Annotated in this window: 104 protein-coding genes and 1 tRNA gene (2 of these 105 running past the window's edge); 36 read left to right on the top strand and 69 right to left on the bottom strand. The window is 61.5% G+C overall.

All coding sequences use genetic code 11. The annotated features are described in order from the left end of the window. Together EHF33_RS03850 and EHF33_RS03845 are read left to right on the top strand one after the other, a co-directional pair. Positions 1-99: the end of a gamma-glutamyltransferase family protein gene (locus EHF33_RS03850; RefSeq protein WP_241191240.1), read on the top strand. The gene continues 1,491 nt to the left of window position 1, outside the view; 99 of the gene's 1,590 nt are visible here — the last part of the coding sequence; its start codon lies beyond the left edge, outside the window; the stop codon is at positions 97-99. Between the two features lie 467 nt (positions 100-566). Beyond that, complete coding sequence (locus EHF33_RS03845; protein ID WP_124868054.1) at positions 567-1,691, top strand: Brp/Blh family beta-carotene 15,15'-dioxygenase; 1,125 nt, start codon at positions 567-569, stop codon at positions 1,689-1,691. A 91-nt stretch (positions 1,692-1,782) separates the two neighbouring features. Here the strand turns inward: EHF33_RS03845 and EHF33_RS03840 are convergent, their stop codons facing one another. The 4 genes from EHF33_RS03840 to EHF33_RS03825 all read right to left on the bottom strand — a co-directional run bounded on the left by EHF33_RS03840 (position 1,783) and on the right by EHF33_RS03825 (position 4,748). After that, complete coding sequence (locus tag EHF33_RS03840) at positions 1,783-2,319, bottom strand: 2'-5' RNA ligase family protein (RefSeq protein WP_124868052.1); 537 nt, start codon at positions 2,317-2,319, stop codon at positions 1,783-1,785. A 6-nt stretch (positions 2,320-2,325) separates the two neighbouring features. Continuing rightward, positions 2,326-2,985, bottom strand: coding sequence for a helix-turn-helix transcriptional regulator (locus tag EHF33_RS03835; RefSeq protein ID WP_124868050.1), 660 nt, complete (start codon positions 2,983-2,985; stop codon positions 2,326-2,328). A 5-nt stretch (positions 2,986-2,990) separates the two neighbouring features. Continuing rightward, positions 2,991-4,037: an Mrp/NBP35 family ATP-binding protein gene (locus tag EHF33_RS03830; protein WP_124868048.1), complete on the bottom strand. Its 1,047-nt coding sequence runs from the start codon at positions 4,035-4,037 to the stop codon at positions 2,991-2,993. Positions 4,038-4,178: 141 nt separating this feature from the next. Next, on the bottom strand, positions 4,179-4,748 hold the full coding sequence (locus tag EHF33_RS03825; protein ID WP_124868046.1) for a hypothetical protein: 570 nt from the start codon (positions 4,746-4,748) through the stop codon (positions 4,179-4,181). A 129-nt stretch (positions 4,749-4,877) separates the two neighbouring features. Here EHF33_RS03825 and EHF33_RS03820 point away from each other — a divergent pair, with 129 nt between their 5' ends. After that, on the top strand, positions 4,878-7,493 hold the full coding sequence (locus EHF33_RS03820) for a U32 family peptidase (protein WP_420889951.1): 2,616 nt from the start codon (positions 4,878-4,880) through the stop codon (positions 7,491-7,493). 70 nt (positions 7,494-7,563) lie between these two features. Here the strand turns inward: EHF33_RS03820 and EHF33_RS03815 are convergent, their stop codons facing one another. Next, complete coding sequence (locus EHF33_RS03815) at positions 7,564-8,001, bottom strand: TlpA family protein disulfide reductase (RefSeq protein ID WP_124868044.1); 438 nt, start codon at positions 7,999-8,001, stop codon at positions 7,564-7,566. Positions 8,002-8,150: 149 nt separating this feature from the next. Here EHF33_RS03815 and EHF33_RS03810 point away from each other — a divergent pair, with 149 nt between their 5' ends. The 5 genes from EHF33_RS03810 (at position 8,151) to EHF33_RS03790 (ending at position 13,670) form a co-directional block, all read left to right on the top strand. Next, on the top strand, positions 8,151-9,896 hold the full coding sequence (locus EHF33_RS03810; RefSeq protein WP_124868042.1) for an alkaline phosphatase: 1,746 nt from the start codon (positions 8,151-8,153) through the stop codon (positions 9,894-9,896). A gap of 128 nt (positions 9,897-10,024) precedes the next feature. Further along, positions 10,025-10,450, top strand: coding sequence for a hypothetical protein (locus EHF33_RS03805; protein ID WP_206431602.1), 426 nt, complete (start codon positions 10,025-10,027; stop codon positions 10,448-10,450). Then, positions 10,447-11,133 (top strand): ABC transporter ATP-binding protein, encoded by a 687-nt coding sequence (locus EHF33_RS03800; protein WP_124868040.1) that lies wholly within the window; start codon positions 10,447-10,449, stop codon positions 11,131-11,133. The genes EHF33_RS03805 and EHF33_RS03800 overlap by 4 nt, the downstream gene beginning before the upstream one ends. After that, positions 11,130-12,320, top strand: coding sequence for an ABC transporter permease (locus EHF33_RS03795; RefSeq protein ID WP_124868038.1), 1,191 nt, complete (start codon positions 11,130-11,132; stop codon positions 12,318-12,320). The genes EHF33_RS03800 and EHF33_RS03795 overlap by 4 nt, the downstream gene beginning before the upstream one ends. 105 nt (positions 12,321-12,425) lie before the next feature. Next, positions 12,426-13,670 (top strand): esterase-like activity of phytase family protein, encoded by a 1,245-nt coding sequence (locus EHF33_RS03790; RefSeq protein WP_124868036.1) that lies wholly within the window; start codon positions 12,426-12,428, stop codon positions 13,668-13,670. A 292-nt stretch (positions 13,671-13,962) separates the two neighbouring features. On the opposite strand, the gene EHF33_RS03785 is transcribed toward EHF33_RS03790, so the two are convergent. Genes EHF33_RS03785 through EHF33_RS03775 form a run of 3 tightly spaced genes read right to left on the bottom strand, consistent with a single transcriptional unit; the run spans position 13,963 to position 19,045 of the window. Then, positions 13,963-15,144, bottom strand: coding sequence for a trans-sulfuration enzyme family protein (locus EHF33_RS03785; RefSeq protein ID WP_124868034.1), 1,182 nt, complete (start codon positions 15,142-15,144; stop codon positions 13,963-13,965). 33 nt (positions 15,145-15,177) lie between these two features. Further along, entirely contained in the window at positions 15,178-15,960 is a 783-nt protein-coding gene (locus tag EHF33_RS03780) for a nitroreductase family protein (RefSeq protein ID WP_124868032.1), read from the bottom strand. 37 nt (positions 15,961-15,997) lie between these two features. Next, the gene (locus EHF33_RS03775; protein WP_241191239.1) at positions 15,998-19,045 is read right to left on the bottom strand and encodes a DEAD/DEAH box helicase; all 3,048 of its coding nucleotides are present in this window, start codon (positions 19,043-19,045) and stop codon (positions 15,998-16,000) included. Between the two features lie 179 nt (positions 19,046-19,224). Between EHF33_RS03775 and EHF33_RS03770 the strand changes: the two genes are divergently transcribed. After that, on the top strand, positions 19,225-21,498 hold the full coding sequence (locus EHF33_RS03770) for a vWA domain-containing protein (RefSeq protein WP_241191238.1): 2,274 nt from the start codon (positions 19,225-19,227) through the stop codon (positions 21,496-21,498). Positions 21,499-21,577: 79 nt separating this feature from the next. Here the strand turns inward: EHF33_RS03770 and tatA are convergent, their stop codons facing one another. The 3 genes from tatA to EHF33_RS03755 form a co-directional block, all read right to left on the bottom strand. Beyond that, positions 21,578-21,904 (bottom strand): twin-arginine translocase TatA/TatE family subunit, encoded by a 327-nt coding sequence (gene tatA, locus EHF33_RS03765; RefSeq protein WP_124868028.1) that lies wholly within the window; start codon positions 21,902-21,904, stop codon positions 21,578-21,580. A gap of 148 nt (positions 21,905-22,052) precedes the next feature. Continuing rightward, a complete protein-coding gene (locus EHF33_RS03760) occupies positions 22,053-23,954 on the bottom strand; it encodes a protein kinase domain-containing protein (RefSeq protein ID WP_124868026.1) in 1,902 nt (633 codons plus the stop codon). A 140-nt stretch (positions 23,955-24,094) separates the two neighbouring features. Beyond that, positions 24,095-24,316: a transcriptional regulator gene (locus EHF33_RS03755; RefSeq protein ID WP_124868024.1), complete on the bottom strand. Its 222-nt coding sequence runs from the start codon at positions 24,314-24,316 to the stop codon at positions 24,095-24,097. A 260-nt stretch (positions 24,317-24,576) separates the two neighbouring features. On the opposite strand from EHF33_RS03755, the gene EHF33_RS03750 reads away from it, so the two are divergent. From EHF33_RS03750 to EHF33_RS03740, 3 genes are read left to right on the top strand one after another with little or no spacing between them, the layout of a single operon-like run. Beyond that, positions 24,577-26,019, top strand: a complete 1,443-nt coding sequence (locus tag EHF33_RS03750; protein WP_124868022.1) for a VWA domain-containing protein — start codon at positions 24,577-24,579, stop codon at positions 26,017-26,019. A 52-nt stretch (positions 26,020-26,071) separates the two neighbouring features. Then, a complete protein-coding gene (locus tag EHF33_RS03745; protein WP_124868020.1) occupies positions 26,072-27,244 on the top strand; it encodes a vWA domain-containing protein in 1,173 nt (390 codons plus the stop codon). Beyond that, the gene (locus EHF33_RS03740; protein WP_124868018.1) at positions 27,241-28,017 is read left to right on the top strand and encodes a DUF2259 domain-containing protein; all 777 of its coding nucleotides are present in this window, start codon (positions 27,241-27,243) and stop codon (positions 28,015-28,017) included. The genes EHF33_RS03745 and EHF33_RS03740 overlap by 4 nt, the downstream gene beginning before the upstream one ends. A 16-nt stretch (positions 28,018-28,033) precedes the next feature. On the opposite strand, the gene EHF33_RS03735 is transcribed toward EHF33_RS03740, so the two are convergent. Beyond that, positions 28,034-30,487 carry a BTAD domain-containing putative transcriptional regulator gene (locus EHF33_RS03735; RefSeq protein WP_124868016.1) on the bottom strand — a complete coding sequence of 818 codons (2,454 nt, stop codon included), beginning with the start codon at positions 30,485-30,487 and terminating at the stop codon, positions 28,034-28,036. A 268-nt stretch (positions 30,488-30,755) separates the two neighbouring features. On the opposite strand from EHF33_RS03735, the gene EHF33_RS03730 reads away from it, so the two are divergent. Further along, positions 30,756-31,898: an ABC transporter substrate-binding protein gene (locus EHF33_RS03730; RefSeq protein ID WP_124868014.1), complete on the top strand. Its 1,143-nt coding sequence runs from the start codon at positions 30,756-30,758 to the stop codon at positions 31,896-31,898. Positions 31,899-32,120: 222 nt separating this feature from the next. On the opposite strand, the gene EHF33_RS03725 is transcribed toward EHF33_RS03730, so the two are convergent. Genes EHF33_RS03725 through EHF33_RS03715 form a run of 3 tightly spaced genes read right to left on the bottom strand, consistent with a single transcriptional unit; the run spans position 32,121 to position 34,624 of the window. Next, positions 32,121-32,675 (bottom strand): hypothetical protein, encoded by a 555-nt coding sequence (locus EHF33_RS03725; protein WP_124868012.1) that lies wholly within the window; start codon positions 32,673-32,675, stop codon positions 32,121-32,123. A 16-nt stretch (positions 32,676-32,691) separates the two neighbouring features. Next, positions 32,692-33,621 carry a pseudouridine-5'-phosphate glycosidase gene (locus EHF33_RS03720; protein ID WP_124868010.1) on the bottom strand — a complete coding sequence of 310 codons (930 nt, stop codon included), beginning with the start codon at positions 33,619-33,621 and terminating at the stop codon, positions 32,692-32,694. A gap of 4 nt (positions 33,622-33,625) precedes the next feature. Next, positions 33,626-34,624 (bottom strand): carbohydrate kinase family protein, encoded by a 999-nt coding sequence (locus EHF33_RS03715; protein ID WP_124868008.1) that lies wholly within the window; start codon positions 34,622-34,624, stop codon positions 33,626-33,628. Between the two features lie 104 nt (positions 34,625-34,728). On the opposite strand from EHF33_RS03715, the gene ruvB reads away from it, so the two are divergent. The 3 genes from ruvB to EHF33_RS03700 all read left to right on the top strand — a co-directional run bounded on the left by ruvB (position 34,729) and on the right by EHF33_RS03700 (position 36,912). After that, the gene (ruvB, locus tag EHF33_RS03710) at positions 34,729-35,736 is read left to right on the top strand and encodes a Holliday junction branch migration DNA helicase RuvB (protein WP_124868006.1); all 1,008 of its coding nucleotides are present in this window, start codon (positions 34,729-34,731) and stop codon (positions 35,734-35,736) included. 335 nt (positions 35,737-36,071) lie between these two features. Beyond that, the gene (locus EHF33_RS03705) at positions 36,072-36,482 is read left to right on the top strand and encodes a hypothetical protein (RefSeq protein ID WP_124868004.1); all 411 of its coding nucleotides are present in this window, start codon (positions 36,072-36,074) and stop codon (positions 36,480-36,482) included. A gap of 100 nt (positions 36,483-36,582) precedes the next feature. Beyond that, positions 36,583-36,912, top strand: a complete 330-nt coding sequence (locus EHF33_RS03700; RefSeq protein WP_124868002.1) for a hypothetical protein — start codon at positions 36,583-36,585, stop codon at positions 36,910-36,912. 10 nt (positions 36,913-36,922) lie between these two features. On the opposite strand, the gene EHF33_RS03695 is transcribed toward EHF33_RS03700, so the two are convergent. The 4 genes from EHF33_RS03695 to EHF33_RS03680 form a co-directional block, all read right to left on the bottom strand. After that, the gene (locus EHF33_RS03695) at positions 36,923-37,546 is read right to left on the bottom strand and encodes a rhomboid family intramembrane serine protease (protein ID WP_124868000.1); all 624 of its coding nucleotides are present in this window, start codon (positions 37,544-37,546) and stop codon (positions 36,923-36,925) included. After that, the gene (locus EHF33_RS03690; protein ID WP_124867999.1) at positions 37,546-38,499 is read right to left on the bottom strand and encodes a PEGA domain-containing protein; all 954 of its coding nucleotides are present in this window, start codon (positions 38,497-38,499) and stop codon (positions 37,546-37,548) included. The genes EHF33_RS03695 and EHF33_RS03690 overlap by 1 nt, the downstream gene beginning before the upstream one ends. A gap of 96 nt (positions 38,500-38,595) precedes the next feature. Next, positions 38,596-39,111 carry an HD-GYP domain-containing protein gene (locus EHF33_RS03685; RefSeq protein ID WP_124867997.1) on the bottom strand — a complete coding sequence of 172 codons (516 nt, stop codon included), beginning with the start codon at positions 39,109-39,111 and terminating at the stop codon, positions 38,596-38,598. A gap of 100 nt (positions 39,112-39,211) precedes the next feature. Then, complete coding sequence (locus EHF33_RS03680; protein WP_124867995.1) at positions 39,212-39,904, bottom strand: hypothetical protein; 693 nt, start codon at positions 39,902-39,904, stop codon at positions 39,212-39,214. Between the two features lie 67 nt (positions 39,905-39,971). Here EHF33_RS03680 and EHF33_RS03675 point away from each other — a divergent pair, with 67 nt between their 5' ends. Next, positions 39,972-40,655: a hypothetical protein gene (locus EHF33_RS03675; RefSeq protein WP_241191237.1), complete on the top strand. Its 684-nt coding sequence runs from the start codon at positions 39,972-39,974 to the stop codon at positions 40,653-40,655. 65 nt (positions 40,656-40,720) lie between these two features. Here the strand turns inward: EHF33_RS03675 and EHF33_RS03670 are convergent, their stop codons facing one another. The 4 genes from EHF33_RS03670 to EHF33_RS03655 form a co-directional block, all read right to left on the bottom strand. Next, positions 40,721-41,533 (bottom strand): flagellar biosynthesis protein FlhF, encoded by an 813-nt coding sequence (locus EHF33_RS03670; RefSeq protein WP_124867993.1) that lies wholly within the window; start codon positions 41,531-41,533, stop codon positions 40,721-40,723. A 7-nt stretch (positions 41,534-41,540) separates the two neighbouring features. Then, the gene (hflX, locus tag EHF33_RS03665; protein ID WP_164473492.1) at positions 41,541-43,307 is read right to left on the bottom strand and encodes a GTPase HflX; all 1,767 of its coding nucleotides are present in this window, start codon (positions 43,305-43,307) and stop codon (positions 41,541-41,543) included. 337 nt (positions 43,308-43,644) lie between these two features. Further along, positions 43,645-46,422, bottom strand: a complete 2,778-nt coding sequence (locus tag EHF33_RS03660; protein WP_124867991.1) for a sensor domain-containing protein — start codon at positions 46,420-46,422, stop codon at positions 43,645-43,647. Between the two features lie 501 nt (positions 46,423-46,923). Then, positions 46,924-47,013: transfer RNA gene (locus EHF33_RS03655), tRNA-Ser, on the bottom strand. A gap of 182 nt (positions 47,014-47,195) precedes the next feature. Here EHF33_RS03655 and murJ point away from each other — a divergent pair. Next, the gene (gene murJ / locus EHF33_RS03650) at positions 47,196-48,794 is read left to right on the top strand and encodes a murein biosynthesis integral membrane protein MurJ (protein ID WP_124867989.1); all 1,599 of its coding nucleotides are present in this window, start codon (positions 47,196-47,198) and stop codon (positions 48,792-48,794) included. A gap of 33 nt (positions 48,795-48,827) precedes the next feature. Here the strand turns inward: murJ and EHF33_RS03645 are convergent, their stop codons facing one another. The 7 genes from EHF33_RS03645 to EHF33_RS03620 form a co-directional block, all read right to left on the bottom strand. After that, on the bottom strand, positions 48,828-49,952 hold the full coding sequence (locus EHF33_RS03645; RefSeq protein WP_124867987.1) for a DUF58 domain-containing protein: 1,125 nt from the start codon (positions 49,950-49,952) through the stop codon (positions 48,828-48,830). After that, positions 49,949-50,956: an AAA family ATPase gene (locus EHF33_RS03640; RefSeq protein ID WP_124867985.1), complete on the bottom strand. Its 1,008-nt coding sequence runs from the start codon at positions 50,954-50,956 to the stop codon at positions 49,949-49,951. Before EHF33_RS03640 ends, EHF33_RS03645 begins: the two co-directional genes overlap by 4 nt. Further along, positions 50,953-52,320, bottom strand: a complete 1,368-nt coding sequence (locus tag EHF33_RS03635; RefSeq protein WP_124867983.1) for a DUF4129 domain-containing protein — start codon at positions 52,318-52,320, stop codon at positions 50,953-50,955. Before EHF33_RS03635 ends, EHF33_RS03640 begins: the two co-directional genes overlap by 4 nt. Positions 52,321-52,475: 155 nt before the next feature. Beyond that, positions 52,476-52,652: a hypothetical protein gene (locus EHF33_RS21025; protein ID WP_164473397.1), complete on the bottom strand. Its 177-nt coding sequence runs from the start codon at positions 52,650-52,652 to the stop codon at positions 52,476-52,478. Positions 52,653-52,728: 76 nt separating this feature from the next. After that, on the bottom strand, positions 52,729-53,250 hold the full coding sequence (locus tag EHF33_RS03630; RefSeq protein WP_124867981.1) for an isoprenylcysteine carboxyl methyltransferase family protein: 522 nt from the start codon (positions 53,248-53,250) through the stop codon (positions 52,729-52,731). Next, complete coding sequence (locus tag EHF33_RS03625; RefSeq protein WP_124867979.1) at positions 53,247-54,329, bottom strand: type III polyketide synthase; 1,083 nt, start codon at positions 54,327-54,329, stop codon at positions 53,247-53,249. Before EHF33_RS03625 ends, EHF33_RS03630 begins: the two co-directional genes overlap by 4 nt. Positions 54,330-54,515: 186 nt before the next feature. Beyond that, complete coding sequence (locus tag EHF33_RS03620; protein ID WP_164473396.1) at positions 54,516-55,547, bottom strand: PhoH family protein; 1,032 nt, start codon at positions 55,545-55,547, stop codon at positions 54,516-54,518. 368 nt (positions 55,548-55,915) lie between these two features. Between EHF33_RS03620 and aroE the strand changes: the two genes are divergently transcribed. Both aroE and EHF33_RS03610 read left to right on the top strand, forming a co-directional pair. Next, complete coding sequence (gene aroE, locus EHF33_RS03615) at positions 55,916-56,800, top strand: shikimate dehydrogenase (RefSeq protein ID WP_124867975.1); 885 nt, start codon at positions 55,916-55,918, stop codon at positions 56,798-56,800. Further along, positions 56,797-60,270 (top strand): CHASE domain-containing protein, encoded by a 3,474-nt coding sequence (locus EHF33_RS03610; RefSeq protein WP_124867973.1) that lies wholly within the window; start codon positions 56,797-56,799, stop codon positions 60,268-60,270. The genes aroE and EHF33_RS03610 overlap by 4 nt, the downstream gene beginning before the upstream one ends. Before the next feature lie 71 nt (positions 60,271-60,341). Here the strand turns inward: EHF33_RS03610 and EHF33_RS03605 are convergent, their stop codons facing one another. Together EHF33_RS03605 and EHF33_RS03600 are read right to left on the bottom strand one after the other, a co-directional pair. Beyond that, on the bottom strand, positions 60,342-61,763 hold the full coding sequence (locus EHF33_RS03605; protein ID WP_124867971.1) for a hypothetical protein: 1,422 nt from the start codon (positions 61,761-61,763) through the stop codon (positions 60,342-60,344). A 123-nt stretch (positions 61,764-61,886) separates the two neighbouring features. After that, the gene (locus EHF33_RS03600) at positions 61,887-63,497 is read right to left on the bottom strand and encodes an ABC transporter ATP-binding protein (RefSeq protein ID WP_124867969.1); all 1,611 of its coding nucleotides are present in this window, start codon (positions 63,495-63,497) and stop codon (positions 61,887-61,889) included. 71 nt (positions 63,498-63,568) lie between these two features. Here EHF33_RS03600 and EHF33_RS03595 point away from each other — a divergent pair, with 71 nt between their 5' ends. Next, on the top strand, positions 63,569-64,417 hold the full coding sequence (locus EHF33_RS03595; RefSeq protein ID WP_124867967.1) for a phosphatase PAP2 family protein: 849 nt from the start codon (positions 63,569-63,571) through the stop codon (positions 64,415-64,417). On the opposite strand, the gene EHF33_RS21020 is transcribed toward EHF33_RS03595, so the two are convergent. Together EHF33_RS21020 and EHF33_RS03590 are read right to left on the bottom strand one after the other, a co-directional pair. Further along, the gene (locus EHF33_RS21020; RefSeq protein WP_164473395.1) at positions 64,394-64,564 is read right to left on the bottom strand and encodes a hypothetical protein; all 171 of its coding nucleotides are present in this window, start codon (positions 64,562-64,564) and stop codon (positions 64,394-64,396) included. The genes EHF33_RS03595 and EHF33_RS21020 overlap by 24 nt on opposite strands. 84 nt (positions 64,565-64,648) lie before the next feature. Continuing rightward, positions 64,649-65,929 carry a S8 family serine peptidase gene (locus EHF33_RS03590; protein ID WP_124867965.1) on the bottom strand — a complete coding sequence of 427 codons (1,281 nt, stop codon included), beginning with the start codon at positions 65,927-65,929 and terminating at the stop codon, positions 64,649-64,651. A gap of 105 nt (positions 65,930-66,034) precedes the next feature. Here EHF33_RS03590 and EHF33_RS03585 point away from each other — a divergent pair, with 105 nt between their 5' ends. The 3 genes from EHF33_RS03585 to EHF33_RS03575 all read left to right on the top strand — a co-directional run bounded on the left by EHF33_RS03585 (position 66,035) and on the right by EHF33_RS03575 (position 69,460). Continuing rightward, on the top strand, positions 66,035-66,799 hold the full coding sequence (locus EHF33_RS03585; protein WP_124867963.1) for an SDR family NAD(P)-dependent oxidoreductase: 765 nt from the start codon (positions 66,035-66,037) through the stop codon (positions 66,797-66,799). Between the two features lie 84 nt (positions 66,800-66,883). Beyond that, entirely contained in the window at positions 66,884-68,227 is a 1,344-nt protein-coding gene (locus tag EHF33_RS03580) for an App1 family protein (protein WP_124867961.1), read from the top strand. 60 nt (positions 68,228-68,287) lie between these two features. After that, entirely contained in the window at positions 68,288-69,460 is a 1,173-nt protein-coding gene (locus EHF33_RS03575) for a pyridoxal-phosphate-dependent aminotransferase family protein (protein ID WP_124867959.1), read from the top strand. 9 nt (positions 69,461-69,469) lie between these two features. Here the strand turns inward: EHF33_RS03575 and EHF33_RS03570 are convergent, their stop codons facing one another. Next, complete coding sequence (locus tag EHF33_RS03570; protein ID WP_124867957.1) at positions 69,470-69,958, bottom strand: DinB family protein; 489 nt, start codon at positions 69,956-69,958, stop codon at positions 69,470-69,472. Positions 69,959-70,125: 167 nt separating this feature from the next. Next, positions 70,126-71,285 (bottom strand): IS3 family transposase gene (locus tag EHF33_RS03560; protein ID WP_124867955.1). Its coding sequence is split into 2 segments (ribosomal slippage): positions 70,126-71,018 and positions 71,018-71,285, totalling 1,161 coding nucleotides; the frame shifts between segments, so codons are not numbered across the junction. Here EHF33_RS03560 and EHF33_RS03555 point away from each other — a divergent pair. Next, entirely contained in the window at positions 71,265-71,591 is a 327-nt protein-coding gene (locus EHF33_RS03555; RefSeq protein ID WP_124867953.1) for a DUF4180 domain-containing protein, read from the top strand. The genes EHF33_RS03560 and EHF33_RS03555 overlap by 21 nt on opposite strands. On the opposite strand, the gene EHF33_RS03550 is transcribed toward EHF33_RS03555, so the two are convergent. The 6 genes from EHF33_RS03550 to EHF33_RS03525 form a co-directional block, all read right to left on the bottom strand. Continuing rightward, on the bottom strand, positions 71,586-72,701 hold the full coding sequence (locus EHF33_RS03550) for an alpha/beta hydrolase (RefSeq protein ID WP_124867951.1): 1,116 nt from the start codon (positions 72,699-72,701) through the stop codon (positions 71,586-71,588). The genes EHF33_RS03555 and EHF33_RS03550 overlap by 6 nt on opposite strands. Before the next feature lie 23 nt (positions 72,702-72,724). Continuing rightward, positions 72,725-73,234, bottom strand: coding sequence for an endonuclease V (locus EHF33_RS03545; RefSeq protein ID WP_277425533.1), 510 nt, complete (start codon positions 73,232-73,234; stop codon positions 72,725-72,727). 353 nt (positions 73,235-73,587) lie between these two features. Continuing rightward, entirely contained in the window at positions 73,588-74,322 is a 735-nt protein-coding gene (locus EHF33_RS03540) for a hypothetical protein (RefSeq protein WP_124867947.1), read from the bottom strand. 55 nt (positions 74,323-74,377) lie between these two features. After that, positions 74,378-75,088: a hypothetical protein gene (locus EHF33_RS03535; RefSeq protein WP_124867945.1), complete on the bottom strand. Its 711-nt coding sequence runs from the start codon at positions 75,086-75,088 to the stop codon at positions 74,378-74,380. Then, a complete protein-coding gene (locus tag EHF33_RS03530) occupies positions 75,085-75,615 on the bottom strand; it encodes an RNA polymerase sigma factor (protein ID WP_124867943.1) in 531 nt (176 codons plus the stop codon). Before EHF33_RS03530 ends, EHF33_RS03535 begins: the two co-directional genes overlap by 4 nt. 372 nt (positions 75,616-75,987) lie before the next feature. Continuing rightward, positions 75,988-77,463, bottom strand: coding sequence for a potassium/proton antiporter (locus tag EHF33_RS03525; protein WP_124867941.1), 1,476 nt, complete (start codon positions 77,461-77,463; stop codon positions 75,988-75,990). Between the two features lie 169 nt (positions 77,464-77,632). Here EHF33_RS03525 and EHF33_RS03520 point away from each other — a divergent pair, with 169 nt between their 5' ends. The 4 genes from EHF33_RS03520 to EHF33_RS03505 all read left to right on the top strand — a co-directional run bounded on the left by EHF33_RS03520 (position 77,633) and on the right by EHF33_RS03505 (position 81,295). Further along, a complete protein-coding gene (locus EHF33_RS03520) occupies positions 77,633-77,893 on the top strand; it encodes a hypothetical protein (protein ID WP_124867939.1) in 261 nt (86 codons plus the stop codon). Between the two features lie 970 nt (positions 77,894-78,863). After that, positions 78,864-79,112 carry a hypothetical protein gene (locus EHF33_RS03515; protein ID WP_124867937.1) on the top strand — a complete coding sequence of 83 codons (249 nt, stop codon included), beginning with the start codon at positions 78,864-78,866 and terminating at the stop codon, positions 79,110-79,112. 112 nt (positions 79,113-79,224) lie between these two features. Then, complete coding sequence (locus EHF33_RS03510) at positions 79,225-79,983, top strand: alpha/beta hydrolase (protein ID WP_124867935.1); 759 nt, start codon at positions 79,225-79,227, stop codon at positions 79,981-79,983. A gap of 358 nt (positions 79,984-80,341) precedes the next feature. Then, a complete protein-coding gene (locus EHF33_RS03505; RefSeq protein WP_124867933.1) occupies positions 80,342-81,295 on the top strand; it encodes an Ig-like domain-containing protein in 954 nt (317 codons plus the stop codon). Between the two features lie 112 nt (positions 81,296-81,407). Here EHF33_RS03505 and EHF33_RS03500 read toward each other — a convergent pair whose 3' ends face one another. Genes EHF33_RS03500 through EHF33_RS03480 form a run of 6 tightly spaced genes read right to left on the bottom strand, consistent with a single transcriptional unit; the run spans position 81,408 to position 83,714 of the window. Next, entirely contained in the window at positions 81,408-81,809 is a 402-nt protein-coding gene (locus EHF33_RS03500; RefSeq protein ID WP_124867931.1) for a lysozyme inhibitor LprI family protein, read from the bottom strand. A gap of 26 nt (positions 81,810-81,835) precedes the next feature. After that, positions 81,836-82,189: a hypothetical protein gene (locus tag EHF33_RS03495; RefSeq protein ID WP_124867929.1), complete on the bottom strand. Its 354-nt coding sequence runs from the start codon at positions 82,187-82,189 to the stop codon at positions 81,836-81,838. Next, positions 82,170-82,289 (bottom strand): YgdI/YgdR family lipoprotein, encoded by a 120-nt coding sequence (locus EHF33_RS21415; protein ID WP_241191236.1) that lies wholly within the window; start codon positions 82,287-82,289, stop codon positions 82,170-82,172. Before EHF33_RS21415 ends, EHF33_RS03495 begins: the two co-directional genes overlap by 20 nt. Next, positions 82,286-82,768: a hypothetical protein gene (locus EHF33_RS03490; RefSeq protein ID WP_124867927.1), complete on the bottom strand. Its 483-nt coding sequence runs from the start codon at positions 82,766-82,768 to the stop codon at positions 82,286-82,288. Before EHF33_RS03490 ends, EHF33_RS21415 begins: the two co-directional genes overlap by 4 nt. Then, entirely contained in the window at positions 82,750-83,412 is a 663-nt protein-coding gene (locus EHF33_RS03485; protein WP_124867925.1) for a glycoside hydrolase family 108 protein, read from the bottom strand. The genes EHF33_RS03490 and EHF33_RS03485 overlap by 19 nt, the downstream gene beginning before the upstream one ends. Continuing rightward, positions 83,409-83,714 (bottom strand): hypothetical protein, encoded by a 306-nt coding sequence (locus EHF33_RS03480; RefSeq protein ID WP_124867923.1) that lies wholly within the window; start codon positions 83,712-83,714, stop codon positions 83,409-83,411. The genes EHF33_RS03485 and EHF33_RS03480 overlap by 4 nt, the downstream gene beginning before the upstream one ends. Before the next feature lies 1 nt (position 83,715). On the opposite strand from EHF33_RS03480, the gene EHF33_RS03475 reads away from it, so the two are divergent. After that, on the top strand, positions 83,716-84,363 hold the full coding sequence (locus EHF33_RS03475) for a recombinase zinc ribbon domain-containing protein (RefSeq protein WP_124867921.1): 648 nt from the start codon (positions 83,716-83,718) through the stop codon (positions 84,361-84,363). Here EHF33_RS03475 and EHF33_RS03470 read toward each other — a convergent pair. The 5 genes from EHF33_RS03470 to EHF33_RS03450 all read right to left on the bottom strand — a co-directional run bounded on the left by EHF33_RS03470 (position 84,350) and on the right by EHF33_RS03450 (position 87,180). Beyond that, positions 84,350-84,829 carry an Lrp/AsnC family transcriptional regulator gene (locus tag EHF33_RS03470; RefSeq protein ID WP_124867919.1) on the bottom strand — a complete coding sequence of 160 codons (480 nt, stop codon included), beginning with the start codon at positions 84,827-84,829 and terminating at the stop codon, positions 84,350-84,352. The genes EHF33_RS03475 and EHF33_RS03470 overlap by 14 nt on opposite strands. A gap of 253 nt (positions 84,830-85,082) precedes the next feature. Further along, positions 85,083-85,937 (bottom strand): lysine biosynthesis protein LysX, encoded by an 855-nt coding sequence (lysX, locus tag EHF33_RS03465; protein ID WP_124867917.1) that lies wholly within the window; start codon positions 85,935-85,937, stop codon positions 85,083-85,085. A gap of 63 nt (positions 85,938-86,000) precedes the next feature. After that, the gene (gene lysW, locus EHF33_RS03460; protein ID WP_124867915.1) at positions 86,001-86,174 is read right to left on the bottom strand and encodes a lysine biosynthesis protein LysW; all 174 of its coding nucleotides are present in this window, start codon (positions 86,172-86,174) and stop codon (positions 86,001-86,003) included. 134 nt (positions 86,175-86,308) lie between these two features. Next, positions 86,309-86,644, bottom strand: coding sequence for a zinc ribbon domain-containing protein (locus tag EHF33_RS03455; RefSeq protein ID WP_124867913.1), 336 nt, complete (start codon positions 86,642-86,644; stop codon positions 86,309-86,311). Positions 86,645-86,685: 41 nt separating this feature from the next. Continuing rightward, the gene (locus EHF33_RS03450; protein ID WP_124872778.1) at positions 86,686-87,180 is read right to left on the bottom strand and encodes a LeuD/DmdB family oxidoreductase small subunit; all 495 of its coding nucleotides are present in this window, start codon (positions 87,178-87,180) and stop codon (positions 86,686-86,688) included. 108 nt (positions 87,181-87,288) lie between these two features. On the opposite strand from EHF33_RS03450, the gene EHF33_RS03445 reads away from it, so the two are divergent. Continuing rightward, positions 87,289-87,684 (top strand): DUF4288 domain-containing protein, encoded by a 396-nt coding sequence (locus EHF33_RS03445; protein WP_124867911.1) that lies wholly within the window; start codon positions 87,289-87,291, stop codon positions 87,682-87,684. Here the strand turns inward: EHF33_RS03445 and EHF33_RS03440 are convergent. The 6 genes from EHF33_RS03440 to EHF33_RS03415 form a co-directional block, all read right to left on the bottom strand. Continuing rightward, positions 87,662-88,354, bottom strand: coding sequence for a hypothetical protein (locus EHF33_RS03440; RefSeq protein WP_124867909.1), 693 nt, complete (start codon positions 88,352-88,354; stop codon positions 87,662-87,664). The genes EHF33_RS03445 and EHF33_RS03440 overlap by 23 nt on opposite strands. A gap of 4 nt (positions 88,355-88,358) precedes the next feature. Continuing rightward, positions 88,359-89,219, bottom strand: coding sequence for a shikimate 5-dehydrogenase (locus EHF33_RS03435; RefSeq protein ID WP_124867907.1), 861 nt, complete (start codon positions 89,217-89,219; stop codon positions 88,359-88,361). 2 nt (positions 89,220-89,221) lie between these two features. Continuing rightward, on the bottom strand, positions 89,222-92,431 hold the full coding sequence (gene ileS, locus EHF33_RS03430) for an isoleucine--tRNA ligase (RefSeq protein WP_124867905.1): 3,210 nt from the start codon (positions 92,429-92,431) through the stop codon (positions 89,222-89,224). A gap of 21 nt (positions 92,432-92,452) precedes the next feature. Further along, the gene (locus EHF33_RS03425; RefSeq protein WP_241191235.1) at positions 92,453-92,776 is read right to left on the bottom strand and encodes a DHCW motif cupin fold protein; all 324 of its coding nucleotides are present in this window, start codon (positions 92,774-92,776) and stop codon (positions 92,453-92,455) included. A 458-nt stretch (positions 92,777-93,234) separates the two neighbouring features. Continuing rightward, the gene (locus EHF33_RS03420) at positions 93,235-95,739 is read right to left on the bottom strand and encodes a phosphoenolpyruvate carboxylase (RefSeq protein WP_124867901.1); all 2,505 of its coding nucleotides are present in this window, start codon (positions 95,737-95,739) and stop codon (positions 93,235-93,237) included. A gap of 84 nt (positions 95,740-95,823) precedes the next feature. Further along, on the bottom strand, positions 95,824-96,582 hold the full coding sequence (locus EHF33_RS03415) for a TIGR00282 family metallophosphoesterase (protein ID WP_124867899.1): 759 nt from the start codon (positions 96,580-96,582) through the stop codon (positions 95,824-95,826). Positions 96,583-96,773: 191 nt separating this feature from the next. Here EHF33_RS03415 and EHF33_RS03410 point away from each other — a divergent pair, with 191 nt between their 5' ends. Continuing rightward, positions 96,774-97,817 carry an HD-GYP domain-containing protein gene (locus tag EHF33_RS03410; RefSeq protein ID WP_124867897.1) on the top strand — a complete coding sequence of 348 codons (1,044 nt, stop codon included), beginning with the start codon at positions 96,774-96,776 and terminating at the stop codon, positions 97,815-97,817. Between the two features lie 67 nt (positions 97,818-97,884). Here the strand turns inward: EHF33_RS03410 and EHF33_RS03405 are convergent, their stop codons facing one another. The 3 genes from EHF33_RS03405 to EHF33_RS21405 all read right to left on the bottom strand — a co-directional run bounded on the left by EHF33_RS03405 (position 97,885) and on the right by EHF33_RS21405 (position 101,162). Then, positions 97,885-99,075: an FtsX-like permease family protein gene (locus tag EHF33_RS03405; RefSeq protein ID WP_124867895.1), complete on the bottom strand. Its 1,191-nt coding sequence runs from the start codon at positions 99,073-99,075 to the stop codon at positions 97,885-97,887. 84 nt (positions 99,076-99,159) lie between these two features. Next, on the bottom strand, positions 99,160-100,188 hold the full coding sequence (locus EHF33_RS21410) for a hypothetical protein (RefSeq protein WP_241191234.1): 1,029 nt from the start codon (positions 100,186-100,188) through the stop codon (positions 99,160-99,162). 377 nt (positions 100,189-100,565) lie between these two features. Beyond that, positions 100,566-101,162: an RlpA-like double-psi beta-barrel domain-containing protein gene (locus EHF33_RS21405; RefSeq protein WP_124867893.1), complete on the bottom strand. Its 597-nt coding sequence runs from the start codon at positions 101,160-101,162 to the stop codon at positions 100,566-100,568. Between the two features lie 841 nt (positions 101,163-102,003). Between EHF33_RS21405 and EHF33_RS03390 the strand changes: the two genes are divergently transcribed. Then, positions 102,004-103,431 (top strand): mercuric reductase, encoded by a 1,428-nt coding sequence (locus tag EHF33_RS03390; protein WP_124867891.1) that lies wholly within the window; start codon positions 102,004-102,006, stop codon positions 103,429-103,431. Positions 103,432-103,464: 33 nt separating this feature from the next. Here the strand turns inward: EHF33_RS03390 and EHF33_RS03385 are convergent, their stop codons facing one another. The 4 genes from EHF33_RS03385 to mraZ all read right to left on the bottom strand — a co-directional run bounded on the left by EHF33_RS03385 (position 103,465) and on the right by mraZ (position 106,726). Then, entirely contained in the window at positions 103,465-104,814 is a 1,350-nt protein-coding gene (locus EHF33_RS03385; protein ID WP_124867889.1) for a peptidoglycan D,D-transpeptidase FtsI family protein, read from the bottom strand. Positions 104,815-104,930: 116 nt separating this feature from the next. Then, entirely contained in the window at positions 104,931-105,296 is a 366-nt protein-coding gene (locus EHF33_RS03380) for a hypothetical protein (protein ID WP_124867887.1), read from the bottom strand. Further along, positions 105,289-106,215 carry a 16S rRNA (cytosine(1402)-N(4))-methyltransferase RsmH gene (rsmH, locus tag EHF33_RS03375; RefSeq protein ID WP_124872774.1) on the bottom strand — a complete coding sequence of 309 codons (927 nt, stop codon included), beginning with the start codon at positions 106,213-106,215 and terminating at the stop codon, positions 105,289-105,291. Before rsmH ends, EHF33_RS03380 begins: the two co-directional genes overlap by 8 nt. An 82-nt stretch (positions 106,216-106,297) precedes the next feature. Then, a complete protein-coding gene (gene mraZ / locus EHF33_RS03370) occupies positions 106,298-106,726 on the bottom strand; it encodes a division/cell wall cluster transcriptional repressor MraZ (RefSeq protein WP_124867885.1) in 429 nt (142 codons plus the stop codon). Between the two features lie 247 nt (positions 106,727-106,973). Between mraZ and EHF33_RS03365 the strand changes: the two genes are divergently transcribed. The 3 genes from EHF33_RS03365 to EHF33_RS03355 all read left to right on the top strand — a co-directional run bounded on the left by EHF33_RS03365 (position 106,974) and on the right by EHF33_RS03355 (position 109,738). After that, on the top strand, positions 106,974-107,375 hold the full coding sequence (locus tag EHF33_RS03365) for a DUF423 domain-containing protein (RefSeq protein ID WP_124867883.1): 402 nt from the start codon (positions 106,974-106,976) through the stop codon (positions 107,373-107,375). A gap of 42 nt (positions 107,376-107,417) precedes the next feature. After that, positions 107,418-108,212, top strand: a complete 795-nt coding sequence (locus EHF33_RS03360) for a VC0807 family protein (RefSeq protein WP_124867881.1) — start codon at positions 107,418-107,420, stop codon at positions 108,210-108,212. 362 nt (positions 108,213-108,574) lie between these two features. Beyond that, positions 108,575-109,738, top strand: a complete 1,164-nt coding sequence (locus tag EHF33_RS03355) for an HD domain-containing phosphohydrolase (RefSeq protein WP_124867879.1) — start codon at positions 108,575-108,577, stop codon at positions 109,736-109,738. Positions 109,739-109,758: 20 nt separating this feature from the next. Here EHF33_RS03355 and EHF33_RS03350 read toward each other — a convergent pair whose 3' ends face one another. The 3 genes from EHF33_RS03350 to EHF33_RS03340 form a co-directional block, all read right to left on the bottom strand. Then, the gene (locus tag EHF33_RS03350) at positions 109,759-110,523 is read right to left on the bottom strand and encodes a class I SAM-dependent methyltransferase (RefSeq protein WP_124867877.1); all 765 of its coding nucleotides are present in this window, start codon (positions 110,521-110,523) and stop codon (positions 109,759-109,761) included. A 178-nt stretch (positions 110,524-110,701) separates the two neighbouring features. After that, a complete protein-coding gene (locus tag EHF33_RS03345; protein WP_241191233.1) occupies positions 110,702-111,916 on the bottom strand; it encodes a serine hydrolase in 1,215 nt (404 codons plus the stop codon). A 387-nt stretch (positions 111,917-112,303) separates the two neighbouring features. Continuing rightward, positions 112,304-112,747, bottom strand: the 3' end of a protein-coding gene (locus tag EHF33_RS03340; RefSeq protein ID WP_124872770.1) for an ABC transporter permease. It continues 1,023 nt past the right edge of the window; the window shows 444 of its 1,467 coding nt (coding positions 1,024-1,467); its start codon lies beyond the right edge, outside the window; its stop codon occupies positions 112,304-112,306.

Below are 112,747 nucleotides of genomic sequence, written 5' to 3'. Positions count from 1 at the left end.
GCCAGCTTCGGGCGCGGCCAGATCATCTGGCGTACTCCGGAGGGCGTGCTGATGGGCGGCAGCGAAAGCCGCGCCGACGGTCAGGTGGCGGCGTTTTAGAGCAATTGTTAAAAGAACAGTCATGCTAGACAAAGTGGGGGCCGTCTTGAGCAAAGCGGCCCCTTGTCGTGAACAGACTGTCACTGTAGGTAGCCTGTATAAGACTTTATCTCCGTGATAAGGCCTGACCGTGTCTTCGTTGGCCCATCAAGACCCCTCAGCGCGGTTGGGCAGAGCGGGGCGTGTTCCCTGCACCTTGAGGATAGGGTGGGCCGCCCCGCCAATGACTTGCAGGCCTCCGTGCGCTGAGCAGTGGAAGTTTGGCGATAATTGCTATCAATCACTGAAAACTTGGTTCTTTTCAACCCGCCCCGCCGCACTGTCATAAATGCTCCAACGAATTTCATGGAATTGCCTATACCCTACAAGTCCAGTTGACCAGAGGTAAAAGCGAGTCGGAGGCGGGCCATCTGTGAGCGGCCGGCCGTGTTTTCAGGTCTACTCTTCGGTTCAGACGAGGTCACTCGATGCTCAGACAAGCACAACCCCTGAATGTACCGGCGCTCACCGGCGAGCGCGAAGGCCGCTTTGCTTCGGCGCTGCTCCTGCTGCCCTGGCTGGCCACCGGCCTGCTGATCGTGGGCTGGCAATTCGTGCCGGGCCTGCTGAGCAGATTCATCTACGCGCCGCTGCTCCTGAGCGTGGTGCTGCTGGGCTTACCCCACGGTGCGCTGGATCATCTGGTGCCGACCCGTTTGGGATGGCGCTGGGCACAGCGGTTCTGGCCGGTGCTGGGGTACAATTTGCTTTACGCTGGGCTGGCGGGAGCGCTGCTGCTGTGCTGGAAAGTCTGGCCGATGTGGGCGTTCTGGGGCTTTTTGGTGGTGACGGTGCTGCACTGGGGCCAAGGCGATTTGCATTTTCTGGAAACGTCGCTGGGCCGCCGCCGAACCAACGTTTTAAGCGCTCCGCTGACGCTGCTGCTGCGCGGCAGTCTGACGGTGGTGCTTCCGCTGCTGATCTTTCCTGAATGGTTCCAACGGCTCGAGAACGGTGCGGCCAGGGCTTTTGGTACGCCGCTGGCCGCTGGGCCGCTGCTGCCCGCAAGCTGGACAGCCGCGTTGTGGGTGCTGTTCGCCGCGCTCCTGCTGGCGGCCGGCCTGGATACTTGGCGCAGCAGTCCCAAGCGGCTGCTCGAACTCGGCGAGGTGGGGTTGCTGCTGGCGCTGTTCGCAACTGTGCCGCCGCCACTGGCCATAGGCAGTTACTTTTGCCTCTGGCACGCTTGGCGGCATCTGGGGCGACTGCTGGCCTTGCCTGCTGGCCCGCCCGCTCTGTCCGAGATAGCGGGAGCAGGAAAAAACACAGATTCCAGAATGGAGCTGACTCTCGGTGTTCTTCCGAAAGAGGACACAGTGGCCGCAGGACACACCACCTCTCACCGCGAGCTGAGCCGCCTCGCCTTGCACTTGCTGCCGATCACGTTGCTGGCGCTGCTGCTGCTGCTGGGGCTGTACTTGTGGGCCGCCCCGCGAATCCACGACGCGGAGACGTTTGCCGCTCTGTATCTGGCCCTCATCGCTGCGCTGACTGGGCCTCACGCGCTGCTGGTGGCCCTGATGGACTGGCCGGGGAAGCGGTCTACGGGCTAATCGAATCCTTGATGGCTACCGGCCCTCACTACAGGCAGCCGCGCTCCTTCACCTCAAGCCCGCGCCGCCGGAACTTGATTGTTATCTGACCTTACTGCTCTTGCTCACGCTGACTCGCTGCGTTGTAGCCCAGCGGAAAAGTTCGCACCTCGCGCAGCTCCCCGCCCGCTTCCTTGGTCAGTGAAGCGGCCTGCACTTCAAAGCTGCTCTGCGGCGGGCGAAGGTCTTTAAGCGTGTTCCAGATGCTCTCCTCGGCCCAGTCCACCACCCCGATGGCCAGCGAGACATGCGGAATGAAGCGCTCACCGTCATAGCTGCTCGGCGGAGCGCCCGGCACCTGAATGAGGCGCTGGTGGAGGCCGTGCAGCGGCACGCTGAGAGCATATTCCAAAAAGATGACGTGCGGAAAACGCCGCCAGTGCAAAAATTCCACCTGAAACGGCGGCACGCCCGCCAAGCTGCGGCGCACATCGCAAATGAGGTCTTTAGGATCGCCGGCGTACTCGAAGGGAGCGCGTAAATTCAGGTGTGCCTCGCCGTAACTGCGCACGCCCAGTCGCCGCTGCAAAGCGCTGAGCCACTCGGCGAGCTCGGCGGTAGGCCACGCCACCACACTGTAAAGGCCCACGCCTGCTCAGCCGACCTTGTAGCGGCACTCCGCCGCGCCGCAGGAGAGCCGCGCTTCACGGCTGATCGGCACGCCCAGCAGTTCGCGGTAAAGGTTCAGCTCGGTCTGGCACAGTTCGGGAAAAGCTTTGGCGACGGCGGGCGCGGGGCAGTTGCGCTGCGAAAGGTACCACTGTCCACCTTCCTGATAAGCGCGGGCGGCGTAACCGTGCTGGCACAGCGCCTCTGCCAGTGCTTCCAGCTTGCTGCCGAGGTCGCCGTGCCGGCTCAGCAGCGGAGCGAGCGTCTCATACAAATCCAGTTGCCGGGCGTCCAATACCCGCATCACCGCGCCCTCGCCAAACAGGCTATCCACATGCCTGAGCACGTCCACGCACAGCGAAGCGTAGGCTTTGGGAAAGGTCGCCTCGCCCGCTTCCGTCAGCACATACACGTGCTGCGGACGGCCCCGACCACCGGGTTTCTCGCTGCGGACATCCAGGTGTCCGGCGTCTTGCAGGTCTTGCAAATGCCGCCGGATCGCCGGGACGCTCAAGTTAAGTTTGTCGGCAAGGGTCTGGGCAGTGGCGCAGTCGCATTCCTTGACCGCTTCCAGCAGCTTGTCTTTGGTGCGCTCTGGGGTGCGCTCCGGCAAATGAGCGGCAGGAATGACGGCAACGGCAGTCACGGCCCTTACGCCAGTTGTGCCATCGGCAACTCGGTAAGGGTCTGCACACTGACCCGTCCGGCAAGGTTCTGGGCGATTTGCCGCAGGGCAATGGAGGCCGCCGCCTGCGGATGCGAGATCACGGCGGGCGTGCCGTTGTCGGCGTCTTGCCTGACATCGGTGTCGAGCGGCACTTCGCCCAGAACCGGATAATTGCCGAGCTTGCTGGCTCCGCCGCGCCCGAATAAGTCGTAGATATGTCCGGTGTCGGGAGCTTCGAAGTAACTCATATTCTCGATGATGCCCAAAATCGGCACGTTGGCTTTGCGGAACATATCGATGGCGCGGGCGGCGTCAATCAGGGCCACGTCCTGCGGCGTGGTCACGATCACCGCACCGGTGACCTGCACGCTCTGGGTCAGCGAGAGCTGCACGTCGCCGGTGCCGGGCGGCAGATCTACGATCAGGTAATCGAGCTCGCCCCACGCCGCGTCTTTGAGAAACTGCTGAATGGCCGAATGCAGCATCGGCCCGCGCCAGACCAGCGCCTGACCGGCGGGGGAGAGGTTGGCCATGCTGATAAAGCGGATGCCGTGCGCTTCGAGCGGCATCATCTTGCGCTCGGCGTTGCCGGTGAGCTTGGCGCTGCTTTTGCCCAACATGTGCGCCACTGAGGGGCCGTACACGTCGGCGTCCATGAGACCCACGCTCGCGCCGGACTGGGCCAATGCGCAGGCGATGTTGACCGCCACTGACGACTTGCCCACGCCGCCCTTGCCGCTGCCGATCAGCAGCACGTTTTTGACGCCGGGCATCGGCGGGGTGCTGGGCATTCTGACTTGTGCGCCAAACTCGACCGTGACCGATTCGACGCCCGTAACCGACATCACGGCTTCCCGCACGTCGCGCTCGATGGTGGCTTTGAGGGGGCAAGCCGGAGTGGTCAAGTTGACTTTAACGGTGATGTCGCTGCCGGCCACATCAATACGTTCAATCATCCCCAGCGAGACCAGGTCGCGGTGTAGTTCGGGATCGTTGACTGAGCGCAGGACTTCAAGGACAGCTTCTCGCATAAAGTGCATTCTTAACGCATCGGGGGCTCAGGGGCAAGGCTGGGCGTCACAAAAGCCCCCGGCCGAGCGCAGTGGGAGCGCGAATCACAGCCACAATCAGCTTCTTATGCTGCCTCTATTGCCCTCTCACGGACTTTCTTCTTAGCGTTGTACCCGCACGCTGATGGGCTGTCCGTTGTAGCTGCTGACGGCGGCGCTGCGGCCCAAGTCCACCAGAAAGGTGTTCCAGCCGCTTTTTAAGGTGGCGCTAAACCCGCGTCCCGCTTTGATGGTCACTGCACTGCTGACCCACACCGTGATGAGCGGTTCGCGCTGCGCTTCAGGAAAAGCGTCGAGGAGCGCTTCGTTGTCGTCGCGCTTGCCATTGCCGTTGGCGTCGTTATAGACAAACAAGTTGGTGGCGGCGCTTTGCACGGCAGCGCTGAGCTGCACGTCTCCAATCACGCCGGGCCAGCCGATGGCTTCGGGGCGCAGCGGAAACTGAGCGCGGCTGGGCGGCGGCTCGTCGGGCCAAGTCAAGATGAAGCTGCCGCCGGTAATCGCCGTGCTGGACAACTCGCTGCCGGCTGCGCCCGAAGGCTGCACGCTCCACAGGCCCAGCCGCGCCGACGGTGGCAGGCCCGCGCCCCCGACGACGCTGCCTTGAAGGGTCAGCGCTTGGGCCGCAGAGAGTGCTAGGAGCGTTAAAAGAGCCGCAGCAGGCTTTTTCATACTTCTCAGTGTAGCGCTCCGACCTGACGCCAGAGTGACGGTAACCTGCTGGACTCGCCCACCGCCCGCTCATCTCTTCGTCCACTCGCTCACCCTGCGGCCTTCACCATTTCGCTACACTGATCCGTTATGTCCAGTGATGCCCGCTCTACCTCTGCCCAGTCGGCCCCCGAACAGCTCAGCCTCAAACCGCGCTTCAAACCCGAGGTGATGAGTCCGGTGGGCGGTTGGCCGCAGCTCCGCGCCGCCGCCAATGCCGGGGCCGACGCGGTGTTTTTTGGAGTGGAGGCCTTTCACGCGCGGGCCAAGGTGGGCTTCAGCAACGAGGAATTGCCCGAGATCATGCGTTACCTGCACGAGCGCGGCATCAAAGGGTACGTGACCTTCAACGTGCTGGTGTTTGACCGCGAGCTGCGCGAAGCCGAGCAGCAGCTCCTGCACCTGTCTGCTTGCGGAGTAGACGCCATCATTGTGCAGGACATCGGCGTAGCGCGGTTGGCCGCCGAGGTGGTGCCGGACTTGCCGATCCACGGCTCTACCCAGATGAGCATTACTTCCGCTGAGGGCGCACAGCTCGCCCACCGCTTCGGGGCCAGCCGGGTGGTGCTGGGCCGCGAACTGAGCCTGCCCGACATTGCCCGCATCCGCGCCGCCACCGACGTCGAGCTCGAAACCTTTGTTCACGGAGCGCTGTGTGTCAGTTATTCGGGCCAGTGCTTTTCCAGCGAGGCCTGGGGCGGGCGCAGCGCCAACCGGGGCCAGTGTGCTCAGGCCTGCCGCTTGCCTTACGACCTCTTCGTGGACGGCCTCCAGCGTGATCTCGGCGACGCCCGCTATCTATTGTCGCCCGGCGACCTCTACGCGCTGCATCAGGTTCCCGAACTCATCAGTATCGGGGTGCATTGCCTCAAAATTGAAGGCCGTTACAAGGACGCCGAATTTGTGGCGCTGACCACCGCCGCCTACCGCAAGGCCGTGGACGAGGCCTGGGCCAAGCTGCCACTCAGCATCACGCCGCAAGACGAGCGCGATCTGGCGCAGGTCTACTCGCGGGGCCTGGGGCCGCACTTTATGGCCGGAACCAACCACCAGACCGTCGTGCGGGGCCGTGCGCCGCGCCACCGGGGGGTGCGGGTCGGTACGGTCACGGCCCTGACTGGGCGCGGCGTGGTCGTCAAGCTCAGCGAAGACCTCAAGGCTGGAGACGGCCTGGTGTTCGACGCGGCCAACTGGCGAGCGCCGGAAGGCCGTGAGGAAGGCGGATTTTTGTATGGCGGCTGGGGTTACGGCGCAGGGCAAAACAACCAGCCACTCGAAGCGCTCAAGTCTGGGCAAGAAATTGAGCTGCGCTTTGCCAAAGGAGCTGTCAATCCTGATCGGGTGCGCTCCGGCGACTGGGTCTGGCGCACCCATGATCCCGCCCTCGACGCCCGCGTGCGCCCGCTGCTCGACAGCGCCGACCCGCTGTACACCCGGCCCGTGACGATGCAGTTTGTGGGCAAGGTGGGCGAGGCCCCGCGCCTGACCCTGACCGACGAAGTGGGCCGCATGGTGACAGCCACCGGCGAGGCCCCGCTCTCCGAGGCCCGTAACCGCGCCCTCGACGAACAAACTCTGCGCGAGCAACTCGGCAAGCTGGGCGGCACGCCGTACCACTTGGCCGACTTGGACATAGAGCTGGTGGGCGCGGGATTTTTGCCCGTCAGTGCCCTGAACGCTCTGCGCCGCGACGCCACCACCCAGCTCACCGCGCTGAGGGGGCAGGTTCCAGAGCGCCGCGCCCAGCCATTATTGGAGGCCAGCAGCGGTTCAGCCGATCTGGCCCCCGCTCCCCAGACGGCTCCGCGTCTGCACCTGCTGGTTCGCACACCCGAGCAGTTGGGAGCCGCCATCGCCGCGTATCCCGAGAGCATCACGCTGGATTACCTCGAACTCTACGGCCTGCGGCCCAGCGTGGAGCAAGTTCAGAACGCGGGCATCACGGTGCGGGTGGCCAGTCCGCGCATTCTCAAGCCCACCGAACAAAAGCTGCAAAAGTTCTTGCTGTCGCTGAACGCTGAACTGCTGGTGCGCTCCGGCGGGCTGCTGGAAGGCCTCCAAAATGTGCCGAACCGCCCCGATTTGGTCGGCGACTTTAGCCTCAACGCCGCCAACGCGCTGAGCAGCCGCGCTCTGCTGGCGCTGGGCCTGAACCGCATCACGCCCACCCACGACCTCAACGCCCAGCAAATCAGTGACCTCGCCGCGCTGATCGGGCCGGACAAGCTCGAAGTGATCGCTTACGGCCACCTGCCGGTCTTTCACACTGAGCACTGCGTATTTTGCCGTTTCCTGAGCGACGGCACCGATTACACCAACTGCGGCCACCCGTGTGAGAGCCATCAGCTGGCCCTGCGCGACGAGCGGGGCCGCCTGCATCCGGTGATGGCCGACGTGGGATGCCGCAACACCGTCTTCGAGGGCCGCGCCCAGACGGGGGCTGCCCACCTCCCCACCTGGCTGGAGGGTGGCCTGCGCGACTTCCGCTTGGAGTTCGTCCACGAGAGCGCCGAGGACGTGCGCGAGGTGGTGGCCGCCCACCGCGCCTTCTTCGCGGGCAAGCTCAGCTCCGCCGAACTGGACAGCCGCCTGGCGCTGGTCGGCGGCGGCAGCACCGAGGGCAGCTTCTTCGTGCCGCCGAGCTTTGGCGCTGGCTTGCCTGCCCCCGACGCGTTTTCTGAGTTGTCGGCCCTGCCGATGTTGTAGGAAGGTGAATAAGATGGGATGCGGCTGACGCGGCCCTTGTCGGCGCTTCAAATTCCCATAGCCCGAATTCCTACTTTCCCCACTTCTCCAATTCCGCTGCCGTCAGCGGCCCAAATTTGAGCGCCCGCACTTTGCCGTCCGCGCCCAGCAGTACGCTGGTGGGCAGTCCGGGCAGCGGCCAGCCGCGCAAATCTGCGGTGCGGGCAAACGTCAGGGGCAAGCCTCCCAGTTGATTTTCCTTCCAGAAACTCAGCACGCCTGCCGGTGACTCGCCCACATTCACCGCCACCACGTTCAGCTTGCCGGAACGCTGGGCAGCGTCCAGACGCGGTAATTCTTCGCGGCACGGCGGGCACCACGTCGCCCAGAAATTGAGCAAGGTCACGCCCTTGGCGGCGGGTTTGAAGCGGCTGACACGGCCCTGTGAATCACTCAGCGTCAGTGGCGGCGCGGCGCTTCCCACCGCCAGCGCGGGTAAAGTCAGCAAGGTCAACAGGGCGGCGAACATACTCTTACTGTGCCTGAAGTCGGATCAGCCGCGCTACTGGTTCAGTTTATTTTGAACGGACGCCTCTAGACTTGCCTGCTCAAAAGCTGACACAAGGCTGACCAAAGCCTTAAACCCACCTGACACTTAGCCGATTCAATGAAAGGCGTATGAAAACCCCATCTTTGGTTAAAGCTTCTCTGCTCCTCGGTACGCTCCTCGCCTTATCCAGCGCTGCCGCCGCCGAGGTCAAGATTTACCCGTATAGCGGCGCTCACGTTCTGGCCGGCCAGAAGTTTGATTTGCGGGTAGAAGTCAGCGGCGTCGCGGCGGGTGCGGAAGCCAGCGTGATGCTGGACGGCAAGCCCGTCGCGGGCCTCATCAAAACCAACAGCGCCGCCGATACGGTGGAATACACCCTGCGCGGCGTGTCGCTGCTTGCCGGAAGCCACACCGTGACCGTGACCGGAGCCGCAACCGGACAGGCGACCATGATTGCCGAAGCGCCCGCCACCGTCGCGCAGGCCAAAAAAGTGATTTTGTTTATCGGTGACGGCATGGGTTGGAACACCGTCCGCGCCGCCGAACTCGTGGCGCACGGCTACAACCCCGACAACGGCATGCCGCTGGGCCGCTTGGAAATGGAAACTGGCCTGAGCGGACTGGCGACGGTCACCAACTCCAGCTACGACTCGTTTTTGACCGACAGCGCCAACACCGCTTCGTCCATCGCCACTGGCCAAAAAGTCTTGGTCAACGCCCTGAGCGTCTACCCCGACAACACCAAAGACTCGTTGGACAACCCGCGCATCGAAACCATCGCCGAAATTTTGAAGCGCAGCAAAAATATGGGCATCGGTCTGGTCAGCACCGCCTTTGGCACCGACGCCACGCCCGCCGCCTTCGCCGCCCACACCCGGTTGCGCGGCGATTATTCGGCGGTGGCCGACCAGTACTTTAAGGGCAGCGCCAAGCCCGATGTGCTGCTGTTCGGCGGCAGCAACGATTTCATTTCCCAGACTGTGCCGGGCAGCCGCCGCAAAGACGCCACCAACTGGATCGACGACTCGCAAAAAATGGGTTTTACCTTTGTCAGCAGCCGCGCCGAACTGATGAAGGCCAACACCACCAAGCTGTTCGGGCTGTTTAACCTCAGCAATTTCAACAGCTACCTCGACCGGGTGCAGTTTAAAGACCCCAGCGTTTTGGGCGATTTCAAAGACCAGCCGTACTTGTGGGACATGACCCAAAAAGCCGTGGAAACCCTGGACAAAAACCCCAACGGCTTCTTCTTGATGGTGGAAGGCGGCATGATCGACAAGTTCGAGCACCCGCTCGATTGGCAGCGCGGCGTTTGGGACGTGCTGGAAATGGACAAAGCGGTGGCGTGGGCCAAGGACTACCAAAAGACCCACCCCGACACGTTGGTGCTGGTCACGGCGGATCACGCCCACTCGATCAGCACGTACGCGGGCTATGACCACACCAAAGGCCCGGGCAACCGCGACGCCGTGCTGGTCTACCAAGACGGCAAATTCCCGACCTACAGCGACAAAAAAGACGTGAACGGCATTCCGATGGTGACGCCGACACGTGGCCTGGCAGTGGGCTTTGCAGGCGTGCCGGACTACTGCGAAACCTTCACGGCCCGCCCCATTTACAAAGACCCCACCATCAGCGACGGCAGCGGCGGCTACGCGCCCAACCCCGACATCTGCAAAGAAGAAGGCGCGTACTTCCGCACCGGCAACCTGCCGCGCAACACCAACCAGGGCGTTCACTCAGCCGACCCCGTGCCGCTGTTTTCCTTCGGGCCGGGCGCTCAGAACTTTGTGGGCATGATGGATCAAACCGACATCTTTTTTGCGATTGCCAAAGCGATGGGCGTAGACGCGACGAAAGACGCGGGCAAATAAGCCTTTGACGAACGGCTCGGAGCAAGATCAAATTTGGCGCTTTACAGCACCCCTCTCCCCCTGTGGGCGGGGGGTTTTTGAGCCTGCTCCATACCACTGCCCTGACAATCCCCTGAAATACTCCAGTGGTGAAACCCGCCCTTTTCGCGCTCTGGGCAGCGCTGCTGCTCTCGGCAGCGCAGGCCCAGAGCAGCCTCAAATTCAGCGAGATGTACAGCAAAGTGACGGTGCGCGGCATCGAGTTTAGCCCCAAGTTGCAGGGCATGAGCGGCAAAAGCGTCAGTATGGTGGGCTTTATGGCCCCGCCGCTCAAGCCCAAGCTGGACTTTTTCGTGCTGACCAAAGCCCCGATGAGTTCGTGTCCGTTTTGCAGCACGGTGGCCGATTGGCCGCCCGACATCGTGTTGGTCATCATGCCGGACGGCAAATTGCTCGACCCTAGCACCGGGGCGCTGAAAGTCACCGGGCGCTTGGAATACGGCATCAAAAAAGACGACCAGACCGGCTTTGTCAGCTTGGTGCGCTTGTACGCCGACAAAGTAGAAAATCAGTGACTCAACTGGCGGTGCAGAACCTCACCTACCGGCACGGCCCAGAAGTGGCGCTGACGTTTCCCAGTTTTGAAGTCGGCAAGGGTGAGCAACTGGCCCTCATCGGCCCCAGCGGTGCGGGCAAAACCACGCTGCTGCACTTGATCGCCGGACTGCTGCGCCCAGAGAGCGGGCAAATCCGCTTTGACGGCCAAATCATCAGTGCGCTGAGTGAAAGTGGCCGCGACGCTTACCGCGCCCGCAGCGTCGGCTACGTGTTTCAGGACTTTCACCTGATGCCCGGCTACAGCGCCCTGGAAAATGTGCTGCTGGGCCTGGGCCTATCGGGAATGCGCGGCCCACAGGCCAGAGAACGCGCCGCCGAAGTGCTGAGCGAACTGGGCCTCGGCGCTCGCCTGCGACACACCCCGCGCCAATTGTCGACGGGTGAGCGGCAACGGGTGGCGCTCGCCCGCGCAGTCGCCCACCGCCCCGCTCTGCTGCTCGCCGATGAACCCACCGCCCATTTAGACCGTGCCAGAGGCGTGCAGGCCCTCAAACTCCTTCAAGACACTGCCGCTGTGCTGGGGGTCACATTGATTGTGGTCACCCATGATCCCCTTGTTATGGACGCCTTCGGGCGGCTGATTGAAGTCGGTGCAGTTGCCCCACACCGATCTCCAGAACAGACCCTGGTGTTGGCATGACACTCTGGATCACGCTGCGCAATCTGCGGGTGCGCGGCTGGGCCACTTTCCTGACGGTGCTGGCGGTGGCGCTGGCCACCGCAACCGCTCTGGTGGTGCCGCTGGTCAGCAAACAGGTGGAGCGCGGCGCGGCGGACGCGGCTCAGGTCTTTGATCTGCTGATCACCGCCAAAGGCAGCCCCACCCAGGCGGTGCTGAGCAGTCTTTTTTATCTGGACGAGCCGATTGGCAATATTCCGTATGCCACTTACCAGAAGCTGGCCGACGACAAGCGCACTCTGCGGGCCGTGCCGTTGGGCTTCGGCGACAATTATCACGGTCTGCCGATGGTCGGCACCAATGCCCGCTTTTTTGAGCAGCGCCTCAAGCCGACCTTGCCGCCTTACTTTCATGTGGAGTCCGGGCGGTTGTTTGCCGGCCCCCTTGAAGTGGTGATCGGGCAGGCGGCGGCGCGGCAAACCGGCCTCAAGCTGGGCGATCAGTTCAGGAGCGCCCACGGCTCAGAAGAACACGCGGGCGCGGAAGAGGAAGAACACGCCGCCGAATACAAGGTGGTGGGCATTCTGGCAGCCACAGGCGGGCCGGTCGACCGCGCCATCGTGACCGACATTCAAAACCTATGGGAGGTTCACGGCCAATTCACCCCCGAGTCTCGCGGCGTGACGGCGGTGCTGTACACGGCGGCCAAGCTGGGCGATCTGTATTCGGTGTCCAGCCAGATGAACGCCACGCCGAGTGCACAAGCGGTCTTTCCCGGCCAGGTCTTTGCCAATGTGCGCTCGTTCGTGCTGCAGGGCCAGGCGGCGTATGCGGCCCTCAGCGTGCTGGTGCTGCTGCTGGCCGCGCTGACCATCTGGCTGAGCGTCTACGCGGCCAGCTTAGACCGCGCCCGCAGCGTGGCGCTCCTGCGGGCGCTCGGCGCAGGGCGCAGCACGGTTTTTGGCGTGGTGCTCTTGGAAACTGCCGTGACGGTGCTGCTGGGACTCCTGCTGGGCGTGGGGTTGTCGTACGGCGTCAGCGTACTGGGCGGCCAACTGCTGGGTGGCCGCCTCGGTTTTGCCCTGCCCGCGCCGGTGCTGGACTGGGCCTTGCTGTTCAGGGTCGCGGCGCTGTTTCCGCTGGGCGTGTTGGCGGCTTTGCCTCCGGCATTCGGCGCGGCGCGGCAAAGTCCGGTGGCTCAGTTATAGAGGGGTCGGTGGGGAGTGTTTTGTGCAGGAAGCCTGCCGGATAGGCTGACTCAGCGCTGACCGAAAGACCATCTCGGCCTGACACTGGGGTGGCAAGGTGAAGCCATGAAAAACCTGATCTTGGGATGGAGTGTGTTGGGCTTGCTGGCGGTGTCTTCTGCCGCGTCTGCGGTGACCCTTAGCGGCTACGCCGTACTGCCTGCCGATACGTTTGCGCCTGGCCCCGACAGCGGCCAGTTTGATGGCTCAGGCCGCAAAGCTGACGCGCCGCGTTTTAAAGGCCAGCCGGTGCAGGGCTTCAGTGCGGTGCAGTTTGGGCCAAATGGCACCTACCGCTTGATGCCAGACAACGGCTTTGGCACTAAATACAACAGCCCCGATTCCCTGCTCCGCGTCTATACCCTGAGTCTGACGGCCAAAACCAAGCCTGCCGAAGTCGGGAAGGTAGAAGTCGGTAGCTTCATTACCCTCAGCGATCCCAACCGCAAAGTGCCTTTTTTGATTGTCAACGAAAATACCCCCAAGCGCCTGTTGACCGGCGCGGACTTTGATATCGAGTCGTTTGTAGAAGTGCCGGATGGCACCCTCTGGTTTGGCGAAGAGTTTGGGCCGTTTTTGCTGCACACCGATGCCAGCGGCAAAGTCCTGAGTGCGCCGCTGCCCACGCCGGATTACGGTGCTGGCAAAGACGCCACCAAAGATCAGGTCAAGTCGCCGAATAACCCTGCACTGTTGGCGTCGTCGCCGAACCCGGGTCAGATGAGCGCTGCCACGCTCGGCAGCAGCAAAGGCTTTGAGGGCATGAGCAGCAACGTAGCCCGCACCAAGCTTTACCCGCTGCTAGAGGGCACAGTTATCGGCGACGCCGCAGGCACCTTACGCCTCCACGAGTTTGACGTGCCGAGCGGGCAATTTACTCGTCTGATTGGACGCTATAAATTGGAAGACCCCAGCAATTCTATTGGCGATATGACGGTCATCAATGACAATGAATTGCTGGTGATTGAGCGCGACCAGAACTCAGGCGACGCAGCCAAACTCAAAAAGATTTACAAAATTGATCTGACTCAACTCGGTAGTGACGGTAACTTCATTAAGGTAGAAGTGGCAGACTTGCTCAATATCAAAGATCCTCAAAACTTAGCCGGATTTGGCGAAATCTTCCGCTTTCCCTTTGTCACCATTGAAGATGTGCTGGTCATTGATAAGAACACCATTCTGGTCGCCAACGACAACAATTATCCCGGCACAGGCGGGCGCGGCAAAGACATCAAAGACCCCAACGAACTGATTTGGTTGACTTTAGATACACCGCTGAATGTGGCGGTGGGCGTGGGTCTCAAGAAGTAACACCAACCACCGAAAATTTGGTGATGGGTATAAGTTGCGAAGTGATCGCAGGGGCGGCGAAGCGCCTTCGTGGGCGCTGTTCACACCAAGAACGGGAGGAGGAAAAATACGAGTTTCACGCCATGGACGTACAGGTGGTGCGTCTTGGGCAGAACGGACGCGCTTGAGCACGCCTGCCCGCGTCTCGGGCAAAACGAACCCCCATCAGGGGAGCTAAGGAGTTGGTGGATAGAGCTTGAGGCAGGTCTTTTTGAGTTTTCCCTCACCGCTGACCACCAACCACTCACCTTATCTACTCCAGCGCTCCCTCGATGTCTCCCAGAATATCGTTCACGTCTTCAATGCCGATGGAAATCCTGAGCAGGCCCGGCGTGATGCCCAGCCGCCGCCGCTCGGTCTCGCTCAGCGCCCGGTGCGAAGTGCCCCAGGGCCACGACAAGGTGCTCTGCACGTCCGCTAAGCTGGGGGCCAGCGGGATTTTTCCGGCCAGCGCTTTCACGAAGCTCGGCGCGTCGTCGATGTCGGCGCTCAGCATTCCGCCAAAGCCGTTCGGGAAAAGTTCGGCGGCACGAACGAACTGCGGATGAGAACTCAGGCCCGGATGGTAGACCCGGCTGACGCGGGGGTGATTGGACAGCACATCGGCCACCGCCTGCGCGTTGCCGGAGTGCGCCCGCATTCTCAGGCCCAATGTCTTAAGGCCCTGCATGGTCATCCAAGCGTCGAAGGCGCTGATGGTGCCGCCCAGCCGCAGCAGGCGAGTTCTCGCAGCGGCGATCAGATCGGCCCGCCCACAGGCCACGCCGCCAAAGGCGGTGCTGTGGCCGCTGAGGTACTTGCTCAGTGAGTGCGTCACCAGATCGGCTCCGTGGTCGGCAGGCCGGAACACGGCGGGGCTGGCGAAGGTGTTGTCCACGCTCAGGATGGCTCCGTGGGTGTGGGCCAGCTCGGCCAGCGCGGGCACGTCCGGCACCGTCAGCAGCGGGTTGGTCAGGCTTTCGACGTGAATCACTTTGGTGTTGGCCTTCATGGCGGCCTGCACTTCTTCCAAGTTGCAGGCGTCCACGAAGCTGACTTCGATGCCCAGCCTCGGAAACTCCTCACCCAGCAGCGCGTAGCTGATGCCGTACACGCGGGCGTCGGTGACGACGTGGTCGCCGGACTTCAGCACCCCCAGCAAAGAAGCGCTGATGGCGGCCATGCCGCTGCCCGCCACCAGAGACGCCTCCGTATTTTCCAAGATGCTCATGGCCCGTTCCAGCGTGGCCGCGTTGGGCGTGCCGTTGCGGTAATAAAAGGCGCTGGGTGCTCGCCCACTCATGCTTTCTTCCAGCGCGTCCAAGTCGGGGTAGGCGTAGACGGTGCTCTGATAAATCGGCTCGGCCAGCGGGACAGACGCGTTGGAGCGGGCTTCCTCACCGGAGCGGGCAGCGAGGGTGGTCAGATCGTAGTTGGTGCGGTGAGCATCAGACATACCGCCAAGATAGTGCTTCTCCCGCCGCTCGGCTTACTCCCCCCGGCTCAATCCCTGCGTTTTGAGCGCTCCTTGCAGCGTTTCCTCCCGCTTTTCCATGCTGCCGCCTTCGCCGAAGTAAGCGTTGAGCAGCCGCGCCCAGTCGCCGGGTTTGCCGGTTCTGGCGGCAATCGGATTCATCTGCTCGGTGGCGGCCCTGAGCTGCTCGGCGCTGCCGTCTTTGTAGGTGTTTTCATGAATGACCAGTGGGCGCGGCAGGCGGGGGCGCTGCGCCACGTCCTCGGCGCTCTTGCCGATGGTCAGCGCCGCGAACGGCAGCACCTTGTTGGGCAGTTCCAGCAGCTCGATAATCTCGGCCAGTCCGTTCATCACCCCGCCGATCCAGCAGCCCTGATAGCCCAGCATCTCGGCGGCCAGCAGCATGTTCTGGCCCGCCAGCACCGCGTCCCCGATACCGAAGTGAAGATCGATGGCGGGCGACTGTCCCGGCTCGTATCCGGCCACCTCGATGATCTGGCGCACGCGGCGGGTGTCCGAACAGATCATGAAGCTCTCGGCGGCGCTGGCGATATGGGCGTTGGCCGTCAGCTCGGCTACTTTCTGTTTGGCCTCGCCGGTCAGCCGCACGAACGAATACAGCTGGGCGGTGGCGTCGGTGGGCGCGTGCTGAGCAGCGTACAAAATGGTGTCGAGGTGCTCGGCGGGCATCTGTTCTTCGGTGTAGTGGCGCACGGTGCGGTGGGCTGCAAAAAAAGCGCGAACCTGTTCGGGGGTTTGCTGGCGGGTGGGCAGGGTCGCGGCGGGGGAGAGAGTCATGCGCAGAAGTCTAAGGGGCCGCGCCTCCCGGCAATGGTCAGCTTTCCCCCGCTTGCTCCTGCTCCGGCGCTTCTTCCAGCGGGGCAAACAACTTGTCGAGGTCTTGCGTGCTGAGCTGCCCCGAATCGCTGAGGCCCGCGCCCAGGATGCCCTGCGAGAGCGCGGCCTTGCGGGCCTGCATCTCCAGAATCCGCTCCTCGACGCTGCCCGAGGCGATCAACTTGTAGACGAAGACCGGCTTGTCCTGCCCGATGCGGTAAGCCCGGTCAGTCGCCTGATTCTCGGCGGCGGGATTCCACCACGGATCGTAGTGAATCACGGTGTCGGCGGCCGTGAGGTTCAGTCCCACACCACCGGCCTTGAGGCTGATCAGAAAGACCGGCTTTTCACCGCCCTGAAACGCCTCGATCTGGGCGGTGCGGTTTTTGGTCTGTCCAGTCAGCTTGGCGTATGGGATGCCCAGTTCGCTCAGGGTGTCTTCCAGCAGGCCCAGCAAGGTGGCAAAAGCGCTGAAAATCAGCACCCGGCGGCCTTCCTCGATCATCTGCGGTAAGTTGCCTGAAAGCCAGTCGAGCTTGGCATTGCTCCTGACTTTGCGGGCCACCTCCAACTTGACCAGCCTGGGGTCGGTGACGGCCTGACGCAGCTTGAGCAGCGCGTCCAGCACGGCGATGGTGCTGCGGCCTAAGCCCCTTGCGGCCAGTTCCTCGCGCACCCGCTCCTGCATGGTCACGCGCACGGTCTCGTAGAGGTCGCGCTGGTCGTTTTCCAAACTCAGCCGCACCGGAATTTCGGTTTTGGGCGGCAACTCTTTGGCCACCTCGCTTTTCTCGCGCCGCAGCAAGAAGGGCCGGACGCGGGCGGCCAGCGCGGCGCGGCGGTGCAAGTCGCCCTGCTTTTCAATCGGCGTGCGGTAGAGCTGCCCAAAGATTTTTTCGGTGTAGAGCAGTCCCGGCATCAAAAAATTAAACTGCGACCACAATTCACCGAGGTGGTTTTCTAAGGGCGTGCCGGTCAAGCACAGGCGGTGGCGGGCCGTTAAGCTGCTGGCGGCTTTGGCCGAAGCGCTGCGAGCGTTTTTGATGTTTTGGGCTTCATCCAAAATGATCAGGTGGTACTCGTGGACGCTCAGCTGATCGAGGTCACGGGGCAAGAGTGGATAGGTGCTGAGGATCACGTCGAAGTCGCCGATCCGCTCGAAGTCAGCTTTGCGCTGCGGGCCGTGGAGGGTCAGCACTTTTAAGCTCGGCGCGAATCTGGCGGCTTCGGTGCGCCAGTTGCCCAGCACCGAGGTCGGCGCGATGACCAAGCTGGGCCTGTCGGCTCGGCCCGCCTGTTTCTCGGTGAGGAGGTGAGCCAGCGCTTGAACCGTCTTGCCAAGCCCCATGTCGTCGGCCAAAATCCCGCTCAACCCGTATTCGCGCAGAAATTGCAGCCAGCTCAGGCCCTGCACTTGATAAGGTCGCAGCTCGGCGTTGAGGCCAGTGGGCGGCGCTACCGGCGTGATTCCGGCGAAGTCGCGCAGCCGCTGACCAAGTGCCAGAAGCTGTTCTGCGCCGACCCAGCGTCCCCGGAGGGCTTCTTCGAGTTGGGCGAGGCGGGCGGCGTCGAGCAGAGGCAACCGCAGGGGCCCAGCCGGGAGGTCACGCAGATTGAGTTCGACCAGCACGCCTAAAATCGCCTTGACCCGTCCGGCAGGCAGCGGCAAGCGGTGGCCATCCGGCAAAGCGGCGTAAAGCAGTTCTTCGTCTGAAAGTTGCGCCAGCGCTTCGGAGCTGAGCAGGTCGCTGCGGGTGGCGATCAAATCCACCAGAATCGGCAGCAGGCTCAGCCGCTCACCGCCCACGATCACGCCCAAATCCAGCGTGAACCAGCCGCCGTCTTGCTCGGTTTCGCCGTACCAGTCTTCGATTTCGGCCAAATTGTAGGGAAAGGCGGACGTGATCTCCACGTCGATGCCCTTTTCGCGCAGCAGCGGCACCTGCTCGCGCACAAAGGCAAACCACTCGGCCTCGGTGGCAAACCCCAGCGAGCCGCCGTCGGCGCTGAACATCAGGCGCTGGTTGGGCGGCAGCAGCTTGCCGATTTTCTTGAGTCCGGTGCGGGTCAGCAGTCCGGCGGCGCGGCGCTCGGCGGCGAGGTCGCGGGCGGTTAGCGTCAAGGTGCCGCCGTCTGGGCCAGCTTCAAACTGAGGTTTGGCGGCGTACCAGGGCTGGCCGCCGTAAAGGTGCGTCACCTCCGCTACCCCCAGCGGCGCTCGGCTTGGCATCGGGCCATAAGCGTGTTTGCGCTGGGCGACAACCGGGCGGTAATCGAGGCGCAAGCGGGCCTGATACGGCAGTGGACGGCTTTGAATCTCCACCGGGCGCGGCGCGGGCAGCCGCTCACCCAGCGGCGCGAGGGCGCGGGCCAGCGCTGCGGCTTCCTGCGGCGGCACCGGCGGAATACTCAGGAAGGCTTCTCCAAGTTCGGGCGGCAAGCTGGCTTCAAGGTGGCCGAGCTGATCGCCGCGTTTGTACCACGCGGGCGTGATCGGCAAAATTTCTACGCCCGCCGGAAGCTGGCGCACGGGCCGCTGCGCTCCCCCTTCGTCAAATTGCCACTCCAGCGCGTCGGTGAGGTTAGGGCCGAGCGTCAAAACCGGCAGGCCTTCTTCCCACAGCAGCCGGCCCGTCGCCAGCAGGGTTTCTAAAATGACGCTGCCCAGCGGTGTCCCTTCCAAAAACAGCGCTTCGTCACTGCCGATCAGCCCGCCCTGAGCGCTGCTGGCCAGCAGCCGCAGGGCCGCGTGGTCGCGCCGGGCGTAGACGGGCAAGTCGCGGGCACTTCCGGCGAGGTCGTAGCGCAGGGCGTAAGGCAACTTGAACACGCTGCCCAGCCGGAAATCCTCGCCTTCACGAACGGCACGGCGCACCCGGATCGCCAGCCCCAAACGGCGGGCGCGGTAAGGGTGAATGCCCAGCACGAACACCAAAGTATTGCGCTCGGCGTCGCCTAAATCGGCAAAGCGCTGCTGCGTTTGGTCGAGCCAGCGCTTCAGGTCGGCAGACAGCGGTGCGGTTTGCTGGGGGAGCGCGGAAGCCATTGGGTCATTCTCGCTCATGAAGCCGCGAAGTGCGCCGAAGCGGCCTTCATATTGTGTGCGAACTTGCTTACTGCTAAGCTGAATGTTCTCCAGTTCAGTGCTTTCGTTTGCGTCCTTGTCTGTCGTTCAGTTGTCTGCCCGCTTCACGCTCTGGCCCGCTGCTGTTGGAGGTTTTGCCTATGACCATGCGTCTGCGCCCAAGTTCGGCACTCAGCACCTTTCTTCTCAGCTTGGGCCTGAGCGTGGGTTTGGCGCAGGCACAGGCCACCACACACGTCGAGCTGATTCTGGACTCTTCCGGCAGTATGTTCAGCCGCTTGCCTGACGGCCAGAGCCGCATCAACGTCGCCAAAGACGTGCTGCAAAGTTTTATTGCCAGCTTGCCGGATGATCCTGGCTTGAATGTGGGCCTCAGGATTTACGGCGCTCAGGTGGCCTCGGGCGCGGCGGCCTGCACCGATTCGGCGCTGGTGTTGCCGATGCAGGGTGTCAGCCGCGCCGCCCTGCAAACTCAGGTGGCCCAGACCCGCCCCAAGGGAGCCACCCCGATTGCCTACTCGCTGCAGCAAGCGGGCAGCGACTTTCCCAAAGACAGTGGCAAAAAGCTGATCGTCCTCGTCACCGACGGCCAGGAATCCTGCGGCGGCAAACTCAGCGGGGTGATGGACAACTTCAAGGCGCTGGGCATCAACGTGGATTTGCGGATCATCGGAATTGATCTCAGCGACACGGCTAAAAAGAGCTTTAACGGCGTCGGCACTTTTGAAAATGTGCAGTCGGGAGCTCAGCTGGCCTCGGCGCTGGGCCGCGCCACCCAGCAAGTCGTTCAGCCGGTGCAGACCTTGCTGCCCGTGACCGTTAAGCTCACCTCGGGCGGTCAGCCGCTCGTCAGCGGCGCGACTGTGCGCTTTGAAGCGGCGCTGGGCGGCCTCAAAACTGATTTCCAGAGTGGGGGGAGCGCGTATCAGGCCAGCCTCGCGCCGGGCGTGTACTCGGCTCAAGTGAGCAGCACCGAGTCCGGCACCCAGATGTTTGGCGGCCTCAGCGTGGCGGTGGGCGCGGCCAACACCTTCAGCTTTGAAGTCGGCCAAGTCGGGGCCGTCAAGCTGGAAGTTGCTCCCTTACCGCCCACAGCCGGCGGCAAACTCAAGGTGACGTTCTCGGCTGCACCTGCCGGAGAGCGCAACTGGATCACCATCGCCCAAAAAACCGACGCTGACAGCGCTTACCTGGATTACCAGTTTGCCGCCGGCGCTGCGGGCAGCTTGGAACTCAATGTTCCCGACGAAGAAATAGAGTACGAAGTGCGCTACCACCTCGCCAACCCTGACGGCTCCACGCGGGTGGTGGGGCGCAGTGCCCCCTTCACGCCGAGGCGCGTCGCGGCCAGCTTGGACGGCCCGGCGAGCGCAGTGGGCGGCAGCCAGATTCAGGTCAACTGGACGGGGCCAAACAATGACCGCGATTACGTGACCATCGTGCCCAAGGGAGCCGCCGAGGGCACTTACACCAGTTATTTTTACACCAAAGATGCCAACCCCGGCAAAATAGACGTGCCGATCGCTCCCGGCGATTATGAGCTGCGCTACAGCAGCGACAACTCGGCGCGGACGATGGCCAGCCGCCCGGTCACGGTCAAGGCGGGCAGCTACGCGCTCGAAGCGCCCCAAACGGCCAGCGCGGGCAGTCCAATTTCAGTCAAGTGGACGGGGCCAAACAATCCCGGCGAGTGCGTCACCATCGTCAAGAAAGGTGCGCCGATCGGAACGTTTAATAAATACTTCTACACCCGTGACGGCAACCCCGGCAAGCTGCAAACCCCGCCGGAAGCGGGCGACTACGAAGTGCGCTACTCCACCGAGGGAGCCAGCCCCAACCCGACTTTGGCCAGCGTGCCGATCACCTTGACGTCCAATCAGTACAACTTGGACGCGCCCAATACTGCGCTGGCTGGAAGCAAACTCAGCGTCAAGTGGACGGGGCCAAACAATCCTGGCGATTACGTGACCATTGTCAAAAAGGGCGATCCGGTGGGCACCTATACCCAGTATTTTTATACCCGTGACGGCAATCCCGGCGCACTTCAAACGCCGCTGGTGGTGGGCGACTACGAGCTGCGCTACTCCACCGAAGGCGTCAGTCCCAATCCGACGCTGGCCAGCCGCACACTCCAACTCACGGCCGCCAGCTATAAGCTCGAAGCGCCCAGTAGTGGCCCACGCGGCGGCACGCTGCAAATCAAGTGGACGGGGCCGAACAATCCCGGTGATTACGTCACCATCGTCAAAGCGGGTGCGCCCACCGGCACGTATACCGAATACTTCTACACCGCCGCTGGCAACCCTGGCAGCTTGCCTTTGCCTGCCGAAGCGGGGCAGTACGAACTGCGCTACTCCACCGAGCAGGCCAGCCCCAACCCGACGCTTTACAGCTTGCCGTTTACCGTGAAATAAGCGGCGGCTTCCAAAAAAATGGAGGGTCTAAGCGAAACTGGCTTAGACCCTCCACCTTGAAACAGATTTTTAGACTTGCTTAAGCTTGGTGAACTTCCGCCGTTTCTTTGCTGAGGCTGACGGGTGCGGCGGCCACCGGAGCGGGCGTCACGGCGCTGGCGGCACTGACCACCGCAGCGGGAGCACTCGGGGCCAGGATGGTCTGGGCGTTGGCGGCGGCGACCACTGGAGCGCTCTCTTCTTTAAAGCTGCCTTCCAACTCGTCTTTGAGGCCTTGCGTGCCTTTGCGGAACTCGCGGATGCCGTTGCCGAGCGATTTGCCCAGATCAGGCAACTTTTTGGGGCCAAACACGAGCAGGGCGGCGACGAGAATCAGCAGGATTTCGGGCATTCCTAAATTGGGCATGGTGGTGTTCCTCCGTTTATTTGAGTGTAGACAGGTGAATTTGGTTCCAGATGAAACTGGGCCGGACGCAGTGAGGGGCGCGGAAGAGGGCAAGCGGTCTTTACACCTAGATATACGCTCTTGGCGGTGCTTTTAGATGTAAGAAACCTCAGCGGTAAGCCCGTAAGGTGCCGTCCATGAAGGCGACGTAAAGGCTGCCACCGTCGGCCAGCGGAGTGGCCTGCACGCCCTGGGCTTCGCGCTGCGACCAGACTGAGCGCCCACTGTGCAGACCCAGCGCAGACAGCTCGCCCAACTCGGAAGCGAGGTAGACGTAAGAGCCGCTGATGACCGGGCTGGCCGTGACCCGTCCTCCGAGTTGGTGCATCCAAATGTCGTCGCCGCCGGCCAAAGTCAGCGCCCGCACTTGGCCGCCCCAGCCCGCCACCACCACCACATCTTCTTGCACGGCGGGCGCGGCCCACACTTCATCTTCGAGGTCGTAGCTCCACAGCACCGCGTCACTGGCCAAAGCCGCCCGGCCCGCTTTGATCTGAAGGTGCAGGGCGTGAACTTCGCCTTTCCAGGTCGCCACGATCAAGGCCGCTTCGCCTCTTGCCAGCGGAGTCAGCGCCGGCGTGGCGTGGGTGACGCCCACTTCCACTTTCCAAAGTTGACTGCCGGTTAGGGCGTCGAGGGCGTGGAGCCAGCCGTTTTCGTCGGCAATCAGGGCCGCGCCGCCCCAGATCAGCGGTGAAGCGGCGATGGGGCCGTCGGTGCGGTAGGCCCAAGCCAGCTCGCCAGTTTTGGCGTTGACGGCGTGTAAGTGCCCGTCGCGTGAGGTGACCAGCACCCGATCGCCCCAGAGGGTCGGTGCGCCGGTCAGCTCGGCGCGGGTCTGGTGCGTCCAAATCAGGCTGCCGTCTAAGCTGGCTCGCCGCAGCGCTCCGTCCCACGCGCCGTAAATCACGCCGTTGCCGAGTAGGGTGGCAGGGGCAGTCACTTCGTCGTTTGCGCCGAGAGTGGCGTGAAGATCACCGCTGCTGCTGACCAGAGCCAGTTGGCCGCTGCGGGTGCCGACGGCCAGCAGGCCCTGATGCCCCACCACCGCCGAGGGCCAGGTCACTTCACCGGGCAAGCTGATGTTCCAGCGCTCGCGCAGTTCGCTCGGCCAAGCTGGGCCGCCGAGGTGTACGCCGCTGCGGCTGCGGCCTCCCCGGTACTGTGCGGACGCTCCGGCGCGGGCCTCAAAACGGGCCTGCACCCACAACTCGGCCAGAGCGCGGGCGTGGGCCGGGCGGTTCTCGGGCTTTTTGGCCAGCAGGTGCAGCAAAATCGTTGCCACGTGGTCGGGTATGGCCGGATTGAGTTCGCGTGGATCGGGCACGTGCTCATAGACATGCTGAAACAGCACGCTCTGGTCGTTGTCGCCCACGAACGGCGGCGAGCCGCAGGCCACCCGGTAAAGCACTGCGCCCAGCGCGTAAAGGTCGCTGCTCGGCCCCACGCCGCTGCCGCGTGCTTGCTCGGGGGCCATGTACTGCGGCGTGCCCAGCGTGACTCCGCTGCGGGTCAGGTGGCGGGTGTGTTCGCTCATCGAAACCAGCCCGAAATCCATGATGCGCGGCAAGCCGTCTGCGCCGAGCAGCACATTGCCCGGCGTCAGGTCGCGGTGAACCAGCCCCTCGTCGTGAATATGCGCCAGCGCTTTTGAAACGAAAGCGGCGGCTGTCAAGAAGCGCTCCAAGCTGCCCGGCGCGTCTTCCAGCGGGCCGAGGAGGCTGATCGGGCCGCCGGTCAGCAGCGGCATGGTAAAAAAGTCGCGCCCGAGATCTTGTCCCAGGTCGTGAATGGCCACCACGCCAGGGTGTGAAAGCCGCGCCAGTATCCTGACTTCGCGCAAAAACCGTTCACGATCCAGAAAGTGGACTTGTTCGTGCAGCGCTTTGAGGGCCACGTCGCGCCCGAGGTGCAAATCGGTGGCGCGGTACACCAAAGCGCTGCCGCCCTCGCCGATCATTTCGTGCAGCAAATAACGTCCAGTTAGAGTTTGGCCTGCGCTCAGCGGCATAGAGGCCGAGTCTAGCTTGTTCGGGAGAGAAGTGGGCACTCTGAACTCAGAATGTAATGAGGCACACTCTGTCAGGAAAGTCGGTGTCGGCAGCGCGGTTTTTCACAGTCCCCAGCTTGAAGGCTCAGAGTGTCCAGACCTCAGTCGTCGCGCAGATCGTTGGCGTCGAGCAGCGCCCGGTATTCGTCTATCGGCTCACCGTCGCCCAGTTCTTTGGCAATTTTTTCGATGGCCAGCCGCACCACTTCGCTCTTAGAAATCAGGCGCTCAGGGCTGGACAGTTCATAGGCGGTTTTGGTCAGCAAAGCGTCTTGCTCCTCGCTGATGACCACTTGTAACCGCTTGCGTTCCTTTTTGGGCATTGATACTCCTGAGCTGGGGGCTGATCTCCCACGCACCTTCGGCTCTGAGCCTAGCATGTTCGCCCTCACCTGCTCAATATGCACAAAAGCCTACAGATGAGTGTGGTTGCGCTGCGCGTGTCGGCAACCTTGAGTGAGAGGCGGCTGCCGTTTGAGGTGGCTGGCGTTTACGGCGCTGGCCTACGCTCTGCCTACGCTTCCTCGGTAAGGTAAGGCCAGAGAAACACGCTCAATAAGCAAACACCCTGCGGAGGTGCGCTATGCCTAGACCGATTTTTCCTTTTTTGGTGCTGACATCAAGTCTCTTGTCAGGCTGGGCTGCTGCCCAGAGCGCCACCAACATTCAACTGATTTTGGACGCCTCGGGCAGTATGTCGGGCAAACTGCCGGACGGCCAAACCCGCATCGCTTCGGCTCAATCCACCTTGACCCAGTTTCTCTCGGGCCTCAACGCCGATTCTGGCTTGAATGTCGGGATGCGGATTTACGGCGCGGGCCTCAAAGCGGGTCAGCAGTGCGAAGACTCGGTACTCGTGACGCCGATGAAGGGTTTTGACAAAACGGCCCTGCAAGCGCAGGTCAACGCCGCCAAACCTAAAGGTGCTACTCCGATTGTGTATTCGCTGATGCAAGCAGCCGCCGATTTTCCGAAAGACGACAGCCAAAAAGTCATTGTTTTGGTGACGGACGGTGAAGAATCCTGCGGTGGCAAGCTCAATGACGCGGTGGCCCTCTTCAAAAAACTGGGCATTCAAGTAGACCTACGCATCATCGGCATTGACCTCAACGAAAAGGCCCGCAAGAGTTTTGAAGGTGTAGGAACTTTCGAAAACGCCCGCAGTGGCAGGGAACTCGGTGAGGCACTGAACCGCGCGACGGCCAGCGCTCAAACGGGCAAATACGCTGTCTCAGGCCCCAAAACTGCTGGAGCAGGCAGCAACATTGCCATCAAGTGGACGGGGCCGAATAACGAGGGCGATTACGTGACTATCGTGCCTAAGGGTGCGCCCATCGGTCAATACAAGGATTACTTTTACACTAGAAATGGCAATCCAGGCAGCCTTACTGTGCCGCTCGTTGCGGGTGAATACGAGCTGCGCTACTCCAGCGAAAAGGCCCGACCCAACCCGACGCTGGCCAGTAGCCCCATTACCCTGACGCCGGCGGCGTACAGCTTATCGGGGCCAAAATCCGTTGGGGCAGGAAGTGTCTTTGAAGTCAAGTGGACAGGGCCAAACAACTCTGGCGATTACGTGACTATCGTGCCTAGGGGTGCGCCCGTCGGTCAATACAAGGATTACTTCTACACCAGAAACGGGAACCCCGGCAAATTGACCGGGCCGCTCGATCCCGGTGAATACGAGTTGCGCTACTCCAGCGAAAAGGCCAATCCCAACCCCACCCTGACCAGCGTTCCTATTACCCTGACCGCCGTGAAGTACGGGCTCTCGGCTCCTTCCAGCGCCAAAGCAGGCAGCAGTATTCAGGTCAAGTGGACGGGGCCAAATAATCCTGGCGATTACGTCACGGTGGTGCCCAGAGGCACGCCAGTCGGACAATACAAGGATTACTTCTACACCAGAAATGGCAATCCCGGCACGCTCAAAATTCCTGCACAGCCGGGCAGCTACGAAATTCGGTATTCCAGCGAGAAGGCCAGTCCCAATCCCACGCTGAGCAGCATTTCCATCGAAGTGCGCTGAACGCGTCAGCACCCCACGTCCAAAGTAAGCGGCCCAAGACAGGAGGAACACCATGTCCAGACCGGAGATTCTTCTGCTGACGCTGGCTCTGGGGACATCGGCAGCCGCCGCCCAGAGCGTCACGAATGTCCAACTGATCTTGGACGCCTCGGGCAGTATGCTCGGCAAATTGCCGGACGGTCAGACCCGCATCGGCTCGGCCAAGAGCACGCTCACGCAGTTTTTAAGTGGCCTCAACGCCGATTCCGGCTTGAATGTCGGGATGCGGATTTACGGCGCGGGCCTCAAAGCGGGCCAGCAGTGCGAAGACTCGGTACTCGTGACGCCGATGAAGGGCTTTGACAAAACGGCCCTGCAAGCGCAGGTCAATGCCGCCAAGCCTAAAGGTGCTACTCCGATTGTGTATTCGCTGATGCAAGCGGCCGCTGATTTTCCGAAAGACAACAGCCAGAAAGTCATTGTGCTGGTGACGGACGGTGAAGAATCCTGCGGCGGCAAGCTCAATGACGCGGTGACGATGTTCAAAAAACTGGGCATTGACGTGGACATCCGCATTATCGGCATAGATCTGAATGCAAAAGCCCGCAAGAGTTTTGAAGGCGTGGGAACTTTTGAAAATACCCGCAGCGGTGCGGAGTTGGGCGCGGCGCTCAGTCGGGCGACGGCCAGCGCTCAAACCGGAAGATATGGAGTGTCAGCGGCCAAAACAGCCACTGCAGGTGACACCATTGAAGTGAAATGGACGGGGCCGAATAATCCTAGAGATTACATCACCGTGGTCAAAAAGGGCGAGGCAGAAGGCAAACCCAGTGGCAAATCCGTACTGACCAAAGACGGCAATCCGGCCAAACTGCTGCTGCCACCACAAGCGGGTGAGTATGAACTTCGTTACTCCAATTTCAACGCTCTCCCCAATCCTACCCTTGCCAGCTCGCCCATTACACTCAAACCAGCAATGTATGGATTATCGGCCCCCAGCAGTGCTAAGGCGGGCAGCACCATTGAAGTGAAGTGGACGGGGCCGAACAATCCCAGAGATTATGTCACCGTGGTCAAAAAGGGCGAGAGAGAAGGTCAGTACAGCGGCAAATCCGCATTGACCAGAGATGGCAATCCTCTCAAGCTCAAATTGCCCGATCAGCCGGGAACATACGAACTCCGTTATTCCAATTTCAACACTATTCCCAATCCCACGTTGTTCAGCGTCGTCATTGAGGTGAAATGATGAAATGCCTCCTGACGCTGCTCCTCTGCGCACTGCTGGGTCAGGCCGCCGCTGACCGCGCCGCGCCAGAGTTTTACGGCTTTTCGCCGGATGGACGCTACGCAGCTCTTGCTCAGCACGGTATTCAGGAGGGCAGCGGCTTTGCTTATACCGAACTCTGGGTGGTGGACAGTGCCAAGAATACCTTGCTAGAGCGCTTTTATAAGCAAACTGAACAGGGCGACGGTGGAGGGCGGGCCGGGTTACTGAACATGCAGCAGGTCTATGCTCAAGCTGCGCCGATCCTCAACCGCCTCGGCATCAGCGATTTGCGGCGCGGCAGTGTGATTTGGAAGCGCACGCCGCCCAACTTGCGTCCGCAGCCAAGCGGCCCCGATGTCTTTCCCGCCGAAATACCGGGCAGGCCAAATATGCCGCCCCCTCAAAACTATCCGTTGGAAGTGGGAGGGGCATTGTGGCTGTTTCACCTCTGGCAACTTCCTTTTGGCCCGAGTCAAGCTTGTCCGCCTGCCGGAGAATTTTCAGGCTTCTCACGTGGCCTGAAACTCACGGTCACATCTAGATCCAAGCCCAATACCGAAGTCACCACTACGCTGCAAGAAGACGCGCGTGTGCCCACCAGCCGCCGCTGCGCCTTTCATTACGATCTGGCGGAAGTGAGGGTGCAGGGCAACTTTATGGCCGTCACGGTGGCGATGTACCGCGATTCAGGATTTGAGGCCACGACCGATATTCGTTACCTCCTTGTCACGGGGCGCAGGCCAGACCGTTGAACGGCCAACCCAAACCTCATTTCTCAGGGGAGAGCTGCTTAACCAAAGCGCGGCGCAGCGTGGGCGGCAACCCTTGACCGGCCCGCGCCGCCGCCTTCAGGTACAGCTGCCACGTCTGGGTGCTGCCCTCCAAGCGGTTCAGGAGCCGAGCGGCGTGCAGCGCATACAAAAACGGTTCGCGGGCGAGGCGGCGCAGCACTGAGCGCTTCACGGGCCGCTGTTCGCGCCAGGCCAGCTGGCAGCAAATCAGTTCCAAGCGGGCCAAGCGGTTGGGAGTGCGGGCCAGTTGTCCGGAAGTGTTGAATTGGCTGAGTGCCTCCAGGTGGCGGCGTATCTGGTCAGGAGCAGTGAGAAAGAGCGCCGCGTCTAAGCGGCCTTCCACCAACAGTTCCTGATAACTGGCCGCTTCAGCTTGTGCCAAGAGCGCCAAAAGTGGCTGTTGGTCTTGGTCTTGCAGAATGCTCAAAATTCCCAAATGGAGTGCCACCTGTTGCCCGATGCGGTCAAGCTGTCCGGCGGGAACAGTCGCCAGCCGCGCTTCTAAGCGCTGCCGGGCCGCGCCGAGAGCGCCGCAGTGCCACTCAATTTCTGCCAACACCAGATCGGGCAGGGCCGCGTGGGCAGCGTCGGGGATGGGCAGGTCTTGCAAATCTTGGGCGGTGTTCCACGCCAAGCCCAGTGCGCCGCGCCGTAGGTGCAAGGTGGCGAGATTGCGGTAAGCCATGTGGAGGCTGGGCGTGTGGTTCAGTTCCCGCGCCAAGCTGAGCGTTTCTTGGTTGCCGCTGATGGCAGCTGCGGTATCACCCAACTTTTCAGCGGTCACGGCGAGGTTCAGCACGATGCCGAGGGCGCTCGGCAATTGGCCCAGCGAGCGGGCCAGACTCAGGGCGTCTTCCAGGGTGTGGCGGGCTTCGGCTAGACGTTCTTCTTGACCGTAGACCGCACCCAGATTGCCCAGAAAGCGAACCTTCAGTTCGGGCGGCGGTTGATATGCCAAGCCCGCTTGATAAGCGGCGCGGGCCTCAGCGTAGCGCCCCGCTCTTAAGCGTAAGTTGCCACGGAGCAGATGCAGGCGGCAGCGTAAATTGAGATCCACCGTGATGTTGGCCCGTTCTAAGCGCTCCACGACGCTGAACGCTGCGTTGATGGAGAGGTCGGCTTGGCTGAGTTCACCGCGCAGCAGCTTGGCGGTGGCGGTACTCAGGTGAGCGGTCAGCAGCGCCGCGTCGCTTTGCCAGCGCTGGGCATACGTATGGAGGGCCTGTGCGTTTTGTTCTAAGCCCGGCGCGTCGGCGAGCAGTTCTTGAAGTCCGGCCAGCTCGCTCAGCAGTGGCAAGCGGGCTTCGTCGTCGAGCAAGCTCAGCGCCTGCGTGTAGTGCTGCCGCGCCGCCGCATAAGCACCGATGCGCTGGGCTTGTTGTGCTGCGCGGGTAAGGCTCTGAGCAGCTTGATCGCAGCGGCCCGCTGCTTGCCAGTGCTGAGCGATCAGCGCCCAAAAGGTGTGAAGAGGCGTTCCCACTGGGCGTTCATTCAATTCGCTGAGCCAGTGGGCCAGCCGGCCCTGCCAAAGGGTTGCCAGCGGCGGTGAGAGCGGAGGCACAGCCTCAAGTTCCGTTGAGTTGTGTTCTGCTCCAGACAGCCACTGCGCCACTTCGAGTTCGGGCAGGCCCACCACCTTGCTCCACAGCGCGGCGCTGCCCGGAGAAAGTTCGGGAGGCAGCAAGCGGCGGGCTTGGGCCAGCAACTCAGCGTAGTCGTGCCCGTTTCCCAGCAGCGCGGCGGTGCGTGGGTGCGGCTCGCTGCTCAGTGATTTCAGTTCACGTTTGAGCGCGTTGTACACGGCGCTGGCCTGATCACGCCGCCCACTTTGCACATGCAAACTCATCAGGCGTTGGGCAGCGTCTTCGTCTGAGGGGTCATCGTTGAGTAGGGCTTCAAGGCACAGCTCCGCGTCCTCCACTTTGCCTGCTTGGGCACAGTAAGCGGCCTGGGCACGCCGAGCGCGTTGCAGCAGTTCTGACAATCGGCGGCGTTCGTCTTGCTGCCACGCTTCCAGGTCGGGCAACTCGGTCGCGTCCAGCGGCAAAAAGGGAGCGGTGGCCAGCGCCAGGGCTGCGCTGTGATCGGCACTCCCCAGAGGTTGTTTGCTCAGCGTGTTTACCAAGCCCTCAAACTCGGCGGTGTCGATCTTGGCCTTGACATGGACGCCGCTGCCCTGATCCCAGAGCCACTCGCCAGCACCTGGCAATCGCCGCAGGCTGCCCAGGGCTTGGCGCAGATTATGCGGGCGTCCACTTGGCCAAAACAGCCGCATCAACTCGCTCCTGGCCGTCTCCCGCCCAAGGTGAGCCAAATACGCCAACAGCAAGCGCGTTTTGCCGCGCACCCGCAGCACTTCACCGCCGTAAGCGAAATGGGGTGAGCCGAACAGCCGCACGCTGAGCATGAAGGTATTATGCCCCGGTTTCATAAAGATAACGCTCAGATGAAATAATCAACAGGGAAGAAGGGTTGGTTAGGCTGAATTCAAAGCTGGCCTCGCCCGTTATTGTGCAAGAAAAAATTCTTGTCCAGCACAGTATCCAGCAGCGTAACCCAGGCATTTGACAGCGCCCTCGGCGGCGTGCCACCATAGCTGACCCACATCGTTTAACGTCGCCGTTTTTCAGGCACAGCTTGTCCCACCATTGTTTTGGCACTTTCTGGGACGCGGCGACTTTTTGAATCGGAGGTTCATTATGAAGCAATTACGCTCTTTTGGTATCGCTCTTCTCGGTTGTTCGTTGCTCGGCTTCGCGGCCGCCGATAAAGTGGTCAGTATCGGCTACAGCGGCCCGCTTTCCGGCGGCGCGGCGTTTTACGGCAAAGACGTGCAGTCGGGCCTCGATATGGCCATCGACGAACTCAACAAATCGGGCGGCGTGACCGTTAAAGGCGAGAAAGTCACCTTCAAGTTGGTGGCCCTCGACGACAAGTACCTGCCCAACGAAACCGCCACCAACGTCAAGCGACTGACCTCACAGGGCATCGACGTGATTTTTGTGCCGCACGCTGGCGGCATCCTGACGGTGCAGGCCTTCAACACCCGCGATCCTCAGTTTTTGTTGGCGGCCTACTCTTCTGAACCCAAGATTCTGGAAGCCAACAACCCGCTGACCTTCATGTTGCCGCCGCGCTACGACGTCTACGTCGCGCCGTTCGTGCAAAAGGAAATCGCCACCTTCGGCAAGAAATTGGGCATGGTCGGCACCACCTCGGCTTACGGCAAGGCTTGGGGCGACGTGGTGTCGGCAGAGTGGAAAAAGCAGGGCGGCACCATCGGCACCAACAACGGCGTGGACTACGGCACCACCGTGGACTATTCCAGCGCCGTGACCAAAGCGCTTTCCGAGAAACCCGACGTGCTGTTTATCGGTGGGCCTTCGCAGCCCACCGCCTTGGTGGTCAAAGCGGCCCGCGAGCAGGGCTTTAAAGGCGGATTCATCGTCATGGATCAGGCCAAGTTCGAGCAGATGAGCCAAATCGTGCCGCAGAGCTACCTCAACGGCGCGGTGGGCGTGCTCCCGGTGGCCGAGTTCCCCGGCACTCAGGTGTTCAGCGCTCAGTATCAGCGCCTCTACAAAAAAATCCCCACCAGCGAGGCGGCCCTCAACTACATGGGCATGAACGTGATCGCCAAAGCGATGGAGCTGGCCGGAACCACCGAAGATCCAATGGCGATCCGTGCCAAGCTGGGGCAGGCCGCCACCTCGCTGCCGCGCAACAAAACCGTCTACAGCCTTAAGAGTGTCACGCCTCAGGGCCACATGGACGCCGATGTACTGGCCGGATTTATTCAGGACGGCAAATACACCCGCCTGCGCCTGACCAGCCTCAAGTAAATTCTCCTCAAGCGCGTCCCTCACCTGTCATTGGCGGTGGGGGCGCTTTGTTTATGCGCTTTTCTCGCTAAGTACGGCCAGATTACCGTTTTGGGATTCCGCCAAAAACGCTCCATCCCTCCACTCTCATCTGGCCGTACTTTTCCACCTTCTCGCTTTGCTCGGTTTATCTAAAGATAAACGTTGTTCTACTTAATCACCTTTTACGGCCCGCTTCCTTTTCTAGTGGCACTGATTGACGGCTGTAGCTGCCGCGCCAAAGCCCTGCGCTTCAAAGGTGTAGTCGAGAGGCCCAGTCAGCACGCCGGTTTTGAGGGGTTTGAGCTGAAGGCGCAGCGTTTTGCCTGCCGTCAATCCGGCGGCGATGGCCGCGTTGGCCGCCGGATCGAGGAACGTGAACGCCGACAAATCCAGTTTGCCAGCCACTTCATACGAGCGCAGCGTTTTGACTGCCAGCGGCCCAGCGCTGCCGACTTGATACGTCACTCGGTAGAGCTTGTCCAAGTCGTTGCGCTGGCCCTTGTCAAACAAGGCGTATTTGCTGCTGAGGCTGGCCAAATAGCCGCCGCCGATACAGCGCAAACTCAAATAGCTCTTGCTGGTGTCGGTGTACCGCTCGTCCAGATAAATGACGCTGTTGTTTTGTTTCTTGGTGTCCTGAGAAACCTCATACGACACTTTGCTGTCCGGCACCCGCACTTCGGCGGCGAGGCCGGTGGTCAAAAGAGCTGCCGTCAAACTGAAGACGGCGAGCAGCAAAGAATGTGAAGGAGACATAGGACAGTTTAGAGGATTACCCCAAGTCTTGGAGTTCGCAGGCGATCTGGGCGGCCACCACCGCGTTGTTTTTGACGAGCGCGATATTGGCCGTTAAGCTGCGCCCACCGGTGATCTCCACGATTCTGCCCAGCAAGTAAGGCGTGGTGTCTTTGCCTTTGATGCCCTGCGCCGCCATGTCCGAGAGCGCTTGCTCGATGACGGGGGCAATTTCGGCGTGAGGGATTTCGGCTTCGAGCGGAATCGGGTTGGCGATCAGTGCGCCGCCTGCCGACTGGCTTGGCAGAGCCAGCGACCACTGGGCGTGGAGGGCGCGGGCCACTTCTGCGGCGTCCTTGGCCATCAGCGGCGCGGCGTAACCCGATTCGCGGCTGTAAAAAGCCGGAAAGGTCGGCACACCGTAGCTGATCACCGGCACGCCCTGCGTCTCCAGGTATTCCAGCGTCAGGCCGATGTCCAGAATGCTCTTGACTCCAGCACTCACCACCGCGACGGGCGTGCGGGAGAGTTCGGTCAGGTCGGCGCTGATGTCGTAGCTCTGCTCGGCTCCCCGGTGAACGCCGCCGGTACCGCCAGTGGCAAATATCCGAATGCCAGCCAGCGCGGCTATACGCATGGTGGTGGCCACTGTCGTGGCTCCGTGCCCGCCCGAGGCTACCGTGAACGGCAGATCGCGCACGCTGATCTTCTGCACGGTTTTATCGGTGCCCAAAATCTCCAATTCTTCATCGCTGAGGCCCGCTTTGAGTCGCCCGCCGATGACGGCGATGGTGGCCGGCACGGCTCCAGCGAGGCGAATCAGGCTCTCGACCTCGCGGGCAGTTTCTACATTCTGGGGGTAGGGCATGCCGTGGCTGATGATGGTGCTTTCTAAGGCCACCAGCGGGCGACCATCATAAATGGCCTGGGCCACTTCCGGCGTGAAATCGAGGAGGGGGTGAGACATACCTTCAGGGTAACGTGTTTGGAGCGAAATCAAGTGCGGGTCGCTCCAAGTTGGCTGCCAGCAAAGCGGGTGACAAATCCGCCCGCACTGCGCCGGGCGCTTCGATGGTCAGCGCGGCGCAGAGGTGCGCCCGAGTCAGCGCGGCGGGCCAGCTTTGGCCGTGCCACAGGTGAGCCAGCAGCCCCGAGAGCAGGGCGTCTCCAGCTCCGGTCACGTCCAGCACGTCAGCTTGGCGGGCGGAGGTATACAGGAGTTCTTCACCCACCAGCACGCTTCCGCGCTTGCCCAAGGTCAGCAGCACCCACTCGGCTCCCTGTCGCCGCAAATGCTGGGCGGCGTCAATCAGGGTGCTGTCATCTTCAATTTCGGCCAAGTCCATTCCACTCAGCGCCGCCAGCTCGGCCCGATCAGGGCTCAGCAGCCAGACGGGGCGGGCGGGGGAGAGCAGCGGGCGCAGCCGCTCCGCTTTGGGAGCGCTGACCGGCTCGAGCGCCACCGGCAGGCCGCGCAAGGCAGCTTCGTCCAGCAAAAAGGCCACCACGTCCGGCGGCAAATTGGCGTCCACGATCAGGGCGCTGGCTCCCGTCAGCGGCTCGGCCCACCCGCTGACGTCGGCGGCGCTGAGCTGAGCGGTCAGGGCCATGCTGCTCAGGCCCGCGTGCAACTCGCCGCTTTCTTCCAGCACCGCCGTATAACTTCCGGTGGGGCCACTGCGCCGCAGCACACCTGAGACGTCCACACCGCTTTGCTCGGTGAGGCTCAGCAAACTGGTGCCGAATAGATCGTCGCCCACCACGCCCAGGAGCTTGGTCGGCACGCCGAGTTGCGCCAGATTCTGCGCCAAGTTGCGGCCCACCCCGCCCGCCGAAAACGTCGTGTGCGCCGGATTGCTGGTGCCAAGGCGCAGTGGCGCGTGTGAGCGGCTGAGAATGTCGGTGTTGAGGCCGCCTGCCACCACGAGGGGGCCACCGGACGAAATGAAGACTGGAGGTTGACGCGGCATGGGCCTCAGCTTAGCGCCGCCGAACCGTGTTGCTCTGGCTTCTTGTCCAGCCGCAATAGCTCTAGGCTATTTCGTAAAGAGCAGAATTGCGTTACACTGAGAGCATGTCCCAGCCCGAAGGCAACAACGACGCCGCCCTGCGGCCCAAGACCCTCAGCGAATATGTCGGCCAAGTCAAACTCAAAGACAAGCTCAGCGTGTATTTGCAGGCCGCCCGTAACCGCCGCGAAGCGCTGGATCATACGCTGCTGTTCGGGCCGCCCGGACTCGGCAAGACCACACTGGCGCACATCATTGCCCACGAACTCGGCGTCAATATCCGCGTGACCTCCGGCCCGGCCATCGAAAAGCCCGGCGACCTCGCGGCCATCCTCACCAACAGCCTCGAAGAAGGCGACGTGTTGTTCATTGACGAAATTCACCGGCTGGGCCGCATTGCTGAAGAGCACCTGTATCCGGCGATGGAAGATTACAAACTTGACATCGTGCTGGGACAAGGCCCCGCCGCCCGCACCATCGAGCTGCCGCTGCCGCGCTTTACTTTGGTCGGCGCGACCACCCGCCCCGGCTTGATCAGCGCCCCGATGCGCTCACGCTTTGGCATTATCGAGCACTTGGAGTACTACACGCCCCAAGAAATCGCCCTCAACTTGCTGAGAGACGCCCGCTTGATGGGGTTTGGCTTAGCGGACGACGCGGCCCTGGAAATCGGCGCACGTTCACGTGGCACCATGCGGATTGCCAAACGGCTGCTGCGGCGGGTGCGCGACTACGCCGAGGTGGCGGGCGAAAGTGTCATCGGTATGGAGCGCACCTACAGCGCCCTCGAAAAGCTGGGCTTGGACACGGCGGGCTTAGATGACCGCGATAAGAAATACCTCGAGACCCTGATTCATCGCTTTGCGGGCGGGCCGGTAGGCGTCGATACGCTCGCCACTGCCATCAGCGAGGACGGTTTGACGCTCGAAGACGTCTACGAGCCGTACCTGATTCAGCTCGGATTTATCAAGCGCACGCCGAGGGGCCGGGTCGCCACCGCGCACGCCTATCAGCATCTGGGCTTACCGGTGATGGGCCATCCTGACGACGATTTGCCCCTGTTTATTAACTGAAGTTTGAAGACTGAAGGCGGCTCCCAGTTGTGTTGGTGGGCCGCCTTCAGTCTTCAAAAGGCGGAAACGTGAGCAGAAGTTCCTGAGTTTGCACTGCCCGGATCAACGGGCAAGCGTGCTCATGGGCACTGTTTTGCCCAACACCACCTCTTTCAGAGCGGGGCAGAACGTTCCCGGAGGACTGACAACCCTCACATGCGCCATCAGCATTGGAGGATGCCACTTATACTGCGTGCATGCTACAGCTCAGGTTCAGGCGCATCCGTCCACTCCTCAGTGTGCTTGGACTCGTGGTTGTGCTTGCGGCCTGCTCTTGGGGGGGCGATACTCGCTCAGTGCAGGCCACCGAACAAGCGGTGATCGACGCTGCCCGTGACGCCATGCTCGCGGCTGCGAAAGCCGTCGGTGGCAGCCAACTCAAAGCAGGGGTACGCTGGTCCGGGTGTCCGGGCGGCGTTGGTAACCAATACATGGGCGGGGGAGTCATGAAGGCTCCGAAGGGCGACACCTCTCTCCAGCTCGAAGCCATTCGGTCAGCGGTGGTGAAGGCCGGATTCACCGACGTCACTCAGGTTGAAGGGAAGGTCAGCGTTGAGCGCGACGACATCAATCTCACCATGGGGTACCGCATATTCGACCACAGTTGGCCCATCTCCTTCCGCTCAAAGTGTTACAGATATTTCAAAGCTGAACATCAACGGGTGAAGGCTAGCGTGTACAAAGATATTGAGGGCCTCATCCCCTGACGTAACCCAGTTCACTCTTCGAGCATTTTGGGCACTCTGTAACAGTGAGCTGACAGTTGTAGGCGCATGCAAGAGCCTCAGCACGGCCAGCTTCAGCGAGGTGCGTTATCTCGGCACCTTCTCGCAGGACGTGAGCCGCTTCGCCAACACTAACGTGCAGTATTTGTTTCAGGGGTTCAGCCGCGAAGGTCAGTACCTGATGACGTTCAACGCTTCGTTTGCTGGCAATAAGTTGCCCAGCTGCGGCGCGTTGGAAGTGCATGGCTACGGCGTGGCCCCGCAACCCAACGGCACCACTGCCGACCAAGTCCGCTACGAACGTGCGGTGAAGGCCTACTTTCAGCAGACGGCCCAAATCCTGAGCGAGGGCGGTACTGCTCCCGAAGCGCAGCGCCCAGATCAGCTGGTGCTGTCGTTGCAGCTCAACTAAACTCCCCGCCCTAAAACCGTGCGGCTGAGCGTCCCGTTTGACCTGTGCGGCGCGGCGTCAGCCACCTTGAGGCCAGCACGCCTGCCAAAAAGCCGAACAAGTGACTTTCCCACGAGATGTGCGGGTCATGCGGCAGCACGCCCCACAGCGCTCCGCCGTAGAGCAGCAGAGCCAGCGCCGCCGTGAGAATAGAAACGGGGCGGCGGTCGTGCCAAGCGCTGGCCAGCAGCAGCCCGAAGTAACCGAACACCAGTTCGCTGGCTCCCAAGTGGTCGCCGCCGCGCGCCAGCAGCCACACCAGCAGGCCGCCCACGACCACGATGATCAGGGTGGAGAGCAAAAACCGGCCCACTCCGCGCAGCGCCGTCAGGAAGGCCAGCACCGCCAGCGGCAGCGTGTTGCTGATCAGATGGGTAAAATCGCCATGCAAAAACGGAGCGGTGAAGATGTGACTCAGGCTGCCCAACTGACGCGGCTCGATGCCGTAAGCGTCCAGCGAGCCGCCGAAAATCAGTTGATCTAGGATTTCTTGCAGCCAGATGATGCCAATCAGTGCCGCCGTGACGACGCCCGCGCCGCGCAGTTGGTTGCGGGTGGTCAGCCGCAGCGGCTCAGACTTTACGGGTCTGTTCATCACTGGCTCTGGCAACTCAGTTGCTCGCCTTCCGGCTGACACGAAACGTTCAGGGTCTGCTTGCCGCTCAGCGTGACGCCTACCCATGCGGCTTTGAGCCCCGAACCGCTTGGCGTGATGGTCAGATCGTAGTCTCCGGCGGGGAGGTCGGCGCTCAGCGGCGTGTTGCCGCGCAGTTCGCCGTTCTTACCCAACACCTGCACCCGCGCTGCCACGCTGCTGCTGACGCTCAGGCGGCCTTTCGGTGGGTTGTAGCGCAGCGCCGCCTTGACTTGCAGAGTCTGGTCGGCGGGCACCTGCACCGTCTTGGTCAGTGGTTCAAAATTGGTGCGCTCCAGCCGCAACGTCGCGCTGCCTGCTAGCACGTCATTCAAGGTCAGTGGGGTGGTGCCCCGGTAGGTGCCGTTAAGATACACGCTCACGTCTAAGGGATCGGTCAGCACCTTGAGGCTGCCGTAATCGCCCACCCGGTAGACTTGCGTCACCACATTCCAACTGTTGCTGGGCAACTCCGCCGCCGCCAATTTGACCGCTTCGGCCAGCTTGTTCACGCTGCTGCCGAGCACTGGGAAGTTGAGCGGGCGCGGGCTGCCCACCACGAAGACCTGGGTATAGCCGGTCACGGGCGGCAAGTTGAAGAGTGCCGCCTGCTGAGCCGGCTGGACATTGGGCGTCAGGAGCTGCGCGGCGGCTTGTTCGGGGAGCAGCAATGCGTAAAAGTAAGTCGGCGCTTGCGTGCCTGCGACTTGCACGCTGAGCTGCGCCGGCCCGGGGCGGCGGTAGTGCCCGTCTGAAACTTTGGAGCCGCTGTCGATCAAACGCGCCGACAAAGCGAGATCGGAGCCGAAGCGGGTTTGCAGCGGGGCGGGCACGCAAGCGGTGAGCAGCAGCGGCAGTGTCAGGAGTGGCAAGGTCAACAGTGGGGTCAGCAGCGAGAAGGAAGAGCGCTTCATAGCCTCAGTGTAGAGAGCTGCGGTCGGGGAAACGTCACCCAAAAGTCAAACTCGGTACGGCGTCGAGGGTGAGAAAGACTCAGTGGTGCGCCGTTCTCACTCCGTCCCGTCATGAGCGCTCATCCGTAAGTAAGCGTTCACCACTTCGGGATCGAAGGCCAGTCCGCGCTCCCACACCAAGCGCTGCGCCCGAACGTCCGGCGGCAGGTGGCCCCAGTGATCTAGAGCGTTGGCCACCGCCAGCACGCGGGCGAGGCCTGAAATGGCCGAGCCACGCAGCCCGCACGGAAAGCCGCGCCCGTCCCAGCGCTCATGGTGCTGGCGAACGGCGTCTAAAGTGGCTCTGGGCAGGTCTTGGCCGATCAGCAGATCAGCGCCCACCCTCGGATGTGCTCTGGCGTCGCCGCCCGGCGGGATCAGCGAGCGCCCGATGTCGTGCAGCAGTGCGGCCCTGCTCAGCGCTTCCAGCTCTGGGCCGCTCAGGTCAAGCATCTGGCCCAAGTTCAGCGCCAAGTCCCGCACGCGCTCAGGATGTCCGGCGCGGACAAAACTGGCTTCACGCCGCGCCAGGGCCCGCGAGCCTTGCCAAACGATCAATTGACGAGAAAGCATGAGCGCAGTTAAGCGCTCGCTGCTGATGCGGCTCTTTCTGATGATGAACTGCTGCTCATCTAGACAGCATGACGCTCTCAATCAGCTTCGGAGGTGAGCCTCAAGTCAGGGGCAGCGGCCATTCCGCTTGGATGTGCCAGTGGGTGTTCTCGGCGGGTTTGACACACAGCGCCAAGCTGCCGACTTCAAGGCGCTCAAAAGGCTGCGTGAGCGCTTCGAGCCGTGCCCACAAGCCGTCTGGGTCGTGGCCGCCGTAAGGCTGAACCAAAGTGAAGTGCGGCTGGTAGGTGTCTAAGCCCCTCGGCGTGCGGAGAAGCTGCATCCTGGCAACCTCAAAGGGCCGCTGCCATTTGCCCGCCGCCACTTCCGCGTCAAACGGTGAGGCGGTCACGAAGGGCGCGAGCCGTGCGGAAAGCAGGGTGTGCAGCATCAGAAAGTCGGGGGAGGCTTCAAAGCGCTGCACCCAAACGCGCCCGTCTTCCCAGACTGCGAGGTGGCCGCCTCCAAGCGTCAAGTCCGCGCCCGGCGAGAAGCAGCCCAAACACAACTTGGCCTCTTTCTCAATGGCGCTCAGTCTGTCGGGATCGGTGTAAAAGCCCTCGACCACAGTCAGGTGGAAGCCGTAGGGCGCGGCGCTCTCCTGCCATTCGGGGTGCAGAAACTCGGGCAGCGGCAGCACCTGCTGGGCGCGGACATCGTAGCCCAGAAGCTGGCTGCCGAGTTGATAAAACGGGCTGCTGGCGGGGGGCACCAGATAAACGGCAAAGCGGGCGGCGTCGGGGAAGTCGGTCATGGTTTAGCTTGACACGGCAAGGTCAGATCTGTTTAAGGTCAGTGCCGGAAGCGTTACACTGCGGCGCGTGAACTTAGCCGACTTCGGGCACTGGTCAGACGCGCAGCAATTCCGTGAACTGCAAACGGCGGTTCCGACGCAGGGGCAGCACCCTCAGGCGGCGGCGCTGGCCCTGCGTGCGGGCGTGCCGGACGCGGCGCTGCGCTGGGCCTTGATAGCCGGTGAGCGGCAACTGGCAGCGGCGGCGGCGCTGCGACTTGGCCAAACCGCTCAGGCTTTAGAACTGATCGCCCCACTGCCGCATACCGCCCGCCGCGCTGTGCTGCTGGCCCGCGCCCACGCGCTTGAGGGTCAAACAGAGCTGAGTTGGGCCGAGCAAGCCCGTCAGCAGGCCCGCTCTGAGGGAGACGCTTCCGCGCTGGTGGCCGCCGTGACCTTGCTGGGTGAATTGCAACTGGCCCAGCCTTACGCCGCTCTCAGAACATTGGCCGAGGGGCTGAAAGTGGCGGAACTGGTGGGCGGCGCTGCCGACGCGCACTTGCTGGCGGTGCTGGCCTACGCTCAGCGGTTGGTGGGCGGTTCTGGCAGCACGGCCAAAGCCGAGCGCACCGCCCACAAAGCCTTGGAGCGCTCCATGCCGCGTAGTCCGGCCCGGATCTGGGCGCTGCTGGCACTGGGACGCCTGGCCGAAGCGCAGGCCGAAAGGGAAGCGGGGCAATTGGGGGCGGCGTGGTGGCCGTGCTCAAGTTGAAGCGGCAAAACGAAGCGGCGCACCAAAGTTTAAGGTGCGCCGCTCTGGTCGTAGAAAACTGAAAGTTACTTATCTAATGGGTCAGGGTTGCGCTCGGCCCGTTCGCCTTCGGTCAAGGTAATCGGGTGGCGGCGCATCTTGTCGCGTTCGGCTTCGTCACCGACGCCGCTGTAGTCTTTGCGGTCTGGCAATTCTTTGCCCAAATCGGTCATCACGGCCTCGCCGTCTGGGCCATCGGGTTTCACCGGTGCAGTGGGCTGTTGGTCGTCGTTCATTCTGGCTTCCTCCTTGGCCCGCCAAATCCGCGAGGCGGCAGTGGAAGGCGCGGTGATGGATGGGGTGGCTGAGCGCTCCACGAACTGCGGGGCGTTGCTGTTGGCAGCGGGCTGAACTGGGGCAGATGGCTGCGGGCTGGGGCGCGGCGCGTCTGAAGGCGGCACCGGATGAGCCGCGCTCTGGCCCAAGTCGGGCAAGTCACCGAGGTTGGGTTCCGAGCCGTCGCTGGCCGCAGTCTCCGTGAGGAACACCGGATTGGCGGAGACGATCTCCAGCACTTCGGCCGTGCGGGTGCGGGCCGCCGCCGCCTGAACCGCCTCGCTGTGGGTTTGTTCTTCTTCCGCTTCACCGAGTTCGAGAATGAGTTGCTCGCGGCTGGCGATTTCTTCGTTGAGCCGCTCCACATCGCCCCTCAGCTCATCCAGCACGCCCTGATCGGCGTCGGCATGGTAAGCGCGGCCCAAACGGGCATACAGGCCGTCGAGTTCGCGGGCAAGCTGATAGATTTCTACGCGCAGCTTGGCGCTCTGGGCCACTTCTTCGCCCCGCCGCTGCACCTTTTCGGCTCCGCGTTTTACAGAATTGAAGATGTTATCAAGCATATGTGCTTCAGTCTGTACTGACCCAGGGGATATTGGGTGAAGGACGGCTGAGCGCGGCCTTCACGTTCTCGCGCTCCAAGCGGGCGGCTTCTTCGGCGTCTTGCCGGCGCACCTGCAAGTCTTCGAGCGTCTGAGACAGCACGTTTTTGAGTTGCCCCAAACCCTGACCACTGTGGGCGCTGATCGGCACGCCGCCGAGTCTGGCCCGCTCGTGTTCCAGCGTCTCGGCGTCGGCCTGATCGGCTTTGTTGAGGGCCACCACCGTCGGCAGGTCACCGATCTCTAGGTCTTGCAAGATGCGCGTGACGGCGGCGTGGCGGGCTTCGGCTCCCGGCGCAGCCGCGTCCACCACATGCAGCAAAATGTCGGCGTCGCCGATTTCCTCCAAGGTGGCCCGGAAGGCTCGGGTCAAATCGGTGGGCAGATCGCGGATAAAGCCCACCGTGTCGGTAAAGACCACCGGCCCGACGCCTTCCAGGAAGCCCTGACGGCTGGTGGGGCGCAGCGTGGCAAACAGTTTGTTCTCGGCCAGCACCTTGCGCGGCTCTTCGGCGGCGTGGGTAAAGGCGTTGAGCAAAGTGGACTTGCCCGCGTTGGTGTAGCCGACGATGCTGATAACTGGCACATCGTTGCGGCCACGCTGCTTGCGGCGTTCTTCGCGCCGAACCGCGACTTCCTTGAGCTGGTTTTCCAGGAAAGATAACCGGTCGTTGATCCGGCGGCGGTCGAGCTCCAGCTTGGTTTCGCCGGGGCCGCGTGTGCCGATGGCTCCGCCTGCTGCCGAGCCGCCCGACGCCCCGATGCGCGAGAGCCGGGTGCCCGCGCCCAGCAGACGTGGCTTCATGTAGCGCAGTTGGGCCAGTTCGACTTGCAGGCGCGACTCCACGCCCTGCGCGTGCAGCGCAAAAATATCGAGGATCAGTTGGGTGCGGTCGAGCACTTTGAGGCCAGTGGCTTCTTCGATCTCACGGGCCTGCGCTGCGCCGAGTTCCTGACCGAAGATCAGCAGTTCGGCGTCTTCGTGGTAGGCCTTGCTGGTCAGCTCTTCGAGCTTGCCCGCGCCGATCAGCGTGCCGGGCTTGAGGTGCCGTCTGAAGATCAGTTCGCGATAGACCACTTCAGCCCCGGCAGTGCGGGCAAGTTCGCCGAGCTCGGCGAGGCGCTCCTCGGCGTCCACTTCGCCCTGATCGATTTGTACCAAGATGGCGCGTTCGCGCCCCTTTTTGGCTTCGCGGGTGCGCTGGGAGCGGGCGATTTCTTCTTCGAGGGCGCTGACCTGCGCGGCGAGGTCGAAGTTTTCCATCTCGGCGGGGCTGGCCGGCGGATAAACGCGCCAGTCTTCTTCCTCACCCACCGTGCCGGGCGGGGTCAGGTGGGCCAGATGCACGTTGCCGGGCAAGCCGTCTGGACGTACCTCGATGGCCGCCACCGCGTCGAGGCGGCTCAAAAACAGCGCTGAGAGGTCGCCTTTGCTCAGGCCGCCGCCTTTGGGGTGGGTGTGCAGCAAATGAAAGCCCGACAAGCGGGTTTCGCCTTTGCGCAGCGGTGGCAGCTCGGCAGCCTTGGCGTCGGCCACCGACACGCTGATGACCCGTCCTCGCCGGTCAATCAGCACGCTGATCTCGCGCCGGATTTCCTGCGAGAGTTCGCTGAGGTTGCGGGCCAGCTCCGGGCTGGTGACGCTGCCGGGCGCGAGGCGGCGGCGGTACAAGTTACTGAGGCTCTTTTGCTGGCCGGTTTTGAGGCCCGATAGATTACCGTGGACTTTCTCTATGTTGATTCACTTCCTTGTGGGGTGAGGAGGAATGGAAAGCGCCCGCCTGAAGAAAGGCAAAAAGCGCGAACTGAAAACGTGCCTGTAGGTTAGCGCAGGGGAGCGAAGTCAATCGTAAGAAGGGTTTGTGGGGAAGGAAGCGTGGGGTTTATTTTTCTTCCCAAGCGACGTTGCTTCTTTCCGAGTGTCGCTGTGTGCCCGCCAAATTCAGTTCCAGATCATGCTCTTACTATCGCGCCTGCTTGGCCTCGCCGCATCCGCCGAATGGCCTGCCGAGGTTGCAGCAACCAAAAATGCGGCCCATGCTTTCACAGGGGCCACACGGAGCGAATCGTTCTCAGTCCAGCACCTGCGTTGCCAGCCAGCGTTCGAATTCAGCCAGCGCCATCGGCGGCGAGTAGAAAAAGCCTTGAGCGGCGTGGCAACCGGCTTTTTCCAGAATTTTGGCTTGGGCCTGTGTTTCCACACCCACCGCGATGACTTCCAAGTTCAGTTTGCGGGCCAGGTCCACTGTGCCTTCCAAGAGGGCCAGGTGGCGCGGGCCGCTGAGCAAATTGGCCACGAACGAGGGGTGCAGCTTGACGCCGCTGAGCGGAAAGCGCTCCAGGGCAGTCAGGCTCGACGCGCCGTCACCGAAATCGTCGACCCAGATGTGCGCGCCGTGCTGGCGCAGCTCGGCGAGGGCCGCGCTGGTGTGGGCGGCGGCTTTGCTGTGCAGCGCCGAGGCGGAGTCCGGCTGAATCAGGCTGCTGGCGCTGAGTTCGAGGTCTAAGCCGCCGACTTCGCGCACCTGTTGCCCAAACTCGCTCAGCACGTCTTCGTCGAGCAGTTCGGCGGCACTGAAGTTGATGGCGAGGCGGAGTTTGGGGTGCGGGCCTTGCCAGCGCTGCCGCTGGGCGCTGACTTCGGCCACCACCCAGCGCCCCAGGGCGGGCAACATCCCGGTGCGCGAGGCCAGCGGCAAAAACTGAGCGGGCGAGAGCAGGCCGCGTGTAGGGTGTTTCCAGCGCAGCAGCACCTCCGCGCCCTGCACTCTGCCGCCGTGCAAGTTGATGACCGGCTGAAACAAGAGGGTCATCTGCGAGGGCAGTGCGCCGCGCAAATCGTGTTCGAGTTCGAGCAGGCCCGCTTCGGCGCTCATCATCTCTGGTCGGTAAGACTGCCGCCCAGCGCGGCCCGTGCGCCTGGCCGAGAGCAGCGCGGTGCGGGCATGTTCGAGGAGTTGTTCGGCGGTGTCCGCGCCGCAGGCCACGCCCACGCTGGCACTGATGCGCATCTCGCGCCCGCCGACCCTCAGCGGCATGGTCAGGAGGTGCTGCACTTCGTCGGCCAACACCAGGGCCGAAGCGCTTTCTATTTCTGGCAGCACCAGCGCGAAGTGTTCGCCTTCCAAGCGGGCCACTTGAGCGTCTTTGCGCCAGTGGTGCAGCCTCGCGGCGACCTGAATCAGCAAGTGATCGCCCGCCGAGCGCCCCAAAGCTGACTGCAACACCCCGAAGTCGTCCACGCTGAGGCTGAGCACGCAAAGCTGTTTGTGGGCCTGCTGGACGAGTTTGGCCCGCAGGCCCGGCCAGTTGGGCAGGCCGGTGAGCGGATCGTGGGCCGCGTCGTGTTTGAGGCGGTCTTCAAGGTTTTTGAGGGTGGTGACGTCGTGTAAATAAAGCGCCAGCGGCTCGTTGCGTTGCGGCGCACCCTCACCCGTACTCAGCCGTGCGCCGGTGATTTGCAGCGAGCGGCGCAGGCCGTCCGAGCGGGTCAGCACCGCCGACAGAACTCCGCCGTCTAGGCTGGCCTGAGTAGTCAGCGTGACTGTCGAAAGCGGCGTGAGATCGGGGCGCGAGAGCTGCACATTGAGCGCTTTGAGGAGCCGGCCCAACGGCACGCCGCCCGGCACACTCAGGGCGCTGCGTTCGACGCCCAGCAAGGTGGCGGCGGCTTCGCTGGCCAGCCAGACCGGGCGCTCACCGCTGTCGTCCGCCGCGCCGAGCAGCAAGGTGGCTTGCGGGCTGTGGGCGATCACGCCGCTGAGCAGGCGGTGCTGGGCGCTGTCCATTTCTTGACGTTCATGAAAATGAAACTCGGCCACCACCAGCGCTTCACCTTCCATGAACAGAGGCTCAGGTGTGGCGGCGTCTTCTGGCGGCGCGTCGTCACTGCCGAGAGCGTCTTCCAATTGGTCGCCGCAGTACAGCGAAATGATGGCCCGCTCGCCGCCTAAAACTTGCAAAGTGCACTCGAAGCGCTGCTGAGGCTGCGAGAGTGCTTCGGTGAGCGCTTCAGTGAGCTGGCGCTCAACTTCTGCGGGATCATGCCAAATCGGCCATTGCCACAGCAAGGCGTTTTGCGGGTCAGCCGTACCTGGCAAGCTGCGGCGCAGCGACTCACTGCGCTCCAGCACTTCGCCGCTGCTGCTCAGCACAGCGGTGGGCAACCGGGCACCCAACAGCAGCGCATTGATCCGTGCCGAGAGCGCGATTTCCTGCGTGATGTCGTACATCGTCCACAGCACGCCCGCCGCCGCGCCGCCGTAATAAGGCCGCATCTGTGAGCGCAGCCAAAAGCCGCGCCCGCCGGACGAGCCGGGCAGCCACTCGCGCTCCTGATAAGCCGCCCGCCCCGCCGCCACTTGCCGCAGCAGCAGCGACGTGTGGTTGCGCGTTGGGAAAACCGCGTCAAAGCTCTGGCCGATCACCTGCGCGGCGCTGAGATGATGAAGTTCCAAGAATCTGCGGCTGACTTGCTGAAATACCAAATCGCCGCTGAGCCAAGCCGCGCCTTCGGGCAACTGGGTAATCAGCACGTTGGCCTCGCGCTGGCTGCTGTCGCTGCGGGCAGCGGAAAGCAGCATGGTCAGCAGCTGCACGGTGCTTTCAAGCACGGCTTGCTGCGACCACATCAGGCCCAGCAGTGCGCCGTCACGGGTAAGCCAGGTCAGCTCGCCGCTGTCAAACCACTCGTCGGGTGGCGTGAGGTCGCGCACCAGCAGCGGCGACGTATCGGCGCTCATCAGCAGGGTCTGGCTGCCCAAGCTGGCCAGCAAGGTGCAGTCAGGCGCGTGGCTTCGCAGCAATTCTCTGAGGGTATTTGGCAACGTAGTGTCTACGGTTAAAGTCATGGATGAGTCAACCTCTCTGCTCTTTATTGTCCTCAGTTTGTCTTACAAGCCCCATGCAAATGCACGTTTTCAAGCAGTTGTGTGCAGGGGGGGCTAGGGGGGATAGACAACTGAGCACCCACTGAAAATGATGACCGGTGGTCAGAAACAAGAAGACGAAAATTCGTCAAAGAAGTGACGATTACATTCTTTGAGCTGAAACTCAGAATGTGCAGCGTTTTGAACAGATTTTCGAGGCACTGCCTTTCGTCGACTCAGCGCCCAGTATTCAAAAAGCCTGCAAAAATTTTATCTGACCATTGGTCTAAAGATTGTCTCTGAATATTTAAAACTGGCCTTTCAGAAAAGCAGATAATCCTCTCTATGAGCTAAAGGTGTGATTTAGTTTTCTGAATTTCTTCAAAGAGAAAAGCAACTTTGGAACTCATCAAAAAAGCCACACTCTTTTAAGGAGGTGCGGCTTTTTCGATGTTGAGGCAAATACGCTTTGGTTCTTTGCGGTGGCGGAGAGGGTGGGATTCGAACCCACGGTACAGTTGCCCATACTTCAGTTTTCGAGACTGACCCATTCAACCGCTCTGGCACCTCTCCACACGCTCGGCACTCACGCCGAACGCGTGAGCGAGGCGAAGTGTAGCACGCGCTCAGGACGCCTTCAAGGGGACACGCCGAAACTGGAGTGCGCAGTCAGCGCTCTTCATCGTTTTGGCAGGAAGCGGCGCTACAGTAGGGCCGATGCTTCGTTTTCCTTTCCCCCCGGTCAGTTCGCGCCGATGAGCGCTCCCGAAACCGCTGAAACGCCCGCTTCCGAAGCGACTTTACCGCCTGGCCCGGTGCCACGCTCGGCAGCCCGCAACACGCTCATCGTGATGGCGGGCACGCTGGGTTCGCGCTTATCCGGGGTGGTGCGCCAACAGCTCATCAACGGCTTTGGCAACGAACTGCTCGATGCTTTTACCATCGCCTCGCGGGTGCCCAACCTGTTCCGCGAACTGCTGGCCGAGGGCGCACTGGTCAACTCGTTTATTCCCGTCTACAAGTCTTTAGACAGTGATGAGAAATCTCAACTCGCCCGCGCTTTTTCCGGTGCACTGATCGGCATCAACTTGATTTTGATGGTGCTGGGCATCTTGGCCGCGCCGTGGATCGTGGATTTGCTGGTGGCCAAAAACGCCAACATCGACACCGGCTTGGCTATTTATATGACCCGCTTGGTGATGCCGTTCCTGACGCTGATCAGCTTGGCTTCTATTGCTATGGGCCTGCTCAATGCCGACGAACATTTCCGCGAATCGAGTTTTGCACCAATTGCCTTCAACGCCGTCTCTATCGTTATTTTGCTGGTGGCTACAGTGCTATTTCCGCACTCGGCCACGTGGCTGGCGCTGAGTTGGCTGCTCGGCGGGCTGGCGCAACTGCTGGTGCAGCTTCCGGCGCTGGGCAAGTACGGCCTGCTGCCCACCCCGCAGCTGATGACCCACCCGGCGCTGGGGCGGGTGCTGGTGCAGATGGCCCCGTTTACCCTGACGACGGGCGCACGGCAAATTCTCAATATCTATGTGCAGCGCTTACTGACCAACGCCGCCTTTTTCCCGTCGGGCACCGCCTTTGCCTACAGCAATGCCGAAACCCTGTTCACGATGGTCAACGGGCTGTTCGTGGTGAGTCCGGCACTGGCGCTGTTTCCGAGATTCTCGCAACTGGCCGCCGACAACGATTGGCCGAGCTTCAAGGAGCTGACCTACAGCACCCTCAAAACCGTCACCTTTCTGGCGGCTCCGGCCAGCGCTCTGCTGGTGGCGCTCTCAGGCTACGCCATCGGCATTTTCGATTTGCGCGGCAACATGCCGCTCGACCGCTTCACTTCCGGCACCCTGATTCTGACCGGCTGGGCAATAGCGTTGGTGCCGTGGGCTATCAATACTGTCTTGTTGCGAACCTTTTACGCCCGGCAGCGCACCCGCGAGGCGGTGGTGGTCAGTGCGGTGGGCTTTTTATTGGAAGTGCTGCTCTACAACGTGGTGGTGCCGCGCCTCGGCCTGATCGGCTTCGGGATTTCCACGACGATTTCGGGCGTGGTGGTGTGCTTCTCACTGATCTATCTCTACGGACGCCAGCTCGGATTCTCAGTGCCGAACTTGGCCTTTTATCTGGCCCGCGTGGTGGGGCTCTCGGTCATCGCGGGCATCTTGGCCAAGCTGGTCTCGCTGCCGCTGCCCAACCCCGGCCCCCATCAATTGCTGCTGAGCATCTTCGTGCTGGCGCTGGCGGGCGGTTTGGGGCTGGCGAGCTATCTGGGCCTCGCGGCGGCGCTCAATGTCGGCCAGGCCAGAGGGCTGATCAGCGGCGTCCGGCGGCGAATGGGACGCTGAGAGAAGCGAACTCCAGATCGCCACTCCATCCTCTCAGGCCAGCCGCAGCACGCTTTGATTGCCGCGCAGCACATACACCAGCACCCCCGCGTCGGCCAGTACACCGGCTCGGCGCTCCAAGTCGCGCACTGTGCTGGAAAGTCCGACCCACTGGCGGCGCGGGGACTCGCCGGGTTCGAGGTAAAAGCCCTCGGGCATCACCACGATGACCACCCGTTTGGCGCGTGTTCTGGCCCGCAGCGCCGCCGTCAGCACGTCGCTGGGTGCGTGTTGGGTCAGCATGATCACGTTGCTGCCCGCCGCTTGCTCGCTTAAATCGGGCAAGGCAGTCTCGGCGGGTTGAGCTTGCAAGGTGGCCAGCTTGGAGAGGGCGGCTTGCAGGGCCAGCGGCGTGCGGCCTGGAGGTGTCGCGCCCTGCGGCGTGCTGAGCGAGATCGGCAACTCGGATTTGAGCGCCTCGCTGATTAAGCTGGCCGAGAGGCGCACCGCGCTTTCCAAAAAAACGTCGTCGCCACGGGTATCCACGAACACCAAGAGGCGGCTGCTGGCGGTGCGCTCCAACTCGCGCACGGTCAGTTCGCCGGTGCGGGCCGAGAGTCGCCAGTGAATCCGGCTGGGCGGGTCGCCGGGCGAGTAAGGCCGCGCCCCGCGCAGGCTCAGCGGGTCGTCCAGCCCCAGCGTGCGGGAAAGTGCGCCTTCCGAGAGCAGCGGGCGTAGCAAGTCTGGCAGCGCTAAGCCGTGAATGCCGGGGTAGACTTCCATGCGCGTGCCAAAACTGAGCCGGGTGCTGCGCCAGAACAGCCCGAACGGATCGGCCCAGCGCAGCGTGGTGGCGGGCCAGTGGTACTCGCCTCTGGCATTGAGGTGCAGCGAGCCGCTGAGTTCGGCTTCTCCGCTTTGCCACAGCCAGCCTGCCCAGCGCCACTGACGATCTGCAATGATGGTCAGTGGCGGCGCGTCCTCGATGACGTAGCGCAGCGGCAGGCGGGAAGAGAGCTTGATGTGAATGCGGCAACTCACATCGCGGCCCACGAATCCGGCGGGCGGCACTTCGCGGCCGAGTTCGAGCTGCGGCGCTCGGCGGTAGGCGGCCCAGATCAGACCCAAGAGCAGCAGCAGCAAAGCCGCCCAGGCCAGCACCCAGACATCCAGAATCATGCTCGGCCCGCTGGCTCCCCACTTCCCGCTATTTCCCTCGGAACTGTCTCTGCTGGAACGGGCACGCTGCGCAGCACTTCTTCCACCACCTGCACGTCGCGCAGGCCCAGCAAGCGGGCTTCAGTGCCTAAAGTCAGGCGGTGGGCCAGCACAGCGGGGGCAACTTCCTTGACGTCGTCGGGTAGCACGTAGGCGCGTCCACTCAGCGCCGCCAGCGCCTGAGCCACGCCTTGCAGAGCGAGGCTGGCACGCGGCCCGCCGCCGAGCAGCACCTGCGGGTGGGCGCGGGTGGCCGCGGTGAGCTGGGCGATGTAGCGCCGCAGTGCCGCGTCTACATACACCTCACGCGACGCTTGGCGGGCGCTGAGAAGTTCCTGCGGCGTGGCGACAGCTTCCAGCGTGCTGATCGGGTGGCTGCTCTGCAAGCGGTCGAGGAGAGCCACTTCTTCGTCCAGCGTCGGGTAGCCCACCGAGAGGCGCAGCAAAAAGCGGTCGAGTTGCGCTTCGGGCAATCGGTAAGTGCCTTCGTGTTCGACCGGGTTCTGGGTGGCCATCACGAAAAAGGGCTGCTCAAGGGTGTGGGTCAAGCCGGACTCGGTGACCTGGCTCTCGCCCATCGCCTCCAGCAGCGCCGACTGGGTTTTGGGGGTGGCGCGGTTGATCTCGTCGGCCAGCAGTACGCCCGTAAAAATCGGCCCCGGCACGAACACGAATTCGCCGCCCTTGTAAATGCTCACGCCGGTCACGTCGCTGGGCAGCAAATCGGGCGTGAACTGCACCCGCTTGAATTTCAGGCCCAGCGAGGCGGCGACGGCGCGGGCCAGCATGGTTTTGCCGGTGCCGGGCGCGTCTTCTAGCAGCACGTGACCGCCCGCCAGCGCCGCCGCCAGAACAAGGCGGGTGACGCGCTGCTTACCGACCAGCACGCGGGCCACGTTGGTTTCTAAGCGCTCGGCCCAGCGCTGCAAGTCTTGAAGGGGAAGGGTGGGTGTGATTTGAGTCATGCGGGCCTCTGGGGTGAAGGGGTGGGGGTTTGGTCTAGAGGGTGCAGAAGGCGCTGGACTTCGGCGGCGCTCTGCTCGGCGGCCTCGGCTTGCTGGTCGCCGACCTCGCCGCCGTAGCGCACCGGACGGTAAGCTTCGGTGAGCTGGGCGAGCGGCAGCGCGGTTTCGGGCCAGCGGGCAGCGGCGCGGCGCAGCAGTTCATCGGGCGTTTCGCTTTCCAATCGGCCCAATCCCTGAGCGGCCATGAAGCGCAAAGTGGTGGCGTAAGCGGCCCGCACCCGTCCCAGCGGCTCGCCATCAGCGTGGGGACTGGGCGGAGTGAGCGTCGCCTCGATGGGTTCATCTTCTGGAGCTTCCTTGAGCCTCAGAACCAACCAGGCCGCGCCCGCCAGCAGCACGAAGCTCAGTGCTGCCACCGTCCAAATCAGCCAAGTCGGAATGAAAAGGGGCTGGAAGGGGGGCCTCTGGCGGGCGCTGCCAGCCGCCTCAACTTGCTGCGCCGCCTGCGGTTCAAGCACGGTGCCCACCACCCGGTAGATGGCTTCCGGTTGCAGCAGCAAGCCCAAGATAAACAAACCAGCGGCGGCAAACAGCACCAGCGTCACCACCCAGAACAGCGGGTGAACGCGCCCCCAACCGATTTTCCAGCCGCGCCGCAAAATCGTTAAGCATAGCAGCAGCATCCCCATCAGCGGCAAATTGGCGGCGTTGAGCAAAGTGGCGACGGTGGCGGCTTCGCGGATTCGGGCGGGCGTGGGCGGCTTGGGCACCCTGCTGACTGGAGTGCCGGGTAACGCAGTCGGCGGGGCGGCGGGCCGGGTGATGCGCTGCACCACGTCAATCGGCGTGCGGTCAAGGTGCAGCGGCGCGGGGCGGGGCAAAGCGGCCACCGCCAGCAGTACGGCCAGCAGCGCCGCACCCGCGATGCCCAAAGACCGGTTGAAGCGTGGCGCAGTCGGCGGCCTGAGCGCCTGGGCTTCCCCGAGCTGTTCGCGGCCACCCAGTCCGACTGCGCCGATCAGCAGGCCCAGCAACCCCAGCGGGGTCGGCGCGAGCAGCAGCACCCCTGCCGGAAGCAGCAGCGCCCAGCGTTGCCCGCCGCGCAGGCTGTGAATGCCCGCCGCCAAGACCAGCGACAGCGGGCCAGTGATGACGAACGTCAGCGCGGCGCTGCGGAGGTCGGGCAACTGTAGGAGCGCTGCCAGTAAAGCCAGCGGCAGCAAGCTCAGCGCCAGCGTCGCCGCCGATTTCGCAGAACTCCTGATGATGAGGCCCACGGCCACGCTCTGTGCCAAGCACAACCACCAAGCTTGTAATCCCAGCGCTGTCCACGGCAAAGCGGCGAGAAAGAGGGCGGGCGTCACGGTCTTAGTATGCGGCGCGGCGGCTCAAAGTTCCCTGAGTGCTGACCTGACTAAACCGCTGTCTTGAACGAACTACGGGCCTGAATAAATCGTAGGCCAAAGACCAGAAAAAAGCGCCCGAGTCGCCCCGGACGCTTCGGCTCACTGCTCAGGCCTTACTTTTCTTCTTCGGCGTCGCCGCCCATGTTGCTGCTGGGCGGATCAGAGGTGATCATGCTGCCGATTTCCGCAACGTCGTGGGCGTCTAAGCCCTTTTTCTGAGCGTGTTCTGGAGCGGGAGGCAGGTTCTGTTCTTCGGGAGGGCCGGGATTGATGCCGTGTTTGTCGGTCATACTTTGATTCTCCTTGTGCTGCTTAGCCTAACGCCTGAGCCAGACTACGGTCTTAAAGGGACGTTTAGACGTGGTTTCATGAGGTCTGACGTTCGTATTCTTTCAGCGCCCGGTTCTCGGCGGGAATGCGGATCAGCAGCAGCAAAGCAGCATTGAACAAGCTGGCCCACAAAGCGGTGCGGGTCGCCCCCACGCTCAATGGGACGCTCAGGAGCTCGGCGACCACCACCATATAATTGGGGTGTTTGAAGTACCGAAACGGCCCGCCGGTGACGCGCTCCGCATTCGGCACAATCAAAATTCGGGTGTTCCACTGCTTGCCCAGCGTGTGCATGATCCAGTAGCGCAGCGGCTGAAGCGCGAGCGCTGTGAGCAGCCAGCCCCAGCGCACCTCGCCTTTGTTGGCGCGGCCCTCGACCCAGAGTCCCAGCAGCCACGCCGGATGCAGCACGAAAAAGAGCGGGTAATGCTCACGTCCGTATTCGGTTGCGCCGCCCTCGCGTGCCCAAGCTTCGTTCTGGCGGGCGCGGCGCACTTCGAGGAGGCGCTGAACAACCAGAGCGGCGACCAGATACGGCGTCAGCTTGGCGGCTTTCATGCGCTGTCTTTAGGAAATTCCACCAGCACGTGCTCCGCCGCGAAACCCGGCCCCATGGCGCTGAGCAGCCCCTTGCCCTGCGGCTGGCCCCTGAGCGCTTCGTCCAGCACGAACAGCACGGTGGCGCTGCTCATGTTGCCGTGTTCGCGCAGCACTTTACGCGAGGTGTCAAGCGCTCCTCCGGGCAATTCCAGCACCGTTTCGTAAGCGCTCAGCACCTTGACGCCGCCGGGATGCACCACATAAGTGCCGACTTCGTCTTTCGTCCAACCGAAATGGGTCAGCGCTTCTTCCACGTTGCCGCGCATCATCTGCGTCACCAGCGCCGGAATATCGCGCGAAAATCTGACCTTGAGTCCTTCGTCGGCCACGTCCCAGCCCATGACATCGGCGCTGTCTTCAATCAAGGTGCTGAAGGCGCCGTGGAGCCGCAGCAGCCCGCCGCCCACCTCGCCGAAGTCGCCCAAATCCGGCCCCAGCACCAGCGCCGCGCCGCCGTCGGCAAACAGAGCGGTGCCCACGAAGTTGCTCTTGGACTCGTCGTTTTGCACCAACGTCAAACTGCACAGCTCTACGGCCAGATACAGCACATTCTTGTAGCCGGCCCTCACTAAGTCGGCGGCGCGGGCCAGTCCAGCCGCGCCGCCCGCACAGCCCAGACCCCACAGCGGCAGCCTCGCGGCGTGGCGGTTGATGCCCATGCGCTCCATCAGGGCGCTCTCCAAGCTCGGCGTGCTGATCCCGGTGCTGGTCACGAACACGAAGGCGTCCACGTCCTGCGGCAGGAGGCCGGCTTGGTCAAGCGCTTCTTGGCACAGCCGCTGACCGAGTTCGAGCGTGACTTCCACATACACGGCATTTTTCTCGGCAAAGCCGTGCGGCTGCAAATACCACTCCGGCGGGCGCGAAATGGCCCGCGTATCGATCTGGGCGTTGTCGAAAACCGCCAGCATGGTCTGGCGCTGGCTCATGCGCGGAAAAAGTTGTTTGACGGCCTCGCGGCTCTCGGCTTGGGTGACGGTGTGCGGCGGTGTTCCAACGGCCAGCGAGCGCACCACCGGCAAGGGATAAACAGACATTCGGGCATTGTGCCGCCTGCTTGGGCCAGTAAATAAACTGCGCGGCTCAATTGCCCCCCGCTTCCCCGAAGTGTTGGCAAAAGGTCAAGCAAGCTGACGGCGCTGATCAGAAAGTGGTGTGCTGAGCCAAAGAAGCCCCCGCCTCAGCGATGAAGCCGGAGCGGGGGCAGAGGGCGAGTGAGGCGGTTAACCTTCGCTGCTGCCCTTGTCGTTTTCGGGAATGCTCTGCAAGTCGCCGCGCCTCGCCGCCCGCTTGTCTTGCTCGGCATTTTCGGCTTGCTCGTAGGCCCGAATAATTTTGCCCACCAAGGGGTGGCGCACCACGTCCACGTCCGTGAACTCGTGCCAAGCGATACCCTCGATTTGGCTGAGAATGCGTTTAGAAATGGCCAGGCCGCTGGTGACGTGTCTGGGCAAATCGATCTGGGTCACGTCGCCGGTGACCACCACTTTGCTGCTAAAGCCCATGCGGGTTAGAAACATCTTCATCTGCTCGCCAGTGGTGTTTTGGGCTTCGTCTAAAATCACGAAGGCGTCATTCAAAGTTCTGCCGCGCATGAACGCCAGTGGAGCCACTTCAATCACGCCGCTGGTCAAATACGCTTCAAACTTCTCTTGATCAAGCATATCGTAGAGCGCGTCATAAAGTGGGCGCAAATAAGGATCGATTTTGGCCTGCAAATCACCCGGCAAGAAGCCCAGTTTCTCGCCTGCTTCGACGGCAGGGCGTGTCAAAATGATCCGCTTGACTTTCTTGGATTTGAGCGCATTGACGGCCATCGCCACCGCCAAATACGTCTTGCCGGTTCCGGCGGGGCCGATTCCAAAAGTAATATCGCTGCTTTCGACTTTTTCGAGGTAAATCTTTTGGCCCGGCGTCTTGGGTTTGATGCCTCTGGGCAAAGTGGGAGCGCTGCTGGTTTCGGCAGCGAGGCTGCGGCCCTCGCCGTTGAGATTGGCAATCCGGTCGACCGCTTCGGGCGTAACTTCGTGGCCGCCTCTGACCAGTTCGAGCGCGTCTTTGACCATCCGCTCTGCTGAGGCGACCTGCGCCGCGTCCTGAGCGCTGATGGTGACAGTGTCGCCCCGCGCAGTCAAGCGTGCAGGTGTGCGCTCACGCATCCGGCGCAAATTGACGTCGCCCGTGCCGAGCAAGTTGAGCGCTTCTTCCGGTGAGTTGAGGCGAATTTGGGCAGTAATCAGCGTTTGTTCGTTCAAGGGAACTCCTGTGAGAGCTGAGGTGGGCAAAGCTGTGTTTCAGAACTGGGGAAGTCTCCATAAGGCAAAATTCCCCCTCACACGCGGCGGGGAGGAGGGAACAGGAAACCGTTTCTGATGTTCCTATTTTCGGGGCTCTGCTCTGCGCTAGCCGTGCGCTGGTCTACATTGTGTCTTTAGAGTCTTGGAGGCAAATCAGCGGGCGTAAGCTGCTGGGGGAGCAGCCGTGAAGAGCGCTCCATTAAGATGCCCAGTGTGCAGGTCAGCCGTTCATCCCCCAATTCTGACAAAAAGGTAAACTCCAGGGAAAGCGCCAATTGGCCTAAGCCAGCGCTGTCAATCCCACTGAGCCGGTAAACTGATCCCCAATGAACGACGCAGGCGAACGTAAAACACAAAACAAAGCGATGCAGCGGGCCTACCTGTTCGCTGATCCGGTGTCGCACACCTTGTCGCCGGCCATGCACAACGCGGCGTTCGCGGCGTGCGGCTTGGTGGCCTACTATGCGGCGCGGCACGTCCGGCCCGCTGAGCTGGGCGCGGCTGTTGCCAGCTTGCGCCAAGTTGACGTGCTGGGTGCAAACCTGACTTTGCCCCACAAAGAAGCGGTTTTGCCTTTCTTGGATTCGTTGAGCGCGGCGGCCCGCTCCATCGGAGCCGTCAACACCATCATCAACCGGGGCGGCCAGCTTCACGGCGACAACACCGACGCGCCGGGATTTTTGGCGGCGCTGGCAGCCGCACAGGCGGGTAACTCGGATACGGCCGCAGGCAGCGCGGTGGTGTTGGGCGCGGGCGGCGCGGCGCGGGCCGCCGTCTACGCGCTGCGCTCACAGGGCCGCCGGGTCTACGTCATCAACCGCACGCTCAGCAAAGCCCAGTCGCTGTGCGCCGATTTGGGCGGCGAGGCACGTGAGCGCCAAAACGTGCCCTGGGCCGAGGTCAAGCTGATCGTCAACGCTTCGAGCGCGGGCCTCGGCAACCCGCAGGAAACGCCGCTGCCCGACTTTGAGTTCAGCAGTTTGCCGCCTTCGGCCCTGATTTACGACATGGTCTACAAGCCCGCTGAAACCCGCTTGTTGCGTGAGGCCAGAGCAGCCGGCCTGAGCACCGAAAACGGACTGGGAATGCTGGCGCAGCAAGCACGGCTGGCTTTCATGGCTTGGACAAACTGCCAGCCTGCTATCGAGGTCTTTTTAGACGCGCTCTCTGAAAACCAGCCTCAGGCCCGCGTGGAGGATTCACCACCTTGAGCACTTCCACTGAGCCCCGCTCTCCCAAACAGCGCTGGTCGCTGCGGATCACCCCGCTGGCGCTGCTGCTGACGGTGCTGCTGCTCTCGGCTTTTTTGGCGGCGCTGGTGGCCTACTTCGTGGGCGATCAGCAGCGGGCCCGCTTTCAGCGCGAGGTCGCCACCTTCGACGCCAGCTTGATGCGGCGGCTCGACAGTTACGTCAACGTGATGGTGTCCACGCGGGCGCTGTGGAGTACCGGCGCGGACATCGACCGCGCCACCTTCGGGCGCTACGTCGATGATCTGGATTTGCCCCAGCGCCTCCCCGGCGCACAGAGCATGGGGTTTGGCCGCTGGGTGCCGCCCGCGCTGCTGAGTACCTACACCCAAGATCAGCGCCGCAGCGTTTCAGATTTCAATGTTCATCCGCTTGGCCCCGGCGTACGCGGCGTGAAGGTTCCGGTGACGTTTTCTGCGCCGTCCAGCACCATCAGGAGCGCCGTGTTGGGCTTTGATATGTACAGCGAAAGCGTGCGCCGCGCCGCCATCGATCAAGCCCGGCTGAGCAACCAACCCAGCGTCACCGCGCCGCTGCAACTCGTCAACGATCAGGGCCGACCGGATCAGCCCGCCGTGATTTTTTACCTGCCGGTGCAGCGCGGTGGGCTGCTCTACGGCGTCGTGTACGTGCCGGTTCGGATGAGCGATTTGCTGGGGAGTCTGGACTTGGAGCGGCGCGGCTCACCCAACCTCAACTTGGAGTTGCAGATCAGTGACGGTTCAAAGCCGCTCTACGGCACCTTGTCGCCGGGCGCGGTTTTTCAAGACACCTCGAAAATCGAAGTGGGCGGGCGCGTCTGGACGGTCAAGCACGCCGCGCCTGCCGACTTCGGGCGCGACTGGGCGGTGGCCGCGCCCTGGATAGTGATGCTGGCCGGCACCCTTGTCGGCATCTTCTCTTACCTGTCGTTTCAAGCTCAGGTGCGTGCCCGCCTGCGGGCCGAGGAAGTCAGCCGCTCGCTGGCGCTGTCGCGCTCAAGTCTGGAGCGGGCGCGGGCCGAGTTCGAAGCGATCTTCAGGGCCATGCAGGATACCGCCGTGTTCACTGACACCAATAATTTGGTGCTGTACGCCAACGACGCGTTGGAGCCGCAGTTTGGCTACGCGCCCCACGAACTGCGCGGCCAGAGTATCGCCGCGCTCCACGCCGACGGGCGCATCGACCGCAGCCCGAGCTTGGAGCGCGTCACCACCGCTTACCGCCGCCGCAGTGGGCAGCTTTTTTACGGCGAGATGCAGCGCAGCGCCGTCAAAGGCGAGCGCGGTGAGGTGATCGGGCACCTTGAAGTCATTCACGACATCACCGGGCGCATCGACGCCGAGCGTGCCCTCAAAGCCGGGGAGCGGCGCTACCGGGGCGTGCTAGAAGCCGTGCCGTATCCGCTGTGGGTCACGGACGGCGGCGAGATCGGCAGCGGTGCGATTGACAGCAGCGAGACTGGCCGTGGAGAGAGTGGCGGCAGCGAGATCGGCAACACGGGCAACGGCGGCGCGGTGGAGTACCGCAACGCCAAGTACCAGCAGACGTTCGGCGAGGCCATGCTGCGCGACGTGCTGCACCCGCAAGACCGCCCAGCTCTCGAAGCGGCGTGGCAGGAATCGCTCAGCAGCGGGAAGCCGCTGCAACTCGAGCTGAGCCTCAACGTGCTCGGCGAATTTCGCTACTTCGTGATGGTGGGTGCGCCGATTTTGGACGCGGTCGGGCGGGTCAGCGAGTGGGTCTTTTCGGTCAGCGACATCCATGACCGCTTGCAAGCTGAGCGGCGGGCCGTTCACAACGAGGAGCGCTACCGGGGCGTGCTGGAAGGCATGCCGCAGATGGTCTGGCTGACCGACGAGGAAGGCCAGCCGACTTATTTTAACCGCCGCTGGTACGATTATGTGGGCCGCGAACGCGCCCAGAGCGGTTTTCTGGCGGCTCTGCATCCCGACGACCGCCACGAATTCAGCCGCCGCTGGATGCAGGCCCTTGGACGCCGCCAGCCGTTTGAATTCGAGCACCGCTTGCTCGGCGCGGGCGGCAGTTACCGGACGTTCATGACCCGCAGCGTGGCGATTCAGGGTGCGGCGGGCCAACTGCCCGAATGGGTGGGCACCAGCACCGACATCGACGATCAGGTTTACGCCGAGTGGAGTTCGCGCTTGGTGGCGGCCATCAGCGGACACCTGATCGGCGGCGAGGGCCAGACGCCCGACAGCGGCGTTCCCGGCTTGCGGGCGGTTCTAAGCCTCATGAACGAGCGCTTTACCTCGATGTCGGCGCTGTGGGTGCGCCGAAACGGCGGCCAACTGACCTCGCCGATCAGTCAGGTGCGCGGGCACGTGCGCGAGGTGCGCCTGCTCTCACACCCGGACGTGGTGCGCGGCGTAGAGCAGGCGCTGCTGAGTGCCGACCCCATGCTTGTTGAAGGAGAGGCGCTGCTGGAAAGCAACTTATCCGGCTTGCTGCTGCTGCCACTCGGCGGCAAGCGGGTGGGCCTGACAAGTCTGGGCGGCGGCGACAGCCCGCTGTTGGCCTTCGGGTTCCGGCAACATGTGCGTGACCGCGACCTCGAACTTGCCCAAGAACTCGCCAGCCGCTTGAGCGTGGCGTTCGAGAGCGCCCAACTCTCGCGGCGGGTGCGTGAAGCGCAAGAAGAACTGCGCGAACTCAACGTGTCGCTTGAGCAGCGGGTCAAGCAGCGCACCGCCGAGTTGGAAGAAGCCAACAGCGAATTAGAGGCCTTCAGCTACAGCGTTTCGCACGACCTGCGCACCCCGCTGCGCCACATCGTCGGGTTTGCCGATTTGCTGCAAAAAGACCCCGGCAGCACCGTCAGCGTGCGCGGCCAGCGCTACATGGGTATCATCGGTGACGCGGCCTCACGGATGGGCCAACTTATCGACGACCTCCTCGAATTTTCGCGGATGGGCCGTCAGGAAATGCGTCAGGGCGAGGTGGCGCTGAGTAATTTGGTGGCCGAGGTGATTGCCGAGTTGCGCCTGAGTTCGCCGGGCCGCGAGGCCACTTGGGACGTCGGTGAGCTGCCGCAGGTGCGCGGCGACGCGTCGTTGCTGCGCCAAGTGCTGCTCAATTTGCTGGGCAACGCCGCCAAGTACAGTGCCAAGTCCGGGTCACCCACCATTACCATGCGGGCCAACCAGACCGGCAGTGAAACCGTGCTGGAAGTGCGCGACAACGGTGTGGGCTTCGACTCGCGTTATGCCGATAAGTTGTTCGGCGTCTTCCAGCGCCTGCACCGCGCTGACGAATTTGAGGGCAGCGGCATAGGACTGGCCAACGTTCGGCGCATCGTGACCCGGCATGGTGGGCGCGTCTGGGCCGAGAGCGAGCTGGGAGCTGGAGCGGTATTCTTCGTGGCTTTGCCGCACCTGACCGAGAACCCCGCGCCCGCCGGAGCGGTGGCCGAAGAAGCGCTGGGGGATTAAAGGTGAGGGGTTGTAAAGTCCGCGCTGAACAAAGCGTCTCTGGCGCACTTCACGCTTGTTCGGTGAGTGGTTTACGGCTGCAAAAAGTGCTGGACTTCTTCCTGATTTCCGCTTTTGGCTTGGGCGGCGACCACCGCGTTGGAGTCCCGGCTAAGCCGCTCACGCCACTCGCCGGGCAAATTGGCGCGGGAAGCCACGTTCAGGCGCACGCCCGCATCCAAGTCGGCGGCCAGCAAAGCGAGTTGGTCGGCGCTCATCAGGGCGTGCAGCGCGGCGGCGCGGCGCACTCCAGCGTTCGCATCGGTGCAGAGCCGGGCCAGCACCGCCAAGCTCGACTGAGGACTGAGCGCGGTGGCGCGGCGCACTTCGGCGTTGGCATCCTTTGTCAGCCGCAGCAGTCGCGCTTCGCCAAGATCGGGCCGCACCGCCAGCACCGTTCTCACGGCGGCGTCCTCGTCGGTCATCAAGATATCGATGGCCTGCTCGGGTAAGTTCATGGCGCTCGCCACATGCAGCCGGATGTCTTGTTCGGGAGCGCGGGCCAGCAGTGCCACCGCTTCGTCCGGTAAATCGTCGCGTTCCAAAAGGGCGCGGCGCACCGTTTCGGCTTCGTCCTGGGCGAGGCGCAGCAGCATGTCCGGACTCAGATTGGGCCGGCGGGCCAGCGCGGCGCGGACTTCGGGGCTGGGGTCTTGCTCGGCCCTGGAGAGCCACGCCTGCGGCACCGCCCACGCCTGCAAGCTGGCTTCCCGCACGCCTTCGGTTTCGTGGGCCATCAGGGTTTGGCGCACCTGCGGCGGCAAGTCGATGCGCCGCGCCAGCACCGAGAGCACGTCGGAATCGTCGTCGTCGGCCAGCAGCAGCATCAGCGGCAGCGGCAAGTCCAAACGGCGGGCCACGTGCGCCCTGACCATGCTGTGCGCGTCGCGAACGAGTCCGGCCAGGAGGCCTTCCGGCACGTCGTCTCGCAGCGCCACCGCTTTCCTGACGTCGTAGTCGTCGTCGCTGGCGAGCTGACTCAGGAGTTCTGCGGGTAAATCTGCTCGGGCGGCGGCGGCCTCGCGCACCTGCCACAGCCCGCTTCCGGCCAGCATCCGAATGCGCCCTGCGCTCAGCGACTTGCGGCGGGCTACCGCGAGCACCGCGCTGACGCTTTCGTGCCGCAGCGCCGCGTCGATCACCCAGTCCGGTGCGGCGGGCAAGCTGGCCAGCGCCGCCACGCCCACATCTGGAAACTCGGAGAGCAGGTGCGGGCGGGCCAGGCGCAACAAAGTCATGGCCGGATTGCTGAGCACTTCTTCGGGAAAGCGCTCGGAGAGCAGGCCCAGCGTGTGCGGCGGCGTGTTGGGGTGACGGGCCACCGCCGAGCGCACACGGACATCCGGGTGAACAGACAGCGTGCCGAGCTGCTCGGCAGTGGCGCGGGGCTGCTGCGCGGCGGTGAGCGCCTCGGCAGCGTCGGGCGCGGGGCGGGTGTGGGGTTCGGCGGTCATGCAGGCATTCTAGAGGGTGGCGACGGGAGAACGGATTCCCGCTGCCGTGAGGTGTGGGAAGACCACCAAAGCCGGCGCTGAGGCGCTCAAGGTTCGGGGCAAGGCGCTGGGGTGCTTACCGGTTTACTTCGTTGCCGAAGTGTTGGCCGCCGCGTGACTGGCTGACGCTGGGGTGGTGTTGGCCAGCGTGCTGCCGGTCATCATCAAGCCGAGCTGCGTTTCGGTGGCTTGGTCGGCCTGTACCTCACCGACCACTTGGCCCTCGTACATCACCAGAATGCGGTCGGCGAGGTTCATCACTTCGCCCAGGTCGGCGCTGATCAGCAGCACGGCCAGTCCCTCATCCCGCGCTTTGACGATCTGGGCGTGAATAAATTCGATCGCCCCGATGTCCACGCCGCGCGTCGGCTGACTGGCGACCAGAATCTTGGGATTTTTTTTCATTTCGCGGGCCACGATGATTTTCTGGGCGTTTCCGCCGGAATAGCGCCCGGCTTGCAGCGCGGTCGAGCGCGGGCGCACATCGTAGGCTTCACTCAGGTCGCGGGCATTTTTCTCGATCACGTCCAGCTTGAGCAGCCCGAACGGCCCCACGAACGGAGCCTGATCCTGCTCACCCAAAATGAAGTTCTCGGCGGTGGTCATCTCCAGCACCAAGCCTCGCTCGTTGCGGTCTTCGGGGACGTGCGAGACGCCGGCTTGCCCCACCGCTTTGACGCCGTGCGCGGTTTTGCCGTCGTAGGTGATGCTGCCGCTCTGGGGCGTGATCAGGCCGGTGATGGCTTCCACCAACTGACTCTGGCCGTTGCCCTCCACGCCCGCGATGCCGACGATTTCGCCGCGCCGCACCGCGAACGAGACCCGGTTGACCACGTTTTTCTTGTGCTCGTTGACCACCACCACGTCTCTGACGTCCAGCGCCACTTCGCCGGGCTGGGCCGGTTCCTTGTCGACTTTGAGGGTCACTTCGCGGCCCACCATCATGTTGGCCAGCGTTTCGGTGGTGGCTCCCTTGGTCGGAATGGTGCCGATCATCTTGCCGTCGCGGATCACCGAAATGGCGTCGGAGATGTGCAGTACCTCGTGGAGCTTGTGCGAAATGAACACCACGCTGTTGCCCGCCGCCGCGTACTGGCCCTTGAGAAACTCGAACAGCTCGTCGGTTTCCGATGGGGTCAGCACCGCCGTCGGCTCGTCCAGAATCAAAATGCGTGCGCCCCGGTACAGCGTTTTGAGAATCTCGACCTTTTGCTGCATCCCCACCGGCAGGTCTTCAATTTTGGCGTCAGGGTCGAGGCCGAAGTTAAACTGCTTGATCAGTTCGGCGACTTTTTTCCGCGCTCCAGCGTAGTCGATCGCGCCGCCCTTGGTGGGTTCACTGCCCAGAATCACGTTTTCGGTGACGGTCAGCGGCTCGACCAGCATAAAGTGCTGAAACACCATCCCGATACCCAGTTTGATAGCGTCGCTGGGGTCTTTCAAGTTGACCACCTGCCCGTCCACCACGATCTCGCCGGAGGTCGGCGGCTGAGCGCCGTAGACGATCTTGACCAGGGTGGATTTGCCCGCACCGTTTTCGCCGCACAGCGCGTGAACGCTGCCCCATTTGACTTCCATAGAGATGTTGTCGTTGGCCAGCACCAAAGGAAAGCGCTTGGTGATGTTGCGCAGCTCGAGGGCGTAAGGCGAGTTGTGCTTGACGGGCGTCGTCACGCTGGGGGCGCTGAGGGTCATGGCCGCAGTTTAGCGCAGCCGGGAAAAGTGAACGCTCAGGCCCTGCCCCCGTCCTTTACCATGAGATTCCAATGAATCTGGAATCCTTTTGGCTACTGATCACTGCCCTCGGCAACGACCTCATTTTTATCGCGGTGCTGGCGCTTTACGGCTGGCTGGTGCGGCCTAGCGGCATCCGCGCTTTGGGCGTCGCCTTCGCGCTGAGCTACCTCACCAACTCGCTGCTCAAATACGGCCTGAACCTGCCGCGCCCGTTTGCCAATGACCCCAGCGTGGCCAGCGCCGCCGCTCAGGCCACGGCAGGCGGCCCCGGCTTGCCCAGCGGTCACGCCCAGATGAGCGCGGCGCTGTGGGGCGGCGTCGCGGCGCAGCTTCGGCGGCCCTGGGTGTGGGCGGTGTGCTTGCTGCTGGTGGCACTGATCGCCGCCTCGCGCCTCGCCCTCCACGTTCACTATCCTTCGGACGTGCTGGTGGGCTTGCTGCTCGGCGCGATCTTTGCAGGGCTGGCGGGCGCGGGTTTGACAGGCCGTGGACTGTTTGCCCACACCTTCTGGTGGCCGCTGGCACTACTGGTCGTCGCCTGTTTGCTGCCCTCCAGTTTGCCCGACGAGTACAGCCGGGGACTGGGAATACTGGCCGGATTTTGGTTCGCCGCGCCGCGCTACTTGCCGCCCAGCTGTTGGGTCGGCCGCATTGGGGTGGCGGTGATCGGTTTACTGACCGTGCTGGCCGTTTACTTGGCGCTCGGCGCGTTGGCGGGCCTGCTCCCCACTGTGCTGGACGGCCCAGCGCGGGCCATCCGCTATTTCGCGTTGGTCTGGGTGGCGATTGGTGGCGTGCCTCAACTGCTCAAAATCTGGCTGCGGCCCGTCGAGGAGCAACACAGCGCTTCCCAATCACTCCCGCCGCTTGGTCAGTAAATACAACCGAACACCGTAGGCGATCAGCAGTACGGCGCTGAGGCCTGCCAGCGGCCAGTTGGCTTTTCGCAGAAAGGTGATCAGCAAAATGGCCCACCCCGCGCAGAGGGCCACCGTCAGGTAAGTGTTGAAGGAATTGGGCTTCATGCCCAGCAGCTTAACGTGTTGTCGGTGCGGAGTTGTCCTGAGCGCCCAGCCCGAATACTCGGCCTAAAGGCTCAGTCCAGACATTCAGCGCTGACGGCTCTCCAGCTGAGCGGCCCGCAAAGCCGCGCCCGCGTCCAGCAGGCCCGCACCGCAGGTTCTGGCGGGGTTGGCGTCGCAGCCAAAGGCAAACGGCTTGGCGGTGCGTTCCAGCAGCGAGGTGATTTGCGCGGGCGTCAGCTTGGGATTGAGGCTCATCACCAAACTGGCCACGCCCGCGACCTGCGGCGCAGCAAAGCTGGTGCCGTTGCGCCGCTGCTCGCCCGCGACCGAGCTGAACACCAGGGGGTCATTCGGCTCGCCGCCCGGAGCCGAGAGGGCTACGCTCGCGCCGTAGTTGGAATAGCTGGCCCGCCGCCCGGTTCTGTTGGTGGCGGCCACTGTCAGCACGCCCCGGCAGCCCGCCGGACTGTAACCGCCCGCGTCGGCCGCGTCATTGGCCGCTCCGGCGACGATCAACACGCCTTTTGCCGTCACCTCATCGACGGCTTTTTGGATGCGGGCGTCGCAGCCACTCAGGGCGATAAAGTCGGCATAGAGGCTCAGGTTGATGACTTTGGCCGGACGGGTATTGCTCGGCGCTCCTGATACCCGCAGCCCCGCCGCCCAGCGCAGGCCGTCGATCAGATCTTGCGGAGCGATCAAACCGTCCTCGCCCGCCACCCGCACCGCCAGGATGCGGGCCACCGGATTAATACCGGCCATGCCCTGATTGTCGTGCGCCGCCGCGATGATGTTGGCCACCCCCTCGCCGTGATAATTGAACTGTCCCACCCCCGAAGCGTCGTAATCACGCCCGTCGCCGTCGCCGGAACGCCCAGCGTCCGAGACGAAGTCGTACCCGTTGACGAGGCGGCCCGCGAGTTCGGGGTCATTGATGTAGCCGGTGTCCAGTACCGCCACCGTGATGGCCTGCCCGCCCGTAACCGCCCAGCCCGCTGCCATGTTGATGGCGTTCAGGTTCCACTGCTGAGGGTATAGGGGGTCGGTGGGTAATTTGGCGAGGGGCAGCGGCGTAGCGGTAGGCGTGAGGGCAGCAGAAAAGGGCACGAGCGGCGCGGCAGCTTTGGGCACGGCGGGCAGCGGGGCCAGTTCCGGCAAAGCGGGTTTGATCGCTGGTGTGGCTGGCTTGGGTGCGGGTGATGGTTTCGGAACCGGACTGATAATCGGTTTGGGCGCGGGCTGGCTGATCGGCGCGGCGGGAACCTTGGCCTGAGCCACTTGGGCTTGACTCACTTGAACTTGGGCCGCCGCGAACGGCAACAGGGTGCAGGAAAGCAGCAGGAGAGCAGGCAAGGAGCGGGTCATCTTCTCAGTCTGAAGGCCCAAACTGATGAGCGGCTGAACAGGGCTTTACCTTTAGCGTGCTTTAGCGTTCGCCCCCCGCCCGCCCGTGATCCTTTACCCTCAAGCATGTCCATTTCCCGCCCCAATCCGCGCCCGGTGGCTGTGCTGACCGGCGCTTCCAGCGGCATCGGCGCGGCCACTGCCCGTGAACTTTCGCGCCGGGGCTACGCGCTGGTGCTGGCCGCCCGCCGACTGGAAGCGCTGGAAGCCCTCCGCAGCGAACTCGATTCCAGCGGTGAACGGATCATCACCGTGCAGGCTGACGTGACCGAGGACGGCGACCGCAGGCACCTGGTCGCAGAAGCGCTGCGGCAGTTTGGCCGAATAGACGCTCTGATCAACAACGCCGGAATCAGCATCGCCCGGGGTATGTGGTGGGACGATCCCGACCCGGTGCGGGTGCTGAAAACCAATTTGGAAGCGCCGATTGAGTTGACCCGTTTGGTGCTCCCCGCCATGCGGGCCCGCAGGCACGGCCAGATTGTCAACGTGGCTTCGGTGGCGGGCATTGTCGCGTTTCAGGGCATTTACAGCGCCAGCAAGTTCGGTCTGCGCGGCTTTTCGCTGGCCCTGCGGCGCGAACTGCTCGGCAGCGGCGTGAATGTCAGCTTGGTGTCGCCGGGATTTATCAAAACCGAGCTGACGGCGGGCGCGAGCATTCCTATGCCGGGGCCGGAGATCGTGGCGAGGGCCATTGCCGACGTGCTGGAGCGGCCCAAACGCGAAGTGCTGGTGCCGAGGTGGTACCGCTTGCCCGCCCTACTTGAGCAAATCGCCCCCAGTGTGGTGGACAGCGTCACGGCGCTGATGCGCTCCAAGCGTTACCGCTGAGGAGTTTGCATTGCTAAGCCGCCGTACAGTGCAGTTCCCGCAACTCTCTAGACTGGCTTACATGAGATTTGCCGAGGTCAGCCGATGAATCAGCCCAGCTCCAGCCAGCCTCCAGCAAATCAAGTGGCAAGTTCAGTGCCCGTACTCGGCCCCCGCCAGCAGCTAAGGCAACTCGTCAAGCGCCTGTTCACCGGGCTGCGGCAGGTTGTGGCCCAGCAGCTCAGCCTCAAGCAACTGGGCCGCCGCCTCCAACCCGCTTTCGAGCGGCTGGTGGCCGTCGTGGACGCCCGTTTTTCGGCGTTTATTCAGCCGCGCCGCCGCAGGGGCGACATCATCATCACGCCGTACACCGGCTGGGGCACGCCGCAGCACCTCGAACTGACTGGGCGGGTCTTGCTGCCGCGCACGGTGCATCCGCCGAGGCGAGGTGATCCGAGGTGGCGCAATTTTTTGAGTATCGTGCGGCGTCTTTTGTCACGCGAAGTCGGCGGTGTGACGGTTCACGGCGTCTTAGAGGGCCATACCGTCAGCGCCGTGTCGGACACCGACGGGTTTTTTACCCTGACTTGGGATCGGCCTGACCAAATGGCCGACAGCGTTCAAAAAGAAGGCTGGCTGGAGGCCTCGCTCTACATCGAGGGCCGCAGCAAAACCATCTTTGCGCCGCTGCGGGTCATCGCTTCGCCGCGTTTTGCCGTCATCAGCGACCTAGACGACACCGTGCTGAAATCGGACGTGACCAGCTTGCCGCAGATGCTCGGCACGGTGCTGACCGGCAACGCCCGCACCCGCTTGCCGTTTCCTGGCGTCAGCGCCCTCTACCGCGCTCTGGTCAGAGAGCCGGGCGGTTCCAATCCGATTTTTTATGTCTCCAGCAGCCCCTGGAACTTTTACGATTTGCTGTGGACGTTTCTCAGGTACCGCCGCTTGCCGCTGGGGCCGATTTTCCTGCGCCACTGGGGCAGCGAAATCTTTTCCGGCGGAGCGCACCACAAGCACAGCATCATCGAGCGCCTCATGAAAACCTATCCGGCCCTGCCTTTTGTGCTGATCGGCGACAGCGGCGAGCAAGACCCCGAAATTTACGCCGAAGTGGTGCGGCGCAATCCGGGGCGGGTGCTGGCGGTGTACATCCGCAGGGTGACGGGCGAGGCGCGGGACGCGGGCGTGCAGCAGCTCAGCGCCGAGGTGAAAAAGGCGGGCGTGGAACTGGTACTGACCCGCGACTCGCTGGCCGCTGCTTTCCACGCCATGGCGATGGGTCTGATCTCGCCCAGCGAACTCAGGAGCGTGATTCAGTCGGTGGAGAAGTCATTTTCGCCGGTTGATTTTTTTCAGGCCAAGCAGGAGCAGTTCAGCCAACGGCCCAAGCTGCCGCGCCGTGAGCGGAGCAAAAGCCAGAAGCCAGAAGCGCCAGAAGCCAGCTGAGCGCCGAGTTGCCCAGCCTTGCCCCGTACCCTCGGCTCGGGGGCGCGGCACAATACAGCCATGACCAAGCCCCTTGCTCCCCACATTCCCCTCAACCGCCCCCGCCTGATTGCCCCCGGCCCGGTAGAAGTCTCGCCCGCGACTTTGCTGGCCCTCGCCCAGCCGCAGATGCATCACCGCACTCCGCAGGCCCGCGCCAAGTTTCTGGAGGTGCGCGGCAAGCTCGCTCAGTTGCTCGGTGATTCTTTCGAAGCGGTGATCGTGACTGGCAGCGGCACGGCGGCGTTCGAGGGCGCACTCGTCAGTCTCGTGCCGGCGGGAGCCAAAGTCGTCAACGCTTCGGCGGGCAAGTTCAGTGAGCGCTGGGGCGAGATGGCCGAGCGGCTCGGCTACGCTGTGGTGAAAGTGCAAAAGCCCTGGGGCGAGTTGCTGGACGCTGGCGAAATCGCCGCTGCCTGCAAAGACGCCTACGCCCTGACCATCACCCATTCGGAAACCAGCACCGGAGCGCTGCACGATTTGGAGGCGATTGCGGCGGCGGCCAAAGCCGTCAATCCGGACATCGTGATTATTGCCGACTGCGTCACCAGCTACGGCGTGGCCGAACTGCGTCCGGGGGCCTGGCAAGTGGACGTGATCGTCTCGGGATCGCAAAAAGCGGCGGCCACCCCGCCTGGACTGGGTTTCGTGCTGTTTAGCCCGGAGGCCGAGAGCAAGCTCATCAAAAATACGCCCAAAGGCTTTTACCTCGACCTAGAGCGTGAGTTGCGCGGCCAGAAGGAAGCCAACACGCCGCAGACGCCCGCCATCAATCTGATTTACGCCCTAGATGTCTCGCTAGACCGCTTGCTCAGCGTGCCATTGGAAGTCTTGTGGGCCGAGAAAAAACGCCAGAACGACGCCCTGATCGCGGCGGGGGACGCGCTGGGCTGCCGCTCTTGGTCGGGCCGTCCCACGCCCGCCGTCGCGGTGCTGGTGCCGCCCGCTGGCAGCGGTGTTAAGCGGATCGGGGGTAAACAGGTGGCCGCCGCCCTCGCTGACATGAACCAGCGTGCCCTGCCGGGCCAAGCGCCGCACGAGGACACCGTGTTCCGCATTTCCACGCTCGGTTACGCTGACCGCTACGACGCGCTGGCAGTGGCGGGCATCTTGGAAGACGCCTTCAGCGCTCTGGGTCACCCATTTGAGCGCGGCGCGGCGGTGTCGGCAGCTTGGCGGGTGCTGTCCAACTAAAGTCGGCGCTTACCAAGTATCCCCGCCCCCCGGCGGCGGCCATGCTCCGATCAGTTGGCGCACCACGATGATCTGCCCGAAGTGATGGGCGGTGTGCAGCGCGAAGTCGGCGAGGAGTTCCCCGATGGTCTCGTCGTGGTTGACTGGGTTTTGGAGGTCGGGCCGCGCCGCGTGGCCGTCAATTCGGCTGAGCAGATCGTAAAACTCGTTTTTGAGCTTGTCCCACTCGCCTTCCGTAATGTTCGGCCACGTCTCATCCGCGTGCTTGGGATACGGCATGGGCGCTCCGGTTTCGATGATGTCCAGCATCCAGCGGTTCCACCAATTGACGTGCGCCAGCAGGTTGGCGACGCTGTGCGGCAGGCCGCTGGGCACCTCAATCGCCTGCGCCGCCGTGAGGCCCGACAAGGTGGCTTCAACGCCGACGTAAGCTTGCCCGCCCCGGTAGAGGCGCGGCAGCAAGCGGGCGAGGGTGGAGACGGGCGGGGGAGTGGTCATGCTCGCCAGTGTCGCAGAATATAAAGTTCAGGTGGTGATGATCAGTGGCAAACATTAAAACGGCGGCGGAACTGGGCCTGCGGATAGACACGCTGGCCGATATTCCCGACCTAATCGGCGCGGGCTTTGGATTGGATTGGGCTTGCCCCGATTTTGCGTAGTTGAGGTTAAGCGGCTGTAGCTTGGCGTTCGAAGTCAGCGGGTGTCAAGTAGCCTAGAGACGAGTGGCGGCGCTGACGGTTATAAAAGACCTCAATGAACTCGAAAATGGCTTGTCTGGCAACTGCTCGGGTCTCGAAGATCGTCTCCTCGAACAGCTCCCGTTTCAGGGAGCTGAAAAAGCTCTCCACAACGGCGTTATCCCAGCATTCCCCTTTGCGGCTCATACTGCACTTCGCCTGAATCTGTGCGAGTGCAGATTGAAACAGATGGCTCGTATACTGACTTCCTTGGTCGCTGTGATGCAGCAAACCTGGTGGTGGATTTCGGCGCTGGACAGCCATGTGCAACGCTGCCACTGGCAGCGTTGCAGGCATGTACGCATCCATTGCATACCCCACTACCGTTCGGGAAAACAGATCGAGGGTGACAGCCAAGTAGAGCCAGCCTTCTTTCGTGGGAATGTAGGTCAAATCGGCGGCCCAGATCTGGTTGGGCTGCTGGACGTTGAACTGGCGATCAAGCAGGTTTGGGCAGACTGGATCGCTGTGATTACGGTTGGTCGTGCGTACTGAGCGGTGCTTTCCTTTAGCTCGCAGCCCACCAATACGCATCAAACGGGCAATCCTCTTCTTGGAGACCGACAATCCTTCGGCTTTCAGCTCCGCATGAATCCGTGGGGCACCGTAGCGTGCCTTGCGGTGGTGGTAGACATCGTGGATGCGCTGCTTCAGCAGCGCGTCCTGTTGCTGCTGATTGGAGATGGGCCTTCTTCGCCAACTGTGGTAGCCGCTCACTGAAACCTCCAGCACCCGACACATGATGTCCAAGCGGTACTGGGATCGGTAGTCATGAATGAAGCGGAATCTCAGTACGTAGTTTCTTTGGCAAAGAAGGCCGTCGCTTTTTTCAGGATTTCACGTTCTTGGCGCAGGACTTCAACTTCCTTGCGGAGCCTGCGAATCTCTTGTTGGTCGGCGGTCAGTAGTTGCTGACCATGACCGGGGAATGCGGCATGGCCAACCTCTTGCTCAGCGCTCATCCATTTACGGATGAGCGAAACACTGACGCTCAGGTCGCGGGCGGTACTGGAGACGTTGCCGTTCGTTCGGGCAAGCTGCACGGCGTCTCGTTTGAAGTCAGCGGTATGGATTCTGCGGTTTGTCATGATGGGCCTCCTATTGTCGAGGCTTATCTCCATCTACGCAAAACTGGGCCACTCTCAGATGGCCTCATTCTTAGCGAAGCCGAGCTGGGGGACGAGTTTTTTCGGCTGAGCAGCGGCCTGGCGGGCGAACTGTTTCAGAAGTTCGTGAATTACCGCTTGCCGGTGGCGTTGGTGCTGCCCGATTTCTCAGCGCATGGTGAGCGCTTTGCTGAGCTGGCTTACGAGCATTCGCGCCACTCGGCGGTGCGATTCGTGACTTCTCAGGAGGAGGCGTTGGAGTGGCTGAGCCGCCAAGTCAACTCATAAATGGTGAGATAAACCCTCAAGCCACCAGCGCATGAATCCCGGCAACCGCTCACGCCAAGCGCTTTCGTCGTGCCAGTGGCCCTGCCCGATCTGCAAATTGACCTCAGCAACGTGGGGAGCGCTGCGAACGGCAAACCACCGCGCTTCACCGACGGCGGCGATGGCGTCTTCCGCCAACACGCCTTCGCAAGTGCCCATATCCACATACAAGCGCAGCTCTGGCGCGGGGTGGGCCTGCGCGAAGTCGAGCAGCGCAAAATCCTGCACCCACAAGCTGGGGCTGAACGCGCCGCAAGTGCCCCACACCTCCGGGCGGGTCAGCGTGCCGTAGAGCGAGGCCGCGCCGCCGAAGCTGCTCCCCGCCTGCGCCGTGAACCTCGCCTCTGGGCGGGTGCGAAACTGGGCGTCAATCAGGGGTTTGAGCGTCTGGGTCAAAAAGGTCTGGTACGCGGGCGCGGTGGACGTGAAGCCGTTGGCCCGAATCGCAAACGGCACATAATCGCTGGCTCGGTGCTGCTCCCGCACGTAAACGGCCACCACGATGCAGGGCAGGCCTTCTGCGGCCAACTGACTCGCCGCAGCGTCCGCGCCCCAGACTTCACCTGCAAAACTGGTGGCGATGTCAAAGATGTTTTGGCCGTCATGTAAATAGAGAACGGGTAAGCGCTGCGCCTGCCCCGCGTACTCGGGCGGCGTCCAGACCAGCACTTTCAAGTCGTCATTGAGTTCGGGGCTGTGAACAGTCAATTCCTGAATGCCCGCTGCGGGCGTGGACGGCCTCCCGGCGCCGCCGTGCAGATCTCGCCAATGTGTGACTTTGATTTGGTGGCTGGCTGCACCCTGCACCACCGTTTGGCGCTCGGGTCGGCGCTCTCCCCACAGATCGCCTTCCTCACTCTCGGCACTGCCCCGCGTGACTTTGTAACTCAGCAGCGCTCCAATCGGGAAATCGGCTTTCAGCACGCCGTCCACAAATTTGTAGTCCGGCGGCGCGGGCGCGTAGTCGCTCAAGTTGGTCTGCAAGTAAAAATCGGCGTCGGCGGGTGTGGTCGACGGGACTTCCAGCACGAAGGTTTGCTCGGCGGTGGGCATGAAAGGGGAGAAGATCACGGATTGAGTCTAAGTCAATCGGTTCAAGGGCTGGCGCGGCAGGCTTGGTCGACCCTTTTGAGCAAACTGGGAAAGCGGTGCGGCCCAGCCATCTGCTCAATCAAGCTGGCGGCCCGCAGCGCACTCATGCCAGCCGCCGTAACAAACAGCGGGCGTTGACTGTTGCCCCGCTGAACTGGCAGCGCGTGCGGCGAGCCTCGGAAAGCGGTTTTGCCGACTCCAATCACCGCCACCTGTCGCCCGAGCGCTTCAAAGAGATGCCAGCCCAAGCCGGGTTGCCCAGCGGCGTCCAGAGTCACGTAGCCGTCCACGACCACGACCTCAAGCCGGTTAGCCAGAGGCCCAAGCACCGGCAAAAGACATGGCAATTCGCGCAGGTAAAACGCTCCCGGCTGATAGGCGGCCACCTGCGGCGTGGTGTGCAAAAGAAGTTTGGTTTCCTGAGCGTCTGACCACGCCTCAAACAGCACAGCAGCGGTGCGGGCGCTGCCATCTGAGCGGTAATCGACATCTACGCAGGCCAGCATCTCAATCCGCTCAGACTTGCTTGGGCAAAGTCAGCCGCTTGCCTTCCAGCGGGCTGCTCAGCACAAAAAGAAGGTGTGTCCTACAAATAAGTGGGGTACATATTTCAAAGGTTTTTGTCAACTGAAGTGCAGTATGGCAAAGTTTGCGGCAGAGTTATCCACAGGGCAGGGGAGAGGCTATGGATAACTCTTGTGTCGGAAGATCGACGCGTCCTCTGTCGAATGTTCGGTGGTTGTGCTGGATCATCAAAAAACGAGGCCACAAGGTTTCACCTTCACAGCCCCATCAAGCTTCAAGAGCTTTGAGACTAAGACTTTGGTAGAGTAGCTGCTCCCACTGTCAATGGCCAGAGTCAATCTCAGGGCTTAACTACGAACCAGACTTTGCCCACATTCTGTCCGGTGGTGTCGCCGGGTTTGCTGTCTTTGGCCCAGAAATACAGTGGCTGACCGTCATACGTCACTTGAAGCGCACCGTCCTTGCGGGCAGTGGTGCCCAGCTTGCTGCCCTTTTCTGCAGGCAGATAGGCGGTCAGCAACGGGGGCCAGGCGGCAGCACACCCGTCGTAACAGGTGCTCACATTCTTCTCGTCCTTGGTGAACAGGTACAGCGTCATGCCGCTGGGCGCAACCAGATATTCACCTAGCTCGCCGCCTTTAACGGAACTGATGGTAGAGCCAGGATTGACCGCGTACCAGACTTTGCCCACATCCTGCCCGGTGGTATCGCCCGCTTTCTGATCTCGTATCCAGTAGTACAGCGGCCAGCCGTTGTAAGCCACCTGCTGTGCGCCGTCCTTGCGTTTCACCAGCGACAGCTTACCGGGCATTCCGGCAGGCAGTTTAGGTAACGCGTCCGCCAGCAGCGGGGGCCAGGCCACAGCGCACTGCTCATAGCAGTTGGTCACATTCGGCGTGTCTTTGGTGTAGAGGTACAGGGTCATGCCCTTTTCGCCGGTCAGGATGCTGCCCAGCTTGGCGTTCTGGCGCAAATCCAGTTGCGGGGTGGCGGCACTGGCAAGCGTGGAGCTGGCAAGGGACAGGCTGGCGAACAGGGCAAGGGCGGCAGTGCGGACAGTCGTGATCTGGGTCATGGGGAGCCTCCATGAATAGAAACGCGCCCAAGACTCGTTTGGATTCATCCTTGCGCTACAGGCTGGCCCAACCCAAGATCAGCGCCGGCCTGGTTTGCCCGGTCATGTCGCGGCTCTTATCTTCAAGGCTGATGCAGACGTAATCGCTGCCGCTCACGCTGGCAGTCAGAACGCTGTGAGCGCTGCGGGTACTGGGCGTCAGCGGGTCGCCACGTTTCCAGTTGGACGCCACCCAGACTTGATACACCTTGCCCGGTATAGGCGGCGGCAACACGAACAGCACCTCGCGGCTGGGCAGCAGGAGCAGGTGTCCAGCGGCGGGGCGATCCTTGGCACGCAGGCCCAACGCCGCCACTCCCGGCTGCGCCAACCAGTCTGTCACCTGCCGCTGCTCAGCCCGCAGGGTATTGGCTTGGGCCTGCTGCCACCCACCCCAGCCAATCGCCCCGGCAGTCAGGGTTAGCGCCGAAGTCAGGACAATAACCAGCCAGCGCGGCTGATGTGCGGATAAATGCGGCCTTTTTGGACGGGTTCGGCTCGCGCTGGCCTGCGAGGTCAACCGGAGCGTTCGGCGCAGTGGTGGCAGCTCGCCCGCCCGTGGCAACGCCTCCACTTGGGCCACGAGTTCATTTTGCCATACCACCACCTGCGCCCGGCACGCCGCACAATCCAGCAGGTGGGTCTCTATTCGTATCTGCGCTTGGCCGCTCAAGTCGCCCACCGCGTAAGCCCGCAGCACGGTTTCTTCGGGATGTGGAGCGCTCATGATCCCTCCAGGGTACGGCGCATCCTTGCCAGAGCGCGGCGCACCCGCGTTTTCACAGTCCCCAGTGGTAGGGCATGTGCGCTCGCAATTTCACCGTGGCTGAGGCCCAGAAAGAAGGAATCGTGGATCAGCGTCTGATCATGGGCAGACAGATGCACCAGCGCACCCTGAACCATCATGCGGGTATCCAGATCGGGGCTGGCACTGGGCGTGGACAGCTCGCCCAGCAGATCTTCATCACCGTCCAGAACAGGCCGCGCTCCCCGCGCCCGCAGGCGGCTGAGGGCCTCGTTGCGGGCCACCGTGTAAATGAAGGCTCGCGGCGATCCCAGCTCGGGCCGGTACTGGTGGGCACGCCGAAAGAGGCGGTCAAACGTGTCTTGTAGCACCTCGTGCGCCTCCTCGCGGTCGTTCAGTAGCCACCAAGCCAGAGCGTGAACGTGTCCGCCGAGCCGGGCGTACAGCTCGGCCAGCGCGTCCTCGTCTCCGTCGCGCAACATCAGCATCAGCGTAGGTTCATCCGTCATGGGCTTCCAAGTAAGGATACGCGCCGCTGAACTGATTGGATTCACTCAGATGGTTTGTGTAGAACAGATTCGCTGATTGGCATAGACCTCCTGCTGTGCCACACACTTTCCGACCCTATTGTGCTGGTGCCCACGAGCGACGATCTGCAAGCCTAACGCCAGTTACAGCAGCATTGGACGTCTGGACGCGCTCGCTTTGGGCCTGAGCAGCGCTGAGGAAGCGGGTCTGGGGTTCTTGGTCGACGCGCGAAATTAAGAGCCGTTGAGTCGTTCACACGCCTTAACCAAGTGGGCTTTTCCTATGATCGACACCATTTATCAAATCTGACAAGGCACTCTGGATTGGTATCTTCTATCTTCCACCAGAAGATCTCAAGCCTCCTGCCTGAGGGTTCGCTTGCGCACCTCATCGAGAAACGGCTTACCGCCCAGCAACTGCAAGACGTCTCCTGCCTGTAATCTCGTATTGCCACGCGGAATCAGGTATTCATCTCCCCGTCGCAGCAAGACGATCAGCGCTTCAGGTGGTAAATGCAGATCGACAATACGTTGTCCGACCACCGCCGAATCAGGCGGCAAGGTCAGTTCCGCCAAGTCATTCTTTCCCGCACCGGTTGGCGTGTATTCCAGTGGCATGGTATGTGGACTGACCGGCGGAGCCTTCACATTGAGCAGTCGGGCCACCAGCGGCAGTGAGGTTCCCTGAACCAGAATGGAAACCAGCACCAAGAAAAAAGCCACGTTGAATATTGTCTGTGCGCCCTCGACTTTGGCCAACACCGGGAAAGTCGCCAGGATGATTGGCACTGCGCCGCGCAGCCCCACCCAGGCCACCATCGCCTTGTGGGCAACAGGCATCCGAGTCGCGGCCAGACCGACAAAGACTGCAACGGGCCGCGCGATCACGACCAGCACCAGGGAAACGAGCAGTGCTGGGAGTGCCACTTTGAGCAACTCATCCGGGAAGACCAGCAGCCCCAGAAGCAGAAACATCACCACTTCAAAAAGATAAGACAGACCTTCGTGAAAGAGGCGCAGGGTACGCTTGTGAATGAAGTCGCTGTTGCCAAGCACCACTGCTGCCACGTAGACAGCCAGAAACCCACTGCCGTGCACGAGGGCCGTGAGGCCGTAAATGACCGCGACCAGCGCAGCGGTCAGTACGTAATACAGGCCGTCAAGTGGCAGATTCACCCGGTTGAGCAGCCGCACACCCAGGTGACCGAGGCCGAATCCGAGTAGACCGCCGAGGCCGAGTTCCTGAACAAACGAGCCCAAAAGTGGCAGCAGGGGCAAGTTGGGATGCTTGGCCAGCTCGGTGAGACCGATAACCAACGCCACGGCGGTCGGGTCGTTGATGCCCGACTCGAACTCAAGAAGTGGACGGATCTGGCCTTTAAGGCCCAGGGCATGTTCTTTGAGAACGGAGAACACAGCGCTAGCGTCCGTAGGGGCCACCACCGCGCCGAGCAGCAGCGCCAGCACCCAGGGTACGCCGAGGAGATAATGGGCAGCGGTTCCCACGATGCTGGTGGTGATCAATACGCCGAGTGTCGCCAGCGAGATTCCGGCCCAGAGTACTGGGCGGGTAGTCCGCCAGCTGGTTTCCAGACCACCATTGAAAAGGATGAACGCTAGGGCGACCGTGCCGACAAATTGGGTGAGCGCATAATCATCAAAGCCAATTCCACCGGGACCTTCACTTCCGGCCAGCATGCCGATGATTAAAAAAAGCAGGAGGCCCGGCAAGCCCAGACGACCACCCAGTTTGCTGGCGAACAGACTCAGGAGCAAGAGTGTGCCGCCGACCAGGATGGCGAGAGTATTGGGTTCCGTGTTCAGTAGCATGCTGTCAGCATAAAAGATGCGCCGGGTAAGGGGTCTGCGGCAGACACGCTGATCGTCTGCTGATCTGGGTTCGGACGGATTGTGGAGCGCCGAGGGCGAAGAGGCGTACCACGTTGAGGCTGATTTTTCAGATGCGTGCAGCAGTTAGACTTGTGATAGGACAGAAGAAATGCAGGAGTTGCTGACAGCGTTTCACATGTCAGCAAATAAAGGAAGCCTCCATGTTCTCGATAAGCAGCGACTATTTGCATTCGCTGAACTGGCCGCTGACAGCTACCAAGACGTTGATGAGATCAATCAAGAGATCTTCTATTTTTTGACTAAACAGGACACCAAACATTGGCATGAGGATACAGCGCGAGCGCTGTTGAGAGAGATTCGATTTGGTATTGAACTTCTGAGATATCGCAGAACTTTGGAAACTAAGTAAAAGTGCCCGCCCTAGCATTTGCTGGGGCGGGCACTTTTCATGCAATTTATTGATACGGGCAGAAATTCAGGTTGCTAAACTGGGCAGGATATGGCAGCATGGCAACCCTTGAAGTACATGGGGGCGATCAAGCTGGCAGCATATCCGCTCTATCGGCCTGCCGCAACCTCGCATGGTTCAAACCCCGATTTAAGGCCAGTATCAATAGTTCTTGCGATAGTCCGGAAAATGAGCGGTGAAGCAACGAGCCAGTTGAGTCAGGGCAATGGAAGACGCGCTCTGTTCTCGCATGTCAGACGAGAATTTCAACTCTCCCCGAAAAACTGTCGGGTACTGAGTGTTGTTCGATACTGAATCTTTCACTTTCTCTTTAGCGTGTTCAAACCTGAATTGGGAGAGAAAATTGTATAATAAGCTATGTATATGACGACCTCAACAATAGTCTTAGTCATACTTGTTTGCGGTATTTATCTGATCTCTGTAAGGCATAGACTGTTATCAATTCGAGAATTGACAGCAGTGGAACGTGATCAACTAAAAGTTCTGATCAATACTGGGCGTGAGGTAGAAGCCATTAGGGATTACCGAAGATTAACTGGCGCTTCACTGAAATTCGCTGTTGGCAAGATCAATAACCTAAAAAATAATATAATCTGAGGTTAATATAGCGCTCTGCTAATTCTTTTACTGCACTCGCCCCTTGAGGAAGTATGAGGGGGCGAGCGCATTTGAGAGGCTATTTGAAGAGTTGTGTTGCCTTATTGATAACGACTTAAATCTGAGTTGACCGCTTTGGGCATGCCCCGTGCTGGACGTACTCCTCCATTTCTCCGTTGGCTGAAAGCAACCTGAATCTTTGCCAGTATCAATAGGGCAAGCGGGTGAAGCGCTTATCCAACTCAGCTAGATATTCATCACGGCATCTCGCGCAGGTGATCCAACATTCCCCTCGCTACTGAAGAGGGTGTTCGTGACCAGCGTCGCTTGGCCAGTCTCCAAAGCGGTGGAGGTGGCCGCGCCGATTGGGAACGCGGTGGCCTGTGAGTTGCACCGCGAGCTGGGCCGCCTAGGCTACTGCGCCTACGACCAGACCGCCAGCGAAGTGCTGGGACGCGCCGTGAGCAGCCTCGCCGCCCTGAGCACCGCTGAGCGTCATCTGGTACGCGAGTACGCCTACGGGCAGATGGGTCTGATGATTGAAGACTGGGCAGCGGCGTGAATCTGCTCAACGATCTTCAGCGTCTGCCGTCTGCGGGCACGTGAGTAGTGACGTGAGGTGATCCTTAGAGTTTGCGCTTGACGTCCTCCGAGCCGAGTGCTTCAATCGGGGTATGAAAAATTTCGTTGGTGTGGCATTGACTTTGGCCTGCGGCTTTGCCATTGCTGGCGGAAGTGGCCCAACCGTGAGCAGCACTCAGGCAGTCACCTTTCAAGCCGGGGACGGCCTCACGGTCTATGCCAACTACATTCCCGCTTCGCCGGGTGCGCCTGTGATACTGCTCTTCCATCAGGCCGACAATAACAAATCCGAATACGCTGATATTACCCCGCAATTTCGTCGTCTGGGCTTTGCGACCCTGGCGGTCGATGCACGCAGCGGCCACGCCACCCATGCAGGTGATAACCGAAACCTCACTGCAGAGGCCTACGAGAAGAAGACGGGTAACACCGCTGGATATGATCAGGCACTCCCCGATCTGGAAGCGGCGCTTGCGTGGGCTAAACGTGCCGATCAACAGCGCAAAGTGTTTGTGGTTGGCAGCAGCTATAGCGCCAATCTGGTGCTGTTTCTCGGGGCGCAGCACCCACAAGACGTGCAAGGCATTCTCTCGTTTTCTCCCCAGGCCAACGAGGCGACCCTCAAGGTCGCCTCCACCGTAAAGATCCCTGTGTTCATCACGTCGTCGGACAGTACTGAGGAGATTGAGGCTGTGAAGGCCATTTACAGTGTTCTGAAGAGTGCTAATAAGGTTCAGTATGTCCCCACCAGCGGATCTCACGGAGCGCTGGCCCTCTCCTCGGTCTTCAATCCCGCCGGCAATGCAGGGTACTGGAAGGCTTTGGGAATATTTCTGAACGGACTGAAGTGACAGAAACTGCTTTGTCTATTTGCTTAGGGTCTCGCAGGGCGGCGGCTGAGCAGCCCAGGCGGCGGGCACTTCATAGGTCAGCATGACCTGAAATTTATCGCGCTCAGCTCATCGACACCGCCAGTCAAGCCCGCGCCGCCTGCGCCACCTACGCTGGGCAGATGCTGGTCTGGGAACGCAGTACAGACGGATTGTGGATCGCCAAGGGTGAAGAATAGGCCTACCATGTCGAAGCAGAAGATTATTTGAGCGAGTAGGGATAGAACCAAGTCGCCTGTGTGGTCGGATGAGGTAGCCGCATAAACAGAGAAGTGGGGCAGTCGTTCTCAGTTGGCTCAAATTTATTTATACTCATACCGTGAAATCCCTTATCCCAATTCTCGGCCTTAGCCTGCTGCTTGCCGCTTGCAGTACCCCCACCCCACCGCCTACGCCCACCACTGCCAGCATCAGCATCGACGGGCCAGCTGCTCTCAAAATTGGTGAAGACAAGACCATAGCAGCCAGTGCGAAGAGCAGCAGTGGGGTCATCCTTAGTGGCCACACCTTCACCTGGACATCCAGCGCTCCGAACGTCGTAGATGTGGACGCCTCTGGCAAACTGACGGTCAAGCGCCTAAGCGTCTCGCCGGTGACCCTAACCGCCAGTGACGGCGGCAAGTCTGGCACCCTGACGGTCACGACCTATGGGTTGGAATTAACAATGGGGACATTCAACTTCTCACCGGCCACTCCCGATGCCGAAATAGGCATCTCTGCTTTGGTAAAATTCAGGGGGCCAGGTAGTAGCATCGGTGGAACAAATGTAGTAAAAATCACTGGGCCTACTGTCTTAACCAATGCCAATTTAAAAATCGGCCCTTCAACGACGAATCAAGATTATAGTTATTATCTTGCCGGTAGTGTCAAGCCGGTGAGCGGATTGTATGCCGCTACAATTATAGTTGATAATGTGACCTATACGTCTAGTGATACTTTGGATGGCGCTTCGGTTCTGGGTGGTTTTCAGAATGGAAATATCAAATTCACTGATTCCAAGAACTACACACTCAATGGAAAATTTGCCAGCGAAGCTAAGTATTATAGGGAAGTGTTTTACAATGATACAGATACAGCAGCAACTCCAACTCAGCTTCCGATAGATAACATTCCCGAGTTACCAATTTCTTACAAATTAACTATCGGGTTGTCTAAAGCGACATATAGCCCTTACATCGATAGCTTCAATCTACAACCTGGTGATTTGATGAGTCTCACGCCTGAATCATTCAACGTTTCGCGCACACCACTCCCGATCTTCACCATTAACTAATCCTCACCCGGCTGAGGACGGCCCACAACAAAAAAACCCCCGCTCCCGGTATCAGCTAGGGCGGGAGCTTTTTTTTGTGGACTGGTGACGTTCCAGATTCCAACTGGCCCGCTTAACGCAGTAAAGCCACTCTGCAACCAGAGCTGAGGCATTCGCGTAAGCGATCATTTAACTCGTTAACACGGGTAACAGTCATCTGAGTGGCGCGGCCGACTGAAACGTATTTGAAGCCGTCTCTGTCAATGACGCTGCTGGCATCTCGGTCTTTTATCCAAGTTCGCTGGAGCGTTTTCAGTGTGTTCTTCGCGCTGCCTGGCAAGGCAGACATCAGTTTACCATAAACGGTGTTCAAGTCTTTATCCGCCTGTAAGAAGACCTTCTGATAGCAATAAACGGCGTCGAAATCAGTCAGACTGCCCTCGCACTTGTTCTGCGCCTGCGACATGCTGGGGAGTGTGAGTGAGGCCCAGATCATGCAGCTTGCGGCCACCCGATTCAGATGATGTCGATTCATCTTTATATTCTGCTCTTCTAAACGAGTCAGGGCCAAATCTGCCGCCCCTCAATTAGCACCCTGAAGGTCGGCTCAGCAATCTTCACGCCTTGCGCCCGCTGGGTGATGACTAAATTCTGCGGCCCGATGAGCTGCGACGTATCGCGCCTGGATGCCTCGACGACATGCACCGTGGCGAAGCTGACGCTAGCGCAGCCGACAGAGATCACGCTAATCTGGCCAGTGTAGAGCTTGGACGCGGTGGCTGTGCAGGAATCGCCAGCGAGAGGTCGCTCGGCTTGGTAGGCGGTGACTTCCGTCCAGCTCTGTTCCGGCCCACCGAATGTCACGGGCGGCTGTGCAGGAACCAGCGGCGCAGGCTCAGCGGCCCTGACGATCATCGGTGAGCTGTTGAACCTGAGCGGCGGGAATCGCGGGTGGTGAGCAGGCGGCGAGAGCAAAGATTCCAGTGAGAGCCAGCAGCATCAGATTCTTTTTCATGGGATGACCTCCAGACCGCTTGTCGGGCGCTCGATGATGATGGTGGCCCTCGGGTCTATCGTGGCCGTGTCGAGGCTGTCTGGGAGGGGGATTTCTGCCGGTGGGCCGGGCTGCTGGATGTTGACTTGCTGCGCGTCCTGAATCGCCACGCCGCCGCCGAAATAGCCCAGCACCGTCTTGAGACCGTCCCGTCCCGCCACGCTCACTACAGCCGCAAAGAAGCTGAACAGGGCCGCGCCGATCCAGCCGGGTTGCCCCAAAGTGGCTTTGCCAGTCACGGCGTAAATGGTCAAGCTCAGCGCCATGCCCACGACTGCCGCAATGCCGCGCCACAGCCAAGGGTTCCAAGTGATCGGCGGTTTGCGACGCTCGAAGTCCCGCTTAATCGTTGCCACGAGGCCAAACACCAGCAAGCCCAGCGAAACGGGGCTTCCGGCCAGCGCGACAAGCCAGTCGAGATTTAGTCCACTCTGATCCATGTGTCCTCCCTGGTGGCATTGATGACCACCGCTTTCGAGTTCTGAATGGTGACTTTCGAGCCGCTTACGTCTTGAAACGGTGCGCCGCGCTCGGAGAGCATGACGCGGTGATCCTGCTGGACGGTGATCGGAGGAGTTGTAAGCGGGAAGCTGACATCAATCGGCGGTGACGTGGGCTTAGCTGCAGCGTTCTGCCACTGCTGCGCCTGTGTTCTGAGCGTGTCGACCCGCCGTGTCCAACCTCGTCCGAATGTTTTCCAAGAGCTGAGGCTCTGCAAGAATTGCAAGCGGAGATCGAGATAACGCCCCCAGTCTTTTGTCTGTGCCAAAAAGCCCAGCGCACGCGAAACGCCGCTGTTGGTGGCGGTGTCAAAGACCACTAGGGCAAGCGGCGCGGGCAGGTGGTCACAAGCCGCCCTGTCACAGTAGTTCTGTTTGTAAATCGCCCGAGCATCTTCCAAGGTCAGATTTCGGATGTCGAGCGTCGGGTAAGCGTGGGCGGCCACGCCGTACTTGGTGCCCTTGAGGATGCCGCCTTTTTGCCCGTAGCTCCCGTCGCTCCAATTTCCGCGATCCCTTGGGTCAAGGCTCAAACCGCCTTCATGGCCGATGACGATTTCAAACGCCTCGTTAAATCCGTTCACTTCTTGCCTCCCTTAAAGCAGCTCTCCGGTATGACGAACGGCACCCGGTACGCTGCTGCATCCGAGTTGAGCGACGTGGCCGCGCTACGAACCTCGTAGAACCCCGGCTGCAGATCGGCGGGCAGCTTGTACTTGCCAAAGCCGCTCGTAATGGTTTTGCCTTGCTGTGCGTTCGTCCAGATGAAGTATTTCGGCTGCACCTCTGGCGTCAGACTCCTATCTTCTGAGGCGTCCCAGAGGGTGCGAACCACCATCAGCAGCGTCGGTGTCTTGTTGACGGTGAGCTGAGATTGCCACGTCACCGTGTCGGTCAGTCCAGAACTGTGGGCAGTGGCGCAGGACGCCATGACGCGGCGCAGCCTCAACACTGGCAGGCGCGGGGCCAGATCGGACGTGTACCCACTGCAAGGCCGCCTCACGTGTGCCCAGTGCGGGCGGGCCATCGGTGGAAACACCACCATCAAAGCCAACCGGCATTACCACTACTACGGCTGTGCTGACCGCTGCAATGCCGAGCGCACCTGTACCCACCGTGCACTCTACCCAGCGGCGCTGATGCACACGTTGACCAGAGAATTGCTGCAAATCGCCTGTGATTCGCCCGCGTCCTTGCCTGATCTGGTCGAGTTGCCCCGCCTGCCCGCTCCTGATCTGGGAGCCATGAACGCGGTCATTGACCGGAAGCTCAGCCGCTTAGAGGCCGCTTACGAAGCGGGGGCGTACACTGCACCCGAATATGCCGAGCGCCGCGCCGTCATCAAACTGGAACGTGAGGCGCTGAGCAGCTTGGAGCAGCCCGCCCAGCCTGCACCCGCCGATCTGAGCCAGATCATGGCTGCTTTTGAGCACGCGCTGGCCAATGCCGACCTACTCGAAGTGGTGCAGGCCTTAAATCTGCGCGGTGCGCTGGGGGCTGGGGGAGGGCTGAAGCTGAGTATCAATCCGCTCTGAGGCTGCTGGGTGCTGGGGTGAGCCGAGTTCGTATGAGGGGCGTGCTCAGCACGATAGAGGTGTCGCAGGTAAAGCCCATTTGAATCAGCTCGTCGAGCAGGTGTTCGAGCGCGGCCACGTCCGGCAGGGCCACTTTGAGAATGCAGGAATTATCGCCGGTCACTGAGTGGCATTCCAGCACGCCGTCGTTGTCCTGCGCCCAGCGCACCAATTCAGGATCGCGCTTGCCGCTTCCCTGCACCCCCACGAATGCGGTGATGGCGCGGCCCAACGGCTTGCTGGCGATGCGTGCGCCGTAGCCCAAAATTACGCCGCCCTCTTCCAAGCGCCGCACCCGCTCGGTAACGGCAGGGGCCGACAAGCCCACCCGCCGCCCCAGCTCGCGCATCGACAAGCGGGCGTCTTCCTGAACTTCTTCTAAAATGCGCTGATCCAAGGGGTCAAGGGTTTGGCCGAAGTGCTTCATGGTGCTAGTTTAGCGTGATTGTTTTCAAATGCAAAGCCCCGCGTGCCGTTTGAGAGAGATTAGGGGAATTGGCTAAGCGTTTGGGGTGTGTGGAGTGGACTTGTGCTTTTGTTCAGCGATAAAGTAGATCCAATATCTTCAGCAAATCGCCCTTCGCCGCCTTGTTGATATTCAATCTGGAACAATGTAAAAAACCGCCCAAAAAACCAAAGAGTCTTTGGAGTTGAGGGCGTCTAAGATTTGACTTTTCTGTTTAAACGCCCACTTGCTGCGTCAACTGCTTGATGGCGTACTCGCCCATCAATTTGGGGATATTGACGCCGGTGGTGCTGACCGAGTTTTTGAATTCCATGGTGTGATTGATTTCAATCACCAGCAAGCCCCGCTCGGGGTCTTCCACCAAATCAATCGCCACGATTTCGCCGTTCACCGCTTTGGCGGCCCGCAGAGCCAGATCCGCGATTTCCGGCGTCACTTCACACTTGCTGGCTTTTGCGCCTCTGGCGGTGTTGGTAATCCAGTGTTCACTGGTGCGGTAAATCGCTCCGATGCACTCGCCGCCCACCACGAAGGCGCGGATGTCGCGTTCAGGTTTTTGGATCAGCTCCTGCACATAAAAAATCTGGTGTTGCGGGCCGCCCAGCACTTCCTTGTGCTCGATCACGGCCTCGGCAGCGTCGCGGTCGTTGAGCTTGCTGACCATCCGGCCCCAACTGCCCACGGTCGGCTTCATTACCACCGGGTAGCCGATTTGGTCGATGAGTGCGAGAGCGCTCTCGGCCGTAAATGCCACCCCCGTCTTGGGCGTCGGCAGTCCGGCCTGCGCCATCACCGCGTTGGTCGCCAGCTTGTCGCCGCACAGCTCAATGACGTGAGAGGGGTTGATCACCCTCACGCCCAAGCCTTCCAGCGCCCGCGTGATGGCGTGGCCGCGTGACTGCGAAACGCAGCGCTCCAAAGCCACCTTCCACGGCACCGGCTGACCGAAGGTGACGCTCAGTTGCGGCGCGAAGACCTTGTCGTAAGGAACGCCGAGTTCGTCCAGTGCTTCAAACAGCATTTTTTCGTCGGGGCGTACGCGGTCATAAATGATGGCGAGTTCGGCCATAAAAAATGGGCGGTGAGCTGTGAGCCAGAGCAGGTTTCCCGTTTACGGCGCACGGCTCACGGCTTATTCCCCCCAGTCCTCGGCTTCTTGCGGAGCCGGTGCGAGGCGCGGGGGGTCGAGGCTGACGACTTCAAGCTCTGCGCCGGTGTCTTCGTCAATGACCAGTTCACCGAGTTCGGGATTTTCGAGTTCAATGATCGCGCCGCTCTCGGGGCTTTCAAATTTGATGGTTGCCATGTTGATTCTCCTTGATCCGCCGCCGACGTGATGTGGCGATCTCTTTGCGCTTGATAGGTTATAGCGCTTTTTGCCTTTCAAACGAAATTAAAAATGAGATCAAAGCCGAACTTATCTAGACCACTTGGGTTGGACTATGCTTCCGCTTGCTCCTCAAACGACAGTTCTACCGCCGCTTGGCAGTGCGGGCAGCGCACCAAACTGACTTCCTCGCCGCTTCCGTTTTGCAATGTGGGCGCGGCGGCAAGCATCTCCTCGGTCACATCGAATTCTTCGGCGCAGTTGGGACAGGTGGTCAAAATGCCCAGCAGTTCCACTTCAAATTCTTGCTCGGCGTTGCGGGTCACTTCCATTTCAGCGTTGCAATTTTCGCAGACAATCGCGTCACCGACTTCAAGCTCGGTTCTGTCCTCGTCGCTGAGTTCCAGCACTTCCCCGCAGATGGGGCAGTCAATTTCCAAAATCGCCATACAACAGTTTAGGGGAAAAGCGGCTCAGGGCCCGGGGAGGCTCAGGCCTTCTCGCCGGGAAAGCGCTGGTGCTTTTTGTAAAAGTCCAGAATGCTGCCTTCACTCAGCGCCTCGCGCAGAAATTCTGGGGCGGGTGGGAGCTGAAAAACCTCCGTGCCGCGCCGGAGTTCGCCGGTGGCCAGGTCTAAGTTCACCTCGTCCCCGTCTTGGAGAACGCTCATCAGATCGGCTTCAAAAGCGGGAATGCCCAAATTCAGCAAATTGCGGTAATGAATGCGGGCAAAACTCGGCGCGATAATGCCGCCGACCTGCAACTTTTTGAGCGCGGCGGGAGCGTACTCGCGGCTGCTGCCCAGTCCCCAGTTTTTGCCACCGATCAGCAAATCACCGGGCCGAACCTCGGCGGCGAATTCGGGGCGGATGTAGTGAAAGGCAAAGGTTTGAAACACGTCCTCACCGGCCATGAACGGCGCGAACTTGCCGGGGAGGATGTCATCGGTGTTGACGCTGTCGCCGAATTTCCAGATGCGTGGCATAGGTGGACTCCTCATGGTGCGGTCAGTCTAAGCTGAAGCTGTCTTCTCAGCTCACACCTTCACGGTAGAATCGGTTAACTTAGAAAACGGCGTGGAGGATTTTGAACAATGCCCGATTCTGTAGAGACTAAAGCGAATTTATACTGCGCTCTGTTGCTGTTTGAGACCCATAACTTGATGAGTGATGAAATTCTATACAGTGAAGAGTTTCATTTTCTTTCCAGCAGTACGCTGGAGGAAGCTCAAGCTGCGGTTCTGGCCCGTGCTCAGCAGCAGGAAACCCATTATCAAAATGGAGCTGGTGAAACGCTGAGCGTCAAGCTTTGGCGCGTGCTGGATGTACAGGCTGCCCTGTATGAGAACGCTGCCGACGGGCCCCTGTATGTCCGGCATTTTCACAATATAGAGGCGTACCAAGCTTTTGAGCCGCTGCTCGACCAGAAGGAGGAGCGGGCAGATGCTCTCCAGTGCCTCTCCCAGGTCACGGCTTCTCCCAGTCGATGACTTGCCGGTGGCGGGCAAAAAACAGAAACTGTGAAACCAGCAGCAGGGCATTAAGCAGCACCGCCGACAAGATGCGTCCGGAAAGGCCGTAGAACTTGCCCAGCGGCGTGAAATTGCTGTCGGGCGTGACCAGCAAAAAAATCAGCAGTGTCACGACCAAGACAAGCGAAGTCACGTTCAGCGCGTACTTGTTGACTTCATAAAAGCTCCTGAGTGCTCCGCCGCGCCGCACGTTGACCCGCCCCGCCGTCAAATCGGTGGCGACGCCGTCCAAGTTGATCGCCACCCGGATGCGCACCTCCTCAGGCAAGCTAAAGGCCTTTTCCCGCAACAACTTTTCCGTGAGCTGCTCGCTGCGGCGCTGCACTTCGGTCAGGTGGCTGGCAAACACCCGCAGCGTCACGAACCGCCCATCGGCACTCAAATTGACCAGCGCTGGCAAGGTGCCGGAGGCCTGCGGCCAAGTGGCGTACACCAGTAGGCCGCGCCGCACTTCGGTTTGGTGACTTGGGCGAATCAACTCAATCACCCGGTCAAGCGCTTCCAAGTTGTCCAGCTCCTGAAATTGCCAACCGGTGAACACCCGCGCCCATAGCGCCGGGTCGCGGGCGTCGGTGTCCGGCGTCAGCGGCACCGTGCAGATGCTGCGTAAGTAGGTGGGAGAGGGCATCCCCTCAGCTCTGGGCGGCGGTGTCGTGGGCAGCCGTGTTGTGGGCAAAGGCCGCCGCCCGCGCCGCTTGCTCGGGGCTGGGCCGCACGCCGGTATACAGCACGAACTGTTCTAGGGCCTGCAAGCTGGCCACTTCTGCGCCGCTGATGACCCGTTTGCCTGCCGCCCGCGCCGCCCGAATCAGCGGCGTCTCGGCGGGCAGGGCCACCACGTCGAACACCAGCTGAGCGTGTGCGACGGCGTCTGCTTCGAAGGCCAGCCGCTCTGCCTCCGCGCCGCCCGCCATGCCGATGGGCGTCACGTTGATGAGCAACTCCGGCCTGAATTCGCCCAGCTCGGCTTGCCAGCTGTACCCGCATTCCCGTGCCAGCGCTGATCCTTTCTCGGCATGGCGGGCCGCGATCACGCCCCGCCCGAAGCCCGCGTCCCGGAACGCCGCCGCCACCGCTTTGGCCATGCCGCCGCTGCCACGTAGAGCAAACGGCGTTTCAGGTGCAAGCTGGTACTGAGCGATCAACTGCCGAACCGCCAAGTAATCGGTGTTGTAGGCCCGCAAAAAGCCGCCGTCATTGACGATGGTATTGACCGAGCCGATGGCGGCGGAGGGCGTCAGTTCGTCCAGCAGCGGAATGCAGGCTTCCTTGAACGGCATCGACACCGCGCAGCCGCGAATCCCCAGCGCCCGCACCCCGCCGATGGCCGCCGCGAGGTCAGTCGTCGTGAACGCCTTGTAGACATAATCGAGGTTGAGCTCGGCGTACAAGAAGTTGTGGAAGCGGGTGCCGAAGTTACCGGGCCTGCCCGCCAGCGAGATGCAAAGGGTGGTGTCTTTGTTGATGGACTGTATGGCTCTGGGCTGCGGCATATTCACGCCTCAACGTGGTCGTCGGCCAGTTCGCCGCTGCGCTCCAGCTTCTCCAGGTACGCCGCGCCGCCTTCCACCTCTGCGGCGAAGCCTGAAGCCGCGCCGAACACCAGCGTCTCGGCCAACGTCTCCGACATCAAATATTCCTGCCAGACTTCGGCGGCTTCTCTGGCCTTGCCGCTCAGTTCAAGGTGCAGGGTGATTCGGTCAGACACCTCGAATCCGGCCTTCTTGCGCCCGTCCTGAATGCCGCGCACCAGATCGCGGGCCAAGCCTTCCAGCTCTAAGTCGTGGGTGAGGGTGGTATCGAAGGCCACCAAATAACCGGCCTCTTCCATCGCGGCGAAGCCTTCCGGTGATTTGGCGTCCACCAGCACCTCGTCCGGCCCCAGCTCGAAGCGCTGACCGTCTGGCGCTATGACTTCAAATTGCTGTCCGTCGCGCACGGCGCGGGCGATCTCGGAAGCGTCGGCGGCACTGAGGGCAGCACGGACTTGCGGCACGGCCTTGCCGAACTTCTTGCCCAGCAGCGGTAAATTTGGGCGCAACTGATAGCTGACCAGCTCGGCATACTGATCCAGCAGCTCCACTTCCTTAACGTTGAGTTCTTCTTTGATCTGCTCGGCAAAGCGGCCCAGTGCCTGCGTCATCTCGCCGCTTCTGGCCCGCAGCATCACGCGCGGCAGGGGTTGGCGCTGACGCATTCCGCTTTGCCCGCGCACCGCCCGCCCGAGGCCGACGACCCGCAGCACCGCGTCCATTTCGCCCACCAAGCTCGGCGCACTCAGCGCTTCGTCCACGACAGGCCAGCTTGCCAGATGCACACTCTGCGGCGCTGAGGTGTCCACACTCCGCACCAGATTCTGATACAGCGTCTCGGCCAGAAACGGCGTGAACGGCGCGGTCAGCAGCGTCACGGTCTTGAGCGCGGCGTGCAGCGTGGCGTAAGCGCTGACGTCCACGCCTTCCTGACTGTAAAAGCGGCGGCGATTGCGCCTCACGTACCAGTTGCTCAAATCCTCGGTGACAAAGTCTTGCAAGGCGCGGCTGGAGCCGGTCGGGTCGTAATGTTCCAACCGCTCGGTGACGGTCTGAATCAAGGTTTGCAGCTTGGCCATCAGCCAGCGGTCAACTTCAGGGCGCTCGGCCACCGGCGGCGCGGCGCTGAGGTCGGGGTTGTCCAAGTTGGCGTACAGCACGAAGAAGCTGTAGGTGTTCCAGAGCGTGAGAAAGTAGCTTCTGAAGGCCTCGCCCACCAAGTTCATCCCGAATCGGCGGCTGAGTTCCGGCGGTGCGGACACGTACATGTACCAGCGGGCTGCGTCCGCGCCGTACTGCTCGAACACGTCCCAGGGGTTGACGATATTGCCCTTACTCTTGGACATCTTGAGGCCTTTTTCATCCAAGATGTGCCCCGAACAGATCACCGACTTGTAGGCCACCGAATCGAACACCATCGTGCCGATCTGGTGCAGACTGTTGAACCAACCCCGTGTCTGATCAATCGCTTCGGCGATGAAATCAGCGGGGAAGCCGCCTTCCTCAAATTTCTGCTTGTTTTCAAATGGATAATGGTGTTGTGCGAACGGCATAGAGCCGGAGTCGTACCACACGTCCATCACGTAAGGCACTCGCTTGTATGTTTCGCCTTCAAATTCAAACGAGATATCGTCCACGTAAGGGCGGTGCGGATCAAAATCTGGCCCCGTCAGTTCGCTGCGTCCACTCAGTTCGGCCAGCTCCTGATAACTGCCGATCACTTTGTATTTGCTGGCGTCTTCATTTTCCCAGATTGGGAGTGGCGTGCCCCAGTAGCGGCTGCGCGAGAGGTTCCAGTCGATCAAGTTTTCCAGCCAGCCACCATACCGACCGTTTTTGATGTGTGGTGGGTGCCAGTTGATGGTTTGATTGAGTTCGATCAGGCGCTCTTTGAGCGAAGTGTTGTTCAAATACCAACTTTCGGTGGCGTAATACATCAGCGGTGTGCCGCAGCGCCAGCAGTGAGGGTAAGAGTGCAGAAAGTTCTTTTCTTTCCACATCACGCCTTTGGCTCTCAAATCACGGATGATGTCTTGGTTGGCGTCTCTAAAAAACACCCCTTTCCACGGGCCGTAACGGTGCTTGCCTTCATTATCCACGCCCACGATGACTGGGAAGCCGTAATTGCGGGCCAAGCGCATGTCGTCTTCACCAAAGGCAGGGGCAGTATGCACGATGCCAGTGCCGTCAGAATCGGAGACGTAGGTGTCTAAACCGCTCATCCAGACTGTTTTGCCTTCGCCCTCGGCTTCATACGCTTCGGTGAATGGGGGAGAGTAAGAAACGCGGTCAAGCTCGCTACCCTTAAAAGATTTGATGACTTCTGCTTCTTCGCCCAACACTTCAACCAGCAGCGAGCGGGCCAAGATTAAAATCTTGCCGTCTTTGTCTTTTGCCGCCACATATTCAAAGTCGGGGTGAATCGCTACGCCGACGTTGTATGGCAAAGTCCACGGCGTTGTCGTCCACACCAAAAAGGCCGCGCCCTCTTCCAATCCCACTGTCTCAGGCTCAGTCAAATCGAAGGTGACATAGATGCTGGGGTCTTGGATGTCTTTGTAGCCCTCACTGACCTCGGCGTTGCTGAGCGTCGTACCATCTTTGGGGCAATACGGCGCGACCCTAAAGCCTTTATAGAGCAGTCCCTTTTCTTGAAGCTGTTTGACACTCCACCAAATGCTCTCGATGTAATCTTTGTTGAGCGTCATATAAGCGTCGTCCAAATCGACCCAGTAGCCCATCCGCTCGGTAAATTTGCGCCACTCGCCTTCATAGGCAAAAACACTTTGGCGGCACTCGGCATTAAACTTGTCAATGCCGTAAGCTTCTACTTCGCGCTTAGAGTTGAGGCCCAGTTTTTTCTCTACACCGATTTCCACTGGCAGGCCGTGGGTATCCCAGCCGGCTTTGCGCGGCACATGAAAGCCCTGCATGGTTTTAAAGCGTGGAAACAAGTCTTTGAAGCTGCGGGCCTGCACGTGGTGAACACCCGGCTGGCCGTTGGCGGTAGGCGGCCCTTCGTAAAAGGTATACAGCGGCTGGCCTTTGGTTTGCTCAAGTGAGCGCTCAAAGACTTTGTTTTCGGCCCACCACTTTAAGATGTGTTCTTCGAGTTCGGGAAATTTGGGGTTTTGTTGAACAGCTTGGAAGGTTGTTTTGGACGGTGTGGTCATCTCGGCTCCTTTAAAGTTGAATTAATCTACGATGAATAATTTGGCTCCGCTCTTTGTACTGGAGCGGTGGGCTTCGGCTCGGTCGGCGACTTGGTAGCTCATGCCCGCCGTCAGCGTAAAAGTGCGGCCGTCTTCCAATTCAGTGTGCAGTTCGCCGTTGAGCACCAGCAAAATGTGGCCTTTGCTGCACCAGTGGTTAGCCAAGTAGCCTGCTGTGTAGTCCACCTGGCGCACCCGAACTGTGCCGAACTGCTGGGTGCGCCAGTAGGCCTGACCCGTAATGCCCGGGTGTTGGGTGGCCGGGAGGCTGGCCCAATCGGTGACGCCAAAGGGAATGTCGGTCATGTGCATACTGGACTCTCCTTTCGAGCAACTTGCTGAGCGGCAAACCAAAAAAGCAGCGCTGTCCCTAAACTGCTGGGACGCGCCGCCTTGAATAGACGTGTGCGTGGTGCCACCCAACTTCGCCGCCCGGTGTGAGCGACCTCGTTGAAGACCCTCTGCCGGGGGGTGTCCGGAGCGTTCTAATCAGCCGCAGCAACGACGCTTGTGCTCGGTACTGGCGGCCTTTCTTCGCTCGGCGCGGGAGGTGATGTTCGGCGGAGCGCAGATTCGTCAGGCTTTCACCGCCCCTGACTCGCTCATGACTCTGCTTGCTCCGTCTACTGTCCTCGCGTTCGCCGTGAGATGGATTCGGCCTTTCCTGCGGGCCTGCCCTCATGGTAAGCGGGCGAGCGGGCTGGGTCAATCTGCACCTTTGGCTTTACCCAGACAACGGCTCTTATCACGCCAAGCACAAAACTTTATCCTGTGTTCCGCACCCCCGCCGCGATGCCCTGTACGCTCAGCAGCAGCGGACGCTCATAGGTGTCCAGGCCGCCTTCCTCGGCCCGCGAGCGGCGCAGCAACTCCACTTGAATGCGGTGAATTGGGTCGATGTAAGGGTTGCGCAGCCCAATGCTTTCTTTCAGACGCGGCTCGTTGTGCAGAAGCTCGCCGCCCACCACGCTTTCTACCTGCTGCACCGCTTTGGTGTAAGCGGTTTGCAATCTCTCGGCCAGTTCGCTGCCCGCACCGCCTAAGCTCAGGTAATCTTCAAAAATCAGCGGATCGCTCTTGGCAAGCGCCATCTGCGCGTTGTCCAGCATGCTGCGGAAAAATGGCCACTGCTGATACATTTCCCGCGCCAGCTCGGGGCCAACCGCTTCAATCGCTTCCGGCAAGCCGTACCAGCCCGGCAAGTTGGCGCGGTTTTGCGTCCAGCTCATCACCCACGGAATGGCCCGGAGGTTGCTCAGGGTGGGCGCACCCGGACGGCGAACCGGGCGCGAGGCGATGTTCAGGCGCGAGATTTCGTGAATTGGCGTCACCGCTTCAAAGAACGGCAAAAAGTGCGCGTCTTCCACCAAGTCGCGGTACGTCTGGGCGCTGATTTTGCTGGCCCGTGTCAGGGCGTCTGTCCAGGTCGCGGGCAAATCGGCTTTGGGCCGCGCCGCCGAGAGCAGAAGGCCGTAGAGGGCTTGCTCCAAATTGCGGTGGGCCAAAATCGGGTGGCTGTATTTGTCGGACAGCGCTTCGCCCTGCTCGGTGATCCGCAGTCCGGCGTCGATGGTTCCGGCGGGTTGCCCCAGTATCGCCCGTGAAGCTGGCCCGCCGCCTCGCCCGATGCTGGTGCCGCGCCCGTGAAAAAACCGCCACGGCACGCCGGCTTGCTCGCACACCGCGCTGACTTTGCGCTGCGCTTCGTGGAGGGCCCAGTTGGCCGCCAGAAATCCGGCGTCTTTGTTGGAATCCGAGTAGCCCAGCATAATTTCTTGCACGTCTCCTGCCAGCACCGCCCGGTATTCCGGCAGCGAGAGCAGCTCCCACATCACGCTGGGAGCGCGTTCCAAATCGCCCAGCGTTTCAAATAGCGGCACCGGTAAAATCCTAAAGCCGACTTCGCGGGCCAGCAGCAGCGGCTCCAAAATGTCGCTGACCGACTCGCTCATGCTGATGATGTAGCGGCCAAAAGCGCGGGGGCCGACCAGCGCGACGGCCTGCTGCACCTCGCGGATTGGGCCGATGGTGCGCTCCAGCTCGTCGGGAAAGGGGCAATTGGCAGGCCAGAGGGGGCGGCGCGACCTGAGTTCGGCGGCCAGCACTTCCAACTTGGTGTGTTCAGGGAGGCCGGTGTAGTTTTCTGACACGCCCGCTTCTTTAAGGAGTTCGGCCACCGCCGCGCCGGTCAGTTGGCTGTGTTCGCGCACGTCCAAGCTCACCAGATGCTGCCCGAAGGTGCGGGCCACTGTCAGCAGCGGAGTCAGCAGTTGGTCGGCGCTGCGGGCTTGACCGTCTTGGCGCAGTCTGGCGTCCAAAGCTTCCAAAGTGGGCAGCAGTTCCACCGGCTCTCCGCCGCGCACCGCGTCGTGGAGGTCGCGCAGGGTCTGGCGGTACGGTTCTTCGCCGCCCTCATCCTGAAGATGATCGGCTTGGCTGAGGTCGGTATAGGCCTGACGAATGTGAGTCAGCAGCAACTCACGGGCGCGTTCGCGGTGCAGAGAGAGCGTTTCGCGGGTGGCTTCCGGCGTCACGAACGGGTTGCCGTCGCGGTCGCCGCCCATCCACGAGCTGAAACTCAGCGGCAATTTAGCGTCGCTGCGCTGGCCGTATACATGCACAAAAGCCCGCTCCAAATCGCGTTGCAACCTCGGTAGCGCCTGAGCAATGGTGGGCAGGTAGCTCAGCCCGCCCTTGACTTCGTCTTGGACGGTGGGCTTGAGGCGGCGCAGCTCGGGCGTGGCCCACATCGCTTCAATGTGTGCCGCAACGCGGGCGGTGGCTTCCTCAGCGCTGTCACTGTCGCCCAAATCGGGAATGGTTTCGGCGACTTCGACCAAGTGGTTGCGAACCGTGCGCCGCCGCATCTCGGTGGGATGGGCGGTAAAGGTCAGGCCCAAATCGACGCGCTCGATCAAGGCTTCGGTTTGCTCGGCGCTGAGGCCCAGCTCCTTGAGATCGGTCAAGGCCTGCTCCAAACTCTGTGAACGCACGCCTTTGCGCTCTGATAAGGCCCGTACCCGTTCGTATTCCTCGGCCAAATTGACCAGTTGGAAGTACCAGGTAAAAGCCCGCACCAAGTTTTCGGCGTCTCCGACCTTGAGATCGGCGATCAGCGTTTGTAATTCGGCTGAACCTTCACCACTGCGGGCCCGGCGCACCAGCGCCCGAACTTGTTCCACCAAGTTGTAAAAGCCTTCGCCTTCTTGCTCTTTGAGAACTTGTCCAAGGGTGCGGCCCAGTAAATTGACGTCGTCACGAATGCCCATGCGTTTCTCCGTAGGTGTTGAGGATTGAGAGAGAAGGGGGACGGTAAAGAAGAACCACGAACTTCAGCTTTACTCAGGGACTACTCACTCTTCGTAGTGGTAGCGCTCAATCGTCAGGGCTTTGCCGTTCTCCAATTCAAGCATCACGCCGTTGAGTTCGGCTGGGCCTTCTTTGACGCCGAAGCGGTGGGGGCGCTCGGTCAGGAATTTTTGGATGGGGCCTTCCGGGTCAGCGCCGATGATGCTGTGTGCTGGGCCAGTGAATCCGGCGTCAGTCTGAAAGGCGGTGCCGCGCGGCAAAATTCGGCTGTCGGCGGTGGGCACGTGGGTATGGGTGCCGATCACGGCGGCAACCCGCCCATCTAAGTGCCAAGCCAGCGCGGCTTTTTCGCTGGTGGCCTCGGCGTGAAAATCCACAAACACGCTGCCCAGATCGGGCTGTCCCAGCAGTCTATCCATCACCAAAAAGGGATTGTGAACAGCTTCCATAAAGACCCGTCCCAGCAGATTGACCACCGTGACGCGCTCACTGCCGACCTCAAAAGTGCTCCAGCCGCGTCCGGGCGTGCCGGAGGGCATATTCAGTGGGCGAATCAGGCGTGGGTCGTCGAGCAGCCCGTAGACTTCCTTATGGTGCCAAGCGTGGTTGCCCAGCGTCACCGCGTCCGCGCCCGCGCCCGTGATGAGTTCAAACGATTCGCGGTTGAGGCCAAAACCGCCCGCCGCGTTTTCGCCGTTGACGATGATGAAATCAAAGTTGGAGCGCAGCTTGGGTAGCTGCTCGGCCAGCACCCGCCTGCCGGGCTTGCCGTAGACGTCTCCTACAAAAAACACACGCAACATGCCCCGCACTTTAGCGGCAAAGCGTACCGGCCACGGCAGGTTTGTTTACGCCGCTCTGGGTTGCGTTTGGAGCAGGCCAAACACCAAGAGTCGGATTCAGTCAGAATTCTGTCAAATAAATTGACATAGAATAAGGCCATGAACGTCTGGCCCGACAACAAATCAGCACCACGGCCAAGGCGTGATGAGGGTTGAGCGGGCCCTTCAGCCGCTACCCTTTTGACGATCTCGGCGCGACCGAACAGGCGAGTCTTCCAGAGCGTCCGTCGGTGCAAGGCCAGCAACCAGACATCGAGGCCAATGACGCCGAGCTCCTGGCCTTGCAGCCATCGGCGCTGTTTTTGCTCGATCAAGCGGGCATCCTGATTCGGCTCGGCGGCAATTGGCAAGGTGTCACCGGCCTGCGGCCCGAGCAGGTGCTGGGCCGCCCGCTGCACCAATTTGTCAAGTTGCCGCCCAGCAGCCACCCCCAGGGCTTGTATGCACAGAGCGGTGTTTGCGAGGAAGCGTCGATTGGGCGCGGCGGCTTGTCGAAGCGGGTTCGACTCGTTTGGCAGCGCGGCGAGGGCGGCACCGGCGGCAGTCTGGAGCTGCCCGGCCCCAGAGAGCGCGAGATCTATGAGCGCAGCGAGAAGTTGCGCCGCGCCGAGGTTGCTTTGGAGCAGACCATCACCTGCTTGGGCACCACCCTCGATACGTTCCAGAGCCACCACGTCAAGCGGATGGTGTCGTATGCCGTTCGGCTGGGTCAGGCTTATGGCCTGAGCGAACAAGACCTGAGTGCGCTGCGCTGGGGCGCGACGCTGCACGACGTGGGCAAAGTGCGCGTTCCTCAACACATCCTGATCAAAACTGGGCCGCTGAGCGCTGAGGAATTCGGCGTGGTTCTCCAGCATCCGCAGTGGGGCGCAGAAATTTTGGGGCAGCTTGACTTTTTGCCCGACGCTGCCCGTGACGCCGTGCTTCACCACCATGAGCGCTGGGACGGCCAAGGTTATCCCGCCGGACTGCGGGAAGACCAGATTCCTCTTCTCGCCCGCATCGTGATGATCGCCGACGTTTTTGACGCGCTGACCAGTGACCGCTCCTACAAAACGGCTTGGACACCCGCCGCTGCCGGCGAGTACCTGATCCGCGAATCGGGCCGCGCCTTCGAGGGCGACTTGGTGCGCTTGTTTTTGGAACGGGTGATGGATCTGGGCTACCTCTACGGCGATCAGGCCAGCACGCTCTGAGAGTAGGCAAAACGCTTTCATCGGCAGGCAGCTTTTTTGTTCCGGCCTTGGGAAGAGCGCTGCCCTTTTAGCGAATAATCCGTGCCGGCTCGATGCCCGCTGCCCGCCGTGCTGGAAGCAGCGCCGCCAGCAGCGTGGTGCTGATGCCCAGTGCATTGACCCACAGCAGATCACTCAGGCGCACCTGTACCGGCAGCGCGGTAATGAAATAAAGGTCGCCGGGAATTTGAAAAGGCCGCCAGGTAAAATACAAGCTGATGGCCAGGCCCAGCACATTGCCCAGCAGCAAGCCCGCCGCGCCGAGGGCTGCTCCCTGCCAGACAAACGCCCAGATGATCTGCCGGCGCGACGCGCCCATCGCCCGCAAAATGGCGATCTCCGGCGTTTTTTCAAAGACGGTCAGCGTCAGCACGTTGGCGATGCCGAACGCCGCCACGATTACGATCAAAAACACCACGAAGCCGATGACCTGCTTTTGTAACTTGAGCTGGTCGAGCAGCGAGCCGTAGAGATTTTGCCAGGGCAAGCTGCTGTACGGCAGGGCGCGACTGATCGTTTGACCCACCTGCGGCGCGAGGTCGGGGTCTTTGAGGCGGGCTTGGTAGCCGCTGATATGGGTGTTGCCCTGAATTTGCTGCAAGGTGCCCAGCGGCACGAAGGCGTAAGCGCTGTCGATCAGGTAATTGCCGCTGCGGAAAATGCCCGCCACCTTAAGGGCGCTGCGGCGCTGGGTGCTGCCCGCCAGCAAGCGCAACTCCTGACCCTGAAAAGCGCCGAGGCTCTGGGCAAGGGCGCTTCCCAGCAGCACTTCATTGGGCTTGAGGGTCGCCAGCAACTGACTTTCCTCGGGCGGGAGGCCCAGCACTTTACCCGCTTCGGCACTGACGCCAAACAGCGTGGCAAAATCCAGCCCCGCGCCGCGTCCGTCTGAGGCCGGCCGGGTCAGTAAGCCTTTATCGGCCAGAAACGGCATAAAGGCCACGACGTCTTTGTTTTGCCGCAGCGCTTTTTCCATTTCAGGATCAGCGCCGCCGGGCGTGAAACGGGTCAGACTCAGGTGGGGCGTGGCCCGCAAAGTCGCCTGAATAAGAGCGCCGGTAAAGCCGTTGGTTAGGCTCAGCGCCGCAATCAGCACCATCACGCCGACGGCGATGCCCAGCACCGTGCTCAAGTTTTGGGTGCGCCGCCGCCGCAAATGGGCGCGGGCCAGCGTCAACGGCAGCGAAGTGGGAGCAGGAGGTCGGGAAGGTGCGGGCACGTCCTGCGAGGATAGCAGAAGAGCGCTGGCCCGCAGACTCGCAGCGGCAGCGCTCTTTACGTTGACGTGTGGGTGCGCCTTGCTCTAGCGAACGGCGGTAATCGTCACGCTACGCACACCCCATTGGTAGGCTTGGGCACGGCTGCCCATCCAGATGTCGATGGTGTTGGATATCCGCACGTTCATGGTGTCTTCGACGATGAAGGTGCGGCCGTTGAGCAGGCCCGCACTGTCCTGCAAGGTCACGCGGCTGCCGTAAGGGAAAATACGCAGCAGATCGCGGCTGAGCGCAATCACGCCGGGGCGTACCCGCGTGCCGGTCGCCGTGACAAAAGGGCTGTTGTCGGTTTGTCCCACGTCGCTGCTGTAGGCGGTGGCCTTGACCACTCGGCTGTAGCCGCGTTGTTGCGGCCTGCTGACGACAGGCGAGTTGGCCGGAGTGTTGACGGCTCTGGGCGCTTTGACGGGTTGCGGTTTGGGCGCGGCAACCTGGGGCTTGACTTGAAGTTTGGCCTCCGGCTTGGGCGCAGCCACAGGCGCTTTGACTTGAGGCGCGGGCTGAGCTGCCAACGCCGCAATTTGGGTAACAGCGGCACTGACCTCTAGCTGGCGCTGAAGCTGCTCTTGAACGACTGGAGCGGCGTTCAGAGTCGCCAGTTTGGTCGGGGCGGCCTTGGCCTGAACGGGTGAAGTCTGCACGGGTTTACTTTCTGCCGACCCCGCGGCCTGACTCACCACCTGTCCAATCAAAGCGCCGCTGGGCAGTTGCGGCAACGTGGCGACACTGAAGGCGGGGAGCGGAGCGCCCGGCGTTCCCTTGGAAACCGCAGTTTTGGTGGCCGCAGATGGAACGGCTGGAGCGGCCTTGACTTCTGGCTTTAGCTCAGCAGGCCACAGCGGCGCTTGACCGTGAATGATCAGGGCGGCGCGGGTGAGCTGCTGGGTCAAGCTGCCGCTCAAGCTGAGGGGCAGCGGCGTGGCGGCGGCTTTGAGTGCCTGCTTGGGCGCAGCCTGCTCTTTGGACGCTTGAGTGGTGTGTTCACTGCTCTGCGCTGCTGCGAGTCCATACAAGCCAAAAGCCACCGCGCTCACCAACTGCATTTTTTTCCGCATTCAACTCCCTGTTGCCGTGCCGCTGACTCTTTTTGTGCATTCTCAACTCAACCTAAATTGGATGAGCGCTGTGTCAATCGTTGTTTATCCGGCTCAGCGTCTGCCCTGAGCAGCCTCTCTCAAGCTTGGAACGGTCAATAAGCGGGCCGAGGAGCCAAGTCGCTCAGCCGCAGCGTTTCAAAGCCTAAAGAAGTATGATGTGCAAAAAATAAGAGAAATGCTCTCAAATCTCATCTTCAACGGCAGTTCTGGCTCCTCTTGTCGAACTGGGCCTTGCTTGGCCGCTCGAACAATGAGAGAAAACCAAGCACGGGGGCTTGGTTTCTCATGAGGGACTGGAGATAACTTTGTGAAATTTTAGGGATTGATTGAAGAATTTAGCGCAGTGCCGTGATTTTGACGGTGCGTGAACCCCAGGCCAGCGCCTGAGCGCGGCTGCCCATCCAGATGTCAACGGTATTGGCCATCCGTACATTCATGGTGTCTTCGACGATGAAAACTCGGCCGTTGAGAAGCCCTGCGCTGTCCTGTAAGGTGACGCGGCTGCCGTAAGGGAAAATGCGCAGCAAATCGCGGCTGAGCGCAATGACGCCGGGGCGTACCCGTGTGCCAGTCGCCGTGATAAACGGACTGTTGTCCGTCTGACCGACTTCGCTGTTGTAGGCGGTGGCCTTGACCGTGCGCGTTGCTCCCCGAGTGCGGCTGGCCGCCACTTCGTCGGGCAGCGTCGGCTCGCCAAGACCCAGTACACTTTGCACCGCTGTTTGGGTCAGGCCCGCTTCTGGCAGCTGCGGCAAAATGAGGTCGCCCGTCACCTGCGCCGTGCCCAAAGTCCCCAGCGCCAATGCTGCCGCGCCGACTAAGCCCAGAACCATGCCCAGAGGCCGCGCAGTCGACACGGTTTGGAGGGGTTTGGGTTGAGCAGATTTGGTCAAGGCCGAGATGAATTTGAAGACTGAATTGAATATCGCCATGTGTTAACTCCTTGAGAGACGCCAAACGCAAAACCCGGCGCTCAACGAACAGAAAAAAACTTGCTCTGATTGTGGTAAGCCTGATCCACCGCTTTGAAGCATTTGTCCGACTAATAGGGCTGAGTCGAAAGTGCAACCGGCCGCCCTTCCAAATGCTCCATTTACTTCGCTCCCGTTGGTTTTCGAGCAGAATGGCACCTCTCGGGCCTGCCCGCTCAGTCAAAAAAGAAGCTCTTTTTTGACCACTGCATTACAACTGGAGGTCAACGTGGGGATGAAGTCAAAAATTGCCTTCAACACGGAAGAGACAAAATTGTCCGCTCTCCCGGGACAACACAAGGTAGAGAGGGTTGATGTGAGTATTTTAAGAACTTAGGTAAAAACTCTCATCAAATTTCCAGAGTCACCTGCTGTGAAATTGTCTTTAGCTTCTGCTCGAGAACAAAAAATTAGATGAGAGAAGTCCTTTCTGGTTACCTCGTTTCTTATTTATGAAGAAGCGATAATATCTATAAAAATTTCATTGTTTTGATGGACTTTTTGGTTACTCCGCGCCTGTTTTTGCCGATTGCTGCAAGATGCTTCCGAGCACCGAAGGCAGAAGTCGCGGCTGTCGTCATACTTCCCGCTTGCTGAGGAAGCTTGCCTACATGAACAAGCCGCAGAGGTCAGATGTTCCTCAGCGCCCTGCGGCTGCGCCCAGTGGAAAGTGGTACAGCGCTGAGGGTAATGACAGCTCTCTGTTTCAGCCGATTAAACTGGTGACGAAGTGGGGAAGAAATTCGGCTTTTGCTTTTCTTGCTCCCGTCACCCTCCAGCTTCTCTCACTCAAGGAGTTTTCATGACCTCACCGACCCCCAACGCATCCTCGTCTTCTTCTCCCTCGGCCATCGTTATCGGCGCGGGGCAAGCGGGCGGGCCGCTGGCGGGCGCGTTGTCTAAAGCGGGCTGGCAGGTCACGCTGATCGAGCGCGAACATGTCGGCGGTACTTGCGTCAACGAAGGCTGCACCCCCACCAAAGCCATGATTGCCAGCGCTCAGGCCGCCCACGTGTCCCGGCACTCGCAGGCGCTAGGCGTGCGGGCCGGGGGCGTCACGGTTGACCTGAATCAAATCGTCGACCGCGTGCAGGGCATCGTCAGTGAATTCCGAGAAGGCAGCAAAGCGGGCGTGCTCAAAGCGGGCGTGAAGTTGCTGGATGGGCAGGCCAAATTTACCGGCGTGCGTGAGGTGGAAGTCAGCCTTAATGATGGCACCGTGCAGCAGCTCAGCGCCGATTACGTGTTCATCAACGCCGGAGCGCGTCCCCGCTGGCCGGAGCTGGCGGGCCTGGGCAGTGTAGGCGCGATGACCTCCAAGGACATCTTGCTGCTGCGCGAATTGCCTGAGCATTTGCTCATTTTGGGCGGTGGTTACATCAGCCTTGAGTTTGCTCAGCTCTACGCCCGCTTGGGCAGCCGCGTGACTGTTGTTGAACACGGCCCGCGCCTGATTCCTCATGAAGATCAGGACGTGGTGAGCGCCCTTCAACAGGTGCTGGAAGACGAGGGTGTGACGTTCATGCTGGGCGCGGAAGCGCGAAAGACCGAGAAAGTCGGCGGCGCAATTCACCTGACAATCGAGCAAGACGGCCAAGAGCAAACCCTTAGCGGCTCACATCTGTTGGTCGCCATTGGGCGGGTTCCCAACACTGACGCTCTCAATGTGGAAGCCACGGGCGCGGCTTTAGATGAGCATGGGTTTATTGTCGTGGACGATCACTTGCTGGCTGCCGAACGGGTGTATGCGCTGGGCGACATCAAAGGCGGGCCAGCATTTACCCATATCTCCTACGACGATTACCGCGTCGTTCGGGACGCCCTGCTGCACGGCAAGGAGCGCAGCATCAGCGGGCGCTATGTGCCGTACACCCTCTTCACCGATCCGCAACTGGGCCGCGTCGGGATCGACCGCCAAGCCGCCCTCAAACTTGGTCGCCCCACCCGCGTCTACACCCTGCCGATGAAAAATGTGGCCCGCGCCATTGAAACCAACGCCACCGCCGGACTGATGCGGGCAGTGGTGGACGATGCCAGCGACGAACTGCTGGGCGTTACGGTGCTGGGCATGGAGGGCGGGGAAGTGATGAGCGCCCTGCAACTGGGCATGATGGGCAAGCTGACGGCCACAACGCTGAGAAACGCCACGCTGGCCCACCCGACGCTGTGCGAATCCATCAACAATCTGTTTATGGGTCAGCCGGAAGCGCTGAGTGGAATGGAAAACTAAAAAGGGAAGTGCAGCGGCCCGCAGAGGGGGTGCTTATTTTCCAGTGCTGACTTCCGGCTCTGGAGCGGGCAAAGAAGCCGCTTTGCTGATAAAAGCCGCCGTGATGTCGCGGTAAATTGGAGCGGCCAACATCGAGCCGTGATAATCGTATTTGGCTCCGTGAACCATCACTGCAATGGTGATGCGCGGCTCATCGGCGGGATAAAAGCCCGCGAACACGCTGTCGTAAATGGTGGCGCTGTATTTGCCATCTACCACCACTTGAGCCGTTCCTGTTTTGCCGGCCAAGTCGTAGCCCTGAATTCCGGCGGCGGCGTGAATGCCGTCGCGGATCACGTTGCGAAGGAGAGTGCGGGTGGTTTGGGCCGAATTGACCCGAACCACGTTGCGGCTTTCCCCCGCCGGTTCGCTGGCGACCAGCCGGGGCGAGACGTAGCGCCCGTCGTTGGCCAGCGTGTTGTAGGCGGCGGCGAGTTGCAGCGGTGTAGACGACATGCCCTGCCCGAAGGCGTTGGTGATGCGCACCAGATCGTTCCATTTGCTCACCGGCTGCAAACTGCCGGTTGCCGTGATCATGGTGGGCAAGTCCACGTCCTGCCCGAAGCCGAAGGCGTGCAGATACGCGTAGAGCTTTTCGTTGGGGAAATTCTCGACGATATGCGACATGCCCACGTTGCTCGAATAGCGCAAAATGCCCTGAGTGGTCAGCGTCTTGGGGTGATCCACCGCGTCGTGGATGATGCTGCCCCACCGGCCACCGACAAAGCGCTGCATAGGGGTCTGGTAGGTGGTGTCGGCGGTGGTCAGGCCCTCGTTGAGTGCGGCGGCCACCGTCAGGCCCTTGACCGTCGAACCCGGCTCGAAGCGGTCTAAAAATGGACGGTTGCGCCTCGCCTCGGCGCTGAAGGTCTTCCAGTTGTTGGGATCAAACGGTGGGTAGCTGGCCGCCACCAGCACCTTGCCGGTGCGGACTTCGATGACCACCACGGAGCCGTAGACGCCTTGGTGGGCCTGCACGCCTTTGGCCAGCACACTCTCGGCGGTGGCCTGCAAGGAAGGATCCAGAGTCACGGTGACGTTTTGTCCGGCGGAGAGTTGGGTGTTGTAAGCGGCCTCAATTCCCTCTAAACCGTCTGTCATGCCCATCATGCCGAGGACTTGACCGGCCAGTTTGCCCTGCGGATAAACCCGTTTGCCGTCGACGGTGCGGGCCAGCGTCGTGCCGGATTCGGTCAGGATGCTGCCGCGACTTTGCAGCACCGCCCGCTTGATGTTTTGCGGCAGGCCCCATTCGAGTTGGGCATAAGCCCACACCAACGACATAAACGCCAAGAGGGCAATGGCCTGAATAATGCGGGAGCGGTTGCGGATTTTGATTTCCATTGGCAATTCCTTAAGGAAAATTGGGAGCTGAGTGAGGAACAAGCTCAAGGTTAGTTAAAGAAGAAATGGATTATCCAAGAGCGGGTGAAGCTCACGGACGCGCCGAAGAAGCGCAGCTATTTCCAACGGGTGCTGATTTGAAACGAAGTCGATTCGGGGGGTAAGGCAGGCAGAGCGGGAAGAGCGGCAATGTCGCTGCTGATTTTTTTGGCTTGGGCGTACGGCACCATGCCCCGGGCGTTGGCCCAATCGAGCAGGCGCGGGCCGGTGGTCAGCGTCTGGACTTCGAGTTCGAGGTGGTCGCGCTGGGTTTGCAGGGTCAAGATGCTGGCCCGCAAATCGCGCAGTTGCGGGTAAGTTTCGCGCGTGGCGTAGCGGATTCCCAGCAGCGCAGCGGCCAGCAGCACGTAAAGACTGGTGTAGCGCAGCGCCCGCGCCCGCCAAACGGCCAAACTGGCTTGCAGGGGCAGAGGACTACTCACTGGCCTGCTGCTCCGGTTGCTGCTCGGTCAGTTGCTGGCCCGGTAGCTGAGTTTCGACTTTGCGGGCGGCCCGCAATTTGGCGCTGCGGGCGCGGGGGTTGCGGCTCTGCTCGTCTTCGCTGGCCTCGACAGGGCGCTTGGTCAGCGCTTCGAGCTGCGAATTGGTTTTGAGGAAGCGCTTGACGATGCGGTCTTCCAAGCTGTGAAAACTGATCACTGCCAGCCGCCCGCCCGGCGCGAGGAGAGTGGACGCCGCTTCCAAGCCGCCCCGGAGTGCGCCGAGTTCGTCGTTGACATAAATTCTGAGTGCCTGGAAACTGCGCCTTGCCGGGTGAATGCCGCGTGCGTGTCCGCCCGGATAAGCCCGTTTGATGATCTCGGCGAGTTGGGTGGTGGTGGCAATCGGCGCTTTTTCGCGCTCTGCCTCAATGGCGCGGGCGATGCGGCGCGAGTGGCGCTCCTCGCCGTATTCAAAGATCAGGGCGGCGAGTTCTTCGGTGGGCAGTTCGTTGATGACATCGTAAGCGCTCTCGCCTTCCTGACTCATCCGCATGTCGAGCGGCGCTTCGGTGTGGTAACTGAAGCCCCGCTGGGCGTCGTCGAGTTGAAAACTGCTGACGCCGATGTCGAGCAGCACGCCGCTGACCTGCGTCACACCTTGCTCGGCCAGCAGCGACACCATGTCGCGGTAATTGCCCTGCAAAATACTCAGGCCTTCCAATTCGCCCAGCCGCGAAAGGGCGTAAGGGTCTTGGTCGATGCCGTAGACCTGCGCTCCGGCTTTGAGCAGCAGGCGGGTGTGGCCCGCGCCGCCGAGTGTGCCGTCGACAAACACCTCGCCGGGCTGCGGGTCGAGCGCTTCTAAGACCTCGGCAGCCAGCACCGGCAAGTGGGTCAGGGCGTCTGAAGAACCGTCCATTTCTGGTTGAGGAGCGGCGGTGGTTTTGCGGGAAGCGGATTTGGTCTTGGTCGTGGGCACGGCAAATTTTCCTGACGCGGCGCTAGGCCACGAAATTGATTAAGAGTTCGGGATGCGGCGGATTGTCTTGAACCGCTTGAATCACGGCGTCCCAGCGCTGCGGATTCCACAGCTCCAAGCGCCCCGGTGCGCCGGCGACCACCACTTCGCTTTCCAAAGCAGCGAAACTTCGCAGCGGTTGCGGCACCATCAAACGGCTCTGGGCATCTAAGCGGGCTTTGCTGGCCCCCGAATAAAAAAATCTCACGAAGGCCCGGCTGTGGGCGTCGGTGAGCGGCAAGCCTTCAAGCTGCTCCTCGACGCGCTTCCAACCTGAAAGCGGAAAGAGGTACAAGCAGCCTTCCATACCGCGCGTCAAAATGACCCCGTCCTCAACAAATTCACGAAAAGCCGGTGGCATCACCACACGGCCTTTGTCATCTACTGCGTAAGGGTATTCTCCGAATGGCACAGCCGCTGCTCCTGATCCGGCTGAGGAACTGATGTGCCGCCCAGTGCCAAAACATGCGCCCACAGCGGCGTTTTCTCGCCGGATAGGGTGAGTCTAACACCGCGTCCCACCTTTTACCACCATTTCCCACTTTTATGTCCCAATCTGCCTTAAGGCGCTTCTTCTTTCCCACACCGCCACTCAATTCCTCAGCGAAAGAGTCGGTTTTGGGACATCCGTTGCCACTGCCCGCGCCTAAACTCAGCCTATGACTGAACTTGGAAGCCTCAAGACTCAGGCGTCGGCTGCGCCCAAACTCAACTCGGCGCTCAGCGGCGCGGTGCTGGCGGGCACGGCGGTGGCGCTCGGGGCGTTCGGCGCTCACGCCCTCAAGGCCGCCATCAGCGCTGAGAACCTGGCGATTTTTGAAACGGGCGTACGCTATCAGATGTATCACGGCCTCGCGCTGTTGGTGCTGGGCGCGTACCCGCAGCAGCGGCGCGGCGCGGCTTGGCTGCTAAGCGGCACCCTTATTTTTTCGGGGAGCTTGTACGTTTTGGCCCTGACCGACACCAAATGGCTGGGGGCCATCACGCCCATCGGCGGCGTGCTGCAACTGATCGGCTGGGGCTGGGTGGCGCTCGACGCCCGCAAGAACAGGGCGAGCTGAGCGTCTCACTCGCCGTTCTCTGCGCGTGAGACAATGGCGCTCATGACTGCTCCTCCCACCAAGCCGCCGCGCAAAAAAGCGGGCATTCCCAAAACTGTTTGGGATCTGCTGTTTACCCTCATTATTCCGATTGCCATTCTCAGCCCCAACATCTTGGGCAGCGGCATCAGCATCAGCGAGCAGGTCTTTGGCGGCGGCGTCGCCGGCAACGTGCGGGCGTATATCCTCGCCGCGCTGATTCCGGTGGCGTATGTGCTGACCGACCTCCTGATCAACCGCACCGTCAGCGGGATCGCCCTGCTCGGCGGCGCAGTGGCGCTGGTGCGCGGGGGGCTGGCGTTTTGGTACTTAGACGGCGGCCCGCTGTTTGCTTTCAAAGACAGTGTGCCCGCGCTGCTGTTCGGCGTGTTGGCGCTGGGCAGTCTGCTGACCAAAACGCCGATTTTCAGAGTGGTGCTCGACGCCTCCACCCTCACCGAAAGCCCCGAAAACCGCGCCGCCACTCAAAAAGCCCTGCACGACAGTCAAGTCAACCAAGCGGTGCGGGCCGCTACCGTTTCCTACGGCATCGTGGAATTGGTCTCGGCGGTCATCAATTATTTCGTGAACCTTCGTCTGGTGGTTGGCAAGTTCGGCAGCGACGATTTCAACGCGCAGGTGGCGCAGGCCAATGCCGTGATGAGGATTCCCAGCTTGGTGCTGAGTGTCATCGGGGTGGGCGTGGGCATCTGGCTGATTCAGTTGGCCGTCAAAAAGCGCTACGGCAAAGAAGCCGACATCTTTTCGCCGGAAAAGCTGGCGAGGTTGCAGGAAGTGGAAAGCTCAAGCGGCATTTGACTGCCGATTTAAGTTGCCCTTCTTGAGTGTCGCCTTTAGAGACAACGAAACCTCGCCACCTCCGGCGGGGTTTTTTGCTGATCCTTCGGTAGCGCTCTGCCTTTTTCGTGCGGTTTTTCACACTTTGGGTCGCGTGATTCAAGTTGGACGTGTGAGGGAACTGTAAGCGGCTACAGGTGAGACTAAAGCAAGAAAGCTCGTTTCAAGAGTCTCTGATGCTTGGCACAGTTCACTTGACCCAAAATTCGATATAAAGTTCATGAAGATTCGCTTATTGCCTCATGAACTGCAATTTATCCACCAAAATGACCTTAAGGGAGCAAAAGCTGATGACTGTCAAAATGAATTTCACTGATCCATCAATGACTGCTGCTTCGGCACCTGATAACCGTGACTTAACAGCACAAAGCGTTCTGCGCCTCGTTCACATTGCGCTGGAGGCTAAAGATCTGGGAACCGGCGTGGTGCCGACGTTAGATGAGTTGATTCACCACACGGCTGCGGTGGGCGCGGCTTACTTTCAACTCAAGCTGCCTTCCGGTGAAGTCCAAAGCGCTGCGCTGCCGCAGGCCCTGATCTATCAGGTGCGGGCCGCCGCTGGCGAGATGCCCACGACGCCGGGAATGCAGGCCGTGGCCGCGCACGGCCTGCCCTCCGATACGCCTCTCATGCAGGCGCTGCTGACGCGCCGCACACCGATGTTTTTTGACAACACGTCGGTTCGTCCGGAAACGATCGGGTTTCCTGAATTGGGGGTGGTGAGTCTCGCCGCCGCGCCCGTGATGGGCAAGCGGGGAGAGCTACTCGGCGCGTTTTTGATGCACACCTTTGAAGCCCACACCTGGACGGAGGAAGAAGTCCGGTTGTTTAGCAGTGTGGTGGGCACCATTGCCGCCCTGATGGCGCGGTTGGCGGCCGAGGAGCAAGTCAATGCCGCCCGCGAATCGGCTTTGCGGGCGCTGGGACTGGCTTTGGAGGCCCGTGACCGTGAAACGCAGGGGCACACCGACCGCGTGACTGCGCTGGCCCTGCGCTTGGCCCGTCACTTACACCTCGGTGAAGAGCAGTGCCAAGCGCTGCGCTGGGGCGCGTACCTGCATGACATCGGCAAGATCTCCATTCCCGATCATATTTTGCATAAACCCAGCTCGCTCAGCGAGGATGAGTTTGAGCTGATGCGAAGCCACGCGGAAGTGGGCCACCGTTTTGCCAGTTCTTTGGGCTTTTTGCCGTCTGAATCCCTGGAAGTGGTGCTGCACCACCATGAAAAGTGGAATGGCAAAGGCTATCCCCGTCAGCTTGCAGGCAGCGACATTCATCTGCTTGCCCGAATCTTTAGCTTGTGCGATGTCTACGACGCCCTCATCAGCGAGCGGCCCTACAAACGCGCCTGGACGTTGGAAGAAACCCACGCTGAGCTGGCCGCTCAAGCGGGCCATCATTTCGACCCGCAAGTGGTCAGCGCCTTTTTTGAATTGCTGCGCGGTGACGCTGCGGGGGCAAGCAGCAATGCGCTGATCAACTGAACGGCTACGGCCTCACAGACTTACTTCACTGCCAAGGCCCGCAGCCGCACATAATCGGCCACCCAGCCCTGAGCCGTGTGCAGCTTGGGGCGGGCCAACTCCTCCGCTCTGGCGATCACGGCGGCCCGCTCGGGCTCACTCAGCGGCGCGAGCCAACTGGCCCCGAAACCGTGCAGCCACGCCCGAAAGCCGTCCTCACCGACCAAAAGCGAGGGGCGTTTGAACAGGTGCAGGCGCTCTACCGTAAAGCCTGCTTCTTCCAAGAGGGCGGCCAACTGAGCCGGACTCGGGAAAATCCAGACATGCTCCAGCGCAGGTAAACTCAAATCGCTCAGGGCTTGCTCAACGGCTTCCCGCACCGCCAGCACATTCGCGCCGCCGCCCATTTCCAGCGCCAATCGCCCGCCGGGGACCAAGGAGAGCGACACGCCCGAGAGCACGTTGTCCAGCGGCTTCATCCAGTGCAGGGCGGCGTTGCTGAAAACCGCGTCAAACTCGGCGCGGTAGGGGAGGGTCTGGGCGTCTTGAACATCAAAGTTCACGGCGGGGTGCTGGCCCCGTGCGGCGGCGATCATGGCCTCCGAGGCGTCCACGCCCGTGACGGTTGCGCCAGTCTGGGCAATTTGGGCGCTGAGTTCGCCGCTGCCGCAACCCAGATCGAGGACGCGCTCACCCACTTGGGGGCGCAGCCAGTCGGCCACCAGATCGCGGCTGGATTCATAGACAAAAGCGTGGCGGTCACGGTAATGCTCGGCGTTCCAGTGATCGGGGGTTGGGGTGGTCATGTGTCTCCTTTTCGTTCGGTTCAAGTTCGTAGGGGTCAAGTTGAAACTCGGCGGCCTTTTCGGAGCCTAAAAAAGCCCCCAGCGCTCAGGGCGTGGGGGCCGAGTGAAGTGCTGAACTCAGCTCTTCCGAACCCCACTGAGAAGAAGAAGAAGCGAAAGCGCTTGGGCGTTCATCGTTTCACTTTAGCAGAGGGGAGCGGGCAAGCTCCGAGAGGGCCGCGTCGATCCAATTGATTAGCGCCGGAATCTGGCGCTCCATGTCTTCGGCTTCCAGCGTGCCCGAGCCGTCATTGAAATAAGCGTAAGCGATCCGCTGTCCGCCCGCGAGTTCGGCGTAGCCGGTCAGGGTCAGCATCCGCCAGCCGCTGCCCGCTTTATGGCCCCAGTAGACGGCCTTGAGTTGCGGCTGCTTGGGCTGGCAGCATGACTTTGCCAGCCAGCTCCGAAACAGCTTGCGCGTCGGCGCTTTGAGGTCGTCTCCGCTCAGGGTGCGGGCCAGAAGATCGGCGTAGCTCTGCGGCGTGCTGGTGTTCTGCAGCGCCAATTCCAGTTCGGGGGCGTAGGCAGGGCCGTGAAAATAGCTGTCCAGCGCGGCCTCCACCTGCGGCCCAGTCAGTTGCTGAGCGCGGGCATTTAAACGGCTTGCCCACTTGAGCCGCTCGTCGAACGGCAAGCTGGCCGCGCTCACCGCGCCCCGCACCAAATCGGGGAAGACATCAGGCATCAGGCCCGCCTGCGCCGCCCACCAGGCTTTGGTGGTGTGCAGCAGGGCGGTGCAGGGGCTGAGCGCATGCACCGCCCGAGCGATTTTTTCAGGCCCGAGGCCCAGATACAGCAGATCGGAAGCGGTGTTGTCGCTGCGCTCCAAAGAGCGCTGGGCCAGCGCCGCCACCGTGTTGCGCCCGGCAGGGTAGGCTTCAATGCTGCGCTTGGCGGGCGTGGTGGTGATCAGTGCCCGCAGGCTCAGCCGCCCCGCGTCCACTTCTTGCAGCGCGGCCCGCACCACCAGGGGCTTAAAAGCGCTTGCCAGCGGAAAGAGGGTATTGACCTGGCCGAGCGCCAGCGCCCTAACGGGCTGCAACTGCTTATCGTAAATGGCCGCATAGAAGCCCACCCGCCCGCTGACTCCGCTGGGAAGCGGCTGAGCAGGTGCGGGGTTGGCCGCTGCTGCGCCACAAGTCGGGGCAAGCGGAGCGCTGAGGGGCGGTGGATTGAAAACTGGCTGGGCGGGCGCGGGCTTAGGGAAAATGGGGCTGGGTTGAACAGGCTTGGGTGCAACGGATTCAGGCGTAAAGGGCGGCGTCGGAATCCGGACAAACACCGGAACGGAATCTGCTCGCCCCGCGCCGCCGAACAAAACAACGAGACTGAGCAGCATCGCAGGGAGCTTCATAGGTGGCCAGCTTAGCGCGGCGGCTTTGGATCCGAACCCATTAGGAAAATAGTTTGGACACTGTGCGGAGGGCGTTTCGTCTCAGGTTTTTGCTTCTTCTACCTGAGACGAAACTCCTTCCAGCTCGCCTAGTATGGGCAGATCTTTTGCACAGCGCCCACGACTTGACCGCCCCACAGGTTGGCAAGTTGGTGCAATTGACCAACTGAAATGCCGGAAGCTCCATGCCGAGCGCAGCGACCTCCTTCTTCGTCAAGGTTGTGAAGACACATGAACGCAGCCAATTGAGGTGAGGGGCCGCCCCCAAACGTAGGGCCAGCAGTCCCCACTGGGGCGGGGAAAGCCAACGCAAAAGCCCAAAACTTAAGCCAAGAACACAGCGCCTCCTCAAGCCACTTCCCCTTCCCCTCCGTCCAGCACAGTAAATGCCCCCAGCGCCAGGCCCAACAAAATGGTGGCCAGCGCACAAGCCTCGCCTAAATTTTGTGCGCCGGGCCTGCCGAGCCGCTCATACAGGCCGGTGCTGAGGGTGGCCCACTCGGGGCGGGTCAGCACCAATGTCGCTCCGAACTCGCCCAGCACCGTGGCGAGCGAGAGGGCTGCGCCGCCGCGCAGGGCGGGCCAGATCAGCGGCAGGGCCACCGTGCGGCTGGCCATCAACGGGCTGGCTCCCAGCGTGCGGGCGGCCTCCAATGCGCGGAGCGGCAGGGCGCGGAGGGCCGGCAACAAACTGCGGGTAATCAGCGGCGAGGCGATCAGCGTATAAGCGGCGATCAGCAGCCCGAGTTGCGCCGCCCAAGCCGGATACGTCAGCAAATAGCCTACCCCCAC

The sequence above is a fragment of the Deinococcus psychrotolerans genome (genome assembly GCF_003860465.1).
GTDB classification, from domain to species: Bacteria; Deinococcota; Deinococci; order Deinococcales; family Deinococcaceae; genus Deinococcus; species Deinococcus psychrotolerans.
This window is presented reverse-complemented; position numbering and strand designations above follow the sequence as displayed.

Bases quoted from the DNA above. Each gene is read 5' to 3' on its own strand.
- EHF33_RS03845 (WP_124868054.1), top strand. From the start codon at position 567: ATGCTCAGACAAGCACAACCCCTGAATGTACCGGCGCTCACCGGCGAG.
- EHF33_RS03830 (WP_124868048.1), bottom strand. From the start codon at position 4,037: ATGCGAGAAGCTGTCCTTGAAGTCCTGCGCTCAGTCAACGATCCCGAA.
- EHF33_RS03825 (WP_124868046.1), bottom strand. From the start codon at position 4,748: ATGAAAAAGCCTGCTGCGGCTCTTTTAACGCTCCTAGCACTCTCTGCG.
- EHF33_RS03820 (WP_420889951.1), top strand. From the start codon at position 4,878: ATGTCCAGTGATGCCCGCTCTACCTCTGCCCAGTCGGCCCCCGAACAG.
- EHF33_RS03815 (WP_124868044.1), bottom strand. From the start codon at position 8,001: ATGTTCGCCGCCCTGTTGACCTTGCTGACTTTACCCGCGCTGGCGGTG.
- EHF33_RS03810 (WP_124868042.1), top strand. From the start codon at position 8,151: ATGAAAACCCCATCTTTGGTTAAAGCTTCTCTGCTCCTCGGTACGCTC.
- EHF33_RS03795 (WP_124868038.1), top strand. From the start codon at position 11,130: ATGACACTCTGGATCACGCTGCGCAATCTGCGGGTGCGCGGCTGGGCC.
- EHF33_RS03790 (WP_124868036.1), top strand. From the start codon at position 12,426: ATGAAAAACCTGATCTTGGGATGGAGTGTGTTGGGCTTGCTGGCGGTG.
- EHF33_RS03785 (WP_124868034.1), bottom strand. From the start codon at position 15,144: ATGTCTGATGCTCACCGCACCAACTACGATCTGACCACCCTCGCTGCC.
- EHF33_RS03780 (WP_124868032.1), bottom strand. From the start codon at position 15,960: ATGACTCTCTCCCCCGCCGCGACCCTGCCCACCCGCCAGCAAACCCCC.
- EHF33_RS03775 (WP_241191239.1), bottom strand. From the start codon at position 19,045: ATGGCTTCCGCGCTCCCCCAGCAAACCGCACCGCTGTCTGCCGACCTG.
- EHF33_RS03770 (WP_241191238.1), top strand. From the start codon at position 19,225: ATGACCATGCGTCTGCGCCCAAGTTCGGCACTCAGCACCTTTCTTCTC.
- tatA (WP_124868028.1), bottom strand. From the start codon at position 21,904: ATGCCCAATTTAGGAATGCCCGAAATCCTGCTGATTCTCGTCGCCGCC.
- EHF33_RS03760 (WP_124868026.1), bottom strand. From the start codon at position 23,954: ATGCCGCTGAGCGCAGGCCAAACTCTAACTGGACGTTATTTGCTGCAC.
- EHF33_RS03755 (WP_124868024.1), bottom strand. From the start codon at position 24,316: ATGCCCAAAAAGGAACGCAAGCGGTTACAAGTGGTCATCAGCGAGGAG.
- EHF33_RS03750 (WP_124868022.1), top strand. From the start codon at position 24,577: ATGCCTAGACCGATTTTTCCTTTTTTGGTGCTGACATCAAGTCTCTTG.
- EHF33_RS03745 (WP_124868020.1), top strand. From the start codon at position 26,072: ATGTCCAGACCGGAGATTCTTCTGCTGACGCTGGCTCTGGGGACATCG.
- EHF33_RS03740 (WP_124868018.1), top strand. From the start codon at position 27,241: ATGATGAAATGCCTCCTGACGCTGCTCCTCTGCGCACTGCTGGGTCAG.
- EHF33_RS03735 (WP_124868016.1), bottom strand. From the start codon at position 30,487: ATGAAACCGGGGCATAATACCTTCATGCTCAGCGTGCGGCTGTTCGGC.
- EHF33_RS03730 (WP_124868014.1), top strand. From the start codon at position 30,756: ATGAAGCAATTACGCTCTTTTGGTATCGCTCTTCTCGGTTGTTCGTTG.
- EHF33_RS03725 (WP_124868012.1), bottom strand. From the start codon at position 32,675: ATGTCTCCTTCACATTCTTTGCTGCTCGCCGTCTTCAGTTTGACGGCA.
- EHF33_RS03720 (WP_124868010.1), bottom strand. From the start codon at position 33,621: ATGTCTCACCCCCTCCTCGATTTCACGCCGGAAGTGGCCCAGGCCATT.
- EHF33_RS03715 (WP_124868008.1), bottom strand. From the start codon at position 34,624: ATGCCGCGTCAACCTCCAGTCTTCATTTCGTCCGGTGGCCCCCTCGTG.
- ruvB (WP_124868006.1), top strand. From the start codon at position 34,729: ATGTCCCAGCCCGAAGGCAACAACGACGCCGCCCTGCGGCCCAAGACC.
- EHF33_RS03695 (WP_124868000.1), bottom strand. From the start codon at position 37,546: ATGAACAGACCCGTAAAGTCTGAGCCGCTGCGGCTGACCACCCGCAAC.
- EHF33_RS03690 (WP_124867999.1), bottom strand. From the start codon at position 38,499: ATGAAGCGCTCTTCCTTCTCGCTGCTGACCCCACTGTTGACCTTGCCA.
- EHF33_RS03685 (WP_124867997.1), bottom strand. From the start codon at position 39,111: ATGCTTTCTCGTCAATTGATCGTTTGGCAAGGCTCGCGGGCCCTGGCG.
- EHF33_RS03680 (WP_124867995.1), bottom strand. From the start codon at position 39,904: ATGACCGACTTCCCCGACGCCGCCCGCTTTGCCGTTTATCTGGTGCCC.
- EHF33_RS03670 (WP_124867993.1), bottom strand. From the start codon at position 41,533: ATGCTTGATAACATCTTCAATTCTGTAAAACGCGGAGCCGAAAAGGTG.
- EHF33_RS03660 (WP_124867991.1), bottom strand. From the start codon at position 46,422: ATGACTTTAACCGTAGACACTACGTTGCCAAATACCCTCAGAGAATTG.
- murJ (WP_124867989.1), top strand. From the start codon at position 47,196: ATGAGCGCTCCCGAAACCGCTGAAACGCCCGCTTCCGAAGCGACTTTA.
- EHF33_RS03645 (WP_124867987.1), bottom strand. From the start codon at position 49,952: ATGATTCTGGATGTCTGGGTGCTGGCCTGGGCGGCTTTGCTGCTGCTG.
- EHF33_RS03640 (WP_124867985.1), bottom strand. From the start codon at position 50,956: ATGACTCAAATCACACCCACCCTTCCCCTTCAAGACTTGCAGCGCTGG.
- EHF33_RS21025 (WP_164473397.1), bottom strand. From the start codon at position 52,652: ATGACCGACAAACACGGCATCAATCCCGGCCCTCCCGAAGAACAGAAC.
- EHF33_RS03630 (WP_124867981.1), bottom strand. From the start codon at position 53,250: ATGAAAGCCGCCAAGCTGACGCCGTATCTGGTCGCCGCTCTGGTTGTT.
- EHF33_RS03625 (WP_124867979.1), bottom strand. From the start codon at position 54,329: ATGTCTGTTTATCCCTTGCCGGTGGTGCGCTCGCTGGCCGTTGGAACA.
- aroE (WP_124867975.1), top strand. From the start codon at position 55,916: ATGAACGACGCAGGCGAACGTAAAACACAAAACAAAGCGATGCAGCGG.
- EHF33_RS03605 (WP_124867971.1), bottom strand. From the start codon at position 61,763: ATGACCGCCGAACCCCACACCCGCCCCGCGCCCGACGCTGCCGAGGCG.
- EHF33_RS03600 (WP_124867969.1), bottom strand. From the start codon at position 63,497: ATGACCCTCAGCGCCCCCAGCGTGACGACGCCCGTCAAGCACAACTCG.
- EHF33_RS03595 (WP_124867967.1), top strand. From the start codon at position 63,569: ATGAATCTGGAATCCTTTTGGCTACTGATCACTGCCCTCGGCAACGAC.
- EHF33_RS21020 (WP_164473395.1), bottom strand. From the start codon at position 64,564: ATGAAGCCCAATTCCTTCAACACTTACCTGACGGTGGCCCTCTGCGCG.
- EHF33_RS03590 (WP_124867965.1), bottom strand. From the start codon at position 65,929: ATGACCCGCTCCTTGCCTGCTCTCCTGCTGCTTTCCTGCACCCTGTTG.
- EHF33_RS03585 (WP_124867963.1), top strand. From the start codon at position 66,035: ATGTCCATTTCCCGCCCCAATCCGCGCCCGGTGGCTGTGCTGACCGGC.
- EHF33_RS03580 (WP_124867961.1), top strand. From the start codon at position 66,884: ATGAATCAGCCCAGCTCCAGCCAGCCTCCAGCAAATCAAGTGGCAAGT.
- EHF33_RS03575 (WP_124867959.1), top strand. From the start codon at position 68,288: ATGACCAAGCCCCTTGCTCCCCACATTCCCCTCAACCGCCCCCGCCTG.
- EHF33_RS03570 (WP_124867957.1), bottom strand. From the start codon at position 69,958: ATGACCACTCCCCCGCCCGTCTCCACCCTCGCCCGCTTGCTGCCGCGC.
- EHF33_RS03555 (WP_124867953.1), top strand. From the start codon at position 71,265: ATGGATTCTGCGGTTTGTCATGATGGGCCTCCTATTGTCGAGGCTTAT.
- EHF33_RS03540 (WP_124867947.1), bottom strand. From the start codon at position 74,322: ATGACCCAGATCACGACTGTCCGCACTGCCGCCCTTGCCCTGTTCGCC.
- EHF33_RS03535 (WP_124867945.1), bottom strand. From the start codon at position 75,088: ATGAGCGCTCCACATCCCGAAGAAACCGTGCTGCGGGCTTACGCGGTG.
- EHF33_RS03530 (WP_124867943.1), bottom strand. From the start codon at position 75,615: ATGACGGATGAACCTACGCTGATGCTGATGTTGCGCGACGGAGACGAG.
- EHF33_RS03525 (WP_124867941.1), bottom strand. From the start codon at position 77,463: ATGCTACTGAACACGGAACCCAATACTCTCGCCATCCTGGTCGGCGGC.
- EHF33_RS03520 (WP_124867939.1), top strand. From the start codon at position 77,633: ATGCAGGAGTTGCTGACAGCGTTTCACATGTCAGCAAATAAAGGAAGC.
- EHF33_RS03510 (WP_124867935.1), top strand. From the start codon at position 79,225: ATGAAAAATTTCGTTGGTGTGGCATTGACTTTGGCCTGCGGCTTTGCC.
- EHF33_RS03500 (WP_124867931.1), bottom strand. From the start codon at position 81,809: ATGAATCGACATCATCTGAATCGGGTGGCCGCAAGCTGCATGATCTGG.
- EHF33_RS03495 (WP_124867929.1), bottom strand. From the start codon at position 82,189: ATGATCGTCAGGGCCGCTGAGCCTGCGCCGCTGGTTCCTGCACAGCCG.
- EHF33_RS21415 (WP_241191236.1), bottom strand. From the start codon at position 82,289: ATGAAAAAGAATCTGATGCTGCTGGCTCTCACTGGAATCTTTGCTCTC.
- EHF33_RS03490 (WP_124867927.1), bottom strand. From the start codon at position 82,768: ATGGATCAGAGTGGACTAAATCTCGACTGGCTTGTCGCGCTGGCCGGA.
- EHF33_RS03470 (WP_124867919.1), bottom strand. From the start codon at position 84,829: ATGAAGCACTTCGGCCAAACCCTTGACCCCTTGGATCAGCGCATTTTA.
- lysX (WP_124867917.1), bottom strand. From the start codon at position 85,937: ATGGCCGAACTCGCCATCATTTATGACCGCGTACGCCCCGACGAAAAA.
- lysW (WP_124867915.1), bottom strand. From the start codon at position 86,174: ATGGCAACCATCAAATTTGAAAGCCCCGAGAGCGGCGCGATCATTGAA.
- EHF33_RS03455 (WP_124867913.1), bottom strand. From the start codon at position 86,644: ATGGCGATTTTGGAAATTGACTGCCCCATCTGCGGGGAAGTGCTGGAA.
- EHF33_RS03450 (WP_124872778.1), bottom strand. From the start codon at position 87,180: ATGCCACGCATCTGGAAATTCGGCGACAGCGTCAACACCGATGACATC.
- EHF33_RS03445 (WP_124867911.1), top strand. From the start codon at position 87,289: ATGCCCGATTCTGTAGAGACTAAAGCGAATTTATACTGCGCTCTGTTG.
- EHF33_RS03440 (WP_124867909.1), bottom strand. From the start codon at position 88,354: ATGCCCTCTCCCACCTACTTACGCAGCATCTGCACGGTGCCGCTGACG.
- EHF33_RS03435 (WP_124867907.1), bottom strand. From the start codon at position 89,219: ATGCCGCAGCCCAGAGCCATACAGTCCATCAACAAAGACACCACCCTT.
- ileS (WP_124867905.1), bottom strand. From the start codon at position 92,431: ATGACCACACCGTCCAAAACAACCTTCCAAGCTGTTCAACAAAACCCC.
- EHF33_RS03425 (WP_241191235.1), bottom strand. From the start codon at position 92,776: ATGACCGACATTCCCTTTGGCGTCACCGATTGGGCCAGCCTCCCGGCC.
- EHF33_RS03420 (WP_124867901.1), bottom strand. From the start codon at position 95,739: ATGGGCATTCGTGACGACGTCAATTTACTGGGCCGCACCCTTGGACAA.
- EHF33_RS03415 (WP_124867899.1), bottom strand. From the start codon at position 96,582: ATGTTGCGTGTGTTTTTTGTAGGAGACGTCTACGGCAAGCCCGGCAGG.
- EHF33_RS21410 (WP_241191234.1), bottom strand. From the start codon at position 100,188: ATGCGGAAAAAAATGCAGTTGGTGAGCGCGGTGGCTTTTGGCTTGTAT.
- EHF33_RS21405 (WP_124867893.1), bottom strand. From the start codon at position 101,162: ATGGCGATATTCAATTCAGTCTTCAAATTCATCTCGGCCTTGACCAAA.
- EHF33_RS03390 (WP_124867891.1), top strand. From the start codon at position 102,004: ATGACCTCACCGACCCCCAACGCATCCTCGTCTTCTTCTCCCTCGGCC.
- EHF33_RS03385 (WP_124867889.1), bottom strand. From the start codon at position 104,814: ATGGAAATCAAAATCCGCAACCGCTCCCGCATTATTCAGGCCATTGCC.
- rsmH (WP_124872774.1), bottom strand. From the start codon at position 106,215: ATGGACGGTTCTTCAGACGCCCTGACCCACTTGCCGGTGCTGGCTGCC.
- EHF33_RS03365 (WP_124867883.1), top strand. From the start codon at position 106,974: ATGACTGAACTTGGAAGCCTCAAGACTCAGGCGTCGGCTGCGCCCAAA.
- EHF33_RS03360 (WP_124867881.1), top strand. From the start codon at position 107,418: ATGACTGCTCCTCCCACCAAGCCGCCGCGCAAAAAAGCGGGCATTCCC.
- EHF33_RS03355 (WP_124867879.1), top strand. From the start codon at position 108,575: ATGACTGCTGCTTCGGCACCTGATAACCGTGACTTAACAGCACAAAGC.
- EHF33_RS03350 (WP_124867877.1), bottom strand. From the start codon at position 110,523: ATGACCACCCCAACCCCCGATCACTGGAACGCCGAGCATTACCGTGAC.
- EHF33_RS03345 (WP_241191233.1), bottom strand. From the start codon at position 111,916: ATGAAGCTCCCTGCGATGCTGCTCAGTCTCGTTGTTTTGTTCGGCGGC.